Here is a 110,534-nt window from a genome sequence, read left to right as displayed (position 1 = left end):
TCGCTTTTATGCCACGGACCTGGGCGGCCACGATTACGGCGACGGCGATGCGGTGTTCATGCCACTGAAGACTGCACGTTCCCTGGACAAGGGGCCGCAGGATACGGAGTGCTATGCGTCGGTCAGCGATCTCCAGCATCTGGAATCTGCGCCGTGCGAGTGGCTCGGCATGTGGGTGCAGTTGGACGACAGTACGGCGGTTGCCAACTACCGCATGTTCCTCGATGGCTACGCGAAGCAGCAAGTGGCGCTGGGACGCTTCAAGCGTTCGGAAACGTCGTTGCTGGACCTGATGAGCTGGCTAAGCGACCAACAGGTGGTGCCCAACGACGCCAAACTGCAAACCTATCTGGCGTTCGGCTTTTTGCTGATCTGCGTCGTCAACACGGTAGGTCTCCTGCTGGCGAAATGTTTGCGTCGTTCGCGCGAGATCGGCGTGCGCCGCGCATTGGGTGCCACCCGGCGCGACATCTTTACGCAGTTCATGGTTGAAGCGGCGATCGTCGGTGTCGCGGGTGGCGTACTGGGCCTAGTGCTGGCGGTACTTGGGCTATGGGGAGTCCGACACCAGCCCGCCCAGTACGCGAGCCTCGCGCACCTGGATGTCGAAATGTTCCTCGTCACATTTGCCGTGGCGCTTGTGGCCAGCCTCATCGCCGGACTATTGCCCGCCTGGCGCGCCTGTGTCGTGGCGCCAGCTCCTCAACTCAAGGCTGCCTGAGGTGATTATGGAAATTCGCCCGATTGTTTCCAGCCTCAAAAAGCACCGCATCCCGACGCTCTTGATCGTGCTGCAGATCGCACTGGCATGTGCCGTGCTTTGCAATGCCGTATTCATGATCAGCGGAAGAGTGAAGCAGATGCGACTTTCCAACGCCATGGACGAACAGGGGCTTGTTTCGGTGTCCTTGCAAGGCACCGATCCGAAGTTGATAGGCAGTGATACTCAGCGCAATCTCGCCGCGCTGCGTTCGATTGCCGGCGTACAAGCCGTGAGCGTTGTGCACACGCTTCCACTGACGAACAACAATTGGGGCTGGAGCTTCGGCATCACGCCCGATTCGTCTGTCACCGATCAGAAGAACACTAACGTCACCCTCTATTTCGTCGGTCAGGATTTCCAGAGCGCGATGGGTCTGCAACTGCGCGAGGGGCGGTATTTCAACGACAGCGAATATGTTGATAACGCGATCAACAATGCTGCATTGCCAAACACGCACGTCGTCATCATTACGGATGCCTTGAGCAAGCAACTCTGGCCAGGCCAATCGGCGCTGGGCAAGACGCTGTATTCCAAGCCGAACTATTACACCGTTGTTGGGGTGGTGGCTGATGTGTTGCGCCCCCGTTTGTGGACAAGCAACGAAAGCAAGTCCTACTACAACGCCTTCTTTCCCGTCGGCGCCGATGATGTGATGCGCAACTATGTGTTGCGCAGTACGCCTGCCGACCGCGATCGCGTCCTGCAGCAGGCCGTCGAGAAATTGCAGGCTACGAGTCCACAGGCGGTGGTGAAGGGCGCCACCTTCCAGTCCATTCGCGACAAGTACTACGCAGACACCAACAGCATGGTGTGGATTCTGGTCCTTGTGTGCGCGGTGATGTTGGCCGTGACGGCGTTCGGCATCGTGGGCCTCACCAGTTTCTGGGTCGGACAGCGTCGTCGGCAGATTGGCATCCGCCGGGCAGTCGGGGCGACGCGCGCCGACATTCTCAATTATTTCCGCACCGAGAACTTCCTGCTCAGTTCGGCAGGCGTGGTGCTCGGCATGGTGATGGCCTATGGCGTCAATCTCTACCTGATGAAGCAATACGAACTCGATCGCATGCCCTGGTACTACTTGCCGTTCGGTGCGCTCGCGTTGTGGTTGATCGGGCAGGTGGCGGTATCCGGCCCAGCCATGCGCGCAGCCGCTGTGCCACCGGTGGTAGCAACTCAGCCGACATAAGGAGCGCGTACTCATGTTCGCGTATTACTTTGACCTTGCTTTTCGCAGTCTCAAGCGCAACAAGGCTCTGACGGCGCTGATGGTGCTCGCCATTGCCTTGGGTATCGGCGCCTGCATGACCACGCTGACGGTGCTGCATGTGCTTTCGGGCGATCCGCTGCCGCAGCGCAGCGGTTCGCTCTACTACCCGCAGATCGATCCGCGCGACATGGTCGATTACGGACCAAACGTCGAGCCGCCGGAACAGTTGTCCTGGGTGGACGGCATGTACCTCCTGCACGCCAAGCGTGCGGCAAGACAAGCGCTGATGACGGGCGGCATGGTGCCGTTGCAGCCGACGCAATCGACTGTCGATCCGTTCCAGGCCGTCGCGCTTTATACGAGTTCCGATTTCTTTCCCATGTTCGGCGTGCCCTTCAAGTACGGCACGGGTTGGGTCGACACCGAAGACGAGGGCAAGGCTCGCGTCGCCGTCATCAGCGCGTCGCTCAACGACAAGTTGTTCGGTGGCAAGAACAGCGTCGGGCAGGTGCTGCGATTGCAGGAAACGGCCTTCCGCATCATCGGCGTGCTGGGCGACTGGCATCCCAATCCGCACTTTTACGAGTGGTACATGGGCAGCTACGCGAGCGACGAGGACGTCTATCTGCCGTTGACCACGGCACGCGACCTGAAGATGGAACACGACGGCTCCACCGATTGCTGGGGCAATTCCGGCGGCGACCCGGAGCACCTGGAAACGGTGAACTGCACGTGGCTGCAATTCTGGGTGCAGCTTGATACGCCGGCGAGCGTGGCCGATTACAAGAGTTTTCTCGAACATTATTCGCAGGACCAGCACACCGCCGGACGGTTCCTGCGTCCGCCGAATGTACGTTTGCGCAACCTGATGCAGTGGCTGGATTACCTGCAGGTAGTGCCGAGCGATACGCGCCTGCAGATGTGGCTTTCGCTTGGTTTCCTCGCGGTATGCCTGATCAATACCGTGGGCTTGATGCTCGCCAAATTCATGCGTCGCGCGAGCGAGCTGAGTGTGCGACGCGCGTTGGGCGCATCGCAGCGCGCATTGTTCGGGCAGTTGCTCATCGAATCGGGTGTCGTCGGCTTGCTGGGTGGCTTGGGTGGCTTGCTGTTGGCACTGTTCGGCCTGTGGCTGGTTCGCCAGCAGCCTGCCGACTACGCAGAACTGGCACGCATGGACATCGCCATGTTGTTGACGACGCTGATCATCGCCGTCGGCGCAAGTCTGATTGCCGGTCTTCTACCGGCGTGGCGTGCCTGCCACGTGGCGCCGGCATTGCAGCTCAAGGGGAACTGATATGGATATACGGCCCATTCTTTCCACGTTGCGCCGGCACAAGTTCACGGCCTGCCTGTTGATTGCGGAAATCGCGCTGACCTGCGCCATCGTCTGCAATGCGGTGTTCCTGATCGGCCAGCGTCTTGAGCGCATGGACATGACCACGGGCATCGCCGAGCATGAACTCGTCTACGTTCACATGGCCTATATCGGCATGCCTTCGGACGGCATGGCGCGCAGTGCCGCCGATGTGGCGGCGCTTCGGCAGATCACGGGCGTGAAATCGGTCACGATGATGAACCAGATTCCCTTTGGCGATTCATCGTCCAACATGGGCCTGCGCATCGATCAGACCCAGCAGAAGGACACCATCAACTCCGCGCAGTACTTTGGCGAAAACATGGTGCAGACCTATGGGTTGCAGGTTGTCGCCGGACGCGATTTTCAGCCCGAGGAATACCAGGATCTCGACAAGGTATTCGCGGGTCTGAGAAAAGGAGACCTCAACGCACTGCCGAAATCGGCCTTGGTCACCCAGGCCGTCGCCAATCGTCTTTGGCCCGGTCAGAGTCCGCTCGGCAAGCAGGTGTATGTGGGGCAGGGCATTCCACTGACTGTCGTTGGTGTCCTCAAGCAACTGGCGCGGCCGAATCAGTTTGAAAAGGGTGCCCAATACAGCGTGATCAATCCGATCCGCATCGCCATGTCGCAGGGAGCGATTTATGTGCTGCGCTGCGCGCCACAGGATCGCGACCAGGTGTTGAAGGAAGCACTGGCGAAACTGAAGGCGCTCGATCCCAATCGGATCGTTCTGAACAAGGGCACCGAGGACCAGCTGCGCCACAACTACTTCCGGAACGATCGCGCGATGGCCGGCATTCTCCTGGGCGTATGCATCGCACTCCTGGTCGTGACCGCGCTCGGTATCGTCGGCCTCGCAAGCTTCTGGGTGGCGCAGCGCAATCGCAGCATCGGCGTGCGCCGTGCGCTGGGTGCCACGCGCCGCAACATTCTCAGTTACTTCCAGACCGAGAACTTCCTGTTGACCACGATCGGTATCGCGCTCGGCATGGTGCTCGCGTACGGCATCAACCTGTTCCTGATCATGCACTACGAGTTGCCGCGGTTGCCGGCGATTTACTTCCCGATCGGAGCCGTCACGCTCTGGGCCATCGGACAGGCGGCTGTGCTTGGTCCTGCCTTGCGTGCCGCGGCTGTGCCACCGGTCGTGGCGACGCGATCGGTCTGAGCGGCGAAGGACGAAAGCATGATGGGTTACTACATGGATCTCGCGCTGCGCAGTCTCAGGCACAACAAGGTGCTGACGGCGCTGATGGTGCTGGCGATCGCCGTGGGTATCGGCGCAAGCATGACTACGTTGACGGTCATGCATTTGCTGTCGGGCAATCCGTTGCCCGGCAAGAGCGATTCGATTTTTTATGCGCAGATCGATGCGAATCCGCCGCTTTCGCCCAGTCATCACAACGAACCGCCGGACATGCTGGATTATCAGTCCGCCGTCGATTTGTGGAGCGCGCACAAGGCCGACCGGCAAACGCTGGTCGTGGAAAGTCCGGTAAAGATCGCAGCGCAGGATGTCCAGCAGCCTCCCTCGATGGGGATGCTGTTGTCGCCGACCGCGGATTTCTTCACCATGTTCAATGTGCCGTTTCAGTATGGCGGCCCGTGGAGCGCTGACGACGATACGCACCGAAGCCGCGTTGCCGTGATTTCGGCGGATCTCAACGACAAGCTCTATGGCGGTGCCAACAGCGTGGGGCGCGTGCTGCGCTTGCACGATGCGGACGTGCGCATCGTGGGCGTGCTGAAGCCCTGGCGTCCGACGCCGCAATTCTATTACGTGGTCGGGGGCCGCTTTTCGCACGGGCAGACAGCCGATTACTACGCCAAGCCGCAGGATGTCTTCACGCCGTTCTTTACCAGCTTGCAAATCAATGACGGCAACTTCGAACAATTCAATTGCTGGGAAGCACCGAAGGTGGCGGGGCACCTGGTGGGTGCCGGTTGCGTGTGGATCGGCCTTTGGGTGGAGCTGGGTTCCGCTGCGAAAGTTGCGTCGTATCGCAACTTTCTCGCCGACTATGCCGCGCAGCAGAAAGCGGCGGGCCGCATCGGGTATGCGGACAACACGCGACTGCGCAATCTGATGGATTGGCTTGCATTCAACCAGGTGGTGCCCAGCGATGTGCGTTTGCAAACCTGGCTCGCGTTGTCGTTTCTGTTGATCTGCCTGTGCAACACAGTCGGCCTTCTGCTGGTGAAGTTCCTGCGGCGCGGCGGTGAAATCGGCATACGCCGCGCGTTGGGTGCTTCGCGCAAACAGATATTCATGCAGTGCCTGTTCGAGGCGGGAGCCATCGGCGTGCTCGGAGGCACCTGCGGCTGGCTGCTTACGCTGCTTGGCCTGCAATGGGTGCGTGCGCAGCCGGTCGCCTATGCGGATCTGGCCCACATGGATCTGGTGATGTTTGGCTCGACGTTCCTGCTGGCTGTGCTGGTCAGCCTGCTGGCGGGGACGTTGCCGGCGCTGCATGCAAGCCGCATCGCGCCGGCCTTGCAACTGAAAACCCTGTGAGGTGCGCATCATGCAGATAGGCCCGATTCTGACCGCACTTCGCCGCCATCGAGTCGCGACGTTCCTGATCGCTCTGGAGATCGCGCTGGCTTGCGCGGTGCTGTGCAATGCCTGCTTTCTTATCGTCAATCGCATCGAGTCCATGCGCATCACGAGCGGCGTGGACGAAAAGGCGTTGGCCTACATCGCGGTGGATGGCTACGCTCCCGAGCACGCCGGTGACCTCAACGCCCGCATGGTGGCCGGTCTTTCGGCGCTGCCAGGAGTCAAAGCGGCAGGTGTCCTCAACACCGTGCCGTTCAGCCCGCGCCAATTCATCAACGGGGTCACTACCGATCCCGCCGGGCAGCATTACGACCATATCGCCAACATGTACAACGGCGACGCGGCGAGTCTGCGCATGCTGGGCGTGCGCCTGTTGGCCGGCCGCATGCCTACGCAGGACGACTACCGGCCCATCGAGAACAACTTCGAACCGAAGGAATCGATGGTGCTGGTGACCCGGTCATTGGCGGATGCCTTGTGGTCGCGCGAAGATCCGCTGGGCAAGGAATTCTGGTGTGTCGGCTTTCACTTTCGCGTGATCGGCATCATCGATCATCTGGCGATTCCGCAACCGGAAGGCCGCGGTGCCGGCACGGAGGAATTTTCCGTGTTCGTGCCCGTGAAGCCGGAAAACCAGCTCGCCGGTACCTATGTGATCCAGGCGGCGCCGCAGGATCTGCCGCGCGTTTTTCGCGAAGCCGTGTTGGCGATACCCAGGATCGCGCCCGAGGTGGTGTTCGATCATGAAGACAGCGGTCTCGTCAGCGATCTGCGCGAGCGCTATTTCCGCAGCGATCGCTCGATGATCGGAATTTTGTCGGGCGTGATTCTTGCGCTGATGCTGGTGACGGCACTCGGCATCGTCGGCCTGGCGAGTTTCTGGGTGCAGCAACGTCGCAGGCAGATCGGTATCCGCCGCGCCATCGGTGCCACGCGCGCGGACATCCTGCGCTATTTCCAGACCGAGAATTTCCTGATCGTGACCCTGGGCATCCTCATCGGCGTGCTGCTCGCCTATGCGCTCAACATCGTGCTGATGAAGGTGTACGAGGTCACTCATCTGCCCGTCGCGTATTTGTTGGCCAGCGCGATGGTGCTGTGGGCACTCGGTCAGCTCGCCGTGCTTGGCCCTGCGTTGCGCGCCGCGGCCGTGCCGCCGGTGGTGGCGACACGATCCGCGTGAGGGCAGGAACTATCAACATCAACAAGGAAAAAACAACATGAAGATGTCCCGAACACTGTGCCGCCTTGCGGCATGCGTAGCCATGGTTGCGATGGCACCATTGCATGCCGACGCGACGAAGCAGGACGATGCTTCCGCAAAGGCCAATCCGCCGACGATGACGCGAGCCGATGTCACCGCGATCATCGCCAACAGCCGCCGCATCGTGTCGCCGAACGGCATCGAGGCCTCGGTGAAGGTGCATATCAACGGTATCGACCAGTGGCTTTCCATTCGCGGCAGGGATCGCCGCAATCCGATTTTGCTGGTGCTGCATGGCGGTCCCGCATCGCCGAGCATGCCGACCGATTACACCTATCAGTCGCCGTGGGAGGATTACTTCACCGTGGTGCAGTGGGATCAGCGCGGCGCGGGCAAGACCTACGCGGCCAACACCGAGAAGCAGATGGCGCCGGGCATGACCATCGACGGCATGACCGACGATGCCGCGAAGGTCGTGCAGTACCTGCGCGAGCACTATGGCAAGCAGAAGATTTTCCTGATGGGGCATTCGTGGGGCACGGTGCTGGGCACGCGCCTGGCGCAAGCGCATCCGGAATGGTTCTACGCCTATATCGGCGTGGGGCAGGTGGTGAATGTGCGCCGCAATGAGGAAGTGGGATTCGACTTCGCCTTGCGTAGCGCGAAGGCGAGCGGCGATGCGCAAGCGATCAAGGAACTTGAGTCCATTGCGCCCTATCCGGGCACGGCGCCCCTGACGCTTCAGCGACTGGGCGTGCGCAGCAAGTGGGAGATGTCTTACGGCGGTCTCGCCTATGGCCGGAAGAACTATGCATTCGACTCCGATGCCGAGCAGCTGTCGCCCGATTACAGCCAGCAGGAACTGGATGCGATCGACAAGGGAAGCGTATTCACGATCCAGCATCTGATGGATTCCGTGACGGCGGTCGATTTCGACCATGTCACGCAGTTCGGTTGCCCGGTGATCCTCTTCGTCGGCGCGCACGACGAGACCACTTCCCATGAACTTGCCGAGCAATGGTTCGACAAGCTGCAGGCGCCTTCGAAGCACCTGGTGCTGTTCGCCGATTCTGCGCACATGGTGATGATGGAGCAGCCGGGCCGTTTCCTGGTGCATCTGGTGACCGATGCGCTGCCGTTGGCGCAGAAGATGAACGACGCAGCGCCTACGGAGGTAGCGCGGGGTCAATGATCGGGCTCCGGGCACGCGGCCGACTCTGAATAATGCCCCAGTGTTCTCGCGCAATCAGTGGGTTGCAGTACGGTACGTAGGCGGCGTGACCGATTTTCATATACGTGGGCCGGCGGTCATGGCAACCTTTTCGGCAGGAGCCGCATCTATGCCGGCATGTGTAGGAAACGAATGCGTACCGTACTGATCATCGACGACAACCCGGCCGTGGGTGAGGCTCTGTCGCTGCTGCTTTCGCTGCACGACGTGCGTCCCCTGTCCGCGCTGACGCCCGACGAAGGCCTGAAAATGCTGGAGCGGGAGTCCGTGGACGTGGTGATCCAGGACATGAACTTCACGGCGGACACCACATCCGGTGAAGAAGGCGTGGAGCTTTTCCGCGCCATCCGCCAGCGCCACACGGATTTGCCGTTGATCCTGCTCACGGCCTGGACGCATCTGGAAACGGCGGTGGAGCTGGTCAAGGCCGGCGCCGCCGACTATCTGGCCAAACCCTGGGACGACGCCAAATTGCTGGCAACGGTGGAGAACCTGCTCGAATTGTCCGAGTCCACCCGCGAAGTGAATCGCACGCGGCTGGAGCGTCGCAAGCGCCGTGAGGCGCTGCAGAGCAAGTACGACCTCGATGGCCTGGTATTCGCCTCCGAGGCCATGGCACGCACACTGGACCTGGCCTGCCAGGTCGCCCGCTCGGACGTGCCGGTGCTGATCACCGGCCCCAACGGCGCCGGCAAGGAGCGCATCGCGGCCATCGTGCATGCCAATTCGGCGGTCCGGAATGGCGCGTTCATCGCGGTCAATTGCGGCGCGTTGCCGGGCGAGCTGATCGAGGCCGAGCTGTTCGGCGCCGAAGCGGGCGCCTATACGGGTGCCAACAAGGCGCGCGAGGGGCGTTTCGAGCTGGCCGATGGCGGCACGCTGTTCCTGGACGAAATCGGCAACCTGCCGTTGCCGGGACAGATGAAGCTGCTGCGCGTGCTGGAAACGGGGCAGTTCGAACGACTGGGCTCCGGCCGTACACGCAAGGTGAAGGTGCGCGTGCTGAGCGCGACCAACGCGGACCTCAAGGCGATGATCCGCGCCGGCACGTTCCGCGAGGACCTGTATTACCGCCTCAACGTGATCGACGTGAACCTGCCGCCGCTTTCCGAGCGCATCGACGACATCCTGCCGCTGGCCGAGCATTTCCTGGCCGGACGTGCGCAGCTGAGCGATGCCGCGCGCGAAGCCCTGATGGGTTATGCGTGGCCTGGCAACGTGCGCGAGTTGAAGAACGCGATCGAGCGCGCGGCGCTGCTGGCGGGTTCCGGTCCGATCACGCCGGAGCAGCTCAATCTGCCGCAGATTGCCGGCGCCGTGGCGGTGCGGAATCTCGACGAGCCCAGCCGCGAGGTCGTGGAATCGGCACTGCAGAAGGCCGAAGGCGTGGTGAGTCGCGCGGCACAATCGCTGGGTCTCTCGCGTCAGGCGCTGTATCGGCGCATGGAGCGCTACGGGCTGATTTCCCAGACGTGACCTTCGGGCAGTAGTACATACCGCCATTGGCGTTGTAGAACATGGCATATGTTCCAAGGAGAGCGTCGATGCCGCACCTCATGTACCTGAGCAAGGCCGAACGATGCGGTTGAGGTCGCTGGAGGGGCGCCTCACTCTGTTGCTTGCCCTGGCCGCACTGACCGGTGCGCTGGTCTATATCGGCGTGACCGAGTGGCCGCTGCCGCAAGCGTTTGCGTGGATGCAGGAAGCCATGGGACGACATGCTTCGGTCTTCCAACCTTCTCGCGTCGACATATTTGTCATTTGCGCCCTCGTGCTGTTGCCATTGTGCTGGTGGCTCGGTCATATCGTGATGGATCCGGTCAAGCGCTTGCTGCGTGCACTGGAAAGCGCGGTGGCCAGTTACCGCGATGGCGACTTCAGTATTTCCATTGCGCTGAATCGTCGCGACGAGCTGGGCGATTTGATCCACATGCACAACGAGCTGGGGCAGACGTTGCGCGAGCAGCGCCAGAATCTCGCGCAGCGCGAATTGCTGCTCGATACGGTGGTGCAGAACACGCCGGTCGCACTCGTGCTGACCGATGCCGGCGACCGTGTGGCGTATGCCAACATCGCCGCGCGGCATTTGTTCAACGAAGGGCGCACCCTCAACGGATTGCATTTCGCCACCTTGATCGCCGACGCCCCGGAAGCGTTGCGCAAGGCGATCGAAGGCACCGAAGACGCGCTGTTCAGTGTGGAAATGGATGGCAGCGAGGAAACCTTCCATCTTTCGCAGCGCGCTTTCCGTTTGCAGGGACGTCCGCATCGGCTGCAACTGTTCCGCCGCATGACGCGCGAACTGTCGCGGCAGGAAGTGGCCGCCTGGAAGCGTGTCATTCGCGTGGTCAGCCATGAGTTGAACAACTCGCTGGCGCCGATTTCCTCGCTCGCCCATTCCGGTGCCGAACTCGCGCGGAGGGGCGACGTGCAACGCCTGCCCGGGGTGTTTGCCACGATCGGCGAGCGCGCGCGTCATCTGCATGGCTTTATCGATGGCTACGCGCGTTTTGCCAAGTTGCCGGCGCCGCGTATCGCGGCGATCGAATGGAAGCCGTTCCTGGATGCACTCGCTTTGCATTGCCGGTTTCAATTGCAGGGGAACGCCCCCTCGCAGCCGGGCTGGTTCGATCCGGTGCAGATCGAACAGGTGTTGATCAACCTGATCAAGAATGCGCACGAATCGGGCAGCGCGCCGGAAGGCGTCACCCTCGGGCTGAACGTGGTCGGGCACGAGTTGCGCATCGAAGTCGCCGATCGCGGTCCCGGCATGAGCGAGGCGGTACTGGCGCAGGCGCTGCTGCCGTTCTATTCCACCAAGCGTTCCGGCACGGGCCTTGGTCTGGCGCTGGCGCGCGAGATCAGCGAGGCGCACGGCGGGCGCATCGCACTGGCCAATCGCGAAGACGGCGGCCTGCGGGTCACGCTGGTCTTGCCTCAGAGCGCTACCGCCAGCTGATCGCCCCAACTGGACCGACTCCTCGGCTGCCCTATACTCAGCCGATCAAAAGGAGGGGTTGCCATGGGAAGTATCGTTGCATTGGTCATCATCGTGCTCGTGTTCGTCGTACTGGCCAAGCTGGTGCGTGTCGTTCCGCAGGGTTACGAATGGACTGTTGAACGTTTCGGCAAATACATCAGCACACTATCGCCCGGTCTGCACTTTCTCATTCCCGTCATGTACGGCATCGGCCGCAAGATGAACATGATGGAGCAGGTGCTGGACGTGCCAAGCCAGGACGTGATCACCAAGGACAACGCGGTGGTACGTGTCGACGGCGTGGTGTTCTACCAGGTGCTGGACGCCGCCAAAGCCGCGTATGAAGTGGCCAATCTGCAACAGGCCGCGCTCGCCTTGGTCATGACCAACATTCGTACCGTGCTCGGTTCGATGGACCTGGATGAGTCGTTGAGTCAGCGCGATGCGATCAATGCAAAGTTGTTGAAGGTCGTCGACGAAGCCACGCATCCATGGGGTGTAAAGGTCAACCGCATCGAGATCAAGGACATCGCGCCGCCGCGCGACCTGATCGACTCGATGGCGCGGCAGATGAAGGCCGAACGCGAGAAGCGAGCGAATATTCTCGAAGCCGAAGGTTTCCGCCAAGCCGCGATCCTCAAGGCCGAAGGCGAGAAACAGTCGGTCATCCTGGCGGCCGAGGGTGAGAAAGAAGCAGCATTCCGCGCGGCCGAGGCGCGCGAGCGTTCGGCCGAGGCGGAGGCCAAGGCGACGTCGATGGTGTCCGAGGCGATTGCCAGCGGCAACGTCAATGCACTCAATTACTTCATCGCCAACAAGTACGTCGAGGCACTGAAGGAAATGGCCAATTCGCCCAACCAGAAGATGCTGCTGTTGCCGATGGAGGCGACAGGCATCCTCGGTTCGCTGGCGGGCATCGCCGAACTGGCGAAGGAATCGCTGGGCCAGCAGCAAGAGAAGATCGCCGCGCGTCGCGCCCCACCGCCGGTAAGCTGAGCGCAAACGCGTTGGCGTGACGAAGACATCCTACGGAGCCATCCATGTTCGCAAGCATTGCCGCGCATTATTTGTGGTGGATCGTTGCGCTGGTGCTGATCGCCATCGAGGTGATCATGCCCGGCTACTTCATGTTGTGGATCGGCATCGGTGCGGCGGCAACGGGCGTGCTGGTGCTGGTCGTGCCGGGTACGTCGTTGCTGTTCCAGGCAGTCGCCTTCGCGGTGCTGGCGTTCGTGTCCTGCGCGGTCTACTGGTACGTGCTGCGTCCGAAACTGCAACATGACGAGCCGGGTGACGCACGCTTGAATCGCCGTGGCGAGCAGTTGATCGGCGGGCGCTACGTGCTGATCGAAGCGATCGTCAACGGACGGGGTAAAGCTCGCGTGGGCGATGGGCAGTGGCTGGTGAGCGGACCTGATCTGCCAGTTGGTACGACGGTCGAAGTGGTAGCCGTGGAAGGGACGACGTTGAAGGTACGGCCGGGCTAAGCGCATTTCTTCCTCTCCCCGAAGGGGAGAGGGCTTCGCAACGCATGCACAAAGGACGCGCTTCCGGTAAGAATGTCGCCATGCGCTTATCTATTGCCTCTACAAACACATTCTGCCGAGTCACCCGAAGGGTGGCTGCTGCATGAGCGTCCAATTCGCCACCACGGCACTCAATACGCGCATAGCCTTCCTGATCGAACTGGCGTGCCGGTTGCACAAGTACGGTGCTTCCTCGCCGCGCCTGGAGATGGCCATTTCCGGTTCGGCGCAACGTATCGGCTTGAGTGCGGACGTATGGTCCAGTCCGACGGCGATCATCATTTCCTTTGCGGATCTGGCGCAGGGGGATGAGGGGCGTGTGGCGCACGCCACGCAGGTGGTGCGTTTGCCGCCCGGCGACGTCAACCTCGACAAGCTTTGCCGCGCCGACGAAATCGCCGACCGTGTGATTGCCGGTGAACTGGATCTGCGCGAGGGATTTCGCCTGCTTCGCGCGCTGGAGCTACCTGACACGCGCCGTCAGAAAGTGGGGCTGGTCATCAGCTACGGTCTTTCGGCCGGGGCCATCGATGCGCTGTTTTTGCACAGTGCCTGGGTGGATGTGCTGGTGGCGACAGCCGTCGGCCTGATCATCGGCGGCATCAGCATCTTGTCGGCGACGCGGCCGCGTCTGGCCGTGGCGAGCGATGCGATCTGCGCGATGGTGGCCACCCTGGTGGCGATCGTGTTCAGCGCGTTCGTGGTGCCGCTGGCGATCAAATCGGTGGTGCTGGCGGGATTGATCATCCTGGTGCCGGGCATGTCGCTCACCACGGCGGTGCGCGAGATTTCCAGCCAGCACCTGGTCTCGGGCATGGCGCGCATGGGCGGCGCGATGTCGACCTTGCTCAAACTCACCTTTGGCGTGGCGGCTGCTACGCAGGTTTGCGCCGTGTTCGGCATCGAACCGCGCGATTTCGAATTGCCTGCGTTGCCGGCGTGGGTGGATTATCCGGCGCTGCTGGTTGCGGCGATCGCGTTCGCGATGCTGTTCCGGGCGGCCAAACGGGATTGGCCGGTGGTCATTGGCGCGGTGATCGTGGGTTATCTCGCCACGCGCCTGGGTGGGCTTATTTCGGTCAATTTGCCTGCCGCGCCGTTCGGAGTGTTTCTGGGCGGTCTTCTGCTGAGTGCCTTGTCGAATCTCTATGCCAGGTATGCCGGCCGGCCGGGTGCCGTTGTTCGCGAACCGGGCATCCTGCTGCTGGTGCCGGGCAGCGTGGGTTTTCGCGGCGTGTCCTTGCTGCTTGATCGCAATACGGGGCTGGGTTTCGATACCAGCCTGTTACTGGTCACGCTGCTAATTTCGCTGGTGGGTGGCCTGATGTTTGGCGAATTGCTGGTGGCGCCACGGCGATCGCTCTGACAGAGTGTTAAGAAAGTGCTTTGCCCACCTTCTTTACATTGACGCCTATCTACGTTTTCGCCATGACGCGATTTCCTTTGCGAGATCAGGGTCGCTCGCCAGTTCTTCAATCGCCTGTGCTGCCAGGGGATTCTTCTTGCGGCGCTTCTTCAACGCCGAAAGCAGCAGGAGTCGGCTTTCGCCTTGCGTACGATCTTTGGCGATGTCGATCAGCTCTTCCAGCGTTTCGTCCGTGACGGCAACCGCTAACGCGCAAGCCAAGCCATTCTTCGCTCCGAGGCGGTATTCGTTGATATCGCCAGGCCCCTTGATCCCCCAGCCCATCGGGGCCTTGCGGTATTCCTCAACCAGGATCGGCCATGCCTTCTGCACTTCAGGCTCACGGACGGCCAGGGAGCGCGCAATGGTTTCTCTTGTCGCATCCGAGTAAGGCATCACCAAGTGCTTCAGCAAAATGGGGATGGCTTGCTCATAGCGTTGAGACATGCCGATCAAGTCAACTACATATTCGATTTTCATTCCGACGGCGTGCAATTCACGCAATAGTGACTCCTGTTCCAAGCGCATTCGCGCGACGCGCTCGGCTATCTCTTGCTCTCTTGTCCTGTTGATTTCACGCAGGCGTGCTGTCTCCTCCTCTGTCAATCTCATCCTGTCCAATTCTCTTGGCTTGTGGCGCATGAGATGCTCAAGCGCTTCCGTCGTCAACGGTACCCGGGCTGTTTTAGATCGTTTTGTCGTCATTGGGCTGGTGGAATATCCATCCGGTTGATAAGACCCTGATCAAATTGGTCTTGCAAGGGGCCCGAAAATTGTGTGTCGGGCCGAGTGTACAAGTTGAATCGCGATCCTTCGCTTTGAGAAAAGTCCCGGTAATCTCGTAACTGCCCCGTAAGGCTTAGCTTGCCCACATTCTTCACTTCGCTAAGACTCTCACCTGGCTTCACCCCATCGGGAACTCGCGTACGGCCATTGACCATTATCGACTTCTTATCGCCGATGTCGTAGACCGCCCGCACCGCCGCTTCGCCTTCTTTTCCTAACTGGTTCGCTGTTTTGACTTCAGCGACTTCTTTGAACACCCCCGCTACCGGGCCACTCACCTCCGAACCCACTACGCCGATGGTAGCTACGGCAATATTGGGAAACGAAGGGTCATGCACTGCTTGCGCGATGTTGGGGATGTCGCCGATCCCCGGGATCAGACTCATCGCCATTAGCGCCTGACTCGCCTGGGCAGGTGTCGTCTGAGCGATGTCGGCTTGCAGTGCGGTCACCCCTTGCAGAGTGAGCGATGCCGATTCGCGACCGTTTGGGTCGACATTGGTGATGGGGTTGTTATGGGCATACGCATAGCGATTGAACCCAAACACATCGCCCGGCGCAGGCCCCGCCGGGTCCACACTCAAAAACCGTCCCGTCTCCGGGTCGTAATACCGCGCCTGCATGTACACCAGGTCGGTATCCGGATCGTTGACGTGGCCGGTGTAACCCGGGCCGTTCGGTGGCTGGCCTAATGCCTGCTCACCGTAGGGCCGGTAGTCGAAGGTCTTGGTGATGTTGCCTTGAGCGTCCGCTTCGGCCAGGACCGTGCCATTCGGATCAGTGAGAATGTAGGTGACTTTGTCGGCATGCGCTGCGCCACAGAGCAGCAGGCAGGTCAGTAGCCAGATCGTGCGCCAAATAGGGCGTGTGGCATGGTGTGTTGTCTTGGCGTGACGCATACGTCTCCCTCCCTTGGGTTCTGTGTCCCTGCATCGCACACCCAAAGTGACCGCGTGGAAATCGAAGTAGGGAGGTTTGGTCGTAAGGTTTCTACCTATCGAAGAGGAATAGGCGGACTCATCGCGAGGAAAGAGTCTTGCCTCGCTTATGAAATCCTCTTGGTACATTTCGGTGCACGGGGGAAGACATCACTCACGCAGAGGACGCGCCATGTTCCGTTTCGTTTCTCAGGTAGTTCGTCAAACCGTTTGTGCAGGCGTCGTCGCCGTTAGCCTGACGGCCACCGTTGCCATGGCACAGACGGCGGCTCCGGCCACAGGACTGGGCCAATCCTGGCCTAATGCGCCCGATCACAGCGTCAGTCCGTATTGGCATGCCTACGTGTTCGAGCGCGATGGCGTTCGCTATATCCAGATCAATGATCGCAACGGCACGGTGCATGCGGCGATCGGTGAGGTCGGCGATACGGTTTTTGCGTTGCCGGTGGGGGTGGATGCGCAGCGTGTTGATATCATGCCTATGCCACGTGCCAGCGCTTCGTCGCAAACGATCTATCAGGACGACACCATCACCGTGATGGCGGCGCCTCAAAGCGATGGGTCGGTGCAGGTCAGAGTGCAGGCTGCGATATGCGATAACCCAGTTAACTGCGTCTAGCTATCGCTAATTGCCCCTTTGTCCTCAATGAAGTGAGCACGCGATCATCTCACCCACAGGCGCATAGGCATCCTATGTTTACGCTGTCGCCGTACCTGTGAACTTGTCTCGCATAACAACACCGATATGCGTATACCGTTGGCCAGGCTGCGATAGTGCAGCAAGCCGTCGAACACCTCTGTCAATCGTCGTAGCTCATCCAGGTTGTTCATGCTGGCGCCCAGCTTGGGCGCCACACGGCGACGTTCCTCGGCTTGCAACACGGCATGGGCCACATGCGTTTCGTTCGCCATGCTCTCAATGCGCAGCACCGCCCCAGAGATGCCATGCAGCCGTCCGATCCGCACAGCCAGACGAACACCGATGCAGGAGGGTGACGCGCTGACGCGAGTCACCGCTTCGCAAGCCACGCGGTACACACCTGCCTGCAAGTTCTGACTCAAGAAGTTCAAGTCGCGTACGGGTATGTCGCACCAATAGGCGATGTCGGCTTCGCGCAGTGCCAGTCCAATGGTTTCGTAAAGCGCGGCGCCCACACCACGCTCCCGCCATGCGCTGGGGTGAGTGTTCTCGGCCAGGCGGTGGATATGCCGTTGCAAAAGCAATGCCTGCTGGCTGAAATCCGCCTGGTCCGTTTGGGGCACGAAATGTTCCAGCATATAGGCATAGTCGAGGCGCAGGATACCTGCCATGCTTTCCAGCGCCTGCGAGTTATGCTTCAGACGATGCTCGCCCGAAACCAGGGCATGCTGGACGGCGTCTTGCCTGTTTTTGGCGTCAAGCGCCAACTTTTCGTATTGATGTAGCTGCGTGGAGATGCGTGCTCCAAAGGTATGCAGACATGTCATGGCAATGGCCACAAACATCTGCGCTTGAGGGATACCCAACTCTGCTGTCCAGCTCCATTCCAGCAGCGAACACATCGCGACAAGCGAAAGTGTGCCCAGTACAGCCGCACCCCACCCATGCTTGAGCACTAACCATGCGGGTGGAAGAAACAAGGCCATCATCGCTGCAGGTTTCATCATGTCGATAGCGACATGATGCAGAAACGCAAGAGCCGCTAACGCAAACGTTGCCATGGCGACGTCTTGCACCAGCGCACCGGCTATCAGCACCCGAAATGGAGGAAGTCGCCATTCTTTCTTTCGAGGATAGACGCGGATCATGACCACCCAAGGCACGATGACAAGCATTGCCAGGTAGAGGTTGCTTAAATACAAAAAGAACGTTCCTTCTGGGACACGGTATGGCCCGGTAGGCAAGCGCGCGGTCGATACCGTCGCGTAGTACAGGAGCCCCCACACCACCGACAACGTCAGCACGCACCACAAAAGCTTCTTGATATCGACCAGATGACGTGCAGGAAACAAAGCCGCACGACTGCGGAACCACCACACCACCGGCATGCCAACAGCAACGCTCGGAATGGTATTAATGGCGGCATAGGTCAAACCGAATCGGTCGACAAATTCGATATTGTTGTAGATCAGCGGCCCTATTTCGCCGACCACCAATGCCAACCAGTAGCGATACGGCATCACCAGTAAGCACGTCACGCGAAGCGACGCCGCGAACGGCCATGGTGCGCTGGCAAAGGTTTGCGCCACTACCCAGTACATCAGTGCGTACCCCAGTGCCACAGCCAGCTGTCGCGCCCAAAGATTATCCAGAATTCCCTTCCCCATACGACCCACTCCTTGCGACGAGTAGCGTTATCCGAGCCATCCAGGCGCTGCCATGCGCTGTCCCCGACGTCGGCGTCGGATGGTCATTGGGAAAGTAAAGCAGGCGTCGCACATAGACCTATCGGAAAACACCGAGCGGAACGACAGGGTTTGCCGCGCTCCGATTGCGTTTTATGTGCGTGAGGCAAATGTGACGTTCTTCCGTGAGCTATCGAGATTCACCACCCTCGGCGTCTTTGATTGCGCGATGTCGATGCGTTCCTTATTGCCCGACGGGCTGGCGGATTTATCGCGATTTGGACAACAAAAAGCCGGCTTGCGCCGGCGTTTTGTTGTCACAGGAGTTCGGCAGGGCGCGAATTAGATCGCCAGATCCTTTTCCTTTTTGCCGGCTTTCAACGCATCGCTGAACCAGCGCGGACGCTTGCCGCGACCGGACCAGGTCTGCTCGGGATCGGCGGGATTGCGGTATTTCGGTGCCACCGAACCGGTGCCGCGGCGCTTGGCGCGCACGCCGCTGCCGAATATGTCTTCAAACGTATAACCTTCGGCCTTGATGAGTGCGTGGACTTTCTCGCGCAATTTGCCGACTTTTTCCTTGCGCAGCTCGTTCTGGCGCAACTGGGCCTTGCTGATCAGGTCATTGAGCTGATTATGGTTGAGACTCTTGATATCAATGGCCATGGGCGTAACTCCGGTAACGAGGTTGAGGGGGATATTCCGGGATAGTGAATTATGTGATTAATGCCCGGGAGCATTTTTAATTCTCCCGCATATATTGCGTGATTGCAAAGAAATGGCTGCAAGATAATCGGTCATTTCGTGTGCGAATCATCTTATTTGTGTATTTCAATACTGTTAATGATCGCGGCATTAAGGCGGCCATGGATGCCATGGCGTCCGCGAAACGAAAAAGGCCGCATTAAGCGGCCTTTTCGGTTCAATGGAAGACTGATTTCAGCCTAACAGTTCAAACAACTCGTCGCGCGTAATGGCGCTGGGTTCGGCGGCGTTGCGTGCGCGATATTCCAGCGTGCCGGCGGCAAGTCCGCGCTCACTGACAACGACGCGATGCGGAATGCCGATCAATTCCATGTCGGCAAACATGGCGCCGGGGCGCAGGCCGCGATCGTCCCACACGGTTTCGATGCCGCGAGCGGTGAGTTCGTTGTAAAGCGATTCGGCGGCTGCGTTGATGTCCGGTGCGTTCTTGGGATTGATCACGCACAGCGCCACGCGCCACGGCGCCATCGGCTCGGGCCAGATGATGCCGGCGTCGTCGTGGCTCTGTTCGATGGCGGCGGCGACGATGCGGCTGACGCCGATGCCGTAGCAGCCCATGAGCATCACCTGCTTCTTGCCTTGGTCGTCGAGCACGGTGGCGCCAAGGGCTTCGGCGTATTTCTTGCCGAGCTGGAAGACGTGGCCCACTTCGATACCGCGAGCGATGCGCAGTGTGCCGTGGCCATCCGGCGAGGGATCGCCTTCGACCACCTGGCGAATGTCTTCGACGCGCGTGATGCGTGCATCGCGATCCCAGTTGGCGCCGGTGTAGTGGGTGTCGTTGGCGTTGCCGCCGCAGATGAAGTCGGCGAGCACGGCGGCGCTGCGGTCGACAATCACCGGAATCGAATCGGGCAGGCCGACGGGGCCGATGAAGCCGGGGCGCGTACCGGTGGCGGCGAGGATTTCTTCCTCGGAAGCGAGCACGGATTCATCCGGCACTTCTGCGAGTTTTGCGGCCTTCACTTCGTTGATCTCGTGATCGCCGCGCAGGCACAGCGCGACCAGGCCATCCTTGCCGCGTACCAGCACGGTCTTGATCACACGGTCGGCGCTGACGCCGAAATGCGCGGTGACATCTTCGATGGTGCGCACGCGCGGCGTATCCACGCGTTGCAGCGTTGCCGCCGGGGCAGGGCGAGCGATGGCGGGCGCGACCGCTTCCGCTTTCTCGATGTTGGCGGCGTAATCGGAGCCATCGGAGAAGATGAGTGCGTCTTCGCCCGAATCGGCCAGCACCTGGAATTCGTGGCTGGCGTTGCCGCCGATGGCGCCGGTGTCGGCCTGCACTGCACGGAATTTCAGGCCAAGGCGCGTGAAGATGCGCGAGTACGCCTGATACATCACCTCATAGGTTTCGGCCAGCGATTCCTGGGTGAGATGGAAGGAGTACGCATCCTTCATCAGGAATTCGCGCGCGCGCATCACGCCGAAACGCGGACGGATCTCGTCGCGGAACTTGGTCTGGATCTGATAGAAGTTGATCGGGAGTTGCTTGTAGCTCTTCAGTTCATTGCGCGCGAAGTCGGTGATCACTTCCTCGTGCGTGGGGCCGTAGCAGAATTCCTGCTCCTTGCGATCCTTGATCTTCAGCAGCTGGCCGCCGAATTTTTCCCAGCGACCGGTTTCCTCCCACAGCTCGCGAGGCTGCACGGACGGCATCAGCATTTCAATCGCGCCGGCGCGGTTCATTTCCTCGCGCACGATCTGCTCCACCTTACGCAGAACGCGCAGGCCCAGCGGCGACCAGGTGTAGAGGCCGGCGGCGAGCTTGCGGATCATGCCGGCGCGAATCATCAGCTGGTGGCTGGCGATTTCGGCGTCGGCGGGGACTTCCTTGACGGTGGCCAGGTGGAATTGGCTAAGGCGCATGTGCGGCGAATCCGGGGTGAAAGCCGCGATTATAGCTGGCCGTACGGCTTCCTCTCCGGTCTGGAGCGCGGACTACGTTTTATGGCTAGCTACCGCAGTACTGCTGGTACTGGGACTGGCTGGCATCTAATTGCTGCTTGCGCTGGTCCGCGTTCAGCACCTGCGTCTGTCCGCCGTTCTGCATGACCACGGGGCCGCTGCCTTGCAGGGTGCCGATGTTGGTTTTCAGCGATGCGCACATTTTGGCGCGGTTTTCCGGCGTGTCGGCCATGGGTTGGCTGTTGTTGCCGTCTTGCGAGGACGACGAAGTGGGCGTCGCGGATGCGGGTGCGCTGCTTGACCCGGACGAGATCGGCTCCTCTGAACCGGTTACGGTGACCTGACTGTACTTTGTGCCCGTCGGGGGTGGGCTCTCGGAGTAATGCGTGGTGCCATGGGCATCCGTCCACTTATAAACCTGGGCCGAAACCAGCGGCGCGACCAGCAGCAACGCAAGGGCGATGGACAGACGACGCATGGGCGGACTCCAGAAGGTGGGCGTGCGATGCACTAGTTAACAACCCGCGCGATCCGGACTCAAGCACCGGATGGTTTACACTGCGCGCATCCCGTCACGGATTGATTCATGAGCGATACCACGCCAGTCCGGGCGCCCCGGCATCCCGGTATTTATCTGCTGCCGAACCTGTTTACGACCGGCGCGATGTTCTCCGGCTTCTATGCCATCGTGGTCAGCATCGGGGGGCGGTTTACCGAGGCGGCCATCGCGGTGTTCGTGGCTGCCTTGCTGGACGGCATGGACGGTCGCGTGGCGCGCCTGACCCATACCCAGAGCGAATTCGGCGTTCAGTACGACTCGCTGTCCGATCTGGTGAGCTTCGGCCTCGCACCGTCCCTGGTCATGTACAACTGGTCGCTGTCCAGCCTGAGCGAGTACGGGCCGCTGTGGGGCAAGGTCGGCTGGGCCGCTGCGTTCATCTACGCCGTCTGCGCGGCGCTGCGCCTGGCGCGCTTCAATACCCAGGTGGGCGTGATCGACAAGCGCTATTTCCAGGGACTGGCCAGCCCGGCCGCGGCCGCGGTATGCATGTCCTTCGTATGGAGCATGGAGAAATTCCAGGTCTCCGGCCCTGAACTCGACATGTTCACGCCCTTCCTGGCGGTGGTGGTGGGCCTGCTGATGGTCAGCCGCTTCCGCTACTACAGCTTCAAGTCGTTGCCGATGGGGGATAAGGTGCCGTTCCTGTGGATCCTTGTCGCCGTGCTGATTCTGGTGCCGTTCTTTGTCGATCCGCCGCGCGTGCTGTTGGCGGTGTTCTCGCTTTATCTCCTGTCCGGACCGGCGGTGACGCTGTGGGGCCTGGCCACACACCGCAGGCGCCCGCGCCGTGGCGTGACATGAGCGCGATGGTCGCCAGCCCGGGGCACCGCGATCGCGTGCTGCGTGCACTGGGCGTGATGCCCTGGCGCCTGCGCGCGGTGGCGTCTGCGCCCGTCGAGCCGGTGGCATCCATGGCGGAGTTGCCGGTCCAGGGCGGTGTGGTGGTTGTGCTGCCGCCTGGATGTGCCGTGCGAGAGCTCGATCTGATCGGGCGCGTGCTTTGCGCGTTCGGGCCGCAGTTCGCGCGCGCGGCGCGCGTCGAGGCGACCGCTAGCGAAACGATGCAGGTGCCGCATGCGCGGGCCTATCTGGTGTTCGGCCAGGCACAGGCGCATGCCCTGGGACGCGTGCTACCTGCCGATGTCATGCGCGATGCGCATATCGTGTTGGCGGATGCGCCGGCCGATGTGCTTGGCCAGGCAGCGTCCAAGCGCCGGCTCTGGCATGCCTTGCGCAGCATGCGCCGCGCTGTCGCGACAGGCGGCACAGCGTAATGGTTGCCGTAGCGCGCCCCTCCCTGGAGATGCGCGCGATGCGTCGCGAAGATCTGTCGCGTGTCAGTGCGCTGGAAAGTGCGTCCTACGATTTCCCGTGGACCCTGGGCATCTTCGGCGATTGCCTCAAGGCTGGACACCCCGCATGGGTGCTGTGCCTGGAAGGCCGGGTTATCGGTTACGGCATTCTTTCGGTTGGCGCGGGCGAAGCGCATGTGTTGAACGTGTGCATCGATCCGGAGCAGCGGGGGCAGGGCTTCGGACGTCACTTGATGCGCCGCTTGCTGGATATCGCGCGCTGGAACGGTGCCGAGCGAGTGTTTCTCGAAGTGCGGCCGTCGAATCCGAATGCGCAGCAGCTTTATGCATCGATGGGATTTCGCGAGATCGGGCGTCGGCCGCGTTACTACCCCGCGCATGGCGGGCGCGAGGATGCGATTGTGATGGCGTTGGAGTTTACCTCGCCATAGCGCGACGCCTTTTCCCTCTCCCCTTTGGGGAGAGGGTAGGGTGAGGGGCGGGGCTTGCCCCAAACTCTATTGAAACGATGCTTTGATTGACCGCCACGCAAGAGTGGCCCCTCACCCCAGCCCTCTCCCCATAGGGGAGAGGGAGCAAGGCATTAGCCCAGCTTCTGCAACTGCTCACGCAATGCTGTGAGCTGCGTACCCCAGTCGGCAATGCGCTGACGCTCCTGTGCCACAACTTCCACCGGCGCATTCGCAACAAAGTTTGCATTGCCGAGCTTGCTTTCGCACTTCTTGATCTCGCTTTCGATGCGGCCGATTTCCTTGGCGAGACGCGCTTTCTCCGCACCGAGGTCGATCAGGCCGGCCAGCGGAATCAGTACGCGCATCGTGCCCACGACTGCCGCTGCGGCAGCGGGTTCGTTCGCACCCGATTCAATCCATTGCGGCGCATCCACGCGAGCGAGGAAGCTGATCTGTGCGGCGAACTTGGCGGCGCGCGCGCGATCGGCGGCGTCGCCGTCGGCAAGCAGCAGCGGAATCGTCTTGCCCGGTGCGATGTTCATTTCCGCGCGGATGCGGCGGATGCCGCTCAGTACGTTCTTGAACCATTCGATTTCCGCGGTTGCCGCGTCGTCCGCAACGATATCGCTCGCCTTCGGCCACGAACGCTGCAGGATACCGTCGGCCTTGATGCCCAGCTTCGGCGCCACCGATTGCCAGATTTCCTCCGTGATGAACGGCACGATCGGATGCAGCGCGCGCAGCACGGTTTCCAGAACGACGACCAGCGTATGGCGCGTCGATGCGGCGGCCGCGGCGTCGTCGCCGTTCAAGGCCGGCTTGGAGAGCTCAAGGAACCAGTCGCAGAACTCGTTCCAGGTGAATTCGTAGAGCGCTTGCGCCAGCAGGTCGAAGCGATAGCTTGCAAAGTGCTGTTCCACTTCGCCCAGCGTCTGCTTGAGGCGCGTGAGAATCCAGCGTTCGGCTTCCGTTGCCGGTGCGCCTTGCGGCGCGGGCAACTCGCCTTCCGGCAGGTTCATCAGCACGAATCGCGCAGCGTTCCACAGCTTGTTGCAGAAGGCCTTGTAACCTTCGGCACGCTTGATGTCGAAGTTGATCGTGCGGCTGTAGCTGGCGAGCGCGGCAAACGTGAAGCGCAGAGCGTCGGTGCCGATGGCGGGGATGCCGCTCGGATAGTCCTTGCGGATGCGCTTTTCGACTTTCTCGCGCACCTGCGGAATCAGCAGCGATTTGGTGGATTTCTCCACCAGCGGTTCGAGTTCGATGCCGTCGATCAAGTCCAGCGGATCGAGCGTGTTGCCCTTGGACTTGGACATCTTCTGGCCTTCCGCGTCGCGCACGATCGCGTTGATGTACACCTCGCGGAACGGCACCTTGCCGGTGAAGTACTTGGTCGCCATCACCATGCGCGCGACCCAGAAGAAGATGATGTCGAAACCGGTGACCAGCACCGCGCTCGGCAGGAAGATCTTGTCGTGTTCCCAGTTGGCGACGATCTCGCCGCGCTCGTTTTTCACCGGGCCATTCGCAGGCCAGCCGAGCGTGGAGAAGGGCCACAGCGCGGCGCTGAACCACGTATCGAGAACGTCTTCATCCTGCGTCAGCTTGCCGATCGGCGCGACAGACGCGTGCGCGCGTGCGTCGGCTTCGTCTTCGCCCACGAAGATGTTGCCCGCTTCGTCGTACCACGCCGGAATGCGATGGCCCCACCACAACTGACGGCTGATGCACCAGTCCTGGATGTTTTCCAGCCACTGCGTGTACGTGGTGGTCCAGTTTTCGGGCACGAACTTGACCTCGCCCGAACGCACGGCGTCGAGCGCGGGTTCGGTGATCGCCTTGCGACCGCCGGCACGTCCGTCTTTCTGCACATCGCTGGTGAGATCGACGAACCACTGGTCGGTGAGCATCGGTTCGATCACCGCATCCGAACGCTGGCTCACCGGCACCTGCAATTTGTGCGGCTTGGTTTCGACCAGCAGGCCGGCCGCTTCCAGATCGGCGAGCACGGATTTGCGCGCTTCGTAGCGATCCATGCCCTGGTACTTCGCCGGCGCGTTGGTGTTGACCTTTGCGTCGAGTGTGAAGATGTCGATCGGCGTCAACCTGTGACGCTGGCCGATGGCGTAGTCGTTGAAGTCGTGCGCAGGCGTGATCTTCACGCAGCCAGTGCCGAACTCGCGATCGACATAGTCGTCGGCGATCACCGGAATCTGGCGGCCGGTGAGCGGCAGCGTGAGCGTCTTGCCGATCAGATGTTGATAACGCTCGTCTTCCGGATGCACGGCCACGGCGACGTCGCCAAGCATGGTCTCCGGGCGCGTGGTGGCAACGACGATGCTTTCGCCGCTATCGGTGACGGGATAGCGAATCGACCACATATGGCCGTCGCGCTCGACGTTGTTCACTTCAAGATCGGACACGGCCGTGCCCAGCACCGGGTCCCAGTTCACCAGGCGATTGCCGCGATAGATCAACCCCGCGCGGTACCATTCCACGAACACCTTGCGGACGGCGGCGGAGAGGCCTTCGTCCATGGTGAAGCGCTCGCGCGACCAATCGGCTGCGACGCCGAGGCGGCGCATCTGGTTGGTGATGGTGGAGCCGGATTCTTCCTTCCACTGCCACACGCGTTCGACGAACGGCTCGCGGCCCAGGTCGTGGCGGCTCTTGTTCTCCACCGCGAGCTGGTTCTCCACGATCTTCTGCGTGGCGATGCCGGCGTGGTCGGTGCCGACCTGCCACAGCGTGTTCAGGCCGCGCATGCGCTGATAGCGGATCAGCATGTCCATCACGGTCTGCTGGAAGGCGTGTCCCATGTGCAGGGTGCCGGTCACGTTCGGCGGCGGCAGCAGGATGCAGTACGGCTCGCCGTGCCCCGACGGGCGGAATACGTCGCTGGCTTCCCAGCGGGCATACCACTTCGACTCGATCGGGCGGGGCTCGAAACTCTTTTCCATCGGGGACTCGCGTTTGCGCGCCTGGACTGCGGCACGCGTAGGGTTGGGCGTAAAGCCGCCATTGTAAGGGTCGGGGGCGGGCCTGCCAAAGCCGGCCGGTTCCGGGAAGGATGGGGGCAAATCCTATATATTTCCGGGCCGGCCTTCGGGCAATCCTAAGTGGGGCAGCGGGTAGGAATGGAAACGAGGAACGAGGTCGATATCGCGACGGCTGGGTTGCCTCATCCCGCCACGGTCGCACCGCGGCCGAAAGCGGTCGTTTGCATGACCAACCACGAGCGCCCGGATTGCGCGCGCATCAATCAGGAGATTATCAAGCTCAACTATCCCGAGCCCTGGCGGATCGTTCATGCGTGCTCGGATACGACGTACGAGCCGCACATGGAAGATGTGCTGGTCCGCTGCCAGCCACGCACCATCATCTATGGTGCGCTGAATCTGCTGCAGCAGTCCTGCCGTACCGCCGTCGAGGTCTACAACCCGCAGTATCTGGTGCATGTGGAAGCCGATACGTGGGTGTTCGACCAGGGCATCATCCAGCGTTACATCGATCTGCTGGATCGAAACCCGCAGGCGTATCTCGCCGCATCGACGTGGAGCACCGATCAGCGCCCGCAGTGGCGGCGCCTGCATCACCCCTTCGCGAAAGTGAAGCTGGGCCTGGCCAAAGTCGCTGAAACGGTGGGCAACGATTTCTATGTGAAACGCAAGCAGACGTTATCGACGCAATTTTTCATTGCGCGCAACGATCCGCGTTTCTTCACGATGATCGACAGCATCCAGCCGACCATCGAGAACACGCTCGAATACGACTTTTATCAGGCGTTCGTACGGGAGTTCGGCGCGCGTGCGTTCATCGGGATCAAAGAACGCGAGCCCGTGCATCCGCTGAATCGCCACTGGTGCCCGGCGCTGACGCTGCACGCACAACACTGGCCGGAACAATTGCGGCGCCCGACGGATGTGCCCGCAGATGGCACGCCGCGCGAGGGCGTGACGGGCCAGTACGACATTCCCGGCAAGAAAGAAGTGCTGGCTGCGTATGGCTTTCGCAACCCTGGCCCGGCGATGCGCAAATTGCTTGAGTCCACGGATACGAGCTACTACAACCCGAAAGCGAAGCGCTACTGAGCTTGGTGCGAGAATGGCCGAATGAATCTGCTAGCCATCGAAACCGCTACTGAAGCCTGTTCGGTCGCGCTGGTCCACGGCGAAACCGTCATTGCACGCACGGAGCTGGCGCCGCGCCGTCAAGCCGAGCGCGTCTTGCCTATGGCCGATGAGCTGCTCGCCGAAGCAGGCATCGGCAAGCACGCACTGGACGGTATTGCCGTGGGGCGTGGCCCCGGGGCGTTTACCGGCGTGCGCCTGGCGGTGTCGCTGGCGCAGGGCATGGCGATGGCGCTGGGAGTGCCGGTGGTCACCGTGTCGTCGCTTGCAGCGCTGGCGCTGGAAGCGCCCGAGGACGATGCCGATATCCTCGCCGTGATCGACGCCCGCATGGGCGAAATCTATGCCGCGAGCTATCGACGCGATGGCGGTGGTGGTTTGATCGCGCTCGATGAAGAGCGCGTGTGCAAGGCGGAGTCGCTGGTGTTGCCGCAAGCAGCCGCGTGGCGAGTGGTGGGTACGGGTTGGGCTACGTATGCGGAGACGTTGCGGAGCAAGCTGGATGGTTCGCTTCGTTCGGCCGACGGTGCCTGCTATCCGCAAGCGCGTCATGTGGCGACGCTCGCGGTGACTGAATTCAAGGCGGGTCGTGCGCAGGCGCCTGAACTGGCGTTGCCGGTCTATCTGCGTGACAAGGTCGCTTTGACGTTGGCGGAACAGGGGCGCTGATGCGTCCCTGTTCGATCAAAGCTGCCCGATGGCCAGCTGTACCAAAAGGCTGCTGATCGACACGGCTGCCCACACGCCCAGGCCCAACAGGATCGGACGTATGCCGGCCGCTGCCATCTTGCGCAGGTTGGCCGACAAACCGATGCCGGTCAGCGCCACGATGATCATGAACTCCGCGGCCAGGTGAATCGCGGGCTGGATCGCCACCGGTACCAGACCCATCGTGCGCACGGTCGAGGCGACCAGGAACCACAGGATGAACCACGGGAAGATGCGGCCAAGGCTGAAATCGCCCGTCACGCCGGACTGTTTCGAAGCACGCTTCGCACGCACTGCCATCGCAATCGCCAGCACGAGACAGATGGGAATGATCAGCGTGGCGCGGGTCAGCTTCACGATCGTGGCGTAGTCGCCCGCCGCGGTGCTGTAGCTGTAGCCCGCTGCCACCACCGAGGACGTATCGTTGATCGCCGTGCCCGCCCACAGGCCGAAGCCGAGGTCGGACAGGTGCAGCATGTGCCCCAGCAGCGGGAACAGCAGTACGGCGACCACGTTGAACAGGAAGATGGTCGAAATCGCGAACGCGGTGTCGTGATCATCCGGCTTGATGATGGGCGTGACCGCCGCGATGGCCGAACCGCCGCAAATCGCGGTACCGACGCCGATCAGGATCTGCAGCTTGTCGTGCACCTTCATCATGCGGCCGAGCGCGTAGGCGGTGACGAAGGCGGTGGTCATGGTCACCATCGTGACGGCGAGCGACTCCATCCCGGTCTTGGCGACCTGGGTGAGACTCAGGCCGAATCCCAGCGCGATGATCGACCACTGCAGGATCTGCTTGCCGGCGAACTGGATGCCCGGATTGAAGCTGTCCGAGGGCGAGAACAGGTTGCGCACCGCGATACCGAGCACGATGCCGAACACCGGACCGCCGATCACGGGGATGCGGTGGCCCAGCCACCAGGCGATCAGCGCAATGCCGACAGCCAGGATGAGACCTGATGCACGGAGGCGGAGGCTGGAGGGAGTCATGGGGACTGTCGTGCTGCTCATAGTGGGTGGTCGGTGTGCGGATGGGCGTATTGTCCACGCCGGCACATATTAGGAAAATTTGAAATATCTGATCCAATGTATAAGATTGGCTGATGATCAACGTAAGCCTGCGCCAGCTTGAGGTTTTCGTGCAGATCGCCCTGCATGGCAGCGTACGCGCCGCCGCCGAGCGGCTTTATATGACCCAGCCGGCCGCCAGCATGGCCCTGGCCGAGATGGAGCGGCAGCTCGATGCGCCGGTGTTCGACCGGGAGCGGGGCCGGTTGCGCCTCAACGCACGCGGCCGCGAGCTGCTGCCGCTGGCGCAGGAGTTGCTCGAGCGCCATGCCGAATTCGGGCGGCGGGCGACCGGCAAGACGTTGGCGCTGGCAGGCGATCTGCGCATCGGTGCAAGCAATACCATCGGCAATTACCGGGTGGGCGAGCTGCTCGGCGACTTCGTGCGGGTGTATCCGCAGGTAGCCATCCGCCTGCGGGTGGCCAATACCGGCGACATTGCGGCAGCGATGCTCGATCACAGCCTCGATGTCGGCTGTGTCGAGGGGCCGGTCGCCCATCCCCTGATCGAAGTTCGGCCCTGGCGCGATGACGCGCTGGTGGTATGCGCGCCGCCGGATCATGCGCTGGCGAAAAAGCACAGCCTCAAACCCGAACATTTTGCCGGTGCGCGCTGGGTGTTGCGCGAGCCCGGATCGGCAACACGTACGACCAGCGAACGCGTGCTGGCCCAATTGCCGCCGGGCGAGACGGTGATGGAGCTCGATCAGATCGAGTCCATCAAGCAGGCGGTGACGGCGGGGCTCGGCATCGCCTGTTTGCCGGAAGTGGCGGTGACCGATGCCATCGCGAATGGGCGATTGGTCGCGTTGGAAACGCCTTTCCTGGACCTGCGGCGGAAGTTGTCGATATTGCTGCACCGAGAAAAGTATCGTGGTGCGGTGTTGGAGGCGTTCCTGGATTCGGTATCCGCCAGTTAATGACGCGGAAATGACGAGTCGCTGCGCTAATGTTCGCAGCCTGTGATGCCAGCAAGCAGCATCTCGGCTTCCTCATGCGTGCGCGAACGAATCAGTAACGGCGCGTGCTGGCGCAAACGGTCGTGATCGAGCGTGGCAAGCCGATCGCGCACATGAAGTATCTGGCTCGGGTGCATGCTGAATTCCTTCAGTCCGAGCGCGAGCAGCAACGCGGTGAAATTCACATCGCCACCGATTTCACCGCAGAGGCTCACCGGCTTGCCAGCGCGCCGGCCCGCGCCGATCACGTGCGACAGCAAGCGCAGCAGGGCAGGTTGCAGCGGGTTGTAAATGTTTTCCAGTGCATCGTTGCCGCGGTCCGCCGCGAGCACGTATTGCGCGAGATCGTTGGTGCCGATGGCGAGAAAATCGGCGTGTTCAAGCAGTGCGCGCACGTTGATCGCCGCCGCCGGCACTTCGATCATCGCACCGAGCGCCAACTTTTCCGGCAGGTCGATGTTTTCGCGCTTCAGCTCCTGCCGCGCCAGCTTGAACAGCGTGCGCACGGCGATGAGTTCGTCGGGCTGGGTCACCATGGGTACCAGCACGCGCACGGGCCCGTAGCAGGCGGCGCGAAGAATCGCGCGGATCTGCGTGGTGAACACGGCGGGATGGCGCAACGACAGTCGCACGCCGCGCACGCCGAGCGCGGGATTTTCCTCGCCGCGAATCGCGAGGCCTGCCGCGTCGGCTTTGTCGGCACCCAGATCGAGCGTGCGGATGGTGACCGGCGCGCCGCCCATGCCGAGCACCACGTCGCGATAAGCGATGAACTGCTCGTCTTCCGAAGGCAGGCCCTTGTGGCGCAGGAACAAAAATTCCGTGCGGTACAGGCCGATGCCGTCCGCACCGCGTGCGCGAGCCATCGCGACATCGCCTGGCGATTCGGCGTTCGCCAACAGGTGCACGTCGATGCCATCGCGGGTGCGTGTCGGCGCGTTGGCGAGGCTGGCGAGCCGGCGTCCTTCAAGTATCGCTTCGCGCTGCCATGAACGATAGCGTGCGAGGTCCTGCGCGGTCGGATGCACGATCGCTTCGCCGTGCTCGGTGTCGAGCAGGATCAAGTCGTCGTCGTGGATGGTCGCCAGAGCATCGCGCGTGCCCACCAGCATCGGCAGGCTGAGACTGCGCGCCAGGATCGCGCTGTGCGAATAAGGACTGCCGGAACTGGTGATCACGCCAAGCAGACCGTTGCCCGCCAGGTGCGCCATGTCGGCCGGCGCCAGCGTATCGGCGACCAGGATTTCGCCCACGCGCGCCGCCAGTTTGCGTTCTTCGACGCTGGTCTGGCGTTGCAGCGCGGAAATCACCCGGCCGATGACCTGGTCGACGTCTTCCATGCGGCTGCGCAGATAGGGATCGTCCATCGCGGCAAACACGCCGGCAAGGCGATCGCGCTGTTTCTTCAGCGCGGCGCCGGCGCGGTAACGGCCGACGGTAATCATTTCATCCAGGCCGCGCAGCAGTTCGGCGTCGTCGAGCAGCAGGCTGTGCGCGTCGATGAATTCGTTGACTTCGCGCGCCAGCGCGCCGTGCAGCTTGCCGCGAAGTTCGCGCAGTTCCTGCCGCGCGGTTTCCAGCGCGGTGTGCAGGTGCGCCAGTTCCGACGCAACCTCATCCTGGGTAAGTGGGCGCGTGTCGACCAGGTAGCGGCTGGGCTGGACCAGTCGTGCGCGACCCAGCGTCATGCCGCGCGATGCCATCGTGCCGGGCAGGATTTGCCTCATGGGCTGCCTCCTGCCGGGATGAGCGCGAACGACAAGGATGGGAAAGCGAACGTGGCCGCGCGCAGCTCACATGCCGCGTCGATGCAGGCCTGGCGTTCGTTGTTCCCGGTTCCTTGCGGCATGCTTACGCTCCTTCGTCGAATTTACGTTCGAACAGCTCCACCACCGCGCTCAACGCGTTGGTTTCGTCGGGCCCTTCCGCGCGGACGGTGAGCGGCGTGCCGATGCCGGCGGCCAACATCATCACGCCCATGATGCTTTGAGCATTCACTTCGCGTCCCTTGCTGATCAGCCAGACAGTGGATTTGAAACCTTGCACGAGCTGCACCAGCTTCGCCGATGCGCGCGCATGCAAGCCCAGTTTGTTGGAGACGACAATTTCTTTTTCAAGCATGGTCTATGAAGATCCCTCCGCGACCGCCGCTGGCCGCGATTTCCGCAAGTTCATCCAGCGGCTTGTCGGCGTAATTGAGCACGCGCAGCAGCATCGGGAGATTCAATCCTGACACGCAACGCAGCCTTACACCCAACGTTCCCAGCGACAACCCGATGTTGCAGGGGGTCGCACCATACAAATCAGCCAACACGAGCACGCCGTCACCGTGATCCAGTTCACGCGCGTGCTTGGCGGTGAGCGTGCGCATCACATCCGGATCGGAGCGCGCCGGTATCTCGACCGTGGCAACGCGCAGCGGCAGGTTCGGCAACACATGACGGGCGGCTTTCACCAGCGCTTGGCCGACCGACTCGTGAGTCATCAGTAACACGCCGACGCTCATGACACGGCGGCTTCTAAAGAGTTTGCTTGTGACAACATGGGAATCACTCAAGTTCACGATGGAAGGTCAACACACCTTCGCGTGTGGCGCGGTAGTGCGCGGCCAGTATTTCGACCAGATAGACCGAGCGATGACGACCGCCGGTGCATCCGAGGGAGATGGTGACGTAGCTGCGGTCGTCCGCTTCGAAGCGGGGCAGCCAGGCATCCAGCCAGCGCGTCGTGTCGGCGACGTATTCCTCGACCATCGGTTGCCGCTCCAGAAACTCGCGCACGGGAGCGTCTTTGCCCGACAGGGGGCGCAAAGTCGGTTCCCAGTGCGGATTGGGCAGGCACCGGGCATCGAACACGAAATCCGAATCCAGCGGTAGACCCCGACGGAACGCGAACGATTGGAACATCAAGGTCAGGCCGGCCGTGCTTTGTGCGTATCCGGTGGCGATCAGGCGGCGCAGCTGATGCACGTTCAATTCGGAGGAATCGATCACGCGCTCGGCGATCGCCATCAGCGGGCGCAGCAGTCGACGTTCTTCCGCGATGGCATCTGCCAGCGATCTGCCGCGCGAGGCCAGGGGATGGCGGCGGCGTGTCTCGGAGAAACGCTTCGTCAGCACGGCATCGCTGCAATCGATGAAGATCAAATGCACATGCACGTTTACCGCGAGTGCCGACAACACTTGCGGCATATGCCGGAAATCTTCGTCGCGATTGCGCACGTCCACGCCGACGGCAATGCGGCGACGGCGGCTGTCGCCGCGCGTGGCGGCTTCCACCAGTTGCGGCAGCAGCGCACTAGGCAGGTTGTCGACGCAGTAGAACTCGAGATCTTCGAGCGCGCGCAGTGCGACCGTTTTGCCGCCGCCGGACATGCCGGTGAGCACCACCAGGTGAATGGCGTTCGGATCGTCGGCCATGATGAGGTTTTCGGTTTGACTCATGAGATCACCAAGGTGGAAGTCGACGCATCTGGTGGGCCTGGCGATCCATGAAGCTCAGCGCCGGATCGATGCCTTTGCTCTTGAGCATGTGGCTGCGCACGGCCGCTTCCACCAGCACGGCAAGGTTGCGTCCGGGGGCGACGGGCAGGGTGATCATCGGCACCATCACGTCGAAGATTTCGCGATGCCCGACATCGCCGGTGAGGCGCGTCAGGGCGTCGGTGTATTCGCCTTCGCGCATCGGCTTGAGATGCACGACCAGGCGCAGGTACTTGGAGGTCTTTACCGAGGTATGCCCGAACATCTCGCGCACGTTGAGCACGCCCAGGCCGCGCACTTCAAGCAGGTCTTGCAGCAGCTCCGGACACGCGCCGTCGATGACGTCCGGCGCGATCAGGGTGAATTCGGGCGCATCGTCGGCGACGAGGCGATGGCCGCGGCTGATCAGTTCCAGCGCAAGTTCGCTTTTGCCCGAACCGGCTTCGCCGGTAATCAACACGCCGATCGAAAAAACTTCCAGCAATACGCCATGCAACGTCAGGCGCGGCGCCATCGTGCGCGCCAGGTGGTATTGCATCCAGGTCAGCAGTTCGTGGCCGCGCTTGGCGCTGATCCACAGCGGGGTGTTGGTTTCCTCGGCGACTTCGCGCAAGTCGGAGGGGATCGGCTGGTCCTTGGTTACGATGAAGGCGACCGGCTGCGTCCCGGCGGCCTTGTGGATGACCTCCCAACGCTGGCGCGAGTCCAGGGCGTCGAGATAGCTCAGCTCTTCGGTGCCGATGATCTGGATCTTGTTCGGATAAATCACATTGAGATAGCCGACCAGCGAGGGGCGGCGGGCCGGCGTCGAACCGTATTCGAGCACGCGCGTTTCCCCACGCATGCCCGCGACCCAGCGCAGCGCCATGCGCTCGTGGATGTCGTCGAAGAGTTGTCGTGCGGTGAGGCGATCCAAGTGCGTTCCTTTGCGCCGCGGGTGGCCTGGTTGGGGCGGCGGCAGGAACATTGTGCCAGTTTGGGCCCGGCGGCGCGTCGTCGCGCGGTCCGGTGGCGGGGAGTCGCCCGCCCCGGGAAGGGGCGGGCGGAGGGAGTTAAACGTATTGACGAACCTCCCGTACTTCACGCTGGTGCTTGTTACACAGCTTTTCACGGTAGCGGCGAAGTTGAGCCAGGAGCGTGTCGAACAGATGGTCAATGGAGACGTACATGTCGTTCTCGGCGGCCGCGGCATGCAGCGACTTGCCTGCCACGTTGAGCGTTCCTTCGGCGCGTTGTTGAAGCTTGTTCACAGAAAGAACGATATTCAGGCTGACTATGCGGTCGTCGAGGCGGGTCAATCGATCGAGTTTGGACTGAGCGTGATTGCGCAGAGCCTGGGTGACATCGATCTTTTGGCCACTGAGTTGGAATTGCATGGTACGCCTCCTTCTAGAGCTGCCGCGGGGGGCGGCGTTGATCGATGCGCTGATCGCCGTGAAACGATCGTTGCACCGTGAAGCTAAACCTTGGTCTCGAATATAAGAACGCTCCGACTGGTCGCAAGTTCCGAGGTGTGATGACACCGCGAGCCGTTCAGCTGCTGCGCTGTCGCTCGCTCGAACTCGGAATACGCAGGATTTCTCGGTATTTGGCGACGGTACGGCGAGCTACTTGAATGCCTTTGTTGTGCAACTCTTCGGCGAGTGCTTGATCCGACAAAGGTTTGCGCGGATCTTCGCCGTCGACGAGTTTGCGCAGCATGGCTTGAATGGCGGTGGCCGACGCACTGCCGCCATCCTCGGTGGAAACGCCACTGGAGAAGAAATACTTCAGTTCGTAGGTACCGCGCGGCGTGTGGATGTACTTGCGGGTAGTTACACGTGAAATGGTCGATTCGTGCATACCTACCTCCTCAGCTACTTCGCGCAGCACCAGCGGTTGCATCGCTTCCGGGCCGTAGTCCAGGAAGGCGCTCTGCCGGCGCACGATGGCTTCCGCCACCTTTAACAGTGTTTCGGCACGGGACTCCAAACTCTTGATAAGCCACCGTGCTTCCTGCAGCTGACCACGCATCCAACTCGCGTCGTCGCTGCGGGCCCGTGCGATTAGACTGCAATAGTGCTGGTTAAGACTTAGTTTCGGCTGGCTGTCCGGGTTCAGGACCACCCGCCAGCGGGTGCCGTCCTTGCGGGCGTAGACGTCGGGCGCCACGTATTCCACCGGGGTGGTGTCCATGGCGGCACCCGGGCGCGGATCCAGGCTACGGATCAGGATGGCGGCGGTGGTGGTGTCTTCCTCGCTGGCATGCAGCCGCCGAGCAAGCTTGGCCATGTCGTTGCGCGCCAACAGCTCCAGCTCGCTCTCCACGATGCGCAGTGCAAGGTCGCGATGCGGCGTGTTCGGATCGAACTGCTCGAGTTGCGCACGCAGGCAATCCTGCAGGTCGATGCTGCCGACGCCGGCAGGATCGAAATGTTGCAGTTGCCGGCGCACGCTTTCCACTTCGTCCAGCGTGGCCTTCAAATGCGGCGGCAGCGCGGCGAGCACGGCGTCCAGGCCTTCCGCGAGATAGCCGTCCGTATTCAGCGCGTCGATCAGCACTGTGGCAATCGCCTTGGCGCGGGGATCCATCGGTGTGAGATTGAGCTGCCACAGCAGGTGTTCCTGCAGCGACTCCGGCGCCACGTTCTGCGGCTCCATGCCGTCGTCGTCGCGGTTGTTCTGACTGCTGCTGCCGCTGCTGCTGCCGTTGGTCGATGAAAAATCGATCGGCTCGTCGGTGCTGATCTCGGCTTCGGTCCAATCCGGAGCTTCATCGTTTTCGTTGCTTGTGGACGAATCGCCGTTGCTGGAAGACGCCGATTGGAATTCGGTTTCGAATTCGCCGTCGACAGCTTCTTCCTCCTGCTCCGGTTCGGCGTCTTCGGCGAACTCAAGCAAGGGATTGGCTTCGGCGAGTTGGCGCAACTCCGCGGCCAGCTCCAGCTGCGACAATTGCAGCAGGCGAATGGCCTGCTGCAATTGTGGCGTGAGAGCCAGTTGCTGATTGAGGCGAAACTGAAGTCCCGGTTTCATGCCTGCCAAAGAGGTGGATTTGGCCTCATCCTAACCCTTCGCCGGAGTGCCGGCCATAGCCGCCGCGAGCGGAGGCGCAGGCCGTGTTCGCGGATGTGAAACGGCGCAAATTGCAACTTGTGCGGCGGGTTTGAATGGAGTATTACAGTCGGAATTCACGACCCAGATAAACCTCGCGCACTTTTTCGTCCGCCAGGATGTGCGCCGGGGTGCCGCGCGAGAGAACCTCGCCTTCGTTCATGATGTAGGCGCGGTCGCAAATACCCAATGTCTCGCGCACGTTGTGATCGGTGATCAGCACGCCGATGCCGCGTTCCTTGAGGTGTCGCACGATGCGTTGGATTTCGCCGACCGAGATCGGGTCCACGCCGGCGAACGGTTCGTCCAGCAGCATGTAACGCGGTTCGGCGGCGAGCGCGCGGGCGATTTCCACGCGGCGACGCTCGCCGCCAGAGAGACTGATGCCTTTCTGGCCCGCGATGTGCGCGATCTTCAGTTCGTCGAGCAGGCTTTCGAGCTGTGCGTCGCGCTTGCGTTGATCCGGTTCGCGCAATTCGAGTACGGCCATGATGTTGTCGGACACGCTCAGGCGGCGGAATACCGATGCCTCCTGCGGCAGGTAACCGATGCCGAGCTTGGCGCGTGCATGCATGGGCAAGCCGGTGATGTCCTGCTTGTCGAGCTTGATGACGCCGCCGTCGGCTTCGATCAGGCCGACGATCATGTAGAAACAGGTGGTCTTGCCGGCGCCGTTGGGGCCGAGCAGGCCGACCACTTCGCCCTGGCGAATGGAGAATTGGAAATCGCGCACGACCTGACGTGCGCGGAAACTTTTTTGCAGGCCTTCTGCGGAAAGCATGAGTAACGATTATCCCTTGGTCGGCGCGCTGCTGGCGGATGCCGGCGCTGCGGCTGGCTTGGCGGGTGCGGGAGCAGGTGCGCCGGTGGTTGCGGCTGCCGGCGCGCCGTGCTTCGGCGGCGGCAGCGGTTTCTGTTTGGGCAGGAACATCATCGACACCGGACCTTCGCCGCCGCTCTCGCCCACCATGTAACCGGTGTTGGTGTTGTACGTGAGCTTGGCGCCGTTGGCGTCGCCCTTGTTCTGTTGATGCACGATCGCGTGGCCGGTGAGAATCGCGATGCTGTTGACGTTGTCGTAGTACAGCTGATCGGCATCGCCGGTCATCAGGTTGCCGTTGTCGTCGATCTGCTCGATGTGCGGACGCTTCTTCGGCGTGCCGGTCACGACGATGTGGTCGACGGACGTGTCTTCCTTGGCCGTCCAGATCTTGGCGACTTCGCCGGTCAGCTTCATGGTGCCCTGGGTCATCAGCACGGTGCCGGTGAAGGTGCTTACCGAGTTGGGCTGGTTGTAACCGTCCATGCTGTCGGCGTGAACGACATGGATCGGCTGATTGCGATCATCCTGCCTTGCCAATGCTGGCTGCAGGAGCAAGAGACCGGCAGTCAACAGGCTTAGCCGCAGCATTGTTCTGGCTTGAATACAGCAGGCCGTGCACGTCATTGAGCAACTCCAGATGGTTATCGTTTAGGCTGGCGCGCATGCCGACGCCATTCATTACGCTCGCTCCCTGCGTCATGACGGCCGGGTCCGCAGTTTGGATGCGGTTTTCTTTCGGCCAGCCGGTGACATTGGAGGTGCATAATGTTGCCATGGGACTCAATACTCCCGTGGCGCTTTGTTTGAAGGCAGGGCGCTGCATGTACACCGGGCCATTGAGCTGCATCAGCGTGCCGCTCTTGTTGACCCAGCCGAACGGGGCGTTGCCGTGCCAATCCGGTACGCCCGGTTTTTTCGATTTGATATCGAACACCGGAGTGTTGATGTACATCGACTCGTCGCCGGCGCGACGATCCATGCGCGGCGCGCTCATGGTGAAGCTCAACAACCCGTTGACGTCGTAGCTCCACACCGTGGAGTTGTAGAGGACGTAATCGGCAATCGGCGGTCCCACGAAATCGTTGACCGGCGTCGTGCCCGCCACCCAGCGCTGCAGCATCCAGCTTGCAGGTGCCGCGATGGCCAGTATCACGATCGCAACGGTGGTGCGGTTATCGCGCAGGTATTGGCGAAAGTTCATCGCCAGTGCTCCTGTTCCGCCAGCGTCTTGCCCTGCGCATGCAGGATGAGATCGCACACTTCGCGCACGGCACCCTGGCCGCCGGCAAGACGGGTCTGCCAATGCGCCTGTTCGGCCACCCACGGGTGGGCGTTGGCGACTGCCACGGAAAGCCCGGCGATGCGCATCGCGGGGATATCGGGGAGATCGTCGCCCACGAAGGCGGCTTCTTCCGGCTGCAGGTTCAGGGCCTCGATGATCTGCTCCAGGCAATCGCGCTTGTTGCCCTGTCCCTGATAGACGTGCGTGATATCGAGCTCTTCCGCACGCAACGCCACGGGGTGGCTGATGCGCGCGCTGATGATCGCAACGTGCACGCCATTCGCTTGCAGCCGTTTCAGGCCCAGGCCGTCGTGCACGTGAAACACCTTCGTTTCGTGACCGCTCTCGCTGTACCACAGACGGCCATCGGTAAGCGTGCCATCGACGTCGAAGGCAGCCAGGCGAATCCTGGCGGCACGGGCAAGCAGCTCGGCAGGGAGATGTGCGAGGTAATCCATGAAATTCCCGTCAGACCACGCGTGCGCGCAGCAGGTCGTGAATGTTGAGCGCGCCTACGACACGTTGCGCCTCGTCCACCACCAGCAGCGCGTGAATCTGGTATTTCTCCATCAGCTGCGCAGCTTCGATGGCGAGCTTGTCCGCGCCGATGACCTTGGGGCCGCGTGTCATCAGGTCGCTGACCTTGGCATTGCGCAGGTCCACGCCGTCGTCGTCCAGCGCGCGGCGCAAGTCGCCGTCGGTGAACACGCCCAGCAGGCGCTGATCGTGGTCGACCACGGCGGTCATGCCGAGATGCTTGCGGGTCATTTCCATCAGGGCTTCGGTCAGGCTCGCATCGGGTGAAATCATCGGGACGCCGGTGCCGGTGTGCATGACGTCGCTGATATGCAGCAGCAGACGGCGGCCCAGGCTTCCGGCGGGATGAGAACGCGCGAAGTCCTCAGAGGTAAACCCGCGGGCTTCCAAAAGTGCGATCGCCAGCGCATCGCCCATGACCAGGGCGGCGGTGGTGCTGGCGGTGGGGGCCAGGCCCAGCGGGCAGGCCTCGGCCGAGATGCCGGCATCCAGATGCACGTCGGCCTGGCCGGCCATGGAGGAATCCGGGTTGCCGGTGATGGCGATCAGCGGGATGCCCTGGCGCTTGATTACCGGGAGGATGAACAGGATCTCGTCCGTCTCACCAGAGTTGGAGAGCGCCAGCACCACGTCCTGGGGCAGGATCATGCCCAGGTCACCATGGCTTGCTTCGCCGGGATGGACGAAGAAGGCCGGGGTGCCCGTGGAGGCCAGGGTGGCGGCGATCTTGCGGCCCACGTGGCCGGACTTGCCCATGCCGGTGACCACCAGACGACCCTTGCAGGCCAGGATGATCCGGCAGGCATCCACGAAAGCCCCGTCGATCCTGGGCTCCAGGGCGCGGATGGCGGCCGCCTCGGTGGCGATCACCGTACGCGCGCTATGCACGATGGCGGCGGCGTCCACCCGGGTGGATTTGGCTTTGGCGATGGGTGCGTTCATGCGTCCTCAGTGACGGCTAGCGGTGGCCGCCGGTCGGTCCGTGTCGTTTCTGCGACAGCAGATTTCCATTAACATGGCATATTCGCATTCTATCTTGATGCCTGACGCCCATGGCCCGAATCTTTTGCCGGCCGGCGTTCAGGATCTCCGCAGTGGAAGAACAATGGACGCAGCCAGCATCCAGGCAATGATCGAAACAGGCCTACCCGGCGCCCAGGCCCATGTGCAGGGCGACGACGGCGTGCATTTCGAGGCCGAAGTGGTGGCCGCGCAGTTCGCGGGCAAATTGCCCCTGGCGCGCCACCGGCTGGTTTACGCCACACTGGGCGATCTGATGGGCGGCGCGATTCATGCGCTGGCACTCAAGACCCTGACACCCGAAGAGGCCGCCGCGCGCCGTTAAAGGTTGCCGCAGCACCCTTCGGTATTCGCTTTTCCAAGGATTCCCGATGGCCAAAATTCTGATCAGCGGCGGCGAGCCGCTACGTGGTGAAGTAGGTATTTCCGGCGCCAAGAACGCCGTATTGCCGATCCTCGCCTCCTGCTTGCTGGCCGACGAGCCAGTGACGATCAGCAACGTGCCGCACCTGCACGACGTCACCACCACCATGGAACTGCTCGGCCAGATGGGCGTGCAGCTGGTGCTGGACGACCGCATGAAGATCCAGGTCGATCCGCGCTCGACCGACCGCTATTTCGCACCGTACGAACTGGTCAAGACCATGCGCGCCTCGATCCTCGTGCTCGGGCCGCTGGTGGCGCGCTTCGGCCAGGCGGAAGTCTCGCTGCCCGGCGGTTGCCAGATCGGCTCGCGTCCGGTCGACCAGCACATTCGCGGCCTGCAGGCGCTGGGCGCGGACATCGAAGTCGAGAATGGATACATCAAGGCACGCGCCAAGCGCCTGAAGGGCGCCCGCATCGTCATGGACATGGTGACGGTGACCGGCACCGAGAACGTGATGATGGCCGCCGTGCTCGCCTCGGGCACCAGCATCATCGACAACGCGGCGCAGGAGCCGGAAGTCGTCGACCTGGCCAATTGCCTGAACGCGATGGGCGCGCAGATCGAAGGCGCCGGCACGTCGACCATGGTGATCCACGGTGTGGAGCGCCTGCACGGCGCTTCGTACGAAGTGCTGCCCGATCGCATCGAAACCGGCACGTTCCTGGTAGGCGCCGCGATGACCGGCGGCAAGGTGCGAGCCCGCAATGCGCGCGCCGATACGCTCGATGCCGTGCTGGCCAAGCTGGAGGAATCCGGCGCACACATTTCCACCGGTCCCGACTGGATCGAGCTGGATATGCAGGGCCGTCGTCCGAAAGCGGTGAACATCACCACGGCGCCGTATCCAGCGTTCCCGACCGACATGCAGGCGCAGTTCACCGCGCTCAATTGCGTGGCCGAAGGCGTGGGCATCATCACCGAGACGGTGTTCGAAAACCGCTTCATGCACGCGCACGAGTTGCAGCGCCTGGGCGCGGACATCCGTCTGGAAGGCAACACCGCGATCATCCAGGGCGTGAGCAAGATGAGCGGTGCGCCGATCATGGCGACCGATCTGCGCGCCTCTGCCTGCCTGGTGCTGGCGGGGTTGGTGGCCGAGGGCGATACGACAGTCGATCGCGTGTATCACATCGATCGCGGTTACGAGAACATCGAGGAAAAGCTCGGTACGCTCGGTGCGAAGATTCGTCGTTTGCCGACGTAACGCGGATCGCAAGATGGAAATGAAAACGGGCCGCGTCAGCGGCCCGTTTGTCTTAGAGCCTGTCTACGATCTCTGCGCGGCCTGCATGGTGTCTGAGCGGCCGTCAGGTGGTAGTGCGTGGCGCAGTGCAGACTGGCTGTCTGGTCAAGCCGCGCGCTGCCGCATGACGGCCGTTCAGACACCACCCGTAGGGCTGGTTCTGTTTGTTCGCCATGCGGCGTCCTCGCTCGGTTACGTATCGACATACGCGCCCTCGCTCCTCCTTGCCTGGCGAACAAACAGAGCCAGTGCAGGCCGCGCAGAGATCGTAGACAGGCTCTTATGGCGTGCTGTAGTGAACCAGCTGCATGGTGAGATCGCCGCCTTCGCTCTGCTCCATCTTCACCGGCAGCGGAAACTGCTTGGGCACGTACCACGCGTCGAAGTGCTTGTCCGAATCGGTGCGCGTCACGCGTTCGGCCTGGAAGCTGCCCGCCGGCACCTTCACTGTTTCGGTGCCCTGCACCTTGAACTGCTGCTGTTCTACGCGCTGCTTGACGCCTATCGGCAACGTCACGCTCTGACTGCCGCTGCGCAGCGCCAGGCCAATGGCCAGCAGCGTCGTGTTGCGGTCAACCATGCCTGGCGCGGCGGCATAGTTGGTAGGGCCCTTGCCGTCGTCGACGCTTACCTGCTTGGTATTCCAGTCCACCTGCATGATGCGTTGCTTGGTTTTGAACGCACTCACCTTGGAGTTGTAGGTTTCGGTTTCCGGCGCGTTGTTGTTCCAGCGAAAGCGCGTGACGTCGCTGGTATTGGCGCCGACCATGGCAGCGAGCCCGGATGTGCCGTGGATCTGATTGCTGTACTCGTATTCGCCGTTGCCGAGCGACTTGAGCGTGATGGTCGCCTCACCCATTGCCTCGCCGCCGCGCGAAACCTGATAGGTCGCGGTGAACGGCGTCGGCCCCGAGGCAAACGCAGCAGTCGTGAACACGGCCAGCGTGGCGCCGGCGAGCAAGGTGCGGGAGAGTTTGAGTATGCGCATGGAGCGGCAGTGTACGCCGGCATCCTGAACGCTTGATTGCAAGTGCGAAGGTCAGCGGACCAGCGCGCCGTCTTGCCACCGCAAGGGTTTGCGAAGGGGTTCGCCGTCGAAGGTGACGACGTCGGCATGGAACGACAACCGCCCAGCGGCGATCAGTGCAACAACAGCAGGCAGCAACTGGTGCTCGAGCGGTAACAGTCGCGCGGCAAGTGTGTTCTCGTCATCGTCCGGCCCGATCATCAATGCGGTTTGAGCAATCACTGGACCGCCATCCAGCTCGGCAGTCACGTAGTGCACGCTGGCGCCGTGTTCGCGATCGCCGGCCTTGATGGCGCGACGATGCGTGTGCAGGCCGCGATACTTCGGAAGCAACGACGGATGGATGTTGATCATCCGGCCTACCCACGGTTTGAGCGCGTCGCCGTCGATGATGCGCATGAATCCCGCAAGCACCAGCAAATCCGGTTTGCTGGCCGCGATGCGTTCGAAAAGCGCGAAATCGTAATCGCGGCGTTCGGCGTAGTCGCGCGGGTCCAGCACCAGCGTTGGAATGCTTGCCATCTCTGCGAGCTGCAGCGCGCCTGCATCGGCTTTGTCGCTGCCAACCAAAACAAATTCCACCGGCAATTCGCCGCGATCGCGCGCAGCCAGGAGCGCGGCGAAGTTGCTGCCACGTCCGGAAGCCAGTATTGCGATGCGAAGAGGCGAAGGCATGGGTGACGGCCCCTCCCTGAAAGAGAGAGGGAGTGATTCAGCCGATATGAACGCGCTCATCGCCCTTTGCAGGGACGACTTCGCCGATCACCGAGGTCTTCAAGCCGTGTTTTGCCAGCAGGGTCGATGCTGCGGTGACGGCATCGCGCGGCAGGAGAATGGTGAAGCCGACGCCGCAATTGAACGTGCGCCACATTTCCTCGCGCGGCACATTGCCTTCGCGCATCAGCCAGTCGAACACCGGCGGCAGCACGACGGCGGAGGCGTCGATGTGGAGGCCCAGTCCGTCGGGTACAACGCGGATGATGTTTTCCTTCAGGCCACCACCGGTGATGTGCGCCATGCCATGCACGGGAACCGAGGATTTGAGCAGTTCCAGCATCGGCTTGACGTAGATCGTGGTGGGCGCCATCAGTGCGTCGGCGAGCTTCACGCCACCGATGTCGAGATCGAGCGGGCTGCCCGCGCGCTCGACGATCTTGCGGATCAGCGAGTAACCGTTGGAATGCGGACCGGAGGAGGCCACGCCGAGAATTACGTCGCCGGCCACCACGTTGTCGCCGCTGAGCAAGGCTTCTTTTTCCACTGCGCCGACAGTGAAGCCGGCCAGGTCGTATTCGCCCGGCGGATACATGTCGGGCATTTCCGCGGTTTCGCCGCCGATCAGCGCGCAGCCGGCCAGCTCGCAACCCTTGGCGATGCCGCCGACCACGGCCACCGTGGTGTCGACATCCAGCTTGCCGGTGGCGAAGTAATCGAGGAAGAACAGCGGCTCGGCGCCCTGCACCAGCACGTCGTTCACGCACATGCCGACCAGATCGATGCCGATCGTGTCGTGACGGCCCAGCTGCTGCGCAAGCTTGAGCTTGGTGCCCACGCCGTCGGTGCCCGACACCAGCACGGGCTCCTTGTAGCGCGTGCCGAGGTTGAACAGGCCCCCGAAGCCGCCCAGCCCGCCCATCACTTCGGGTCGGAAGGTACGCTTGACCAGCGGCTTGATGCGTTCGACCACGGCATTGCCGGCATCGATATCCACGCCGGCGGCGCGGTAGGTGAGGGCGTCGGACATGGTGAACCTGCGCTTCGGAAAACATCCAATGATAGACGTTAAGCGTCGGATTGGGCAGACTTTCCTTCATATCCCCGCCCTGAGTCCGGCCCGCCCATGCGCCTGTCACGTCTGCTGATCGTCACCTTGCTGCTCGGCTTCGTTACGGGGTTGCCGCGGATCGCCCTCAGCCAGGTCGCGCCACCGCCCACCTCGCCATACACGGTGGTGGTGCCGGTGTCCGACGTGAGCGATGCCCAGCGCGGCCAGGCCTTCTCCACGGCGCTGGGGCAGGTGCTGACGCGCGTTTCGGGTGGCGAAGACCTCACCGGCAAGGCCGGTTACGGCGATGCCCTGCAGAATGCCGCCGGCATCGTCAAGAATTTCCAGTATCAGCGCGGGGAGGGCAATCCGCCCACGCTCACCTTGGCAATCACTTTCGACCAGGGTGCCGTGCAGCGGTTGATCACGGGGTTGGGAGCCACCACCGCAGGCGTGAAGCCGCCAGTCTTGCTGGTGGTCCGCGGCGCCGATGGCAAGGTTCTCGGCAAGGGCGATCTCGGCGCGCTTGCCGATGCCGTGGGCAAGCGCGGTTATCCGGTCAGCTTCGCCGATCCTTCCCAGCTTCCGGACCTGGACAAGCTCTCCACGGCCGATCCGGCCGCCATGTCGGCTATCAGCCGTCTGTATCACACCGGACTGGTGCTGTTGGGCGATGTGCATGCCAACGGCGCGGACTGGACCCTCATCAGCGGCGGTCAGGCCCAGCACTGGAATGCCCAGGGCAGCGGCAACGATCTGCTCGCCGGTGGCGGCAACACCGCCGCCGATCGTCTCGGCCAGGCGCTGAACGTGATCGGTGCCACCACGGTCGACGGCAAGCTCTGGGTGTCCGGCGTGCATTCGGCGATGGACTACGCCAACTTGCTGACCGTGCTTCGGTCCGATCCGTCGGTGCAGAAGGTCACTACGCTGGGCGCGCAGGATGATGGCCTGTTGCTTGCGGTGAAAGCCGGCACGCCGCTCGATGGACTGGCTGCCAACCTGACTGCGGGTGGTCGCCTGATGCAGGGCAGCGCGCACGATGGCGCAGACGTCAGCCTGCGCTGGCTGCACTGAACGCCCATGGTCGCCGCGATGCCCGCTGCGTCGCATTCGCCCTGGCGACATTTGCCCAACGCCATCTCCATGCTGCGGGTGCTGCTGGTCGCGCCCATCTGCTGGCTGCTGTGGCATCGACAATGGTCCTCCGCGCTGATGCTGGTGGCCGTCGCGGGCGTGTCGGACGGACTGGATGGCTTCCTGGCGCGCCATTACGGCTGGCAAAGCCGGCTTGGCGGCATGCTGGACGCGATCGCCGACAAATTGCTGCTGGTCAGCTGCTTCGTGATTCTGGCCTGGCTGGGTGAGGCGCCGTTGTGGCTCGCGGCGATCGTATGCGGACGCGATCTGGTGATCGCGTGCGGCGCCTTGCTTTGGCGGCTTCTGATCGGTCGCATCTATCCGCAGCCCAGTCTGCTGTCGAAAGCCTGCACGCTGATGCAGATCGTCTATCTGCTCACCGTGCTGCTGGCGCTGGCCCACTGGCCGGCGCCGGACGCGACGCCCTTCGTCTGGCTGGTGGCCGCGCTTTGCGTAGCCAGTGGGGCGGACTACGTAGTGCGCTGGTCGCATCGCGCATGGCACACCCGCCGCGCGGTCTGAGGCGGGCGCAAGACTTTGAACGGCTATCGACATCGGCGACACTTCCCGTCACGCCCACACCGATGAGCCATTCGTGTCCATAAGCCAAGAGACATCCCGCCGCTGGCAGTTGCTGGCGATCACCGTCGCCATCGGGTTGCTGGTGTGGCTGCTTGCGCCCGTGCTGATGCCTTTTGCGGTTGCCGCGATGCTGGCGTATCTGGGCGATCCGATGGCCAACCGGCTGGAAAGGCTGGGTATCGGACGCGCGCTGGCGGTAAGCATCGTGTTCATCGTGCTGATCCTGGCCATCGTCGCCACTTTGCTTTTGCTGGTGCCTTTGATCGCACGCCAGATCGAAAACCTGGTGGAGAACTTTCCGCGCTACGTGGAGTGGTGCAGGGACGCCGCGCTGCCCTGGTTGCAGGCGAAACTGCATCTGGATCCGAATGCCTTCGACACCGACCGGTTGATCGCCGAGATCAAGTCGCACATCGGTTCGATCGGCAGTGTGCTCGGCAAGCTGTCGCGCTCGGGTCTCGGCGTGGTGGCTTGGTTGACCAACCTGGTGCTGATCCCGGTGGTGTGGTTCTACCTCTTGCGCGACTGGGATCGCCTGGTGACGTGGATCGATCGCATATTGCCGCGCTCGATCGAACCCACCATCGCGCATCTGGCGCGCGAGTCGGACGCCGTACTTGGTGCGTTCGTGCGCGGACAGTTGCTGGTGATGCTGGCGCTTGCGATCTACTACGGCACGGCGTTGACGGTGGTCGGCATTTCGGTCGGCCCGCTGATAGGCATGGTCGCGGGGTTGCTGAGCTTCGTGCCGTATCTCGGTTTCATCACCGGCTTTGTCGCGGCGATCATCGCCTCGCTGGTGCAGCACGGCGATTGGACGCATCTGCTGATGGTGGTGGGCGTTTTCGTCATCGGCCAGTTGCTTGAAGGCTATGTCCTCGTGCCCAGGCTCGTGGGCGAAAAAATCGGGCTGCATCCTGTGGCCGTGATCTTCGCCGTGCTGGCGGGCGGTTATCTGTTCGGATTCCTGGGCGTGCTGCTGGCCTTGCCTGCGGCCTCGGTGATTCTCGTCCTCTTGCGGTATCTCGCCGAACGCTACAAGCAAAGCGACCTGTATACCGAAGAAGGTCCGCCGGACACGGCGATCGCCGAGGTCGATGTCGACATCGCCGAGGACAAAAGCGGCGACGTGCATGCGCAGACGCGCGTCATTCAAGGCGGGGATTCGTCCAAGCCATGACCGCGCAGTTGCCGTTGAGCCTGCGCTGGCCGCGTCGCCAGCGTTTTGAGCATTTCCATGCAGGCACCAATGCGGCCGTGGTGGCTGCGCTGGGTACGCTTGCCATGCAACCGGGCGCGCCGTGGCTGTATGTGAGCGGCATATCCGGCAGCGGCAAAAGCCATCTTCTGATGGCGGCCTGTCAGGCGGCCAGCGAAGCGGGCCGCGCCGTGCAATATCTGCCGTTGAAAACAGTGCGCGATCACGCCGCGGCGATTCGGGGCGTCGCGGGCAGCGAATTCCTCGCGCTCGACGATCTCGATGCGATGGCCGGCGAACGGGATGCCGAGCATGCCTTGTTCGATCTCTACAACCGTGCGCGCGCCGAAGGCACGGCATTGCTCTTTGCGGCCGAATCGGTACCGGCGCAATTGCCGTTAACGCTGCCTGATCTGCGTTCCCGTCTGGGCGCTTGTACGCAGTTCGCGCTCAAGCCGCTGGACGATGCGGAGCGGCGCGAAGTGCTGAAGAACCAGGCCAAGTTACGCGGCATCGAGCTGGACGACACGGTGCTGGATTGGCTGTTCGCGCGTTACGCGCGCGACATCGGCGCCTTGCTCGATCTGCTCGATCGCCTGGATCAGGCGTCGCTGGCGGCGCAGCGGCGGATCACTGTTCCATTCCTGCGCGCGTTTCTGCGCGAGGCGAGCTGAGAAAACGCGGGCCGTAGAAGGTTCTTCATGGTAGGGATCGCATGATGGACAACACGAACATCACATTCTCGCAGGCCGAAAAGGACGTCATCGTCCGCAAGATCAAGCTCTATTTTTCCGAGGAGCTGCAACAGCAGATAGGTGGTTTCGACGCGGAGTTTCTTCTCGACTTCTTCGCGAAGGAAATCGGCGCATACTTCTACAATCGCGGCCTGTACGACGCGCAGGCGGCGCTGGCGAGCAAAATCGACGACATCCAGGACGCGATTTTTCAACTCGAGCGCCCCACCGAGTTCCAGCGCTGAATGCGTCATCGGAGAGAGGCATGATCGATCATATAAGCATTTCCGCGAGCGACCGTGCTCGACCCGGATGGGAACAACATCGAAGCAGTGTGTCGCCAGTCGGAGTAATGGCTTCCGCTTGAGCGGTGGGTGTCGGTAGGTCTACAAGAGGACGACTCTCATGATTTGTCGCATATGGCATGGACGAACACCTCGGGAGCGGGCGGATGAGTACGCCGCGTTCCTGAAGGAACGAGCGATTCCCGACTACCGTTCGGTGCCCGGCAATATCGATGTCGCGATACTGCGTCGCGATGAGGGCGACGTTGCACACTTCCTCACGGTCACGCACTGGATCTCCGAGCAGGCGATTCGCGCCTTTGCCGGGGACGATCTCCTGAAAGCGAAGTACTACCCGGAAGATGCCGGGTTTCTTCTCGAGTTCGAGCCGCAGGTACAACACTTCGACGTGGTAGCCGAGCAGGCATCCTGCTGAGTCTCTGACGTTTGTGGAGTGACTGACATGACGACTTCCGTTCGTTCCTCGCGCGACATCATCATCCGAACCGGCGACTGGGCCGCGGCGACGGAGTTTTATGCGTCGGCGTTGGGCTTCGAACTGGTGTATCGAGGCCAGAACATGGTGGGGTTCGAGACAGGTTCGTTTCGTCTTTACGTCGAAAAAGGCGAAGCGCACGGCCCTGTCTTCGATTTTCTGGTGCCTGACGTGCAGGCAGCGAAAGCGAAGCTGGTCGCTGCGGGATGCGCGCTCGTCGAGGAAGATGCCTCCGTGCCGCGTTGCTATCTTCGCGATCCATTCGGCGTCACGTTCAATCTCGGGTTGCGCGATTCGTCGTCGCCATGAAAAAAGGCGCCCGAGGGCGCCTTTTTTGTCGTCGAACGGAATCGGTCAGGCTTTGAGCAACGATGGCGTCGCGTTGGCGCCGATCGCTTCGGCCATCGCCTTCACCACGTGCAGATTGCCAGCGATGATGTTGCCGCTTTCCGGAATGCCGTCGCGGCAGGCGAAGTCGCAATATTGACCGCCGGCTTCGCGCACGAGCAAGGCGCCGGCGGCCATGTCCCACGGCTTGAGGCCGATTTCAAAGAAGCCGTCGTAGCGGCCCGCCGCGGTGTACGCCAGGTCGAGCGCGGCGGAGCCGGAACGGCGAATGTCTTCCGCCTGCGCAAGCAGCGCGCGCGTCATGGCCAGCTGCGAATCGAGATGGGCACGCTGGCGATACGGGAAACCGGTGGCGATCATCGCGCCGTTGAGGTTCTCTCGCTTGGTCACGCGGATGCGGCGGTCATTGAGATAGGCGCCGTCGCCCTTGCTGGCGGTGAACAGTTCGTCGCGCAGCGGATCGAACACCACCGCGTAAACCGGCTCGCCCTTGTCGAGCATTGCGATGGACACGCTGAAATGCGGAATGCCGCGCAGGTAGTTGTGTGTGCCGTCCAGCGGATCGATCACCCAAACCAGCGAGCCTTTGCCCGACGCTCCGCTTTCCTCGGCGAGGATGGCGTGTTGGGGATAGGCGCGGCGCAGTTCCTTGACGATCTCGGCCTCAGCCAGCTTGTCGACCTCGGACGCGAAGTCCATGCGTTGCTTTTCAACGACGTTGAGGCCCTCGATGCGATTCATGTAACGCAGGATCACGTTACCAGCGGAGCGCGCGGCGCGTACCGCGACGTTGACGGCGGGTCTGGTCATGGCTTTGGCTTGGCAAAAGAACGGGTTAGCGGCCGGCGATTCTAGCAGATGACGGGGGTCGGTGCCCCGGCAGGGCCTTGTCGACTATCCTTTCCGGCTGATTCGCCTTCGATATTCGCCGCATGACCACCACCCACGACCTTCCAGACAGCTTCCGCTTCGTGCTCGTACGCACCTCGCATCCGGGCAATATCGGCAGCGCGGCGCGGGCGATGCGCACGATGGGCTTTACCCGCATGGAACTGGTATCGCCGCATCGTTTTCCCGATCGCGAGGCCTCCGCATTGGCGGCCGGTGCCGATGATGTGCTGGAGGGGGCCGGGGTTCATCAGGGGCTGGTGGATGGGCTGGCCGGGGTCAATCTGGCCCTGGGTCTTTCGGCGCGTCGCCGCGGGGTCAATTTGCCTGAGTTGTCACCGCGCGAAGCGGCGGCGCAAGCATTGGCGGCGGCTCGGCGTGGCGAACGCGTGGCGTTGGTTTTCGGCAATGAGCGCACCGGGCTGGAGAACGAAGAGCTGGCGCGTTGCCATGCGATGGTGCGCATTCCCAGCGTCGACGATTTCAGCTCGTTGAACCTGTCGCAGGCCGTGCAGGTGATGGCGTATGAGTTGCGCGTCGCGTTGCTGGGCGAGCTTGCGCCCGCACCGCCGCCGCTGCACGACGAGCCGCCCGCAGACGCCGCGCAGATGGAGCGCTTCTATGAGCATCTGTCGCAAACGCTCGACGACATCGATTTTCACAAGGGACGTGCACCCACCACGATCATGCTTCGCCTGCGCAAGCTGTTTCAGCGTGCGCAGATGGACGAACGCGAGTTGCGCATGTTGCATGGCATTTTTGCCGATGCGCAGCGCATGGCGCGTCTGGCTGGCGAGAAAAAGTAGCGCACAAAAGCTCTCCTTTTTGGAGAGGAGGGGTGCTAATGCTTACTGCTCGTCGTCGGCCAGTTCGATGCGTGGCGCCGGTGTGATGAGCAGCTTGTCGATGCGCGCACCGTCGAGATCCACCACTTCGAATCGGATGCCGCGCCACGCGAACACTTCGCCCGTTAGGGGGATATGCCCAAGCGCAGCCATCACCATGCCGGCCGCGGTGCGGAAGTCGTGTTCTTCCTCGCCCGGCAGGTTGTCCACGTGAAGCAGTTCGCGCAGGTCGTCGGTGGAAATGGCACCGTCGACCAGCCAGCTGCCGTCTTCGCGCTGCACGATCGGCGAATGTTCCTCGCTGCCGTGACCGAGCTGGCTGGCACCGACCACGGCGGCCAGCAGATCGTTGAGGGTGACTACACCTTCGATGTCCCCGTATTCGTCCACCACCAGCGCCATCGGCGTTTCCGCGTCGCGAAATTCTTCCAGCAGATCCAGTGCGCGTGCGGTGGCCGGCACATAGAGCGGTTTGGCCAGCGTGCGAAACAGATCCGGCTTTCCGGCAGTGATGCTGCGAAGCAGGCTTTTCACTTCCAGCACGCCGACAATATCGGCTTCATCGCTGCGATACACCGGGTAGCGCGAATACGGCGTTTGCCGCAGCACTTCCAGGTTTTCCGCCAAGGGGGCCGTGATGTCCAGCCACGCGATGCGCGTGCGCGGACTCATCACGCTGTCGACCGTGCGGTCGCCCAGGCGCAGTACGCGATTGACCATCGCCTGTTCGTCGGCATCGAGCACGCCTTGTTCGGTGCTTTCGGCCACCAACAGGCGGATCTCCTCTTCGGTCGCCGCGCTTTCGCCACGACTCTTTACGCGCATGATCATCAGCAATAGCCCGCTGGACCGGTTGAGCATCCACACAAAAGGGGCCGTGGCGCGCGAGAGCACCAGCATCGGCATGGCGACGTAGCCGGATAGTTTTTCCGGCGCCGACAGCGCCAGGCGCTTGGGCACCAGTTCGCCGATCACGATCTGGATGAACGAGATGCCGACAAAGCCCAGCACGATGCCGATGATCCGCGCATAGGGCGCCAGCCAGCCCAGCGTTTCGACCTGAAGCAGCGCGGCGATGTGCGTGCCGGCCGCATCGCCGGCCACGGCACCGGTGATCATCATCACCATGGTGATGCCAACCTGAACGGTCGACAGGAAGTGCTCCGGGGCCTCCGCGTGCCGCAAGGCGATGCGGGCGCGGCGGCTGGTGCGGGCCATCTGCTTCAGGCGGCTCTTGCGCGAGGCGACCAGCGCCATCTCTGAAAGCGCAAAGAAACCGTTGAACAGGGCGAGGATGAGGACGAGCGCGACAGTTGTCAGCATCGCGACAGGGCATCTAGTGCGGGCATGGCACCAGTGTAAGGCATCGCAAGTGGTGCGGTGCGGCAGGGGGCTCCTGTAACATGCGCGTCACATTTGCCCCCGTATCCAGGCACCCCTGCATGTTTTCACTCCAGACGATTTTCGGCAAAGGCGACAAGTTCTACGGCCTGCTCGAGCAGAGCGCCGAGGCCGCCCGCGAAAGTGCCAAGGCGCTGCATGAACTGGTGACCCATACCGACCATGCGCCGGTGATGGCAGCCTTCGCCTCCGCACGCTCGCGGGAGAAGGCGCTGGCGGCGCAGATCAGCGAGGAGTTGGTGAACACCTTCGTGACGGCGCTGGATCGTGAAGACATCGAGGCACTCAACACCTCGCTGTACAAGATTCCGAAAGCGATCGAAAAGTTTGCCGAGCGCTACGAAATCGTAGTGAGCCGCCTGCACGGGGTGGATTTCGGCCAGCGCGCGCTCGTGCTGACGCGAGCCACCGAAGTGGTGGCGCAGATGATCGGCGAATTGCGCAACGGCTTGCGCATCGATCCCGTGAAGAAGTTGCAGGATCGCCTGCAAACGCTGGAATCGGAAGGCGATCGCCTGCTGCTGGCGCCGTATCGCACGCTCTACATCGAAAGCAACGACGCCATGCGCGCGATGCTGGCGAAGGATCTGTTCGAGCTGATCGAAAAGGCCATCGACAAGTGCCGCGACGTCGGCAACATCGTTTATTCCATCGTGTTGAAGAACTCCTGAGGAATTCGCCTTGCACGCTTTCCTTGATGCATGGCGCGCGTCCGCAGGAGTGAGCGCATGAGCCTTGGCCTTGTTGTCATCGTGGTGCTGATCGCACTCGTTTTTACCTACATCAACGGTTTTCACGACACCGCCAACTCCATCGCCACGGTGGTCGCCACCAAGGTGCTGACGCCGGGGCAGGCGGTGCTGTTGGCGGCGATCACGAACATGATCGGCGCGCTGTGGGGCACGGCGGTGGCGGCGACGATCGCCGCCGGCATCGTCAACACGGGCGTGGTCGAGGCGGGGCCGCAATTGCTGATCTGCGCTCTGCTCGCAGCCATCGTGTGGAATCTCATCACCTGGTGGCTGGGTTTGCCGTCCAGTTCGAGTCACGCGCTGGTCGGCGCTCTGGTTGGCGCGGCGATTTCGGCATCAGGCGGGCGTTTCGATGCGGTGATCTGGGCCCACGGCGCGGCGCATTGGTGGGAAGGCAAAGGCGTGATCCCCAAGGTGGTGGTGCCGATGGTGGTGTCGCCGGTGATGGGTTTCGCGCTCGGCTTCCTGCTGATGGGCAGTCTGTATGCGCTGCTGGCGTGGTTTGCGAGCCGCAAGGGCGTGCTGCGCTACCTGGGGCGCACGCCGTTCGTGAACAGCTTTTTCGGCAAGGCGCAGATTTTGTCGGCCAGTGCGATGGGTCTCGCGCACGGCATGAACGACGCGCAAAAGAGCATGGGCATCATCGCGCTGGCGCTGGCGAGCGCGACGGCCGCCGGGCAATTCGACGGCCTGCCGCATTGGCTTTCCTTCCTGCGTATCCATGAATCGACGGCGGGCGGCTTCACTGTGCCGTCATGGGTGGCGGTGGTCTGCGCCCTCACCATGGCTGGCGGTACGGCCGGGGGCGGCTGGCGCATCATCAAGACCCTCGGTCACCGGATGGTGAAGCTGCATCCCATCAACGGCCTTGCGGCAGAGGGCAGTTCGGCGCTGGTGATCCTCGGGGCCTCGATGTTCGGCCTGCCGGTGTCCACCACGCATGTGGTGTCGTCGTCGATCATGGGGGTGGGCGCGGCCAAGCGCTTCAACGCCATCCGCTGGTCGGTGGTGGAACGCATGGTGTGGGCGTGGATTCTCACGCTGCCCGTCACGGCGATGATTGCCTACGGGTTCGTCTGGCTGGCCCGCCACTGGAGCTAGAGCTAGAAGGTGTCGCCCCCGCTGACGATCACCTGTTCCAGCTGATCGCCCAGGCTGCCCAGTTCGCCGATCAGCCGGCGCAATTCCTGCTGATCGAGCAGCTCGTACGGCCGGTTTTCGCACAGGTGCAGATAGGGCGAGCCATCGAGGTCCGCCACCGCCAGGAAGCCGTTGCGCTGTTCCCAGTTGAAACGCAGGCAGCGCTTGGGATCGGTGCCGGAGAGCGGGCCGATGGGCGTGGAGATCCGCAGGTAGCGGCGGCCGCCTTCATCTTCCAGTTCGGCCAGGTAGATGCCCTGGTGACGCCCGTGCGGCAGCGCCAGATCGAAGCTGATCAGGTACGGATCGTTCTGCCGCAACGGATGCAGGCTGCCGATCAGCGAACGCACGGCCTCGAAGTGATGCATGACGCGATTCGAATAGAAAACGGACGGACTGATACTCTGCCACGAGCTTCGTGAAGGTGCACCTGTCATGAAAGAGGAATATTTGAAGGTCTTCGAGGCGATCGCCGCCATTCCGCCCGGTCGTGTCGCCAGTTATGGCGCGATTGCGGCGCGTGCGGGTCTGCCGGGCCGCGCACGCCTGGTCGGCCGGCTGCTGGGCGAGGTGCCCGATGGCATGACGCTGCCGTGGTTTCGCGTGCTCCGTTCCAATGGCCAGATCGCGATGCCGCCCGGCAGTCGCGGTTTTCGCGAGCAGAGCCGCTTGCTGCGGGCCGAGGGCGTGGAAGTGAAGAACGGGCGCGTGCCTCTGTCGCGCTTCGGTCTCGACGCGGATGTCGATCGCGAATTGTGGGGCATACCCGGTCGTTAGTGGACGGGGCCGATGCGCGTTGTCGTCGTCGGCTTCCCTACATCTCAGACGCGTAGTGACGCCATTCCGTTTGTTTCGACTACATATCCCGCGTGAGCCGTGTGAGCCGGTTTGCTAGCATGCAGCGGATGTCCGCCACGTCCCTAGAAATTCTGCAGAGCGTTTTTGGTTACGCTCACTTCCGAGATCCGCAGCAAGCCATCGTCGAGCACGTTGCCGAAGGCGGCGACGCGCTCGTGCTGATGCCCACGGGTGGCGGCAAGTCGTTGTGCTACCAGATTCCCGCGCTGCTGCGGCAGGGCACGGGCATTGTCGTGTCGCCGCTGATTGCGCTGATGCAGGACCAGGTCGACGCGCTGCGCGAAGCAGGCGTGGCGGCGGCGTACCTCAATTCCAGCCTCGACGCGCAACAACAGCGCGACATCGAAAAGCAGTTGCTCCATGGCGAGCTGAATCTGCTTTATGTCGCACCGGAGCGCTTGCTCACGTCGCGCTTCCTGGAATTGCTCGAACGCACCGAGATCGCATTGTTCGCCATCGACGAAGCGCATTGCGTTTCGCAATGGGGGCACGATTTTCGACCGGAATATCGCGAACTGACGATTCTTCACCAGCGTTTTCCGCAGGTGCCGCGAATCGCGCTCACGGCGACTGCCGATCCGCGCACACGTGCCGAGATCGTCGAACGCCTGGCGCTCGACGATGCAAAACAGTTTGTCTCGAGTTTCGACCGACCCAATATTCGTTATCGCGTCGGATTGCGCCACAACGCACGGCGCCAGTTGCTGGATTTTCTAGGCGATCGTCGTGGCGACGCGGGCATCATCTACTGCCTGAGCCGCAAGAAAGTGGACGACACGGCCAGTTCGCTGACCGAGGCGGGCATCGAAGCACTGCCTTATCACGCTGGGTTGGACGCCGCCACGCGCGCGGCCAATCAGACGCGTTTCCTGCGCGAAGACGGCGTGGTGATGGTCGCGACGGTCGCCTTCGGCATGGGTGTCGACAAACCCGACGTGCGTTTCGTGGCGCATCTGGATCTGCCGCGCAGCATGGAAGGCTATTACCAGGAAACCGGCCGCGCCGGTCGCGATGGATTGCCCGCCGAGGCCTGGATGATCTACGGCCTGTCGGATGTGGTGACGATGAGCCAGATGATCGCGCAGTCCGAATCGGCCGACGATCGCAAGCGCGTCGAGCGGCAAAAGCTGGAATCGTTGCTCGCGTATGCCGAAGCGACACGCTGTCGTCGCGAGCTGCTGCTCGGCGCGTTCGGTGAAGATTTTCATGGGCCATGCGGCCGTTGCGACAACTGCGTCGAACCGCCCAAGACATGGAATGCCACCGTGCCTGCGCAAAAGGCCCTATCGGCGGTGTATCGCAGCGGCCAGCGCTTCGGTTCGGGTCACGTGATCGACATCCTGCGCGGCATCGACAGCGCACGCATGGGCGAGTTGGGTCATGACCGCCTGTCCACCTTTGGCATCGGTGCCGATATGGATGAAAAGCAATGGCGTTCCGTATTTCGCCAACTGCTGGCGGCAGGTTTGCTGGCGACGGACGGCGAGGGTTTCGGAACGTTGCGTCTTACCGCGGCCAGCCGCGATGTGCTGGTCGGCAACCAGACTGTGCACATGCGCGAAGAAACGCGCGAGGCGCGCCGCGTTTCGCGCCGTCGCGACAGCCAATTGGTGACGGGCGCGAGCCTGGGCATCGAAGCTTACGAACAGCCGCTCTGGGAGGCCTTGCGCGCGTTGCGTGCGCGCCTGGCCAAGCAGCACGGCGTTCCCGCCTACGTGATCTTCCACGACGCCACCTTGCTGGCCATGCTGCGTGCGATGCCGGAGAACGAGGACGATCTTGCTTCGATCAGCGGCGTCGGCGAAGCCAAGCTAAAGCGTTACGGGCGCGATTTCCTTGAAGTGATCAATGCCCCGGAATAAGAGCCTGTCCTCACCGTTCGCGTGGCCCGCGCTACGCGAACGGTGAGGATAGGCTCTAAAGGGTGCGACCGATCATCCGTGATCAGTCACACCACGACTCGGACGACCCTGGATCCGCCGCGAGCGGCGCACGCGCGCCTGCGAGGGATCGACACTGCTGGTTCTGAATGTGTTGGTGGCGCGCGCCAGTCGCGCATGCGGCAAGGCGGGTTCCTCGGCGATGTAACGCCATTCGCCCAACGTCTGCGGAAGGCGTGCCTGGGGCCAGGCCAGGCGCAGCGCATCCAGCGCCGCTTCCGCCGAATCGTGCCGCGCCCATTCGCGTGCCTCGATCAGCGAACGCCAACGGTGACCGTGTCGAACAATGCGAAACAGGCCGCGGCTGGACGGAAAAACGTACTGCGACATCATCGGGAGCTACTCCATTTCCGATGGAGCAAGCATGCCCGGCGCTGATGACGCGACGATTATTTCTGTGCGTCACCCAGATGGCGCGGAAGGGTCGTCTGGATGACGTTTGTGATCCAGTTGTTAGGGCGACGTAAGTTCAGCTGGCGTGGCAGGTGATGCCGGGGGCGCTGGCAATGGTTTCGCCCGCCGCCAGCGGAGCCAGCATGCCGTCCTTCATGCCCTTGGTCCACCATTGCCAGCCGTCGCCGATGTAGCGTGCGCCGCTGCCGGAAATGGCGATGTGCAGTGTGTATGTCTGCCCCTTGATCTTGACCAACGCCGTATTCGTATCCGGATACGCGGCTTGCACGGTTTGGCCGTCGCTGCACCCGTAGGTCGTCCAGGAGGCGGTATCGCTAGTCGCGGCCTGCTGCTTGGCGGGTGTCGCGTTACAGCTCGTCAACGCAAGCATCAGGGCTATAGACGTCATGTGGCGGATGCGCACAGGCTGGCCCTCCCTTCATCGAGGGCCAGCATAAAGCGATCCAGGCCGCGCCACTACGGCAGCGCGGATTTCGCCAGCGACTTGATCTGGTCGGGATCGGTAACTCCCACCAGGCGTCCGGTTTCCTTCGCACCATGGAAGGCAATCAAGGTGCTTTGCTGCGTGATGCCCAACGCGCGCTTTTCGGCGCTTTGATTGTCGTAATCCAGCCTCAGGATCACCAATTTCGCAAAGGCGGGATCGTTGGTCATGGCGTCGATAGTCGGTGCCTGTTTGCGGCAGATCGGGCACCAGCTTGCATAGGCATCGACGAGTACGGGCTGGCCGGCAGCCTGGGCAGCTTTCAAGGCTGCCGTGGAAAACGGTTGGATCGGCTGTGCTTGTGCGACGGTTGTAAAGAGCAGCGCCAATACGACCAGGCAAAGCATGCGGATAGTGGACATGGGACGTTTCCTTGCGGTGGCTCTGATCCACTATTCGGTGGCGGTTGGTGGTTGGTTACACGCGTGACGCCAGTTGTAACTCTTTCATGCCGGCAACCGAAAGGATGCGTAGACGGCGTTGCTCACGGCCGACGGAATTCACTCTTTTGATATACGCATACCCATGAACAACCACCTCAATCCACTGGTTGCCTACGTCGCAGGCGTACTGACGATCCTCTCGCCGTGCGTGATCCCCCTGGTTCCCATCGTGCTTGGCAGCGCCGCACAGCGTCATCGATTGGGTCCGCTGGCATTGGCGTTGGGCCTGGTGGCCTCGTTCACGCTGGCGGGCTTTGCCATTGCGACGATTGGCGCGTCGATCGGGCTGGATGGCGAAACCATTCGTACGTGGAGCGCCGTGTTGCTGCTGGTCATCGGCGTGATCCTGCTATTTCCCGCCTTGCAGGCATTTTTCGAGCACATCATCAGTCCGCTGGCAAACTGGGCCGGCGAGCGTCAGGCCAGGCTGGAACGGTTCGGGTTGGCCGGACAGGCGGGCATCGGCGTGCTGCTGGGACTGGTCTGGAGCCCTTGCGTAGGCCCCACCTTGGGGGCGGCGACCCTGCTTGCCGCACAGGGCAAGAATCTTGGGCAGGTGGCCTTCGTCATGCTGGCCTTTGCCCTGGGCATTGCCACGGTGTTGCTGGCCATGGCGCTGGCCACGCAGAGCCTCCTTGCACGCTGGCGTGGCCGATTGATGAGCGCCGGAACACGCGGCAGGCGCGTTCTGGGTGCGCTCATCGTGGTGGTGGGCGTGCTGATCGTCACCGGCTTCGATCGCAGCCTGGAAGCCGCCGTCCTTGGCGTGCTGCCCGACTGGGTGACCAATCTCACCACGTCGCTTTGAACGCGGCGCAACGCATGACGCATTCGCGTCCATGCGTTGCGTATCGCGACTACTCAGCTGCTGCCGATAACGCGCCCCGTTTCGGCATCGATCTGCAGCGACACGCGAATGCCGGCGGAACTCCTCGCTTTGGCCGTCCAGATGCCACGATGAAAATCGATGTCGTGGACATGTGTGTAACCTTGCGCGGATAGCGATGCGCGGATGTCCACCTCGCTGAACCGAGAGACTTGTTTGTCCGGATAGGCGCGTCCCGTGACCGGGTCCACGCGCAATTTCACATGTTCGCCATTGCCGCTACGCGCGCGAGCTGTCCACACGCCGTCGCGAAAATCGAGGTCGTGAACGTCGGTATAACCCTGCTCGGCCAGCTGCGCGCTCACTTCCTGCTGAGTCAGCGCCTGCTCCTGTGCCATGGCGCCGCCAGCCCATCCCAACGCCAGCGCGATGGTCAATGAAGCAATCTTCTTCACGGATTTTTCCTCATTTGCCTGCGGGGAATTTGAGTCTTGGCTGGGTTGCATCAATCTCGGGTGAAAAAAGAATTTAGTCGTAGGTGTTCGTTCATGCTTTGACGACGTGTGTGAAATCGTGCGTTGCAACGTCGATGCATCATGTGCACGAACAATCTTCTATAAAGCGTGTTACGTGTGTCAGTACGATCAGCGCGCGCGGCTCGCGATGAACGTTCAAATCATCAGTTAATTTTCTACAATAAATCGTGACTCGATCGCATTGTCGGTGCAGGTATGCATGCGCTTGCGAATCGGTATGCAGCGGCGCACATGGATGGAGTTCACAGCGTTGTGAGCGTCGAGTCGTTAGTCTTGCAAGAATCGGGTGGCCGTTTTCCCTGTGAGTGGATGAGTGAGAAATGGCCGTCCGAACAAGAAGGGAGGGCGCCCGGTTGCTTAAGGTACGGGCAAGGTGAGGACGGTCTTCACAACCGGGAGCACAGTTTTGCGGCAAGATGCCGCTAATCTAAGATCCCAACGCCAAACGCACTTGATGGGGGATGGGGTTTCACCCTGGTTTCACGCGTTAGAGGGTGTTATCCGCGCATTTAGCCGCTTGACGTATTGAATCCATAAGGGGTGGGGACGATGCAGGGTGGACTGTGGGCCAATATCTGGGTGCGAAGCTTTGCGATTGCTGCTGCGTATTGCGCTGCGATTGTGCTGTTCAGAGAGATGTCGATCCCTCATTGGATCATTCTGACTGGCTTTCATCTAAGTGTTCTTCTTCTTACCAAGTACAAGTACTGGCCGGCGCTGATTCTGGGAGACACCGTTCGGCTGGCCTATGTCAGCATCACTTGCTATCACCAGTTCGGCTTGCTTTGGGCGCTGGTGAATCTGCTGCCATCGACTTGCCTGATGATGCCGGTCGTATGGCTGTTCCGGGAACGCCTGCGCATCTTTCCCAAACGGGACAGCGTGGAGATGGGCGGACTGGTGCTGTGTTCGCTGCTTGTCGCCCTTATCGTTACGCTGATGTCGCTGGCACAGATTTTGATCACGCCGCTGCCTCCAGGCTATGTCATTCACTACGATCAATTGATTGCACAACTCGTGCTGGGCAATTATCTGGGGGCTTTGACGATTGCGCCCATTGCATTGGTTTTTCGCCAGCTGTTTACCGAGGCACATGGCGACTGGCGGCAATGGGCGCACAACATCGGTGAAAGCCGCTTGCTGTTGGAAGGTGTCTTCCTGATGCTGCCCACGCTGACCTTCCTCGTGTGGGTCGGTTTGCGCGATGAGCACGCCAGGCAGGCGGCCCAGATGGCGATGTTCTTGCCAGTAGTGTGGTTTGCGCTACGGCACGGCTGGAAAGGTGCGGCTTTTGGCGGAACCTTGTCCAGCTTCGCCATCATGCTGCTGATGCCTGAACGCAACGATCACGCGACCCTGCAGGCCGAAACGCTAGTTGCGATGTCGATCTCGACCATGTTGCTGGTGGGCGCGCGCATTGCCGTGCTCGACCGGCGTGTAGAGCAGGAGCGTGTCGACATGCGCATGGCCCTGGCCCTGGCGCAGCGCAATGTTCACTTGGGCGAAGTGCAGCTGCGGATGACTGCCCAGGCGCTGGACCAGATTCGCGATTCCTTCCACGATGTGTTCTACATGATGTTGGGCCGGCTGCGGCATCTGCAGCCTGCCATTGACGATGGCGGTTACAGGCGCCAGGCGCTCGGCATGCAGGATCAGCTGTTTCGGCTGTCCGACAGTCTCTACCCGGTGCAGTTGAGGGAGCGCAGCTTGCCGCCTGCATTGCGGGAAGGAACTATCGCCAGGATTCTCGATGAGGCAGAAATCGCCTATTCATGCGATCTGCGCGGCCCATTGAGTGCGTTCTCCCAATCGATTCATCTTGCTGTCTACCGCATCGTGTGCGAGGCGATCGGAGAGTCGTGTGCGAGGAAAAACGCGACAGAGATAAAAGTGCGCATACGTTTCGGATTGCGTCGTCGCCCTTGGGTGGTGGTGCAGGTCGATACACGTGTGCAGCCGCCCCAGGTGCATCGGATTCGCCGGGACGAAGTGGTCCAAAGGCTTCACCGAATCACCAGTGGCCTGGGTCGGAAAGCCATCATCGACCGTGCAGCGACATTCGAGGGTAGGGTGCGTGAGCGCTCATTGCGCCACGGCAGTCGCATGAGCATCCTGCTTTTTGATCCGACCCATCCCGGCGGTTGAGGTGCCGCCGGGATCGGTCTTTGTGCTTACGGGCCCTTGATATTGCAGTCGATCGGATCGCAGCTGGACTCTGCTGCTGCTGCACTGAGCTGCACCGTTCCGTCGCTCATCGGCGTAGCCGTTACCGTGGATGCGCCGTCGTTATAAACGGTTGCCGGAGCAGCTGCGGGCGTGGCGCTGGACGGAGATGCCGCCGGTTGCTGAGGCGTTGATACCTGCTGCGAATACGCACCGATAGGCAGCGTGATGAATTGCCCGCCTGCGGTTCCCACAGCGCCAAGCACGTTACCGTTGAGATCGTTCACCTGGACGTATCGGATACCGCCGAGCGTAAACACGTATACGTGCCAGTTCGGACTGGTACTTACATCCGTCGTGTTCGGCCACGCTTGACCAAGACCTGTGGACGGGGGACCAGCAAAGGCGACTCCCGATAGGCACGTAGCCAACAGCGTTGCGAGCAAGGCACGACGAGAAATCTTCTGCATGGTGATCCCCTTTGTACAGTGGTTGATGGAGGCACTCCCTTGCGCTGATCAATCTAGCATTGGAGTGTCTGCGAATTTCGCATCCATGGATGTGAATAAGAGGTCTTGGTTCAGTGTCCCAGTCATCTCTGTGATGGTGACGTGAAGGAGACGACACGTGAGATCGCGATGCACGGGCTGGGTTTTCACGGTGCCCGACAGTCGTTGCTCATTTAGATCGATCAACAGTTGATCGATCAGCAGCTGGAAGTGTCGATCACCGAGTCTTTTCTTGCGTGTGCGCGATTTGATCGGCGTGGAACAAAGCGGAGACGTTCCGACATCGTCGGTAGAAGATTTGCTGTTGAGATCGTAGAAGAGAGATCAGCATGATTGAATGAAGGTGCACTCGGATCACGTGAGTTGCAGTGCAGGACTGATCGCAGCCAGTCTGCGTGGAACTGCGCTGCTGATTGAGGAGGCAGAGAACTTTCCCTCTTCGAAGCGAGCGAGTAGAAGTCTTTATGATCAATGCGCGAAGCATGGCTTCGTCTGACACCATGAAGTAGCGGGGGTGCGTCCGCTGCTGAAGAAGTCATACGTCAACAGAGCGGTAACCCATGTCGAGTGCATCGCAAACGAAAAGGGCCCGCATCGCTGCAAGCCCTTGGAATCGATGGTGGCCGGGGACGGAATCGAACCGCCGACACGGGGATTTTCAATCCCCTGCTCTACCAACTGAGCTACCCGGCCAGGGTGGACGACCGCAAGGGTCATCGGTGTTGCGTGGAGCCGCACATTAAATCGGATGGTGGGGCTTGCGTCAAGACTGGGCGTCGGGTGCCACGTAGCCTTCGGGCTTTTTCGCGTCGCCGCCGAACAGGAATTTCTCCATTTCGCCGCCCAGGAACTGGCGCGACTTGGGGTCGAGCGGGTTCAGGCGGTATTCGTTGATCAGCATGGTCTGGTGGGTCAACCACTGTTGCCATGCCGGTTTGGAGATTTCTGCGTAGATGCGCTGGCCCAGCGGGCCGGGCCAGGGGGCGAAGTCCAGGCCTTCGGCGTCGATGCCAAGCTTGGCGCAGTGAACGGTACGGCTCATCAATGGTGTTCCTCGGTGGGTTCCGGCAGCGCCAGCAGCAGGGATCGAACAGGGGCGGGCAGGCCGAGCGACGGCAGCTCCGCGCCAGTGCACCAGCGCAAGTCGCCATTATCGGCGATTGCCTGCTTCGGTGCCGCGCCGTCGAACAGCAGGGGCTGGATCTGCAGGCGGTAATGGCTGAATACGTGGACAAATGGCTTCAGCGGCTGCGCATCGTCGATCCGGGCGCGGGCCTGCGCCTCGCGCCACGCGTCGTCGGTGTCGTGGGCTTCGGGCAAACTCCAGAGTCCGGCCCACACACCTTGCGCGCCGCGTCGTTGCAGCAGGATGCGGTTCGCCGCATCGCGCAGGATCAGCATGATGGTGCTGCGCGTGGGAATGGTCTTGCCCGGCTTGGGTGTAGGGAGTTGCGCGGTGAGATGATCGCGATGCGCCACGCACGCCTCGTGCATGGGGCAGGCGTTGCACAAAGGGCGTGTGCGCACGCAGACCGTGGCGCCGAGATCCATGATCGCCTGGGTGTAATCGGCGGCGCGTTCGGCTGGCGTGTGCTCGTCTGCGCGCAACCACAGCTGCTTTTCGACCTCGCGTTCGCCCGGATGGCCGGCGATGCCGTGATAGCGTGTCAGCACGCGTTTGACGTTGCCGTCGAGGATGGGAAAGCGCAATCCATAAGCCTGCGCAAGTATCGCGCCCGCGGTGGAGCGGCCGATGCCGGGCAGCGCTGAGAGTGCGTCGAAATCGCGCGGCAATTCTCCGTTGTGTCGTTCCACGCACAGTTGCGCGGCGCGATGCAGAAAGCGGGCGCGACGGTAATAACCAAGCCCCGACCATAACGCGAGCACGATGTCTTCGTCGGCGGCGGCAAGATCGCGCAGCGTCGGTAGTTGCGTGATAAAGCGCTGAAAGTAGGGAATCACGGTAGCCACTTGCGTCTGCTGCAGCATGATTTCCGACAGCCAGACGCGATAGGCATCGCGCGGATGCTGCCACGGCAGATCGTGACGACCGTGGCGATCGAACCAGTCGAGCAGGGCGGTGGCGAAGGATGTCACTGGGGATGCGGCGCGGCGGATTGATCGGGTGACGCAACGCTTCCCGCACTCGCGGGGACGGCGTTGCCTGTTTGTATGCTCAGGCCCTCGATATGGACCTTGCCGACATCCAGCGTGGCCATGTTGATCTCGCCGTTACCAGGTGGCGACGAGAGTTTCGGAGCCTGTGGATTGGCCATCTGATTCCACCATTGCGCCATGGCCAGCGGCGGGAGTTCCAGATCGACGTGATTGTTCTTGCCCAGCAGTTTTATACGCAACAGCAGCGGTGTATCTGTCGCGGCCGGAGACAGGGAAATGGCTGCATCGTAGTTGCCTTCGCCGGCTTCGTAGAATTTGCCCTGAAGCTCCATGGATGCATTGGCCGCGCCCTGCCAGCGCGCGTGGCCGGTCAGCTGCAGTGCTGTGGCGTTGCTGTCGGACGCGTGCAGCACGATGTTGCCGAGCATCAGCGCACCGCTCGTGATGCTGGGCACGCTCGATATCTGCAACTGCAACGGCGTGCCGTCCGTTTCCTTGGCCGACAGATTGATCCAGAAAGGCTGCGAGGGAGCGAGTCGACCGGTGTCGAGCGAAACATCGCTCAGCCACTGGCTGTTGTTTTCCACCACGCTTCCGTTGCGAATGCGCACGCCCGTGGCAATGCGCGGAATCTGATCGGGTACGACGGCCGATTGCGATGGCAGGTTGAGCAGCCACGCCTGCAGCGCATCGAGGTCCACGCGCGGCGAGTCGATTTGCATGCGCGAGATCACCATCGGGCCACCGAACAACGTATGCCAGGGCAGTACCAGGCGACCGTTTGCGGCCAGCAGGATTGGCATGTTTGGCGTGCCCAGACCGTTATCGCGCGCGGCAAGCGTAATGCCCATCAATTGCAGGGCCGGACGCGGAAACAGGGTGGGGCTTGCGGGGCTGGAGAGTGTGAGCTGCAGACCGGCATCGTTGGCCTGAGCCTGCAGCATCTTGGTGAATCGATCGGGTTGCAGCAGCAGATACAACGCAACCAGCACGGACAGCGCGACAACGCCGGCGATGCAGGCACAGGCGATCAGCAGTACTCGCAGTGGGCGCGGCAATGTCATTGGCGTTCGCGTGGCAATCTCTCAGGCGCGTGCGAAATCGGCGGGAAGCAAGCCATCGACATAGGCATCGGCATCGAATACGCGCAGATCGGTCGCGGTTTCGCCCAGGCCGACAAAACGAATCGGCAGGCCGAACTCGCGCGCCAGCGCAAACACCACGCCACCCTTGGCGGTGCCGTCGAGCTTGGTCACCACCAGGCCGGTGACGCCGACGATCTGACGGAACTGGCGGACCTGGTTCACGGCGTTCTGTCCCGTCGTGCCATCGATCACCATCAGCACTTCGTGCGGCGCATCGGCATCGAGCTTCTTGAGCACCCGCGCGATCTTGCCCAATTCGTCCATCAGGCCTCCCTGCGTGTGCAGGCGGCCGGCAGTGTCGGCAATCAGTACGTCGGCGTGGCGTGAACGCGCGGCTTGCAAGGCGTCGAAGATGACGCTGGCCGCATCGGCGTCCTGGCCCTGGGAAATCACGGGGACCTGGTTGCGCTCGCCCCAGGTTTTCAGTTGCTCGACCGCCGCGGCGCGGAACGTGTCGCCGGCCGCCAGCAGCACCTGGCGGTCCTCGTCGCGCCATCTGCGCGCAAGCTTGCCGATGGTGGTGGTCTTGCCTGCGCCGTTGATGCCCACGGTGAGCACGACGAAGGGTTTGTGTCGGTCGATGTGCAGCGGCTTCTGCACGGGCTTGAGCAGTGCGATCAGTTCCTGCCGCAACGCCTGCAACAAAGCGTCGGCGTCGGCGAACTCGCGCTTGTGCATGCGCTTGCGCAGGTTTTCCACCAGGGAGGTGCTGGCCTCGATGCCGACGTCCGCGGTGATCAGCGTGGTTTCCAGCTCGTCCAGCAGGCTGTCGTCCAGTTTCGGATGACGCGAGAACAACGAAGAAAGCCCGCGCGCGAACGTGCTGCCGGACAACCGCTCGCGCCAGCCGCGCTTGGCGGGAGTCTCCGCGGTGTCCGCATCCACAGGTGCAGCGGGAGCCAGCGTGTCCGTTAAGGTTGGCGCCTCCGAGGCTGCGGTATCGATGGGCGCCTGTTGGCCTGCTTCCTCGTTGTCCCCGGTGCCGTTGTCGGCGGGCTTCTTCTTCCAGAACTTGAGCATGGGGGTCATGATTCAAAGACAATGGGCGGCATGCTACCACCCCGACCTGTACTGCCCGCTGAGGGGCACCGCCCATGAAGGCCGCTCCCGGGCGTATCCGCATTATTGGCGGCCACTTGCGCAATTCCCGCTTGAACGTGCCCGATCTCCCCGGGTTGCGGCCCACGCCCGAGCGTGTGCGTGAAACCCTGTTCAATTGGCTGGCGCCGACCATTGCCGGTGTGCGGGCTCTCGACCTGTGCGCGGGTACTGGAGCGCTGGGCATCGAAGCGCTTTCGCGCGGCGCGGAGACCGTGCAGTTCGTGGAACCGCACGCCGCGACCGCGCAGGCGTTGCGCGACAATCTGGCGCGGCTGAAGGCCCAGGGCGGCGAGGTCGCGTGTGCGGATGCGCTGCATTTCCTGCAGCGTCCGGCAAAGCCCTTCGGGCTCGTCTTCCTCGATCCGCCGTTTGCCATGCAATTGTGGACGCCGTTGGCGCAGCAACTGGAACGGGGCGGCTGGCTTGTGACGTCGGCGCAGATCTACGTCGAGTGTCCGCGTGAGATGACACCTGCCTTGCCCGAAAACTGGACGCTCTACCGCGAAGGTCAGGCTGGGGAGGTGCGCTACATGCTCTATCGCCGGAATTAGGGCGTTCGATTAAGCTAGTGCCGTCCTTCCCGCGAATTCTGCTTTTGTGAAAAAGACGCCGGTCAACACACGCCTTGCCGTCTATCCGGGTACTTTCGACCCGATTACCAACGGCCATGCGGATCTCGTGGCGCGTGCCGCCCCACTGTTCGAGCGAGTCGTGGTCGCGGTGGCGGATAGTCCGAACAAGGGCAAGGGCCCCGGTTTCACGATGCAGGAACGCATTTCGCTGGCGCGTCTGGCGCTTGCCGATCTGCCGAATGTGGAAGTGCGCGGCTTCGATTGCCTGTTGGCCCAGCTGGTGGAGGAGATCGGCGCAGGCGTGATCATCCGCGGATTGCGCGCCGTGTCCGATTTCGAATACGAATTTCAGCTGGCGAGCATGAATCGTCATCTCATTCCCAAGGCCGAGACGCTATTCTTGACGCCGGCGGAGCAGTACAGCTTCATTTCTTCCTCGCTGGTGCGCGAGATCGGTCGCCTTGGTGGTGACATTTCAGGTTTCGTGCATCCCGCAGTCCAACAAGCCATGCGGCAGCGCTGGCATAAAAAGCAACCCGAAATCGAAGGGGATAACTATGCGTAAACTCACTCTCATCGCCACGGCTCTTGCATTGACCGGCTGCCTCGCGTTGTCCGCATGCAACAACAGCGGCGATGGCCAGCAGCAGGCTGCCCAGCAGACCCAGCAGCTCACCAAGCCGAGCGACCCGAACGACACCAAGGCATGGGGTGCCTATCTCGGTCAGATCGTGCAGGCCAACATGCAGGGCATGTCCGCCCCGCAGCCGTATGCCTACATGGTTCCGGCCGGCGACGACGACGCCACCAAGGACGCTCGCGACCGCCAGCTGAGCAACGTGCAGGACACCGTCGACCGCGGCGTGCTGCCGGGCAACATGCTGGTGTTCGGCGGCCCGGATTCGGGCAAGACGGCTGACCTCCTCACCACGGCGTTCAAGGATGCCAAGGCTGGTTCCTTCAAGGGCGTGATCGTTCTGTTCATCGGCGACAAGGCCGACGAGCAGCGCGTTGACGACGTGCTGAAGCCGACCAACGCGACGATTCGTTTCGTCCAGATGTAATCCTTTGCCTCGCTCCCTCTCCCTTCCGGGGAGAGGGAGCAGCCCCGTCACCACGAGCCAGTTAAAGCGTGCGTCGACGAATGTACCCGTCGCAAGAACATCCTCCGTGCCATGATCCGCTTTCCCGTTGGAAGACACCTCCGGGTTGTTGCTGCGCACAACAAGCGCCGGTCCATGTAGACTAATCCGGCATGTCCCTGAAGATCCTCGATACCTGCGTCAACTGCGACGTCTGCGAACCCGTCTGCCCCAACAAGGCGATTTCGCTCGGCGAGGACTACTACATCATCGATCCCGCGCTGTGCACCGAATGCGTCGGTCATCATGACGAACCGCAGTGTGTGGTCGTGTGTCCAGTGGAATGCATCATCGTCGACCCCGCGCATACCGAAACGCGCGTGCAGCTCGAAGATAAGTACAAACACCTGATGGAGACCAACGAATGAAGCTTGCGTTGCGCTGGCAGGCGCTGCTGATTGGTTTTTTGCTGGGTACGAGCGGAGCGTTTGCCGCCGACAACCCGATACCGTCCAACCATGCCGTGCAGCTTGCGCAACGTCCCGGTCACGCCGGGATCGCCAGTGCCAATGCCTTGGCGACGGAAGCGGGCTTTGAAGTGCTGGCCAAAGGCGGCAATGCGTTCGATGCGGCCGTGGCCGTGGCGTCCACGTTGTCCATTGTCGAACCGGAAAGCTCGGGCATCGGCGGCGGCTTCATGGCCACCATGCATATCGCTGCCTCCAATCGCGATGTGTTTGTCGACGCGCGCGAAATGGCGCCGGCAGCCGTCGATGCGAAGGACTATCTCAATCCCGATGGCACGCCCAATCGCGATACCTCGCTGAAGGGGCCGCTGTCGGCAGGTATTCCCGGCGAACCCGCGGGTCTGGTCTGGATCGCCAAGCACTACGGCAAGCTGCCGCTCAGTGCCTCGCTGGCGCCTGCGATCCGCACGGCACGCGACGGTTTCAAGCCGGATAGCCGCCTACTCGGCTCCATCCAGGAAGAGCAGAAGAATCTGATGCGCTGGCCCGCATCCGCCGCCAAGTATCTGCCAGATGGCAAGGTTCCGGCCGCAGGCGACATCTGGCGCGATCCGGACCAGGCGCACACGCTGGAGCTGCTTGCCCAATATGGTGATTCCGGCTTCTACAGCGGCGAAACGGCGCAGAAGTTGGTCGATGCCGTGAACTCAGCGGGTGGTCACTGGACGCTGAAGGATCTGGCTTCGTATCGCGCGAAGGAACGCACGCCGATCGTCGTCGACTATCGCGGCTACAAGATCATCACCGCGCCGCCGCCGTCCTCTGGTGGCGTGGCGATCGCGCAGATCCTCAATATTCTGTCCGGCTTCGATCTAAGCCAGATGGACAAGGCGCACCGCGTGCATCTGGAGATCGAAGCGATGCGTCGCGCGTTCCGCGATCACAACGATTACCTCGGCGATCCGGATTTCGTGAAGATGCCGTTGGACATGCTGTTGTCGCCATACTACGCGGACGGCCTGCGGCAGTCGATCCTGCCCGACAAGGCCACGCCGTCGTCGATGCTGGCGCCGTCGAGCGGCCAGGATCCGGGCATGCACACCACGCATTTCTCGATCATCGACGCCGACGGCAACATGGTGGCGATCACGTCCACGGTGAACTACGTGCTGGGTTCCACCTTCGTCGCGCAGGGCACGGGCGTGCTGCTCAACGATGAAATGGACGACTTCGCGCTGGTGCCGAACAAGCCCAACGTATACGGCCTGCTCGGCAGCAAGGCCAACGCGCCGGAACCGGGCAAGCGCATGCTGTCGTCGATGTCGCCCAGCATCGTGATCGGTCCCGATCGCACTGCGGTGATCGGTTCGCCCGGCGGCTCGACCATCATCACCCAGGTGCTGGAAGGCATCCTTGCCTTCGTCGATGGCGGCGACGCGCATCAGGTAGCGGCGCACAAGCGTTTCCATCATCAGTTCATGCCCGATGTAGTGATGGTGGAGCCCGGTGTATTTGATGCCGCGACGACTGACGCGCTGACGCGCATGGGTTACACGTTCAAGGATCGCGAGCCGTGGGGCTTCATGAACGTGGTGATCTGGGATCGTCGCAGCAACAAGCTCGATGCCGCCAGCGACCCTCGCCGGGCCGATGGCTTGGGCAAAGTGCAATAAGCGGTTTGGGAACAGTCATGCAGTTGTGGTCCATCAACGGCAACACTCAGAAACTCGATGGCGGCGCGATGTTCGGCAACGCGCCCAAGGCGATGTGGTCGCGCTGGATCGCGCCGGACGAACTCAACCGGATTCCGCTGGCATGCCGCTGCCTGCTGATAAAGGATCTGGAAGGCCGCAACGTGCTTTTCGAAACGGGCATCGGCGCGTTCTTCGAGCCCGCGTTGCGCGAACGCTATGGCGTGGTGGAAAGCCACCATGTATTGCTCGACTCGCTTGCCGCCGCGGGCATTTCGCACGAAGACATCGATGTGGTGGTGCTGTCGCACCTGCACTTCGACCACGCGGGTGGTTTGCTCGCCGCATGGGAAGAGGGCAAGACGCCTGAGCTGCTGTTCCCGAACGCGAAGTTCCTGGTCGGCGCCCATCACTGGCAGCGTGCGTTGAAGCCGCATCCGCGCGATCGCGCGTCCTTCATTCCGGAGCTGCAGCAGCTCTTGCTGCAAAGCGGCCGCCTCGAACTGGTCGCCGGCGAATACTCGCAAACGCTGGGGCAGGCAGTGCGCTTCCATTTCTCGTGGGGTCACACTCCGGGATTGATGCTGGCGGAGTGTGCTGGCGTAGTTTTTTGCGCGGATCTGATCTCCGGCCGGCATTGGGTGCATCTGCCGATCACCATGGGTTACGACCGCTTCCCGGAGGCGCTGATCGAAGAAAAGCGCGGCTTTCTGGAAGACAAACTCGCGCGCAATGTGCGGCTGTTCTTCACCCACGATCATGCCTGCGCCATGGCCCGCGTGACACGCGACGACCGCGGGCGCTATGGTACGGCCGACGAGCAGCCCGAATTGCGCGGCGCCGTGTCCTGACATATCCACCAGGCATTCACCCGGAGGTTCGATGAGCGGCGAGCGGAAGGTCCCACTCTCCATCCGTGAGCTGCTGCTACCTGCACTGGGTGCGATCATTCTCCTTCTGGGCGTGGGCCTGGCCGCGGTCACCGAGAAGGGACACATCGACTATCGCGCGCAGATGAAAAGGCACGGCGGCGATGTGCTGGACCTGGGACGCAACGGTCGCCCCGATCCTGACGAGCAGGGTTACATGGTGCGCGTGGTCGGCTCGCTGGAAGTGGTGGAGTCACCGCTCGACCAGCAGTTCAACCAGCAGGCCGATGTGCCGGTGCTGATACGCCACGTGCAGATGTTCCAATGGCATGAGCAACGTTATGGCGGCCCTGCATCCTACGAACTCGACTGGGAAGACAAGCCCATCGATTCCAGCCACTTCGAGCATCCCGAAGGGCACACGAATCCTGGATCGTTTCCGCTTCAGAACGCGCAGTTCAGTGCGGGGCTGCTGCGCTTGAATGACTTCACGCTCTCGGCATCGCTGGTGCAGGGCTTGATCGCCACCCAGACGGTAATGCCGGATTTGCGCAAGCTGCCCAGCAACCTTGCCGCCAGTTTCAGTCTCTTCAAGGACGGCCTGGTCACCAGTGCCGTGCCGTCGAATCCGCAGGTCGGCGATCTGCGCGTCAGTTGGGAAGGCGTGCCTACTCAGGAGGTGACGATCGTTGCCAAAGTGCAGGGCCGCGAACTCGTCCCCGCCAGCGATGCGGCGGACGGCGTTGGTTACGCCTTGCAGCCCGGCGATATCCCGCTTGTGGATCTGTTTCCCGATCTTCCGGTACCGCCGGGATTCACCTGGTTGCGCCGTGTTTTTTCGGTGATGTTGGCGACGCTCGGCACGGCGTTGTTGGTGCGGTGGCATTACAAGAGCATCGACTCTGTACTGACGCCATCCATCGCCGTGTTGGTGATCGGCGCTGTGGATGGCGTGCTTTGGCTGGGTAACGACAACGCCTTGGCAGGATGGTGGCTTGGTCTTGCGCTGGTCGGCATCGCGCTGACGACGTGGCGCGTGCGAGCGCTGCAGGCCCATCAGCCCTGACACAGTACCTCCCGGGCCTTGCCCGGCTGTCGCCTTGATCGTGCCCTCAAAAGGACTCGGGAGTGATGGAGCATCGCCGCCAGTTGATTCCCGGAGTTCGTCATGTCGATCCGCTTGTCACTGAGTATTGCACTGACTTGTTGTCTGGTTTTGCCTCCGGCGCATGCGCAGGATCGTGCCGCATGGAATGCACCGCAGAAACCATTTCGGATTTTCGGCAACACCTACTACGTCGGACCGCATGGTTTGTCTTCGATTCTGGTGAAGACGTCGCAGGGGCTTGTGCTGATCGACGGCGATTTGCCGGAATCCACACCACTTATTGAAGCGAACATCCGCGAGCTAGGTTTCCGCATAAGCGACGTTCGCTGGATTCTCAACTCGCACGCGCACAGCGATCACGCCGGCGGCATTGCGGAGCTTCAGCGCGCAAGCGGCGCACAGGTATTGGCCAGTGCCGCCGGTGCGCATGCGATGGAACTCGGTGGCGCGGACCCGAACGATCCGCAATACGGCACGGCTCCCACCTATCCGCCCGTGCATCATGTTCGCGTCGTAGCCGATGGAGAAACCTTGCACCTTGGCGATGTCGACATCACGGCGCATTACACACCCGGCCACACGCCCGGTAGTACGTCCTGGACGTGGCGAACCTGCGAAGGCGGCACCTGCCTGAATATCGCCTACGCCGACAGTCTTACGGCCATCAGCAACCCTCACTACCGTTTCACGGACGCAGCCGCGCATCCGCATCGCGTGGAAGATTTTCGTCGCGCCATTGCGACAGTGGCAGCGTTGCCCTGCGACATTCTGCTCACGCCGCATCCGGGCGCGAGCGATTTCTGGGAAAGAATGAAGCGGCGCGAAGCCGGCACGCAGCCCGATCCATTAGTGGATCAGAACGCGTGCAAGGCATATGCGGCGACGGCCGAAAAGGATCTCGATGCACGCCTGGACAAGGAACGCGCATCGCAGCCGTGACGGACTCAGCCGAATAGTGCGGCGTGTTCGATAAACCAGAGTCCCGCGAACAGCTTCGGATCGATGGAATAACCCTCGGCGGCGCGTGCCATCAGCCACGCGCCGGCTTCCTTGCGCGGCACCTCGTGCACCACGATGTTCTCGCTCTCGTCGCCGCCGCCGTTGCCGATCTTGACCAGATCATGGGCGCGCGCAAAAGCGATGATCTCGCTGCTCATGCCGGACGATGACGGCCCTTCGTGCACGAAGCTCACACGTGCACAGCGATAGCCGGTTTCTTCTTCCAGTTCGCGCTGCGCGGCGAGCAGGGCGCTTTCGTTCTGGCTGCCTGCCAGATCGCCGACCAGGCCTGCCGGCATTTCGATGGTGAACTGCTGTACGGCCACGCGGTATTGCTCGACGAACAAAATCTTGTCTTCAGGCGTTACCGCAAGAATGATCACGGCACCGCCCGGATTGTTGCGCTCCGCATATTCCCAACGGCCACGGCGGCGCAGCGCAAGCCAGCGTCCCTGATAAAGCGTTTCAGGTGTCGAATGGGCGTCCTGAGGGATGCGGTCCGTATGCGTCATGTCGAATAGCCTGGTGGAAAACGAAGATTGTGAGACCGGTGTGCTGCGTCTCAGCCACTGGTTTCTGCGCTGTTGAGGGCACGCAAACGATTGCGTGTAAGCGGTCCGAATCGAAGTTGCTCGCTCAGCGATTCAAGTTGAGTCATGCCGCGCTGGCGCACCAACCCATCCGCGCCGTCGCTTATCGGTGCGTCCAAGGCTATGCGCGTGAGCCGCCGGTACAGTCTTGCCGACTCGCCATGTTCCTTGAGCTTTGCCGCGCAGCTGGCAGCGCCTCGCAAGCGCAGAAACGCCACTTCATCGATGCGCTCAAGCAGTTCGTCGAGGCTGCCGAAATGTCCCAGCAGTGCGGCAGCGGTTTTGGCGCCGATACCCGGCACGCCTGGAATGTTGTCCACCGCATCGCCGCAAAGTGCGAGATAGTCGGCGACCTGTTCCGGGTGCACGCCGAGTCGCTCGAACACGCCGGCAGGACCCCAGCGCTGATTGCGCGCGAAATCCCATTGCTCGTCGTGTTCGCCGAGCAGCTGGCCGAAATCCTTGTCTGCCGAAACGATTACGCTGCGAAAGCCATGGCTGCGCAAATTCCACAGCGTGCTTCCGATGAGGTCATCCGCTTCGTAGGTGTGATCGACCAGCATGCGGACACCAAGGGCCTCGGTGATGGCGCGGCATTGCACGAACTGATGTTCCAGATCGGGCGGGGGAAGCTCGCGATTGGCCTTGTAGGCGGGATAGATCGCATTGCGGAACGATGTGGTAAGCGACGCATCGAACGCCACGGCGAGATGCGTCGGACGTTCGCGTTCCAGCAGTTCGCAAAGAAAGCGCGTGTAGCCGTGTACCGCGTTGACCGGATGGCCGTCTGCATCGTGGAATTCGTCCGGCATCGAGTGCCAGGCGCGAAAGACGTACAGGCTGCCGTCGATCAGATGCGCGGTGGGTTGGCTGGCGGTCTTCACGGGCTCAGGCCTTCCACTGCGACAGCAGATCGTCGAGCGCGGGGCGATCGCGATCGGGAATTTCCGCTTGCGGCGTGCCGATATGCACGAAACCGACAACGCACTCGTTCTTCGCCAGATTCAGCAGCGAAGCGACTTCCGGATCGTACGCCGCCCAGCCCGTGAGCCACTGCGCGCCGAAGCCGAGCGCATAAGCGCCCAGCAGGATGTTGTAGGCCACGTTGCCGGCGCACAGTTTCTGCTCGATCTCGGGTATGCCGGCCTCGTCGTCGAGCCGGGCCACCACGACGATCACCAGCGGTGCAAACGTGTAGCGAAAGCGCTCCTTCTCGCGCTTGGATTCCGGCAGATTCGGATCGCGACGGATGGCGCGTTCGGCGAGCTGCGCGCCGAATTTCAGCTTGTCGTCGCCGCGCAATTCGATCAGCCGGAATGGCACCAGCTTGCCGTGGTCGGGTACGCGGATCGCCGCTTCCAGCAAGGCGCGCAAGGTGGCTGCATCGGGAGCGGGTTCGCCGAGCTGGCGCGATGGAGCGGAGTGGCGTTGTTGAAGCAGCGAAAGCGCGTTGGACATGGGAGGGGGGTATCGGGGAAAACGCCTATCCTACAACTGCCGGTGGCCGGTCACGATGCCTGGACGTCACGCAGACGGAGCCGTGAAATCGCCGTACGATCGGCGCCGTCCTTTCTATCGGGTGCGAGCGTATGAGGATCACGGCGACCTTGGCGGCACTGGTTTTGCTCGCCCTCGCAGCCCTGCCGTTGCGAGGCGCGATGGCGGCCGACACGATTGAAGACGGCTACTTCACGACGGACGACGGTGCGCGCATTCATTATTTGCACGAGGGAGGCGGAGCGGCTCCTGCGCTCGTTCTCATTCCCGGCTGGACGCTCACTGCGTCGCTATGGCGCGAGCAACTGGAACATTTCTCCGGAGATCATCGAGTTATCGCAATCGATTCGCGCTCGCAGGGTGAATCGTCGATCATGCAGACCGGCAATACGCCTGAGCGCCGCGCGCAGGATTTGCACGAGTTGGTGGCGTCGCTGCATGTCGACCGCTTTGTGCTCGTCGGCTGGTCGCAGGGCGCGCAGGACGTCGCCGCGTACGTGCAACAGTTCGGCACCGGTTCCTTGGCTGGCGTGGCGTTTGTGGATTCGCCGGTATCCGCAGGCACGAACGAACTCGATATCCGAAAGGCTTTCAGCAAAGCCATCCTGTCGGGATTGTCGGCCTATGCGAAACAGCCAGCAGACTACAGCGCCGGCATGGTGCGATCGATCTTCAAACAGCCGCATCCTGCGGCCGAGGTCGACGCGGTCATTGCCCAAGCGCAGCACACGCCGCCGACGGTGGGCACAGCCATGCTTGTCTCGGACATCTTCGGCGCGGACCGCCGACCGGCTTTGCAAAAGATCGATCGTCCGGCATGGGTGATCGCATCGGCTAATTCACCACTGCTCGATGCTCAGAAGGAGATGGCAACGGCCATCCGCGGCGCGCATCTGGTGGTGGTTCCGAATGCCGGGCATGCGGTGTTCGTCGATGACCCTCAGACGTTCGACAAGGCGTTGGGCGATTTGCTTACCGCATCCGATTCAGCTCGATCGCGCTAGCTGAAAACTATCAGGCAGCAATGCTTCCACCGTGGTGAGACGAGTGGTGCCCGCAAGATTGGCGAGCAGCACCGGCATCGACGGGTCGCACAGTTCGGTCAGCACCTGGCGACAGGCGCCGCATGGCGTGACGGGCTCCGGCGTGTCGGCAACGATCGCTATCGCGCTGAAATCGCCGGGCCGGTATCCGGCGGCGATGGCGCTGAAGAGTGCAGTACGTTCGGCGCAGTTGCATAGGCCGTACGCGGCGTTTTCCACGTTGCAGCCGGAGAACTGACGGCCGTCCCGTGTTTCGAGGGCCGCCCCGACATGAAAGCGGGAGTAGGGTGCGTAGGCGCGTTCGCGCACCGTCCGGGCCAATTCCAACAGGGTGGGGCTTACCGTTTGTTCGGTCATCGGGGCTCCGTCGCTGCCCTGGCCGTCGGGCCGGTCAGTCTAACCCGGGGTTCGCCCGGAGGTACGCATCGGCTAGGATGCGGTAACAACTCCGCTGGGGATGGCCGATGTCGATCACGGTGTCTGCATTGCGTGAAACTGCCGCGGGCGAGCGGCGTGTGGCGATCACGCCTGAAGTCGCAAAGAAATTGCGTGGCAAGGGGTTGCGCGTTGTGCTCGAACGCGGCGCCGGAACGTCCGCCGGATTTCCGGACGCCAGTTATGCCGATGTGGAATTTGCCGACGCGGCGCAGGTTATCGCTCAGGCCGATCTGCTGGCGTGTGTGGTGCCGCCTCATGATTCCGTATTCGGAGGCTTGCGCGAAGGTGCCGTGGTGATCGGACAGCTGCGTCCTCACGGCGCGGCCGAACGCATCGCACAGCTGACGCAACGCAAGTTGACGTCCTTCTCGCTGGAATTGCTCCCGCGCACCACGCGTGCGCAGGCCATGGATGTGTTGAGTTCGCAGGCGGCGGTGGCGGGCTATCGGGCCATGCTGATCGCGGCGGAGAACGCACCGAAGTTTTTCCCGATGCTGACGACCGCCGCGGGCACCATTCGGCCTTCGCGCGTGTTGGTCATTGGCGCTGGCGTTGCGGGCCTGCAGGCGATCGCTACGGCGCGCCGCCTTGGTGCGCAGATCGAGGGCTACGACGTGCGTCCGGAGACGCGCGAACAAGTCGAGTCGCTCGGCGCGAAATTCCTGGAGTTGGGTGTCAGTGCCGCCGGCAGCGGCGGTTACGCACGCGAACTCACCGCCGAAGAGCGCGCCGCGCAGCAGCAGGCGCTGGCCGATCATCTGAAGGTATTTGACGTCGTGGTAAGCACCGCCGCGGTGCCGGGCCGCCCTGCGCCGAAGATCATCACGAAAGCGATGGTGGACGGCATGAAGCCTGGCGCGCTGATTGTCGATCTTGCCGCGGAGAGTGGCGGCAATTGCGAACTGACTCGTCCCGGCGAGCGCGTCGGGCATGGCGAGGTCACGATTCTCGGGCCACTGAACCTTGCCGCAGGCGCACCGCTGCATGCGTCGGAAATGTACGCGCGCAATATCTTCAACTTCGCGGAGCTTCTAGTGCGCGACGGTGCGCTGCAACCGGACTTCAACGACGAGCTGGTTGCAAAGAGTTGCGTAACCCGCAACGGCGAGGCCGTGTTCCAGGGCTGAGCCTTCGCAGCAAGTTGCCGAAGACGACGAGACGTCATGCGCCGTCTTTCGATGTCTGATCAAAGGGGAAGCGAGTAGTGCCACATAACGCCGGCGTATCGACGAGTGCGCCATCCCGACGCCTGGCTTCCCTCGATGCTTTACGAGGTTGCACCGTTGCAGCGATGTTGCTGGTGAATGATCCCGGCGACTGGGGTCATGTATTTACGCCCCTGGATCATTCGCCCTGGAACGGCTGCACGCCGACCGATCTGATATTTCCCTTCTTTCTGTTCGTGGTCGGTGTTTCCTGTGCGCTTTCGCTGGTGGTGCGCCATGAACAAGGCGTAATGGCCGGTGAATTGGCTCGTACTGCACTATGGCGAGCACTGCGCATTCTGGCATTGGGCGTCTTGATCAACGCGCTGGCATGGTGGTGGATGCCCGGCGTGCACATGCGCTTTCCCGGCGTGCTGCAACGCATAGGCGTGTGTTTTGCGGTGACCGCGCTGTTTGCGCTTTACACGCGGCCGCGCACACAGTGGGGAGCGATTGTCGCACTGCTGCTTGGCTATTGGGGATTGCTCGAACTCGGCGGATCGCTCGATCGATGGGTAAATATTGCCAGCCGCGTCGATACCGCCGTCTTCGGCCATTTTGTGTATCTTGTCGATCCAGCCACCGGTCGCGGACACGATCCGGAAGGTTTGCTCAGTACGTTGCCGTCGATCGCCACCGCTTTGCTTGGCTTGCGCATGGGTGGGTGGCTGCGCGCCGATAAGCAGAAAGCGCTGGTACTTGCCGGCGCGGCGTTGGTGGTCCTTGGCGCGTTGTGGTCGTCGGTGCTACCGCTCAACAAGAATCTTTGGACATCGTCATTCGTGTTGTGGTGCGCGGGTTGGGCGACCCTGGCTCTTGTTGTATTTCACGTGCTGGTCGATCAGCGCGGCTGGCCGGCGATCGGCCGACGCTTCGGCATGAATGCCATTGCTGCCTATGCAGGGTCGGAGCTGATGCAAATCATTCTGCCGGCGCTAGGTTGGCAAGATCCGCTCTATCGACATCTGTTCGCGCAATGGATCACGCCGCTTGCCGGACCCTACGTGGCATCGCTGGGTTTTGCGGTAGCGTTTGTCGCGGTGTGGTGGGCGATCGTGTGGGTGATGGATCGCCGAAGGTGGTACGTGAAGCTCTGACACGAGCACCACGGTCCACTAAACGCCGGTAGCTCGATACGTAGCAGGCGAGGGGCGTTATGAGAAATCCGTCCGTTCTCCATAGCGGAGAACGGAACTGGCGATCAGCGTCCCGGCATCCCAAAGGCATGCCTGGCTGGCAGCGTGGAATTGGGCCCCATGTGCTGCAACCAGCGTTGCTTCTGTTCAGGACTCTGCTGTAGCCACTGGCGACGAAGTGCGTCGCGCTGCGAAGGGGGGAGTTGCTGGAAACGCTGGAAAGCATCATGCAGCTGCTGTTGCCTGGCCGGTGGCAGCGTGTCGTACAAATGCTGGTTCTGGCGAGCCTGCTGGCGTTCTTCCGGCGTCATCTGCTGCCAGCGCTCGATATTCGCCTTGATTTCCTGCTGACGCTCGGGCGGCAACCTTTCCCAGTTCTGGGCGCGCTGGAGCATTCGCTCCTGTCGCTTGGGCGGAAAGGAATTCCACTGTCCCTGCAACGGGCTAAGCAGGTTCTGTTGCGTCGGCGAAAGTGTGTTCCATGGGTGCGGCACCGGTGCATCTTGCGCATACGACGGTGCCCCGGCCATGAGGCCGATCAGAAAGGTGGCTAGCAGGGACAGGTGAAATGGTCGTGGCAGCATGGATCAGTTTTTGGCCTGGCCGTTGCTGTTGTTGGCAGCCAGCCAGCTGTAGAAGTCGAGATTCTGGTAAAGGCCAGGATCGCCGTTATCTGCGCCCGGCGGAAGGTCGTTGTCCGGCTCGGTGGCAGTGGCCATGGCGGCTGTCGGGTTACCGTTGTTGCTGTGCGGTTTTGGCGTCGGTTGCCAGATCATCAGCGCAGCCAGGGCCATGGCGGCCAGCGCACCAACCGGTAGCAGCACGCGCGCACGATGGTGCGGCGAGGCGTGCCCGGTGGCAGCCTGCAAAGCAGTGCGACGCGCGGCGCGCAGGCGTCCGGCCGTGACCGGGTCCAGGCTCTGGGTCGCTTCCTGGTAGAGCGCGCGGGCGCGCTTTTCGAATTGTTTGTCGGACGAGTTCATCGCCACTCCTCCAGTTCCTCTCGCAAATGCTGCATGGCGCGCGAGAGATGAGTTTTTACGCTGCCTTCCGAGCAGCCCATCGCCTGGGCGGTTTCAGCCACATCCAGGCCTTCCAGCACTCGCAGCATGAAAGCTTCACGCTGGCGTCGCGGAAGTCGCTTCACGGCTGCGGCCATGTCCGCGTAAGACCGTTCTCCATGCAGCTTTTCCAAGGGGTCAGGGCCGGTATCGGCCGGTTCCCACACGGGTAATTCGTCGCCGTCGTCGTCGCGGCCGCCACCGAGCCAGCCGACCACGATGGAGCGCACCTTGCGCCGACGCTGCAGATCCACGATGCGGCGGCGGAGGATGCCCCAGAACAGTGGCGTCCATTCCTCGGCAGGCTTGTCCCGATAATGCTTGACCAGACGGAGCATGGCGTCCTGCACGGCGTCCAGGGCGTCTTCGCGGTTGCCGAGGTGCAACTCGGCCATACGGAAGGCCCGGCGCTCCATGCCGGCCAGGAAGGCGTCCAGCGTGGCGGGAACAGCCCTGCCTTCCTGGGCAAGAAGTTCCGAATCAAACACTGCCGAGACGCTGTTCATGGCGCCGTTTTCCGAATCGTCAGGCCGAGCATCCCGGGGCTCCATCTGTTCGACTCTCGCCATTAACGCACCGGGCTCGCGCGGGTTGACCCGGCCCCGTATGATGGGGTGCACCTAGCAGATTGGCAGGGGAAACACATGCTCGATGGGTTCCTGGCGCTTTATGTGTTCATGCTGGCCGCATTTACGGGTTACGAGATCATTGCGCGGGTGCCCGTCATTCTGCACACGCCGCTCATGTCCGGTTCGAACTTCGTTCACGGCATTGTGCTGGTTGGAGCCATGATTGCGCTAGGCCACGCCCGGACCCCGTTCGAAATGGTCATCGGGTTCATCGGCGTCCTGCTCGGGGCGGGCAACGCCGCCGGCGGGTACGTGGTGACTGAACGGATGCTGGAAATGTTCAAGTCCAGCAAGCCCGGGAAGGGCAGCGGGGAGGCCAAGTGATGGCCTGGCCCCAGACCTTGATCGACGCTTCCTATTTCCTCGCTGCACTGCTCTTCATTCTCGGCCTGAAGCGCATGAGTTCGCCGCGCACCGCGCGCGGCGGCATCGTCTGGGCCGGATTCGGCATGCTGCTGGCGGTGCTGGCCACCCTGCTGCTGCCCGACATGGCGAACAGGGGGCTGATCATTGCCGCGGTGCTCATCGGCGTGGCTGCGGCGTGGTGGTCCGGGCGCCGGGTGGCGATGACGGCCATGCCCCAGATGGTGGCGCTCTACAACGGTATGGGCGGCGGTGCCGCGGCGGCCATCGGCGCGAGTGAGCTCGCGACGCATGCGGTCGACTACACGGTCGCGGCGCCGAATACCTTTCCATTGATGCCCGAAAGCTGGTCGCCGCTGCATGCGGCGACCGCCGTGGCGCAGCTTTCGCCGGTGGCGCTCGCGCTGGGCGTATTGGGTGCGTTGATCGGTTCGGTGAGCTTTTCGGGTTCGCTGATCGCCTTCGCCAAATTGCAGGGCTGGCTGGATCGCCGTTTTGTATTCCCCGGCCAGCGCGTGGTGAATCTGCTGGTGCTGGCCGCCGCCGTGCTGATTGGCGTGATGCTGGCGACAGGGCATGTGTACGTCGCGTGGATCGGTGCGTTTTTCGTGCTGGCCCTGTTGTTCGGCGTGTTGATGACCTTGCCCATCGGCGGCGCCGACATGCCGGTGGTGATTTCGCTCTACAACGCATTCACCGGTCTTGCGGTGGCGTTTGAAGGTTTCGTGCTGCACAACGAAGCGATGATCATCGCGGGCATGGTGGTCGGCGCAGCCGGTACCTTGCTCACGCAGTTGATGGCGAAGGCGATGAACCGTTCGATCGGCAACGTGCTGTTCGGCAGTTTCGGTGCGGCGGCGGGTGCGTCGGCACAGGAGATCGGCGGTAGCCAGAAGCCGATCGAGGCCGCCGATGCCGCGGTGATGATGGCGTATGCCGAGCGCGTGGTGATCGTGCCGGGCTACGGCATGGCCGTCGCACAGGCGCAGCACAAGGTATGGGAATTCGCGCAGTCGCTGATCGCACGCGGCGTGAAAGTGAAGTTCGCCATTCACCCGGTCGCCGGTCGCATGCCCGGTCACATGAACGTGCTGCTCGCCGAAGCGGGCGTACCGTACGACCTGATCGCTGACATGGAAGACATCAATCCCGAATTTCCCACAACGGATGTGGCGTTGGTGATCGGCGCTAACGACGTGGTGAATCCGTTGGCGAAGACCGATCCTTCATCTCCGATCTATGGCATGCCGATTCTCGATGTGGCCGACGCCAAACAGGTGATCGTGGTGAAGCGCGGCAAAGGCACCGGTTTCGCGGGCATCGAGAATGCACTGTTCTATGCGGACAATGCGCGCATGCTCTATGGGGATGGCCAGGCTGCGGCGGGGCAGCTTGTTTCCGAGCTGAAAGCGCTGGATACCTAGTACGTTAGTTCTTTTTCGCGGCTGAGCGCAGGCTGACGATGGCCGCCACTATCAGGCCTGCCACATCCCAGTAGATGTCGCGCGGCGTGATGCCCATGCGGGCCAGATCCATCAGCATCGAATAACCGGCGGTACGCATGGCCTCGACCATGCCGAAACCCATCATGTCCGCCACATCGGTGGCGACGGCCAGCACGCGCACATAAACACACGCCAGAGCCGTAGCCAGCCATGCGAGCAGCAAGACATTCCACTTGCGGCCGTGCACCCATTGCCGGATGGCGAAGGCGAGTATCCATCCGGCCGGCACGGCCAGTTCCGGCAGGGGACGGCGCACCATGACGACGGGCACCAGCCAGATGGCGCCAGCGGCCAGCCCCAGCATCACCGCGCAAATCAGCGCAAAGAGTTCGCCAAGCACGCGCTGCAGGATCATGGCTGGTCCAAGTGAATGGATCGGAACAAGGTCACGCTGGGTCCTGCTGGCAAAGCGCCCATCTTAGCGTGACAGGACCGATTTCTGTGCCGATCCTCCCTTGAGATCGGCCGGTTTCAACCTGATTTGTGAGACATGGCCCGCAGGCGGCCGGCATAATAGCGGGCCGGCACGCCGCCGGAAGGCTTTTCAACACGATCCCTTGAGATGGCATGAGCGGTTTCAGTCTTAGCAGCGAACCCTTTACCCTGGAGCGAGACTGCAGCGCGGTCATGGTGCCCCAAGGCGAAAGCGTGACTTTGCCGGCCGGTCAGGTCGGCTACATCACGCAGGCGCTTGGCGGCAGTTTCACGGTGTATGTGGAAGGCAACCTGTTCCGTATCGCCGGCAACGATGCCGACGCGCTGGGCAAAGAGCCGCCGCCGCCGCTGGAACTGGCCGACGACGCCAGCGACGCCGATGTCGAAAAGCTGATATGGCAGCAACTGCGCACGGTGTTCGATCCGGAAATTCCGATCAACGTGGTTGAGCTGGGGTTGGTCTACGACGTAAGCCTCGAATCGACCGCACCCGACCAGCGCAAGGTCTACGTGAAGATGACGCTGACTGCGCCCGGTTGCGGCATGGGCGATGTATTGATCGACGACGCACGCACCAAGCTGGAATTGATTCCCACGATCATCGAAGCGGATGTGGACCTGGTGTTCGATCCGCCGTGGAACCATTCGATGATGTCGGAAGCTGCGAAGCTCGAAACCGGCATGCTTTGAGCGCCCCGGACGGGGTCTGTCGCAGCGTGTGCTACGCGGCAGCGTCAGTGAGTTTGTTTGCACGGCTCATGCTTGTGCATGCCGAATTTCGATTTACCGCACACGACATCTACTTGGTCAACGCCAAGCCGGTGGCTAAGGCTTTTCGCCAATACCAAATGCAGACATAGGTGCGTAGTTGGTTTTCGCGCTGAATTAGTAACGCGCCTATATATTGAAAAAGAAGTGGAATTTTCACTACGGGCGGCGTATAGGATACGAACACGCGGCATGCCTTGTGCCGCTCGCTAGACAAGCTGCGCAATATCCATTTTGTCAAAAAGGGGTATTTCGTATGAAGAAGAAGCCTGTGCAATGCATGCTTTTATGTCTGGTCTTCGCATTGCCGTGTATCGCTTTCGGTTACCAGGAGCAACTGAAAGTAAAGGTGACCGTAAAAGGTGGGTGTACCACCACGGGTAACGACGAAGCTCACTTCGGCGAACATGTTTCAGGTGCTGCGCACAACGCCCTTGAAGGAAAGGGAGAGGTGCGCTACTGGTGCAGCAATGGAACCACGCACACCATCATCGCCGATAACGGGCAGAATTACTCAGGCGCCGTGCGCAATATGAAGCGGACGGGTGGAACCGAAACCATCCCTTATACATGGGCGCATACGCCAGAAAGCGCTACTGGCGGCGGGCCTAGTCCTGAAGCAAAAGTTGATGTCACCGTTGGTTTGGCCGCAAACGCTTTGGCAAGCGTGCCACCGGGTGAGTATGAAGACACCGTGACGGTCACCATCGAACCCTGATCAGAGGAGCTAGGTGATGCTTACGATCAAGCGCTTTGGGCTTGGAGTGCTCGGCTTAGTGCTGGCCGGCTCGGCGGCGGCGGCAAACTTCAGCGTCTCACCGCTGCGGCTGGATTTGACGGGAAGACGCGCCGTGGTGGTTGTCGCGCATGAAGGCGACACACCCCTGGAGCTGAAAGTAGAGGCCAAGAGTTGGACGCAAGTCGATGGCAAGGATGTGTATAGCGACACCAGCGATTTGAATTTCTTTCCCAAGCAGTTCACGTTGCCGACGCCAACGGGAGGGCAGGGCAAGGGAAAGGTCAGTAACGCAAATCCGAACCAGCGCTTCATCAGTGTCTCTATCGCGGACAAGGGTGCTATGTCGGGTACGGAAAAAGCGTACCGACTCTTCATCACGGAGTTGCCGCCTCCGCACCACGAGGCGGGCGAAAGTGTGGTGATACGAACGAGTTTCGGCATACCCGCGTTTGTTAGCGACCCCAAGGCCAAGGTGAGCGCAAAGCTGAGCGCCAGCGTGGAAGGCGGCGGGGCCGGCCTCATCAAGGTGCGGCTTACCAATCAGGGCACGGCGCATGCGCATCTGAAATCCATCACATCCAATCCCGCGGGCATCACCAGCGGTGAGATGGATGAGTGGTATGTGTTGCCCGGCGCCTCGCACCTGTATTCGTTGCCTATTTCCGGCAGCGTGTGCAGCGCATCGCAAGCCACGCTGAGCATCAATCTTGATCAGGGCAAACCGATTGCCGTGCCTGTTTCTATTCCCAGCGGCGCGTGCAAGTCGGGCTAGTGCAATCGAAGTGCCAGGTTGAAGTAGCTCGTTCCGGTACTGCGGGCCAAGGACGACCGCCATGCGGGTCAAGCGGTTCTGACTCGCCATGCGTTTACAGGCGTACCGGATGTAGCAGTGCGTGCAGGAGCGCGCGTGTACGACGGAGGGGCCGAAGCGCGACAAACGTCAGGATGACGGCAGCATGTGCGGGAAGAGACTTTAGCCTCTTGATCGATCATTCATCCAGATGAGCGGTCGGGGAGAGGCTGGGTGCGCAAGATCCCGATCATCCGTGCCATGGCGAATCGTTGTGGATGGAGCATGGGCTGGTTGCTGGCCATGTGCCTTGCTCCGGGTATCCATGCTGCCGCGACGCCGGCGGTGGAGCATCATGATTCGACGTTGAGCGAAGTCGTTTTGACGGTGGACGTCAATCATGGCAAGCCCGCGGAAGAGGATGCGTTGACTGACGGACAACGCGTGCTATTGCCAGCGTCGATGCTCGATGAATTCGGTTTGCTGGCGAAACCGAAACTGGAGCGTGTCAACGCCAAAGACTATTTTGATCCGGAGAGCGTCAAAGGGGCGGAGAACGAGATCGACCTCAACGCGCTTGCGGTGCATATCGTCGTGCCCGGCGATCTGTTGAAGGGAAAAAACGTCAATCTGTCCGAACCGGTGATTCGCACGTTGACACCCGAGCCGCCCTGGTCAGGATTTCTGGATTACAGCTATAGCCGTACCGAGTCCCAAGGACGAGCGTATCAACAGGCGCTATTGTCGCCGCACCTTCGCATGTTCGGATGGTCGATTTTCGACGAGCAGGTGCTATCAAGCACACCGTCCGGATTCAGCAACAATCGCTTCGACACCGTTGCGTATCACGATTGGCCCAACGATGCCTTGCGCCTTCTCGTCGGCGATTACACGCCCAGCACAGGCGACTTGGGCACCACGTTTTCCCTGGCGGGGATTACCTTGCAGCGAAGCTACGCCTTGCAGCCCGGGCAAGTGATCAACCCGACGGCCAGCATGTCCGGCATCGCCCAGTCACCCTCGCAGGCGCAGATCTACATGGATGGCGTCATGATCGGTGCGATGAATATCGGCCCGGGTCCCTTCAACTTTCAGGGCCTGCAGGGCTACGGTGGTCTGCGCAACATCAGCGTACTGGTGACGGACGCCGCGGGTAATCAACACACGTACTACGTGCCCTACTACTTCAGCAATGAGTTGCTTAAAGCGGGTTTCGATACCTTCGATATGAGCTTTGGTTCACCTCGCGCGAGTTTTGGTGCGGGTGGATACAGCGGAAAAGCCGCGAGCATGGCCTATCTCTACGGCGTGACGGATTGGTGGACCATCGGCACCAACGACAGTTACCTTCAGGGCGATCGACGCCTTTCGCCATTGATGACATTTGGCCTGGGGCCTGTTGGCACGATCACATTGATGAGTGCGCAACGTCAGCACGATCATCTGCATCGCTACGCGCATGAGGTGAATTTCGACGGCGTGTGGCAACACACGGAATTCCGGTTTCAATGGCGGCACGCGCAAAAGGATTTTGACGATGCGCTTACATTGACAGGCAACGGCCAGGAAAATGTCAGCCAACCGGGTATGAGCGAGCCGAACGTCGGTGTGCCGATTCTTCCCGACCTGCGCGCACGGGATCGCTATTCGATGGTTGTGTCGCAGGCGCTCGGGCCGGTCGGAACTCTTTCCGCCAACGTCGGCAGGCTTTATCGCTTCGACAACAGTGTGGTGACGAGCGAGTCGCTAAATTGGTCGTTGCGATTGCCATGGCGCGGGCAATTGACGTTGAGCGGACTGCGTGCGACTGGCGGCGGCACGCGGCTGCGTGGCATTTTCGCGTCCGTCTATATTCCATTCGGCAATCGCACCACGGTGAGTACGGGCTATCGAAACGTCACCAACAGCCCGCCACAGCGATACATCGAAGCCACCATGTATCCGCCTTCCGATGGTGGATTTGGTTATTGGCTTTACGACAGTTGGCAAGGCCCCATCGACGACAAGGATGCTCATGTCACGTGGCTCAATCGTTGGACGCAGATCGACGTGGGTGCCCGCGACGTGGACGATGGTTCTTTCGTGCAACAGTCCACTAATTTCTCGATCAGCGGTGCGGTTGCGACGATCGGCGGCCACGTTTATCTCACGCCGGAGATCAACGACGCCTTTGCCGTAGCCGATGTCGGTTACCCGGGCGTGGGTGTCAATCGCGGCGGTACGCCGATAGGTGTCACCGGTCGCAACGGCACATTGCTGGTGCCCAGTTTGGCGCCTTACGCCGCCACGACGCTTTCTGTCCGCGAAGACGATTTGCCCATGGACGTGGATTTGCTGGAGCCGAAGATCGACGTAGTGCCCGCCGACGGCGCCGGCGTTTTGGTGAAATTCGCTTTGCCCAAAATCTCTGCCGTGAACGGCTCGCTACATTTCTCGCCGGCGCACGGCGGAGGCACCATCGATAACTACGCGATAACGGTAACGGCGCCGGACGGGGAAGTTTTCAGCCAGCGCACGGGCGATAGAGGATTTTTCGAGTTGGATAATATGACCAGCGGCGCCTACCGCATCGACGTGCCCGGTGCATCGCCCGCGTGTACCGCTGTGATCCATGTGCCTGATGAGAGGCCGGCCATTTGGCAGGCAGGGCAGGTGACTTGTGAATAAGTTCATATGGCGCTTTGGCTTGGCAGCGGTGCTGCTCGTCTTGTCTGGCGCGCCGGCGTATACCCAATTCACGATGCCACCACCCGCGGAACCGGTGGATCCGCTGCCGCCGTCGATACATCCTTTGCCGCCGCATACCGAACCTGTTCCTGCGGCGGCCGAGTGTCATGTCGATACCAACGTTCTCAATTTCGGTAACTACACATCCGGGCAAAACCGAAACCTGGACATGACGATGGGCTGGAGCCTGCGGTGCACGGAGCCGGCGAGACTCCTGGTTACCGTGTCACCCAGTCCCGACAGCGGTAGCTTTGAGTACCGTTTGCTGCGTCATCAAGGAGGCGACAACGCTACGTTGCGATACCAGCTTTATACCGAATGGAGTCGTTCAATACCGTGGGGCGATGGGACTGGCGAAAGCCAACCTATTGAAGTGATCGTTCAAAACTACAGTCAAGTGGAGGCATTTGGCAGAGTCTTCGCCAATCAAAATGCTGTTCCGGGCGAATATTCCGACGATATTCTGGTGACGATTGAAGTGGAATGACGGCGGTTATGCCGCTCCGCTGATTTCTTCGAATCGATTGGCGTCGCGATTCTTGCGCACCTTGGCCGGGTCCCACACGCGTCCGTTCATGGCGATGTAAACACCATCAGGCAAGGTCTGCACGGCGGCGACGGCGCAACCGATGTTGAACACGGCATCCGAGCCCTGGAAGCGCGCCGGGTTCAGCGCACCGGTGATTACGATCACCTTGCCCTTGATCGAAGCGAGTTCCTTGGCGGTTTCCACCATGGTGTCCGTGCCATGCGTCACCAGCACATGGCGATGCGGTTGCGCCTCGATGGTGGAGCGAATCAGCGCGCGGTCTTCCGCGTTGATGTGCAGGCTGTCCTTGCGCAGGATCGGGATCACATCGAACTGGAACGCCACGCCGAGTTGGCCCAGGATTTCGCCGATCTGCGGGGCGCCGATCTTGTAGTCCGATTTGTCGTCGAAGTAAATCTTGTCGATGGTGCCGCCGGTGGTGACGATGGTCAGATGCTGCATGATCGCAATGCCGTGGGGGGTGAGCCGGCATTTTAACCGCAGACCGTCCCGGTGTCGGCGTTTCATTCCGTCAGCAGTCGGGTGTCCTCGCCGCTGATGTCCGACAGGCGCAGCAGGCCGTGTCCGAGAAAGCGCCGCAGGGCGGCAGCGGGGCGCTCGTCGCCGCGCGACGAGGACCAGGCCGACTGGCGTGCCATCAAGGCGGCCGCCGCGCAGCGTGCCAGCGTGGTCGCAATGCCTCGCGCGCCGGCCTCCAGGACGCTGCGCTCGACCTTCTGCGCATCCATATGCGTGGCTGCCGCATCGAGGGCGGCGTGAATCGCGAACGAGGCCTGGGCGTTATGGGCCTCGCCCAGCCAGCCGGTAATTACCTTGCGCAGCGCGGCGAAGCTGTTGTTGCCGGCCAGCGCGCGCAGGCTGTCCAGCGAGAGTACGTTGGTGGTGCCTTCCCAGATCGCGTATACCTGCGCATCGCGCAGCAGCTGCGGCAATCCTGTGTCCTCGATGTAGCCGGCGCCGCCGAAGCATTCCAGTGCTTCCGAACAGAGGCTTACCGCCATCTTGCCCGTCCACAGTTTGGCCAGCGGAGTGAGCAGGCGCAGCGAAGCGGTTTCCTGCAAGGTCGCCACCTTCTGTTCAACGCGACCGAGCAAATAGGCGACTTCGAAAGCCAGCGCGAACGCACCTTCGAATTCGGCCTGCATGTCGGCCAGCGTTTGCGCGTGCAGCGGTTGTTCGATCAGCGTGCGGCCGAAGGCCTGACGCCGCGATGCGTAATCGCGCACCAGTGCGATCGCCCGCGCCATGCTCGCGACGGCGCAGATCGCGTTCCACGTACGCGTGACATTGAGCATCGGCGCAACTTGCCGTACGCCATGCGCAAGTTCGCTCACAGGCGTTGCCGGTAAGCCGTCGAGGTGGATCTCCGCCGTGGGCAGTTCATGCGTGCCTAGCTTGTCTTTCAGACGATCGATGATCAGCTCGGGTTTGCGCTCGGTGCCGTTCATCGTTTCGACGTAAAACAATGCAAGTGCCGCGGTGCCGGTTCCAGCGCCTTCAGGACGGGCCAGCGCCAGCGCCGCCTCGCCGACCACGGCGGAACTGAACCACTTGCGGCCATAGAGACGCCATTGGCCATCGGCATCCTGCCTGGCCACGGTTTCGGTATTGCCTACGTCAGAGCCGCCCGCGTTCTCGGTCATCCATTGGCCCGAGAGCCAAAAATGGTTCGGATCGCGGCTGAGGAAATGCGGCAGCGCGCGTTCGATCAGCGATGGGTTACCGGATGCTTTCAGTGCCGTCGCCGCACCGTCTGTCATCGCCAAGGGACAGGTATAGAACTCGCTGGCGATGTGATAGACGTAAACGCGCGCGAATTCCTCCAGGCGCGCATGCTCGTGATTCTCATGCCCGGCAGCGAGAACGGCGTGGCGTGTCGTCAGATGTGGGCCTTCGGTCCATGCGGTGGTCAGTTCGATGCGATCGACGCGACGGCCCCAGGCATCCCACTGCGTCAGTACGGGCTTGCGGCGCGTGCTGCGGCCGCTGCGTTCCCACGCCATTTGCGCGTAGTCGCCCAGCGCATCGAGATCGGCATCCAGTGCGGCCCGGCGTTTCGACGGAAAGACGCGATCAAGCAACGCGAGCAACAATCGGTCGTTCCGGTGTGGATGAGCCAGTTGCGGAGCGTCTTGCAGGAATCCCATGGCGGCACCTCGCGAAGCCTTGTGGCGAGTATAGGCAAAGGTGCGCGTGCTGCGGGTTGTCGCGACGATCCGATAGCATGGGCGGCCAGCTAGAGGAGGCAAGATCATGCGGTTTTCGGAGGTGTTGGACGGCATTCGTCGCGATGGCGATACATGGATCGCCTCGATCAGCGAGGACTGGTTGCAAGGGCGCAGCGCATTCGGAGGTATCCAGGCAGCGCTGGTGTTGCGGGCGATGCGTACCCTGGTGGTGGCCGATGTGCCGCTGCGCAGCCTTCAGGTCGCCTTTCTTGCGCCGGTGCCTGCCGGCGACATTCGTATCGCGGCGAAAATCTTGCGGCAGGGCAAAAGTGTGACCCAGGTGGAAGCGCGATTGATCGACGGCGATAACACCGTTTGCCTGGTGATCGGCGTGTTCGGAGCGCCGCGTGCTTCAACACTGAATCTTCTGCCATCTCAACCGGCCGTGCAGGCCATGCCCAAGACACATGTGCTTAGCTATGTGCGGGGACTGCTACCTCAGTTCACGCAGCATTTCGAAGCCCGCTGGCTGCAAGGCGATATTCCTTTCTCGGGGAGTACGAAGACCGAGCAGGTGGTCGAAGTCTCGCTCAAGGATGACGGCGTCGCCGATGAGGCGCACGTGATTGCATTCGCCGACTTCATTCCGCCGGTTGCGTTGTCCATGCTCGATCAACCTGCGCCGGGCAGTTCGTTGACTTGGATGCTTGAACTCTTTGCCGACGGCCGCGGACTGCCGTTGAACGGCTGGCGCATCGACGCGCAACTGCAAGCCGCGCAAGATGGTTACACCAGCCAACAAGTGATGTTGTGGGGGCCGGGTGGTGAACCGATCGCGTTGAGCCGCCAGAGCATGGTGGTATTTGGCTAACTCGCCTTCGCGGCCGGCCGGCGTTTCACGCCGGCGCCGAGCGTGCCGATTAGCAACAGCGTGAGCAGTACTTCAAGCAACGCCGGCCCGCGCTCCTGCGCTGAACTCCAGCTTTCCGCAACGCCATGGCAGAAATAAAACAAGCTGAGGATGCCGACCCAGAGCAGTGCGCGATGCATGTTGCGAAGCGCGAGCAACGGCAGCAGCAAAGGAATCACGGCGATCGCCAGCGCAAGCCACATCGGTAGGTGCTGCGGCGGAAACAGCCATGCATACCATGCGCACTGCAAAGCGATCAGCGCCATCCACGTAATAAAGCCGATGCGATGCATAAGAGAAAGCGGCGCACGCATCACGGCGCCGCCAGCTTGCGTGCGGTATCGGCAAGGCGCCTGCCCAGTGCGCGGGCGAGTTCGCGTTCGTGTTCGGTAATGCTGTTCTCGCCTTTGGCGCCGGCGACGTGGCTGGCGCCATAAGGCGTGCCGCCGCTCAGCGTGCTGGTGAGTGCCGGCTCGGTATACGGAATGCCAAGCAGCAGCATGCCGTGGTGGAGCAGCGGTAGCGCCATGCTCAGCAGAGTCGATTCCTGACCGCCATGCATGGTGCTCGTAGCCGTGAAGACGGCAGCGGGTTTGCCGACCAGCGCTCCGCTGGCCCATTCGGCGCCGGTGCTGTCGAGGAAATGCTTCAACGGCGCGGCCATGTTGCCGAAGCGGGTAGGGCTCCCCAGCGCGAGCCCGGCGCATTCGTGCAGATCCTGCTTGGTGACGTAAGGCGCACCTTCTTCGGGCTCGGGCGGCTGCGCAACCTCGGTCACCGGCGCCACGGGGGGCACCTGGCGCAGCCGTGCACGTATCCCGGGGATCTCTTCGATGCCCCGCGCAATCAGGCGGGCCAGCTGGGCGGTATGGCCGTTGCGGCTGTAGTAGAGCACCAGGATGTCATTCATGCGTTTGGGAGGTTAAGACAGGATGGGGTAGTGTACGGGGCAGACCAGGGAAGTTGACTAGGCCCATGAACCTGCGCTTCAACCGAGACCGCACGCTTACCTTTAGTTACTTTCTTTGGCAGCGCTTTCTCAACGACAAGTGCTTCGAGACGGCCGGCGCGCTGTCCTATACGACGCTGGTTTCGCTGGTGCCGCTCACCGTGGCCGTATTGGCCATGTTCGCCGCCTTCCCGATGTTCGAGGAAGCGCGCGACACGCTGATCAATTTCGTGTTCACCAATTTCGTGCCGGCTGCGGGCGAGACGGTACAAAAAGCACTGCTGGATTTTGCTTCCAATGCGCGCAAGCTCACGGGCATAAGCATACTGGTCATGCTGTTCAGCGCGGTGTCGATGATGAACAGCATCGAGGATCGGCTCAATCGGATCTGGAAGGTGCGCAACCATCGGCCCTGGGGGCCGCGCCTGTTGCTCTACTGGGCTGCCCTGACACTGGGGCCGGTCCTGGTGGTCGGCGGTATTGCCGTGACGTCCTACGTGGCCGCCGTGCCGATGTTCCGCGATGCGAGCGAGCAACTTGGCATCGGGCAGGAATTGCTTAAGGCGCTGCCACTCGTCGTGACGTTTCTGACGTTGTGGCTGATGTACACGACGATTCCCAATCGCCGCGTCAACAAGAAACACACGGCGATCGGTGCTTTTCTCGGTGCCATCCTGTTCGAATTGGCGCGGTGGATGTTTACCCACTACGTCCAACATGCGCAGAACTACCAGCAGATCTATGGCGCCCTCGCCATCATTCCGCTGTTGCTGTTGTGGATTTATCTGTCGTGGGTGATCGTGATTCTTTGCGCTTCGGTGGCGGCGTCGGTATCCGCGTTTGAATACCAGGCGCCTTGCGACGTCATGCCGGAAGGTTCGGAATTTCTCGGTCTGTTGGTGGTGCTGCGCCACTTTGTCGATGCGCAGCGTACGGGAAACGCACTCGATCCCGCGACCGTTCGTGCGGCGGAGCCGTATCTGCGCAGCGAATCGATCACCGCTTATTTCGAAGATCTTGCGCGCGCCGATCTCGTCCATCGGCGAGAGTCCGGCGGCTGGATGATGACGCGCAGTCTCGACAGCACCGATTTGCTGCGTGTGTATTGCAACAGCGGTTATCAGTTGCCGCTGAATCCGCTGAAACAAGCGCAGGCGTCCGGTATCGAGCTGCCTCCGGAACTCCTTTCGGTGTTGAACGAACTGGCGCGTTCCATCGATGTGACATTGGGCACGCGACTGGACAAGGTTTATCCTGTCACGATCCCGCAAGCTACCGACACCCCGGAATCCGAATCATGAAGTTGCTGCTCTCCTCAGTGATCCTGGCGCTGCTCCTGGCTGCATGCCTGTGGATCGCGCCTGCTTTTGCCGCCATGCCCGCTCAGCCGTCGTTGAAAGTGACCACGCTCGATGGCAAGCCTTACGACCTGGCGTCGCAGCGGGGGCATTGGGTGATCGTCAATTTCTGGGCGACCTGGTGCGCACCGTGTGTCAAGGAGCTTCCCGACATCGCGCATTTCGTCGCCACGCATTCCAACGTGCGCGCCATCGGCATTGCCTATGAAGACACCGACCCCTCGGACATTCGCGCGTTCCTGGACAAGCACCCGGTCAGTTATCCCATCGCGCAAGTCACCATGGACAAGCCGCTGAAGGATTTCTCCGAACCGCTTGGTTTGCCGACCACATGGCTGATCGGGCCGGACGGCCGGGTTGCCAAACATTTCATGGGTCCGATTACCTCCGCCGATCTCGCTGCCGCCATCGGGCATTGATGTCATGGTCTGCGCGCGCTTCTTCGTCAGCGGTCGCGTGCAGGGCGTGTTCTTTCGCGCCAGCACGCGTCAGCAGGCGTTGAGGCTAGGGTTGCGCGGTTACGCGCGGAATCTGTCGGACGGTCGCGTCGAAGTGGTCGCTTGCGGCAATGCCGAGGCGGTGAGCGAACTGGAGCAGTGGCTGTGGCAGGGGCCTCCCGCTGCACAAGTGGATGAGGTTGTGCGCAGCGAGCATGCAAATATAACGACCGATGGATTCGTGTTGTCCTAAGGCAAGTCTGGCCGTCATTCCACAAACGTATTTGGCACCCATAACGCCTTGTCGCTGACGTTCTCGCGCTTGGGTTTGCCTTTCAGTCGTTTCAGTTTAACTGGTGGTATGAGTTCTTCGTGACGAGGCACTTGTTCCAGCAGATGCTGGATCAAGTTGATGCGGCCGCGCTTCTGGTCATTGAAGTCCACCAGAAACCACGGCGCGCTGGACGTGTGCGTGCGCTCGATCATGATGTCGCGCAAGCGGCCGAGTTCGGCGTACTTGGCGCGTGAAGCAAGATCGACGGGCGAAAGTTTCCAGCGCTTGAGAGGATCGTTCGCACGATCGGCGAAGCGTTCTTCCTGCTCTTTCTGGTCCACGGTGAGCCAGTACTTGAGCAGGATGATGCCGTCGTCGGTCAACAGTTTCTCGAAAGCAGGCACGGCCGCAAGAAAGGCCTCGTACTGCGGCTTGGTGCAAAACCCCATCAGTGGCTCGACCACGGCGCGGTTGTACCAGCTGCGATCGAACAGCACCAATTCGCCGGCGGCAGGCAGATGCGCGACATAGCGCTGAAAGTACCACTGCTTGGTTTCGACTTCGTCGGGCTTGCCCAGGGCGGCAACCCGATATCCGCGCGTATCCATGCTTTCGATGATGCGCTTGATCGTGCCTCCTTTGCCTGCCGCATCGCGGCCCTCGAAGATCACCGCCAACCGTTTGCCGCTACGCTGCAGCCATCGATTCAAGCCTGCGAGTTCCAACTGCAAGTCTTCCATGCGCTTGCTGTACTGCTTGTCTCGCTTGCTCATCGGAATGCTCCCGGAGTTACAGGTCGACGTCGGTCGGTGGGCGGCCAATGCGATGACGCGCGCTGATTGCGCGTATGGCACGGCGGAAGTCGTGCGCGAATCCTTGCATGTCGAACAGTGCATTCTGGGTGCGCTGCTGGTCGATGTGGCGACGTAGCGTCGCCAATGCTTCAGGATCGTTGCCCAGGGCCGTGGCCATGCCGATGAAGGATACGTTGTCGCCGGTGATGAGTTCGGGTAGACCCAGTTGCTGCAGCATGCTGGTTACCGAGCGTCCGGAGATAGTGTCGCCTGTGCGCGTCAACACGGGACACCCTTCCCAGATCGCGTCCGCGGCGGTGGATCGTGTATTGATGGGCAACGTATCGAGATACAGGTCGACGTGCGCATAACATGCCAGATAGTCGGCGTAGGGCATGCGTGGCATGAAGACGATGCGTTCGGGCGAAACGTCGAGCGCACTGGCTGCGTTGTGCAGGCGCTCATTGGTGTCGGCCGGACCGGTCAGCAGCCACAGCACGCTGTCAGGCACCTGCTTGAGAATCAGCATGCAGCGCGCGAATACCGCCGGGTTGATCGCGTAGGTTTCCTGGAAACACGCGAAGACGACGCCTTGTTCCGGCAGGCCGCACGCTTGCCGCGTAGGCGGAGGGCCCACACGGCGTGTCGGATCGTTCGGTTGCGGGCATCGCGGCAATCGAACCACTTTTTCGCTCACGTGTTCGCGCAATTCCGGCGGAAAAGTCACGGCATCGGCAAGCACATAGTCGATCCATGCAGCACCGGAGCTGCCTGGGAAGCCGAGCCAGCTCACTTGCACGGGCGCGGCACGCAGCGACATCATTTCGGCATTGCCGCGGCCGCGATAACCGCTGAGGTCTAACAGGATTTCGATGGCCGTGCCATGAATGAGCATGGCGAGCTGCCCACGAGAGAGCGCCGATACATCGTGCAACGTGGCGGCGGCCGAGAGACGGCGTCGAATCTCGCCGCCGTCGTCAGGTGTCATGGCAAACAGATGGATGTCCAGGTCGCTGTCGGCCAGGGCTTCTATCAACGCAACGAGGTGCTGGCCGACGGCCATCTCGTGGAACCCTTCGGAAAGCATGCCGACGCGAATCGGGCTATCCGGAAGGGGCATGACATGGCGCAAATTGAGTTGCTGGCGCAGCGGGCTCATCTGCTGCTCGATCTGCGCGGCATACGTGCGTGCGCAGCGCAATTGAAGTGCGGCGTCGGCGTCTTCGGCGAGAAAGGTGAAAGGGTGCACACCGGGTTCGTCTTGCGCGACGGCTTGCATGACGCGCTCGCTCAGGGCGTCGATACCTTGCCAACGGCAGAGTCGGCGTCGGACAAACAGCAACTGGCTCGTCACGGCAATCGAATCGGGTGCGCGCGCCAACGCCTCGGTAAAGGCATCGTTGGTGCCCAACAAATCGCCTGCTTCATCCAGCATCAGCGCAGCCTGAAACATGTGCTGCGCGTTCGCCGGGGCCAATTTGCCTGCCTGCAACAACGACGTTGCCGCTTCTTTTGGACGGCGTTGCAGATGCACGACGTGCCCGAGCATGGCATGCGCAGTGTCGGATGAAGGTTCGTGCTGCAGGGCTTCGCGCACGTGCGCTTCGGCTTGCGGCAGACGACCCAGTGCCATTTCCGCCGTTGCCAGGTTCAGGCGGATGGCCGGATGTTGCGGCAGGTTTTTCGCCGCCAGGGCGAATGCGTCGCGTGCCTGGATGTGCTGGCCGGTCGTCATGTAGGCCATGCCGAGGCTATGCAGAATATTGGGATGCCCCGGTGCCTGGATCAGCGCTTTCCGCAGGCGCTCGATCGCCGCATGGGTTTTGCCTTCGGCCAGCGCGAAGCTGGCCAGATTGCACTGCAGCTCGATATTGCCGGGTGCCAGTTCCGCGGCCCGGTTCATGGCGACCTGGGCATCGCGGCGGCGCCCTACTCGCAACAGCGCCACGCCATGCAGGTAAATCAACTCGGAAGCCACCGGAAACGCCCGGCGTGCCACGGCGGCAACCTGGATGGCTTCCTCGTTGGCGTCCCGCTGCAGAAGCTCGTTGAGCTTGCGCAGGACGGTGGCGAGATCGTTGGGCTGGGTTTCGTTCATTAGCCGGAAACGAGTAGGTGAGATGGTACGGCGCTCGAACGCCCGGCGCCCGTCGTCGTCCGGCGACCGGAAGGCGATGGGCGTGAGATGCCTCGAGGAACCCCTTGGGTTCTAGCGTACCGCGACCGGGAGGTCGTTGTTATGGATCAGGCGCTCGCCAGCGACTTCAGTTCGTCGGCCTGGTGCTCGCGGGTCAGCGAGCCGAGCAGTTCGTCCAGGTCGCCCTGCATGATGTCGGGCAGACGATACAGATCCAGCCCGATACGGTGGTCGGTGACCAGGTTGTCCTTGTAGCGATAGGTGCGGATCCGCTGGCTGCGGTCGCCCGTGCCTACCTGCAATCGCCGCGACTGGGCCTGCTCGGCGGTCTGCTTGGATTGGGCCTCGTCCAGCAGGCGGGCCTTGAGCAGGCTCATGGCGCGGGCGCGGTTCTTGTGCTGGCTGCGCTCGTCCTGGCACTCCACCACGATGCCGGAGGGCAGGTGGGTGATGCGGATGGCCGAGTCGGTCTTGTTTACGTGCTGGCCGCCGGCGCCGGACGCACGGAAGGTGTCGATTTTCAGATCGGCCGGAGACAGCTCGATCTCTTCGATATCGTCCAGTTCCGGCAGGACCGCCACCGTGGCGGTGGAGGTATGCACGCGGCCTTGCGATTCGGTCGCCGGCACGCGCTTCACGCAGTGCACGCCCGATTCGAACTTCAGCCGGGAGAACGCACCCTTGCCCTCGATGCGCGCGACGATCTCCTTGTAACCGCCGTGCTCGCCCGGGTTTTCGCTCAGCACTTCAACCTGCCAGCGCTGCCGTTCGGCGTAGCGCGTGTACATGCGAAACAGATCGCCGGCGAAGATCGCGGCTTCGTCGCCGCCCGACCCGGCGCGCACTTCGAGGAAGAGGTTGGCCTCGTCGCGCGGATCTTTCGGAACCAGCAGCAATTGCAGCTGGCTGTCCAATGCCATCGCGCGCGACTCCAGTTGGGCGATGTCGTCGGCCGCCATGTCGCGCAGTTCCGGATCGTCGAGCATGGCGCGTGCATCGGCCAGTTCGCGTTCCACGCCGATCTGCTTGCGCATGGCATCCGCGACGGGTTCGAGCTGCGCGTATTCGCGCGACAGTTCGCGGAAGCGCTGGGTATCGGCAAGCACGTCGGCCTGACCGAGCAGCAGGCCGATTTCCTCGTGGCGTTCGGCGATGGCTTCGAGTTTTTTGCGGATGGAGGGGGTCATCGACGAGAGCGGCAGGTGAGAGAGAACGAGGGGAATTCGGCAACCCATGATAAAGGGCTCGCGGCGATGCCGGCCCGCTACTCTTCGCTGATCTCGGGTTTTTCGTCGAATCCGTACAGGCGGCCTGCGGCGTGCAGCAGATCGTGATCGCCGCTGAGCGCGGCTTCGCGCAAGCGCGCGCTGGGATGATGCAAAAGCTTGTTGGTCAGTGTGTTGGCAAGAAAGGCCAGGGCCTCATCCGGCGATTTGCCGCGCGCGAGCATGGCGCGGGCTTTCTCCAGCACTTCGTCGCGATAGATTTCGGCGTGCTGGCGAAGATCCAGGGCCGGATTCTTGACGGTGAGCGCACGGCGCCAGGCCATGTAACGCTCGACTTGCAAGTCGATGATCGCATCGGCTTCGCGGGCGGCGTTCTCGCGTGAGCGGCGGTTGTCGTCGATCACCTGGCGAAGATCGTCGATGCCGTAGAGATAAACGTCGTCCAGCTCACCGACGGCCGGTTCGATATCGCGCGGTACGGCAATGTCGACCATGAACATGGGTTTGCGGCGGCGAGCCGCGATGGCTTTTTCCACCATCGTGCGAGTAAGTATGGGCTGGCGTGCCGCCGTGGAGGAAATCACGATGTCTGCCTCGGCCAAGTGCTGGGGCAGGTCGAGCAAGGAAATCGCGTATCCCCCGTAGCGGCTCGCGAGTTCTTGCGCGTTTTCCAGCGTCCGGTTGGCGACGATCAGGCGGCGGACCTGTTTTTCCGCGAGGTGTCTCACGGCCAGTTCGATCGTGTCGCCCGCGCCGATCAACAGGACGCAGGCCTGTCGCAAATCGGTAAAGACGCGCTCGGCCAGGCGCACCGCCGTAAACGCCACCGAAACGGTGTGCGCACCGATGCGCGTATCCGTGCGTACGCGCTTGGCCACCGCGAACGTGTGTTGCAGCAGGCGATCCATGGGTGTTTTCAGCGCGTTGATGTCGCGCGCCTGCTGATAGGCGTCTTTCACCTGGCCGAGAATCTGCGGTTCGCCCAGCACCATCGAATCGAGGCCCGTGGCGACTCGAAACATATGCCTCACGGCCGCTTCGTCATCATGGCGATAAAGGAACTCGTCGAGCTTGCCGGGAGTCAGATGATGATGACGATTGAGCCATTCCTGCGGCACGTTTTCGGCGCCGGCCGTTACGCTGACGTAAAGCTCGGTCCGGTTGCAGGTGGACAGGATCATCGCTTCGTCGACGCCGGGCTGGTTTGCGAGTTCGCGCAACGCGGCGCTGGTCGCATCCTCGTCGAACGCCACCTGTTCGCGCAGGCTGACCGGCGCGGTGAGATGGTTGAGCCCGAGGGCGATCAGCTTCATGTCGTGATGCAAATGGGAGGCGTCGGGCGTTGGCCGGCGTAGACTAGGCGTGACCGGTAGATTTGACCGGAACCGTCGGATGGTTGGAGGAATAGTGTGCTGAGCGGGACGGTCAAGTTCAAGCAAGTGCGGCAGTTTGTAGCTGGTGGGTTGGTGGTGCTGGGTGTCGCCGGATGCGCCGTACTGCCCAACCGGGCGGGTGTCGCATCGAAGGCGTCGCCGCAGCCGCTGGCGCGCATGACGGTGGCCACTCCGGATCCGGACCATGACCTGCTTGCCCAGCTCCTAGCCGGTGAATTGGCGTTGTCGAGGGCCGATCTCAAGGTCGCCTCGCAGGCCTACGGCACGGCGATGATGCTTTCGACGGATCCCGAGGTGGCCGGCAAATCCACCGCGCTGGCGATCGCCATCCACGATCCGGATGCCGCCGGCCGTGCCATCGATCGCTGGCAGGCGCTGGGTGCGTCGAAGGCGCAACTGGCACAGGCGCGTGCCGAACTGGCGGTGGAGCAGGGGCACACCGACGAGGCCAGGCGCCAGCTGTCATTGTTGTTGTCCAGCGGCGACAAGGATGCCTGGCGCATGTTCGGCCGTGTGCTGATCGGCAGCCGTGACGCGGCACTGGCGTCGAGCCTGCTTGAATCGCTGGCCACGCCCGATCACCTGCCGCCCGACCCCAAGGCATGGCTGGCGATGAGCGAGCTGGGCGAGCAACTCAGTCGCCATGCCTACGCCGAGCAAGTGGCGGATGGCGCCATGAAGCGCTTCGGCACGGCGGAGACGTACGCCTGGGCCGCCCAGCTGAAGCTCGACAACGGCGACCGCAGCGGCGGTCTCAGCCTGCTGCGTCAGGCACAGGTGAAAGATCCCAACAATATCGGTCTGCGTTTGACTTACGCATCCTTGCTCGGCCAGAGCGGCCAGTATGCGCAGGCCTCGCATCTGCTGGAAAAAGGTCCGCAAAACGCGCAGACCTATGCCATGCGCGCCGCGCTGGCAGCTAACGCGAAAGACAACAAAACACTCGAACAGGTCTACCAGCAGCTGTCGGGCGCACCGGCCGATGTGCGCAGCGCGAGCGCCTATTTGCTGGGTCAATTGGCCGAAGTGCTCGATCGCAAGGAAGAAGCGCTGAAGTGGTACGACCAGGTGCCTGACGACGACGATCATGCCTTCGACGCCGACTTGCGCAGCGCGATTTTGCTGCAGGGATTGGGGCGTAGCGCGGAGGCGCATCAGCAACTGGCCGAAATGCAGACGGATTACCTCGATCAGCCCGCGCAACTGCGCCGTGCTTACGAAGTGGACGCCGATCTGTATCTGCGCGAAAAACGCTATGCGGAAGCCACCAACGCGTTCACGCATGCGCTGCAGGTCGTGCCCGACGATCCGGATCTGCTTTACGGAAGAGGGTTGGCGTATGCGGAAATCGGCAAGATCGATCTTGCCGTCGCTGATTTCCGTCGTTTGCTGCAGATCAAGCCCGATGATGTCGATGCCAGCAATGCCCTGGGATTTACGCTTGCGGATGCCGGCCGCGATCTGCCCGAGGCGGAGAAGTTGATTGCCGCGGCGCGCGCGGCAAAGCCGAATGATCCGTCCATTGCCGACTCCTGGGGTTGGTTGCAATACCGGCTCGGCCATCTCAACGAGGCGACGCAGATTCTGCGTGGCGCATGGCAATCCGGCAAAGACGCCGATGTGGGCGTGCATCTGGGTGAAGTGCTTTGGAAGCAGGGACAGCACGAGCAGGCACAGCAGGTCTTCGATCAGGTACGTCAGATGGATCCCGGCAATGTCAGCCTGCAAGAAACCTTGAAGCGCCTCGAACCATGAAATCATCGCTACGTATTCTTGCAGCGCTCGCTCTGCTGCTGCTGGCTGCCTGTGCGCCGCAACAGCTCGTTCGCAATCAAGGCGATGCCGTTTCATTGGCGCAGCAGGATGCGCGCGAAAAGCAATTGGCCGATGCCGATCATTGGACCTTGCAAGGACATCTGTTCGTGTCGAATGGCCAGGACGGCGGCAGCGGAAATCTCACCTGGACGCAGAACGGAGACCGTTACGAATTCACATTGCGCGCGCCCATTACCGGCAAGAGTTTTCGCCTCACAGGCGGCCCCGATGGCGCCGTGCTGGATGGTCTCGATGGCGGTCCGCAGAGTGGTCCGGATGCCGAGGCTTTGATGCGGCGCGTGCTGAACTGGGATGTTCCGCTCAGCGAATTGCGCGCGTGGGTACTGGGTTTGCGCGCCCAAGGCGCGGAGTCCCAGCTGAGCTTCGGCGACAATCGACTGCCTTCTTCGCTGCTACAGGATGGATGGAACGTCACGTATCCCGCATGGGACAGCACGCGCCAGCCGCCTTTGCCGACCAAGGTCTTCGCCAAGAAACCTCCGTTCACCGTGAAGCTGGCCATCGAGTCGTGGACGATGCAGTGAGCGATTCATCGCGCATGCATTACGCTTGATGTCTTCGCCTCTTTCGGCCGTTGAATCGCCATCCATGACATTTCGTATCGAACGCGCTGCCACGACGCACATCGACCCCATTTGCGCCATCGAACGTGCCGCCGTGCAGATGTTTCGCGGCCATGCGGCGTGGCCGTTCTACGCGTCGATGTCGATTCCGCCCGAATTGCTGGAAGAGGCGATCCGGCGAGGTCTCGTATGGGTGGCGTTGGACGACGAACGCGATGAACCCGTAGGTTTCGTTTGGCTCGACACGGAGCAGGGCGGCGATGTCGTGGGCATTGCCGAAATCGATGTGCTGCCCGCTTACAGTCGCCGCGGCATAGGTGCGGCCCTGTTGGAAAGCGCGTGCGAGTGGGCGAGGGCGGCAGGTTATCGCCGTGTCGATTTGGGTACCTTGGCCGACGTGCCGTGGAATGCTCCGTTCTACGCCAGGCACGGGTTCACCATCGTCGACAAACACGACCCTGCGTTCGCCTATGCGCGCGATCGCGATCGCGAAAACGGATTTCCCGATGCGTTGCGCGTCTTCATGTCGCGCCCATTGTCTTCGCCTGCTGCGAGCGAGTGGAGCGTCTGGCCTGCGCCGGCAAAACTTAGTTTGTTTCTGCGCATCATCGGGCAGCACGCGGAGGGGCACGACGACGTGCAAACGGTTTTTCGAATGCTCGACTGGGGCGACGAAATTCGTTTGCGCGTGCGCGAAGACGGGGTGATTCGCTTGCTGGGCACCGTGGCGGATGTGTCGGCGGAGCAGAATCTGATGGTGCGTGCGGCCGCGTCGCTGCGCGCGCATGCCGGCATTCATGCAGGCGTGGACATCGACATCGACAAGCGCATTCCGATCGGCATGGGCCTTGGGGGCGGTGCTTCCGACGCTGCAACGGTGCTGGTCGCGCTCAACCATCTGTGGAAATGCCGCGCGAGCGTCGATGAACTGGTGACGCTCGGACGGACATTGCGCGCGGATGTGCCGGTGTTCGTACTGGGTCGCTCCGCATGGGTGTCGGGCGTGGGCGAGCACTTCAAGCCGATCAGCCTGCCGCGGCGCTGGTATGTGCTGGTCGATCCGCATGAACGCGTGTCGACGGGCGATTTATTTCAAGCAACTGAATTGACACGTAATGCTCCCCCAGCCACAATTTCATCCTTTGCTTCCGGCGAAACGCTGGAGAACGCATTCGAACCGCTCGTTCGCGCGCGCCACCCGCGGGTTGCCGCGGCGCTCGATTGGCTCGGAAGTTGCGGCCATGCGCGGCTTTCAGGCGGTGGCGGTTGCGTTTTCCTCGAAACGGCAACGGTCGAGCAGGCTGAAGACATTGTCGGGCGCTGTCCGGCTTCGTTTACGGCCTGGGTGGCCGAGGGCGTGAGTCGGTCGCCGCTGCAACGGGCGTTGTCGCGTCATGGCGCTGTCGACTGATCCGAAGCAAACTACAACAAGCTGAACACTGGGGCGTCGCCAAGCTGGTTAAGGCACGGGATTTTGATTCCCGCATGCGTAGGTTCGAATCCTACCGCCCCAGCCATTTTTCAATGGCCTGGTTTTCGAGGGAACAAACGTGGATACGTCCAGCCCGATGCTGTTTACCGGCAACGCTCACCGTGCTCTTGCCGAAGACGTCGCTCATCGACTTGGCGTGCCGCTAGGCAAGGCGCTTGTCGGCAAGTTCAGCGACGGCGAAGTACAGATCGAAATCGAAGAAAACGTCCGCCGGCAGGAAGTGTTCGTGCTGCAGCCGACCGGCGCGCCGAGCGCGGAGAACCTGTTCGAGCTGCTGACGCTGGTGGATGCGCTCAAACGCGCCTCGGCGGCCAGCGTGACCGCCGTCATTCCGTACTTCGGCTACGCCCGCCAGGATCGCCGCCCGCGCTCCGCACGCGTGCCGATCACGGCCAAGCTCGTTGCCCGCCTGATCGGCACTGCCGGTGTGGACCGCGTGCTGACGGTGGACCTGCATGCCGACCAGATCCAGGGCTTCTTCGACGTCCCGGTCGATAACGTCTACGCATCGCCGATCCTGCTGGCGGACATTTGGCGCAGCTACAGCATGGACGATCTGATCGTGGTCAGCCCGGACGTGGGCGGCGTGGTGCGTGCGCGCGCCATCGCCAAGCGCCTGGACGACGCCGATCTGGCCATCATCGACAAACGCCGTCCGAAGGCCAATGTGGCCACGGTGATGAACATCATCGGCGACGTCGAGGGCAAGACTTGCGTGATGGTGGACGACATCGTCGACACCGCCGGTACCCTGTGCGCCGCGGCCGCGGCCCTCAAGGAACGCGGCGCCCGCAAGGTGGTGGCGTACTGCGTGCATCCGGTGCTCTCCGGGGCGGCGATCCGCAATCTCGAAGGCTCCCAGCTCGACCAGCTGGTGGTCACCAATACGCTGCCGCTGCGCGATGATGCGAAGGCTTGCGCCAAGATCCGCCAGTTGTCGGTGGCCGAACTGCTGGCCGAGACGATTCGCCGTATCGCCTTCGGTGAGTCGGTCAGTTCGCTTTACATCGACTGACTTTGCCCTTCTTCCTCTCCCTTCCTGGGAGAGGATCGAGGTGAGGGACGGCCCTTGCCCGGCCCGTGTCGGCGGCCTATTCGCAAGATGGGCCTCACCCCAGCCCTGTTCCCGCAGGGCATAGGGAGTAGGCCCAAGCCCTCGTTTTCTGTATACTTGTGCGCTTTTCCGTCCGCGCGAGCGGACCTTTCGGCTCTTCTGGTCGCGGGAGAGTCAATCCGGCTGCCGTGAGGCGGCTTCCAAAACCTTAAGGCAATACTGACATGGCTAAGACTCATGAGATTCTGGCTCAGAGCCGCAAAGACGAGGGGAAAGGTGCGAGCCGCCGCCTGCGTCGTGCGTCCTTTGTGCCGGCCGTTGTTTACGGTGCGGGGCAGTCCCCCGAAAGCATCCAGATCGAGCACAACACCATCCTGCTCGCCGCCAAGCACGAGTGGTTCTTCTCCTCCGTGCTCGACCTGAACGTCGACGGCAAGGTGCAGAAGGTGCTGGTGCGCGACTGGCAGAAGCATCCGTTCAAGCAGCAGATGCTGCACATGGACTTCCTGCGCATCAACGAGAACGAAGCGATTCGCGTGAATGTGCCGATCCACTTCCTCAACCAGGAGAAGTCCCAGGCCGGCAAGACGGCTGGCGTGGTCATCTCGCACAACCTCAACGAAGTTGAAGTTTCCTGCTTGCCGAAGGATCTGCCGGAGTACATCGAGCTCGATCTGGCCGACCTGAAGCCGGGCGATATCGTCCATCTGTCGGACCTCAAGCTGCCGGCCGACGTGGAAATCGTTGCGTTGCACCTGGGTGCCGATCACGACGCTGCCGTGGTTACGGCCGTGACCGTGCAGGAAGAAGTCGACGAAGCACCGGCTGTCGAGGGTGCCGAAGGCGAAGCCGCCAAGCCGGCTGCCGAGGCTTCCAAGGAACAGCCCAAGAAGTAAGTCGCTATGGCCTCACGTCCCCTCTCTCCTCCGGGGAGAGGGCTGGGGTGAGAAGCTCACCTTGCAGCCGCGGGACCACCTGATACATGGCAGGTCTACGACTCATCGTCGGACTGGGCAATCCCGGTGCCGAATACCTCAGAACCCGGCACAACGCCGGGTTCTGGTTTGTTGACGCCCTCGCATCGGGGCAGGGCGAGCGCTTCGGCTTCGACGGCAAGCTGCATGGCGAAACCTGCAAGGTGCGCATCGACGGCGAACCGGTGTGGCTGCTCAAGCCCGCCACCTTCATGAACAAGAGTGGCATCGCCGTCGCCTCGGCGTTGCGCTACTACAAGATCGAGCCCGAAGAGTGCCTGGTCGCGCACGATGACCTGGATCTTCCCGCAGGCAGCGTGCGGCTCAAGTTCGATGGCGGGCACGGCGGCCAGAACGGCCTGCGCGACATCATTGCGCATCTCGGGCATGGAAAATTTCACCGCATGCGCATCGGCATCGGCCATCCCGGTCATCGCGATCAGGTGACACCGTGGGTGTTGGGGCGTCCCTCGGTGAAGGATGAAGACGCCATGCTCGATGGTGTTGCGCGTGCGCTCGACGTGCTGCCGCTGGCTGTCGACGGGCAGTTCGACAAGGCGATGCAGCAACTTCATACACCGGGGAATCGTTGACCGTCATCGTGCCGGTTTACTATTCCTCTTCGTTACGATTTTTCTTTTCGGATCCACATCATGGGCATCAAATGCGGCATCGTCGGCCTGCCTAACGTCGGCAAATCCACCCTGTTCAATGCATTGACCAAGGCGGGCATTGCCGCGGCGAACTTTCCGTTCTGCACCATCGAGCCGAACGTGGGCGTGGTGCCGGTGCCCGATCCGCGCTTGCAGGCGCTGTCGGATATCGTCAATCCGCAGAAGGTGATTCCCACCGCCGTGGAATTCGTCGATATCGCAGGCCTGGTGGCTGGTGCATCGAAAGGCGAAGGGCTGGGTAACAAATTCCTCGCGCATATCCGCGAAGTCGATGCTATCGCGCACGTTGTGCGCTGCTTTGAGCACAGCGACATCATCCATGTGGCGGGCAAGATCGATCCCATCGCCGACATCGAAACCATCGATACCGAACTGGCGCTGGCCGATCTCGATTCCGTCGAAAAGGCGCTCAACCGTGTCGAGCGCGCTGCGAAAGCCAACGACAAAGAAGCGATCGCCAAGAGGCCCGTGCTGCAGAAACTCGCCGCAGGCCTCAACGAAGGCAAAACGGCTCGCAGTCTGGGGCTGGACGATGAGGAAAAGGCGCTTGTGCGCGATCTTTTCCTGCTCACGCTGAAGCCCTTGATGTACATCGCCAACGTGCGCGAAGACGGTTTCGAGAACAATCCGCACCTCGACGCCGTGCGTCAGCGCGCCGTGTCGGAAGGCGCCGAAGTGGTGCCGGTGTGCGCTGCCATCGAAGAAGAGCTCTCGCAACTCGACGACGCCGATCGCGACGAATTCCTCAAAGACCTCGGTCTGGATGAGCCGGGCCTCAACCGCGTGATTCGCGCCGGCTACAAGCTGCTCAACCTGCAGACCTACTTCACGGCTGGCGTCAAGGAAGTGCGCGCGTGGACGATCAAGCGCGGGTTTACCGCGCCGCAGGCCGCGGGTGTGATCCATACCGATTTCGAGCGCGGTTTTATCCGCGCCGAAACCGTGTCATATGACGACTTCATTCAATACAAAGGCGAGTCCGGTGCGGCCGCGGCAGGGCGTTTGCGCAAGGAAGGCAAGGATTATGTCGTGAAGGACGGCGACGTACTGCACTTCCTGTTCAACGTTTGAGTCATCGTGTGATCGAATGTTCAAGCCCCGCGCAAGCGGGGCTTTTTCGTGCAACGATTTATGTGACGCGAGAACATTCAACAGCACGGAATTTCACATGTCCCAGCCAGTTCTGCGCATGCGCCTTGGTCGGCCCGACGATGCGCGTGCGGTCGGAGTATTGATACGCCGCATCGCATGTCGATGGATTCTGCCGGATCAAACCTTCGAGGCAGGGCAGGCGTTGCTTTCGCGTCTAAGTGCTCGCGCGTTGCGCGAAAAAATCATCGATGGGCAGCGCTTTCATCTTGGCTATCTGGGAGAGCAACTCGTTGGCGTCTCGGCGATGCGGGACGACTGCCATCTGGTGCAATTCTTTATAAGCACAAAATACCAAGGCCGTGGTTTTGCACGCCGATTGTGGGTGCGGACCATGCAGGATGCCGTGCGTCGTGCCGGTACTCGCCGCTTCACGCTCAATGCCACCCGCTGTGCCGTGCCGGTCTATCGGCATATGGGTTTTCGCGCGACAGGTCCCGAGCGGCCTTCGCCAAGCGGCTTGATGACCACGCCCATGAAGCTCGTGCTGCCAGCGCCGGGCGGCAAAGGCGCATAATGCGCCTTTACCCGTCGTCGATTCAGTTCATTGGAGATCGCATGTCAGGCCAGCAGAATGAAGTGACCCTCCGCTTTCTGGCGCAGCCGACCGATGTCAATTTTGGCGGCAAGGTGCACGGCGGCATGGTGATGAAGTGGATCGACCAGGCCGGTTACGCCTGCGCTGTAGGCTGGAGCGGCGCGTACTGTGTCACGGCAGCCGTCAGCGGCATTCAGTTCGTGAAGCCGATCTTGATCGGCGATCTGGTCAATGTGCGCGCAAAGCTGATCCACACTGGCAAGTCCAGCATGCAGATGGCGGTTGACGTGCTCGCGCGCGATTTGCGCACCAACGAGGAGCGCCTGGCCACCAGCTGCGTGATGGTGTTCGTGGCGCTGGACAAGCCTGATGGCAAGCCCACGCCCGTGCCGCCGTGGTCGCCTCGCAACGACAACGAACGTCGCCTGCAGGAAAACGCGCTGCACTTGCTGGAACTCTCCAAGCGCATGGAGCAACTGGTCGACACGCGCAGTGCCGGAAACGACTGAACGACAGCGTCGGCAACGCCGGAAAATCGCGAAAAATCGGCCGTTTCGATCCCGTTGGGTGTTGACACGCAAAGCCCCGATCCACACAATAGCCGTTCTTTGTTGGAGGGATACCCAAGCGGCCAACGGGGGCAGACTGTAAATCTGCTGGCTTACGCCTTCGGTGGTTCGAATCCACCTCCCTCCACCAGTCGATTTCCTCGGGTGACCGAGGTCTGGCTGGAAGGCAGGATCGCAAAAGCGGTTGAATGCGCCAATGCGGTCCGATAGACGAGTTCCGCGCAGGGCGGGAGTAGTTCAATGGTAGAACCTCAGCCTTCCAAGCTGATGGTGCGGGTTCGATTCCCGTCTCCCGCTCCATTGATCTCGTCGCTGTGTTTTTGTGCTCATGTAGCTCAGTCGGTAGAGCACTTCCTTGGTAAGGAAGAGGTCGCTGGTTCGATTCCAGTCATGAGCACCACCGCACGCGACTGCCGCGGTATCGCTTGATATCCTTGTTCAGTTTCTTTCCTTCACTCATTGACTCCATCGGGATTTAGCGCTCATGGCAAAGGGTAAATTCGAACGCACCAAGCCGCACGTGAACGTGGGCACGATCGGTCACGTGGACCACGGCAAGACGACGCTGACGGCG

118 protein-coding genes and 5 tRNA genes (1 of these 123 running past the window's edge) are annotated in these 110,534 nt (G+C 61.9%); 71 read left to right on the top strand and 52 right to left on the bottom strand.

The genetic code is table 11. From position 1 onward, the window contains the following. From DWU99_RS13750 to DWU99_RS13695, 12 genes are all read left to right on the top strand, one after another. A protein-coding gene (locus DWU99_RS13750) for an ABC transporter permease (RefSeq protein WP_115478642.1) crosses the window boundary here: on the top strand, positions 1–721 show its 3' portion. 584 nt of this gene lie to the left of the window's left edge; 721 of the gene's 1,305 nt are visible here — the last part of the coding sequence; its start codon lies off the left edge, out of view; its stop codon occupies positions 719–721. 7 nt (positions 722–728) lie between these two features. Next, positions 729–1,949, top strand: a complete 1,221-nt coding sequence (locus DWU99_RS13745; protein ID WP_115478641.1) for an ABC transporter permease — start codon at positions 729–731, stop codon at positions 1,947–1,949. A 13-nt stretch (positions 1,950–1,962) separates the two neighbouring features. Beyond that, positions 1,963–3,267 carry an ABC transporter permease gene (locus DWU99_RS13740; RefSeq protein ID WP_115478640.1) on the top strand — a complete coding sequence of 435 codons (1,305 nt, stop codon included), beginning with the start codon at positions 1,963–1,965 and terminating at the stop codon, positions 3,265–3,267. Position 3,268: 1 nt separating this feature from the next. After that, complete coding sequence (locus DWU99_RS13735; RefSeq protein ID WP_115478639.1) at positions 3,269–4,498, top strand: ABC transporter permease; 1,230 nt, start codon at positions 3,269–3,271, stop codon at positions 4,496–4,498. 18 nt (positions 4,499–4,516) lie between these two features. Then, positions 4,517–5,845: an ABC transporter permease gene (locus DWU99_RS13730; RefSeq protein ID WP_115478638.1), complete on the top strand. Its 1,329-nt coding sequence runs from the start codon at positions 4,517–4,519 to the stop codon at positions 5,843–5,845. A gap of 10 nt (positions 5,846–5,855) precedes the next feature. Next, complete coding sequence (locus DWU99_RS13725) at positions 5,856–7,073, top strand: ABC transporter permease (RefSeq protein WP_115478893.1); 1,218 nt, start codon at positions 5,856–5,858, stop codon at positions 7,071–7,073. A gap of 37 nt (positions 7,074–7,110) precedes the next feature. Continuing rightward, on the top strand, positions 7,111–8,286 hold the full coding sequence (locus tag DWU99_RS13720) for an alpha/beta fold hydrolase (protein ID WP_233511142.1): 1,176 nt from the start codon (positions 7,111–7,113) through the stop codon (positions 8,284–8,286). A 171-nt stretch (positions 8,287–8,457) separates the two neighbouring features. Beyond that, positions 8,458–9,801 carry a sigma-54-dependent transcriptional regulator gene (locus DWU99_RS13715; protein WP_115478637.1) on the top strand — a complete coding sequence of 448 codons (1,344 nt, stop codon included), beginning with the start codon at positions 8,458–8,460 and terminating at the stop codon, positions 9,799–9,801. A 103-nt stretch (positions 9,802–9,904) separates the two neighbouring features. Beyond that, positions 9,905–11,284 (top strand): sensor histidine kinase, encoded by a 1,380-nt coding sequence (locus tag DWU99_RS13710; RefSeq protein ID WP_115478636.1) that lies wholly within the window; start codon positions 9,905–9,907, stop codon positions 11,282–11,284. A 63-nt stretch (positions 11,285–11,347) separates the two neighbouring features. Then, positions 11,348–12,301, top strand: a complete 954-nt coding sequence (locus DWU99_RS13705; RefSeq protein WP_115478635.1) for an SPFH domain-containing protein — start codon at positions 11,348–11,350, stop codon at positions 12,299–12,301. A 44-nt stretch (positions 12,302–12,345) separates the two neighbouring features. Next, entirely contained in the window at positions 12,346–12,792 is a 447-nt protein-coding gene (locus DWU99_RS13700; RefSeq protein ID WP_115478634.1) for an NfeD family protein, read from the top strand. 142 nt (positions 12,793–12,934) lie between these two features. Next, positions 12,935–14,197 (top strand): threonine/serine exporter family protein, encoded by a 1,263-nt coding sequence (locus DWU99_RS13695; RefSeq protein WP_115478633.1) that lies wholly within the window; start codon positions 12,935–12,937, stop codon positions 14,195–14,197. Between the two features lie 45 nt (positions 14,198–14,242). On the opposite strand, the gene DWU99_RS13690 is transcribed toward DWU99_RS13695, so the two are convergent. Beyond that, complete coding sequence (locus DWU99_RS13690) at positions 14,243–14,878, bottom strand: hypothetical protein (RefSeq protein WP_147292930.1); 636 nt, start codon at positions 14,876–14,878, stop codon at positions 14,243–14,245. 59 nt (positions 14,879–14,937) lie between these two features. Then, complete coding sequence (locus DWU99_RS13685; protein ID WP_158543288.1) at positions 14,938–15,921, bottom strand: RHS repeat-associated core domain-containing protein; 984 nt, start codon at positions 15,919–15,921, stop codon at positions 14,938–14,940. A gap of 211 nt (positions 15,922–16,132) precedes the next feature. Between DWU99_RS13685 and DWU99_RS13680 the strand changes: the two genes are divergently transcribed. Continuing rightward, positions 16,133–16,579 carry a hypothetical protein gene (locus DWU99_RS13680; protein ID WP_115478630.1) on the top strand — a complete coding sequence of 149 codons (447 nt, stop codon included), beginning with the start codon at positions 16,133–16,135 and terminating at the stop codon, positions 16,577–16,579. 44 nt (positions 16,580–16,623) lie between these two features. On the opposite strand, the gene DWU99_RS13675 is transcribed toward DWU99_RS13680, so the two are convergent. The 4 genes from DWU99_RS13675 to DWU99_RS13655 form a co-directional block, all read right to left on the bottom strand. Next, positions 16,624–18,267, bottom strand: coding sequence for a hypothetical protein (locus DWU99_RS13675; protein WP_115478629.1), 1,644 nt, complete (start codon positions 18,265–18,267; stop codon positions 16,624–16,626). 360 nt (positions 18,268–18,627) lie between these two features. Next, positions 18,628–18,951, bottom strand: a complete 324-nt coding sequence (locus DWU99_RS13665; protein ID WP_115478627.1) for an H-NS histone family protein — start codon at positions 18,949–18,951, stop codon at positions 18,628–18,630. 273 nt (positions 18,952–19,224) lie between these two features. Continuing rightward, complete coding sequence (locus tag DWU99_RS13660; protein ID WP_115478626.1) at positions 19,225–20,922, bottom strand: proline--tRNA ligase; 1,698 nt, start codon at positions 20,920–20,922, stop codon at positions 19,225–19,227. Positions 20,923–21,007: 85 nt separating this feature from the next. Continuing rightward, positions 21,008–21,439, bottom strand: coding sequence for a DUF4124 domain-containing protein (locus DWU99_RS13655; protein WP_115478625.1), 432 nt, complete (start codon positions 21,437–21,439; stop codon positions 21,008–21,010). A gap of 108 nt (positions 21,440–21,547) precedes the next feature. Between DWU99_RS13655 and pssA the strand changes: the two genes are divergently transcribed. The 3 genes from pssA to rimI are packed head-to-tail and all read left to right on the top strand — an operon-like array spanning position 21,548 to position 23,267. After that, positions 21,548–22,324, top strand: coding sequence for a CDP-diacylglycerol--serine O-phosphatidyltransferase (gene pssA, locus DWU99_RS13650; RefSeq protein WP_115478624.1), 777 nt, complete (start codon positions 21,548–21,550; stop codon positions 22,322–22,324). Further along, positions 22,321–22,797 carry a hypothetical protein gene (locus DWU99_RS13645; RefSeq protein WP_115478623.1) on the top strand — a complete coding sequence of 159 codons (477 nt, stop codon included), beginning with the start codon at positions 22,321–22,323 and terminating at the stop codon, positions 22,795–22,797. The genes pssA and DWU99_RS13645 overlap by 4 nt, the downstream gene beginning before the upstream one ends. After that, positions 22,797–23,267 (top strand): ribosomal protein S18-alanine N-acetyltransferase, encoded by a 471-nt coding sequence (gene rimI / locus DWU99_RS13640; RefSeq protein ID WP_115478622.1) that lies wholly within the window; start codon positions 22,797–22,799, stop codon positions 23,265–23,267. Before DWU99_RS13645 ends, rimI begins: the two co-directional genes overlap by 1 nt. Before the next feature lie 152 nt (positions 23,268–23,419). Here the strand turns inward: rimI and DWU99_RS13635 are convergent, their stop codons facing one another. Further along, a complete protein-coding gene (locus DWU99_RS13635) occupies positions 23,420–26,248 on the bottom strand; it encodes a valine--tRNA ligase (protein ID WP_115478621.1) in 2,829 nt (942 codons plus the stop codon). A 264-nt stretch (positions 26,249–26,512) separates the two neighbouring features. Here DWU99_RS13635 and DWU99_RS13630 point away from each other — a divergent pair, with 264 nt between their 5' ends. Next, the gene (locus DWU99_RS13630; protein WP_147292929.1) at positions 26,513–27,379 is read left to right on the top strand and encodes a hypothetical protein; all 867 of its coding nucleotides are present in this window, start codon (positions 26,513–26,515) and stop codon (positions 27,377–27,379) included. 21 nt (positions 27,380–27,400) lie between these two features. Next, positions 27,401–28,087 (top strand): tRNA (adenosine(37)-N6)-threonylcarbamoyltransferase complex dimerization subunit type 1 TsaB, encoded by a 687-nt coding sequence (gene tsaB, locus DWU99_RS13625; RefSeq protein ID WP_115478619.1) that lies wholly within the window; start codon positions 27,401–27,403, stop codon positions 28,085–28,087. Between the two features lie 15 nt (positions 28,088–28,102). On the opposite strand, the gene DWU99_RS13620 is transcribed toward tsaB, so the two are convergent. Continuing rightward, positions 28,103–29,140, bottom strand: a complete 1,038-nt coding sequence (locus tag DWU99_RS13620) for a YeiH family protein (protein WP_115478618.1) — start codon at positions 29,138–29,140, stop codon at positions 28,103–28,105. A gap of 92 nt (positions 29,141–29,232) precedes the next feature. Between DWU99_RS13620 and DWU99_RS13615 the strand changes: the two genes are divergently transcribed. After that, entirely contained in the window at positions 29,233–30,117 is an 885-nt protein-coding gene (locus DWU99_RS13615) for a LysR substrate-binding domain-containing protein (RefSeq protein ID WP_115478617.1), read from the top strand. A 26-nt stretch (positions 30,118–30,143) separates the two neighbouring features. Here DWU99_RS13615 and ptsP read toward each other — a convergent pair whose 3' ends face one another. The 12 genes from ptsP to DWU99_RS13555 all read right to left on the bottom strand — a co-directional run bounded on the left by ptsP (position 30,144) and on the right by DWU99_RS13555 (position 40,315). Beyond that, complete coding sequence (gene ptsP / locus DWU99_RS13610; protein WP_115478616.1) at positions 30,144–31,883, bottom strand: phosphoenolpyruvate--protein phosphotransferase; 1,740 nt, start codon at positions 31,881–31,883, stop codon at positions 30,144–30,146. Between the two features lie 124 nt (positions 31,884–32,007). Then, the gene (locus DWU99_RS13605; protein WP_115478615.1) at positions 32,008–32,277 is read right to left on the bottom strand and encodes an HPr family phosphocarrier protein; all 270 of its coding nucleotides are present in this window, start codon (positions 32,275–32,277) and stop codon (positions 32,008–32,010) included. Then, entirely contained in the window at positions 32,270–32,662 is a 393-nt protein-coding gene (locus tag DWU99_RS13600; RefSeq protein ID WP_115478614.1) for a PTS sugar transporter subunit IIA, read from the bottom strand. Before DWU99_RS13600 ends, DWU99_RS13605 begins: the two co-directional genes overlap by 8 nt. Before the next feature lie 43 nt (positions 32,663–32,705). Further along, complete coding sequence (gene rapZ, locus DWU99_RS13595; RefSeq protein WP_115478613.1) at positions 32,706–33,599, bottom strand: RNase adapter RapZ; 894 nt, start codon at positions 33,597–33,599, stop codon at positions 32,706–32,708. 4 nt (positions 33,600–33,603) lie between these two features. Next, on the bottom strand, positions 33,604–34,605 hold the full coding sequence (hprK, locus tag DWU99_RS13590; RefSeq protein WP_233511141.1) for an HPr(Ser) kinase/phosphatase: 1,002 nt from the start codon (positions 34,603–34,605) through the stop codon (positions 33,604–33,606). Between the two features lie 85 nt (positions 34,606–34,690). Beyond that, positions 34,691–35,014, bottom strand: coding sequence for a ribosome hibernation-promoting factor, HPF/YfiA family (gene hpf, locus DWU99_RS13585; RefSeq protein ID WP_115478611.1), 324 nt, complete (start codon positions 35,012–35,014; stop codon positions 34,691–34,693). 157 nt (positions 35,015–35,171) lie between these two features. Then, positions 35,172–36,653 carry an RNA polymerase factor sigma-54 gene (locus DWU99_RS13580; protein WP_115478610.1) on the bottom strand — a complete coding sequence of 494 codons (1,482 nt, stop codon included), beginning with the start codon at positions 36,651–36,653 and terminating at the stop codon, positions 35,172–35,174. Between the two features lie 142 nt (positions 36,654–36,795). Beyond that, entirely contained in the window at positions 36,796–37,512 is a 717-nt protein-coding gene (lptB, locus tag DWU99_RS13575) for an LPS export ABC transporter ATP-binding protein (RefSeq protein WP_115478609.1), read from the bottom strand. Positions 37,513–37,521: 9 nt separating this feature from the next. Beyond that, the gene (gene lptA, locus DWU99_RS13570) at positions 37,522–38,091 is read right to left on the bottom strand and encodes a lipopolysaccharide transport periplasmic protein LptA (protein WP_233511140.1); all 570 of its coding nucleotides are present in this window, start codon (positions 38,089–38,091) and stop codon (positions 37,522–37,524) included. Then, entirely contained in the window at positions 38,075–38,755 is a 681-nt protein-coding gene (lptC, locus tag DWU99_RS13565) for an LPS export ABC transporter periplasmic protein LptC (protein WP_115478607.1), read from the bottom strand. Before lptC ends, lptA begins: the two co-directional genes overlap by 17 nt. Beyond that, positions 38,752–39,294 (bottom strand): KdsC family phosphatase, encoded by a 543-nt coding sequence (locus tag DWU99_RS13560; RefSeq protein ID WP_115478606.1) that lies wholly within the window; start codon positions 39,292–39,294, stop codon positions 38,752–38,754. The genes lptC and DWU99_RS13560 overlap by 4 nt, the downstream gene beginning before the upstream one ends. 10 nt (positions 39,295–39,304) lie before the next feature. Then, the gene (locus DWU99_RS13555; RefSeq protein WP_115478605.1) at positions 39,305–40,315 is read right to left on the bottom strand and encodes a KpsF/GutQ family sugar-phosphate isomerase; all 1,011 of its coding nucleotides are present in this window, start codon (positions 40,313–40,315) and stop codon (positions 39,305–39,307) included. A gap of 163 nt (positions 40,316–40,478) precedes the next feature. Between DWU99_RS13555 and DWU99_RS13550 the strand changes: the two genes are divergently transcribed. Continuing rightward, the gene (locus tag DWU99_RS13550) at positions 40,479–40,718 is read left to right on the top strand and encodes a BolA family protein (RefSeq protein ID WP_115478604.1); all 240 of its coding nucleotides are present in this window, start codon (positions 40,479–40,481) and stop codon (positions 40,716–40,718) included. Between the two features lie 46 nt (positions 40,719–40,764). After that, on the top strand, positions 40,765–42,024 hold the full coding sequence (murA, locus tag DWU99_RS13545; RefSeq protein WP_115478603.1) for a UDP-N-acetylglucosamine 1-carboxyvinyltransferase: 1,260 nt from the start codon (positions 40,765–40,767) through the stop codon (positions 42,022–42,024). A 319-nt stretch (positions 42,025–42,343) separates the two neighbouring features. Here the strand turns inward: murA and DWU99_RS13540 are convergent, their stop codons facing one another. The 3 genes from DWU99_RS13540 to purM are packed head-to-tail and all read right to left on the bottom strand — an operon-like array spanning position 42,344 to position 44,834. Beyond that, a complete protein-coding gene (locus tag DWU99_RS13540; protein WP_115478602.1) occupies positions 42,344–43,051 on the bottom strand; it encodes a DUF3108 domain-containing protein in 708 nt (235 codons plus the stop codon). A 51-nt stretch (positions 43,052–43,102) separates the two neighbouring features. Then, positions 43,103–43,765 (bottom strand): phosphoribosylglycinamide formyltransferase, encoded by a 663-nt coding sequence (gene purN, locus DWU99_RS13535; protein ID WP_115478601.1) that lies wholly within the window; start codon positions 43,763–43,765, stop codon positions 43,103–43,105. A gap of 37 nt (positions 43,766–43,802) precedes the next feature. Beyond that, the gene (purM, locus tag DWU99_RS13530; RefSeq protein WP_115478600.1) at positions 43,803–44,834 is read right to left on the bottom strand and encodes a phosphoribosylformylglycinamidine cyclo-ligase; all 1,032 of its coding nucleotides are present in this window, start codon (positions 44,832–44,834) and stop codon (positions 43,803–43,805) included. A 96-nt stretch (positions 44,835–44,930) separates the two neighbouring features. Between purM and DWU99_RS13525 the strand changes: the two genes are divergently transcribed. The 7 genes from DWU99_RS13525 to DWU99_RS13495 all read left to right on the top strand — a co-directional run bounded on the left by DWU99_RS13525 (position 44,931) and on the right by DWU99_RS13495 (position 49,598). Further along, positions 44,931–45,932, top strand: a complete 1,002-nt coding sequence (locus DWU99_RS13525) for a DUF2066 domain-containing protein (RefSeq protein ID WP_115478599.1) — start codon at positions 44,931–44,933, stop codon at positions 45,930–45,932. A gap of 6 nt (positions 45,933–45,938) precedes the next feature. Next, complete coding sequence (locus tag DWU99_RS13520) at positions 45,939–46,517, top strand: CDP-alcohol phosphatidyltransferase family protein (RefSeq protein ID WP_199535802.1); 579 nt, start codon at positions 45,939–45,941, stop codon at positions 46,515–46,517. A 73-nt stretch (positions 46,518–46,590) separates the two neighbouring features. After that, positions 46,591–47,757: an AI-2E family transporter gene (locus DWU99_RS13515; RefSeq protein ID WP_115478598.1), complete on the top strand. Its 1,167-nt coding sequence runs from the start codon at positions 46,591–46,593 to the stop codon at positions 47,755–47,757. Continuing rightward, on the top strand, positions 47,754–48,449 hold the full coding sequence (hda, locus tag DWU99_RS13510; RefSeq protein WP_115478597.1) for a DnaA regulatory inactivator Hda: 696 nt from the start codon (positions 47,754–47,756) through the stop codon (positions 48,447–48,449). Before DWU99_RS13515 ends, hda begins: the two co-directional genes overlap by 4 nt. Positions 48,450–48,493: 44 nt before the next feature. Beyond that, positions 48,494–48,754, top strand: a complete 261-nt coding sequence (locus DWU99_RS13505; protein WP_115478596.1) for a DUF2164 domain-containing protein — start codon at positions 48,494–48,496, stop codon at positions 48,752–48,754. 160 nt (positions 48,755–48,914) lie between these two features. After that, positions 48,915–49,229, top strand: a complete 315-nt coding sequence (locus DWU99_RS13500) for an antibiotic biosynthesis monooxygenase family protein (protein WP_115478595.1) — start codon at positions 48,915–48,917, stop codon at positions 49,227–49,229. Positions 49,230–49,256: 27 nt separating this feature from the next. After that, on the top strand, positions 49,257–49,598 hold the full coding sequence (locus DWU99_RS13495; protein WP_115478594.1) for a VOC family protein: 342 nt from the start codon (positions 49,257–49,259) through the stop codon (positions 49,596–49,598). A 45-nt stretch (positions 49,599–49,643) separates the two neighbouring features. Here the strand turns inward: DWU99_RS13495 and DWU99_RS13490 are convergent, their stop codons facing one another. Next, positions 49,644–50,447: an inositol monophosphatase family protein gene (locus DWU99_RS13490; protein WP_115478593.1), complete on the bottom strand. Its 804-nt coding sequence runs from the start codon at positions 50,445–50,447 to the stop codon at positions 49,644–49,646. 122 nt (positions 50,448–50,569) lie between these two features. Between DWU99_RS13490 and DWU99_RS13485 the strand changes: the two genes are divergently transcribed. Next, a complete protein-coding gene (locus DWU99_RS13485) occupies positions 50,570–51,331 on the top strand; it encodes an RNA methyltransferase (RefSeq protein ID WP_115478592.1) in 762 nt (253 codons plus the stop codon). 42 nt (positions 51,332–51,373) lie between these two features. On the opposite strand, the gene DWU99_RS13480 is transcribed toward DWU99_RS13485, so the two are convergent. Continuing rightward, positions 51,374–52,693, bottom strand: coding sequence for a hemolysin family protein (locus tag DWU99_RS13480; protein ID WP_115478591.1), 1,320 nt, complete (start codon positions 52,691–52,693; stop codon positions 51,374–51,376). A gap of 119 nt (positions 52,694–52,812) precedes the next feature. Between DWU99_RS13480 and DWU99_RS13475 the strand changes: the two genes are divergently transcribed. Together DWU99_RS13475 and DWU99_RS13470 are read left to right on the top strand one after the other, a co-directional pair. Continuing rightward, the gene (locus DWU99_RS13475; protein WP_115478590.1) at positions 52,813–53,442 is read left to right on the top strand and encodes a DUF47 domain-containing protein; all 630 of its coding nucleotides are present in this window, start codon (positions 52,813–52,815) and stop codon (positions 53,440–53,442) included. A 57-nt stretch (positions 53,443–53,499) separates the two neighbouring features. Beyond that, the gene (locus DWU99_RS13470; protein WP_115478589.1) at positions 53,500–54,624 is read left to right on the top strand and encodes an inorganic phosphate transporter; all 1,125 of its coding nucleotides are present in this window, start codon (positions 53,500–53,502) and stop codon (positions 54,622–54,624) included. 2 nt (positions 54,625–54,626) lie between these two features. Here DWU99_RS13470 and DWU99_RS13465 read toward each other — a convergent pair whose 3' ends face one another. Beyond that, a complete protein-coding gene (locus DWU99_RS13465) occupies positions 54,627–55,031 on the bottom strand; it encodes a hypothetical protein (RefSeq protein ID WP_115478588.1) in 405 nt (134 codons plus the stop codon). A gap of 67 nt (positions 55,032–55,098) precedes the next feature. On the opposite strand from DWU99_RS13465, the gene DWU99_RS13460 reads away from it, so the two are divergent. Then, positions 55,099–55,440 (top strand): MGMT family protein, encoded by a 342-nt coding sequence (locus tag DWU99_RS13460; protein ID WP_115478587.1) that lies wholly within the window; start codon positions 55,099–55,101, stop codon positions 55,438–55,440. Positions 55,441–55,559: 119 nt separating this feature from the next. Then, positions 55,560–57,383: a DNA helicase RecQ gene (gene recQ / locus DWU99_RS13455; protein WP_425476819.1), complete on the top strand. Its 1,824-nt coding sequence runs from the start codon at positions 55,560–55,562 to the stop codon at positions 57,381–57,383. A 72-nt stretch (positions 57,384–57,455) separates the two neighbouring features. Here the strand turns inward: recQ and DWU99_RS13450 are convergent, their stop codons facing one another. From DWU99_RS13450 to DWU99_RS13440, 3 genes are all read right to left on the bottom strand, one after another. After that, positions 57,456–57,794, bottom strand: a complete 339-nt coding sequence (locus DWU99_RS13450; protein ID WP_199535801.1) for a hypothetical protein — start codon at positions 57,792–57,794, stop codon at positions 57,456–57,458. Between the two features lie 136 nt (positions 57,795–57,930). Beyond that, positions 57,931–58,263, bottom strand: a complete 333-nt coding sequence (locus tag DWU99_RS13445) for an MliC family protein (RefSeq protein WP_115478585.1) — start codon at positions 58,261–58,263, stop codon at positions 57,931–57,933. A gap of 68 nt (positions 58,264–58,331) precedes the next feature. Next, a complete protein-coding gene (locus DWU99_RS13440) occupies positions 58,332–58,721 on the bottom strand; it encodes a thioredoxin family protein (protein WP_115478584.1) in 390 nt (129 codons plus the stop codon). 163 nt (positions 58,722–58,884) lie between these two features. Here DWU99_RS13440 and DWU99_RS13435 point away from each other — a divergent pair, with 163 nt between their 5' ends. Beyond that, positions 58,885–59,610, top strand: a complete 726-nt coding sequence (locus tag DWU99_RS13435; protein WP_115478583.1) for a cytochrome c biogenesis CcdA family protein — start codon at positions 58,885–58,887, stop codon at positions 59,608–59,610. A gap of 53 nt (positions 59,611–59,663) precedes the next feature. Here the strand turns inward: DWU99_RS13435 and DWU99_RS13430 are convergent, their stop codons facing one another. Continuing rightward, on the bottom strand, positions 59,664–60,083 hold the full coding sequence (locus tag DWU99_RS13430; protein WP_233511139.1) for a PepSY domain-containing protein: 420 nt from the start codon (positions 60,081–60,083) through the stop codon (positions 59,664–59,666). Between the two features lie 630 nt (positions 60,084–60,713). Here DWU99_RS13430 and DWU99_RS13425 point away from each other — a divergent pair. Beyond that, a complete protein-coding gene (locus DWU99_RS13425) occupies positions 60,714–62,309 on the top strand; it encodes an MASE1 domain-containing protein (RefSeq protein WP_115478581.1) in 1,596 nt (531 codons plus the stop codon). A gap of 26 nt (positions 62,310–62,335) precedes the next feature. Here the strand turns inward: DWU99_RS13425 and DWU99_RS13420 are convergent, their stop codons facing one another. The 6 genes from DWU99_RS13420 to ftsY all read right to left on the bottom strand — a co-directional run bounded on the left by DWU99_RS13420 (position 62,336) and on the right by ftsY (position 67,119). Beyond that, the gene (locus tag DWU99_RS13420; protein WP_233511137.1) at positions 62,336–62,797 is read right to left on the bottom strand and encodes a hypothetical protein; all 462 of its coding nucleotides are present in this window, start codon (positions 62,795–62,797) and stop codon (positions 62,336–62,338) included. Between the two features lie 656 nt (positions 62,798–63,453). After that, positions 63,454–63,529: transfer RNA gene (locus DWU99_RS13415), tRNA-Phe, on the bottom strand. Positions 63,530–63,599: 70 nt separating this feature from the next. Continuing rightward, positions 63,600–63,878: an oxidative damage protection protein gene (locus tag DWU99_RS13410; protein ID WP_115478580.1), complete on the bottom strand. Its 279-nt coding sequence runs from the start codon at positions 63,876–63,878 to the stop codon at positions 63,600–63,602. Then, positions 63,878–64,933 (bottom strand): A/G-specific adenine glycosylase, encoded by a 1,056-nt coding sequence (gene mutY / locus DWU99_RS13405; RefSeq protein ID WP_115478579.1) that lies wholly within the window; start codon positions 64,931–64,933, stop codon positions 63,878–63,880. Before mutY ends, DWU99_RS13410 begins: the two co-directional genes overlap by 1 nt. Next, positions 64,930–66,018, bottom strand: coding sequence for an AsmA family protein (locus DWU99_RS13400; RefSeq protein ID WP_233511136.1), 1,089 nt, complete (start codon positions 66,016–66,018; stop codon positions 64,930–64,932). Before DWU99_RS13400 ends, mutY begins: the two co-directional genes overlap by 4 nt. A 21-nt stretch (positions 66,019–66,039) precedes the next feature. After that, positions 66,040–67,119: a signal recognition particle-docking protein FtsY gene (gene ftsY / locus DWU99_RS13395; RefSeq protein ID WP_115478578.1), complete on the bottom strand. Its 1,080-nt coding sequence runs from the start codon at positions 67,117–67,119 to the stop codon at positions 66,040–66,042. 74 nt (positions 67,120–67,193) lie between these two features. Here ftsY and rsmD point away from each other — a divergent pair, with 74 nt between their 5' ends. From rsmD to bla, 8 genes are all read left to right on the top strand, one after another. Then, positions 67,194–67,751, top strand: coding sequence for a 16S rRNA (guanine(966)-N(2))-methyltransferase RsmD (rsmD, locus tag DWU99_RS13390; protein ID WP_115478577.1), 558 nt, complete (start codon positions 67,194–67,196; stop codon positions 67,749–67,751). 46 nt (positions 67,752–67,797) lie between these two features. Beyond that, on the top strand, positions 67,798–68,337 hold the full coding sequence (gene coaD / locus DWU99_RS13385; protein ID WP_115478576.1) for a pantetheine-phosphate adenylyltransferase: 540 nt from the start codon (positions 67,798–67,800) through the stop codon (positions 68,335–68,337). Continuing rightward, positions 68,330–68,836: a hypothetical protein gene (locus DWU99_RS13380; protein ID WP_115478575.1), complete on the top strand. Its 507-nt coding sequence runs from the start codon at positions 68,330–68,332 to the stop codon at positions 68,834–68,836. Before coaD ends, DWU99_RS13380 begins: the two co-directional genes overlap by 8 nt. Positions 68,837–69,027: 191 nt before the next feature. Next, positions 69,028–69,282 carry a YfhL family 4Fe-4S dicluster ferredoxin gene (locus tag DWU99_RS13375; RefSeq protein ID WP_115478574.1) on the top strand — a complete coding sequence of 85 codons (255 nt, stop codon included), beginning with the start codon at positions 69,028–69,030 and terminating at the stop codon, positions 69,280–69,282. After that, positions 69,279–70,994, top strand: coding sequence for a gamma-glutamyltransferase (ggt, locus tag DWU99_RS13370; RefSeq protein ID WP_115478573.1), 1,716 nt, complete (start codon positions 69,279–69,281; stop codon positions 70,992–70,994). The genes DWU99_RS13375 and ggt overlap by 4 nt, the downstream gene beginning before the upstream one ends. Before the next feature lie 17 nt (positions 70,995–71,011). Then, on the top strand, positions 71,012–71,863 hold the full coding sequence (locus DWU99_RS13365) for an MBL fold metallo-hydrolase (RefSeq protein ID WP_115478572.1): 852 nt from the start codon (positions 71,012–71,014) through the stop codon (positions 71,861–71,863). Between the two features lie 31 nt (positions 71,864–71,894). Continuing rightward, entirely contained in the window at positions 71,895–72,947 is a 1,053-nt protein-coding gene (locus DWU99_RS13360; protein ID WP_115478571.1) for a TMEM43 family protein, read from the top strand. A gap of 102 nt (positions 72,948–73,049) precedes the next feature. Continuing rightward, positions 73,050–73,928, top strand: coding sequence for a subclass B3 metallo-beta-lactamase (gene bla, locus DWU99_RS13355; RefSeq protein WP_115478570.1), 879 nt, complete (start codon positions 73,050–73,052; stop codon positions 73,926–73,928). Between the two features lie 5 nt (positions 73,929–73,933). On the opposite strand, the gene DWU99_RS13350 is transcribed toward bla, so the two are convergent. The 3 genes from DWU99_RS13350 to DWU99_RS13340 are packed head-to-tail and all read right to left on the bottom strand — an operon-like array spanning position 73,934 to position 76,036. After that, positions 73,934–74,500 carry an NUDIX hydrolase gene (locus DWU99_RS13350; protein WP_115478569.1) on the bottom strand — a complete coding sequence of 189 codons (567 nt, stop codon included), beginning with the start codon at positions 74,498–74,500 and terminating at the stop codon, positions 73,934–73,936. Between the two features lie 50 nt (positions 74,501–74,550). After that, complete coding sequence (locus DWU99_RS13345; protein ID WP_115478568.1) at positions 74,551–75,462, bottom strand: 5'-3' exonuclease; 912 nt, start codon at positions 75,460–75,462, stop codon at positions 74,551–74,553. A gap of 4 nt (positions 75,463–75,466) precedes the next feature. After that, positions 75,467–76,036: a nitroreductase family protein gene (locus DWU99_RS13340; protein WP_115478567.1), complete on the bottom strand. Its 570-nt coding sequence runs from the start codon at positions 76,034–76,036 to the stop codon at positions 75,467–75,469. Between the two features lie 131 nt (positions 76,037–76,167). On the opposite strand from DWU99_RS13340, the gene DWU99_RS13335 reads away from it, so the two are divergent. After that, on the top strand, positions 76,168–77,079 hold the full coding sequence (locus DWU99_RS13335; RefSeq protein ID WP_115478566.1) for an alpha/beta fold hydrolase: 912 nt from the start codon (positions 76,168–76,170) through the stop codon (positions 77,077–77,079). Here DWU99_RS13335 and cdd read toward each other — a convergent pair. Continuing rightward, positions 77,062–77,475 carry a cytidine deaminase gene (cdd, locus tag DWU99_RS13330; RefSeq protein WP_115478565.1) on the bottom strand — a complete coding sequence of 138 codons (414 nt, stop codon included), beginning with the start codon at positions 77,473–77,475 and terminating at the stop codon, positions 77,062–77,064. The genes DWU99_RS13335 and cdd overlap by 18 nt on opposite strands. 107 nt (positions 77,476–77,582) lie before the next feature. On the opposite strand from cdd, the gene DWU99_RS13325 reads away from it, so the two are divergent. After that, a complete protein-coding gene (locus DWU99_RS13325; protein WP_115478564.1) occupies positions 77,583–78,683 on the top strand; it encodes an NAD(P) transhydrogenase subunit alpha in 1,101 nt (366 codons plus the stop codon). A gap of 77 nt (positions 78,684–78,760) precedes the next feature. Then, positions 78,761–79,858, top strand: coding sequence for an acyltransferase family protein (locus DWU99_RS13320; protein WP_115478563.1), 1,098 nt, complete (start codon positions 78,761–78,763; stop codon positions 79,856–79,858). Between the two features lie 104 nt (positions 79,859–79,962). Here the strand turns inward: DWU99_RS13320 and DWU99_RS13315 are convergent, their stop codons facing one another. Genes DWU99_RS13315 through DWU99_RS13305 form a run of 3 tightly spaced genes read right to left on the bottom strand, consistent with a single transcriptional unit; the run spans position 79,963 to position 81,464 of the window. After that, entirely contained in the window at positions 79,963–80,481 is a 519-nt protein-coding gene (locus DWU99_RS13315) for a DUF3106 domain-containing protein (RefSeq protein WP_115478562.1), read from the bottom strand. 3 nt (positions 80,482–80,484) lie between these two features. Next, positions 80,485–80,880: a hypothetical protein gene (locus tag DWU99_RS13310; protein WP_115478561.1), complete on the bottom strand. Its 396-nt coding sequence runs from the start codon at positions 80,878–80,880 to the stop codon at positions 80,485–80,487. After that, positions 80,877–81,464, bottom strand: a complete 588-nt coding sequence (locus tag DWU99_RS13305) for an RNA polymerase sigma factor (RefSeq protein WP_115478560.1) — start codon at positions 81,462–81,464, stop codon at positions 80,877–80,879. The genes DWU99_RS13310 and DWU99_RS13305 overlap by 4 nt, the downstream gene beginning before the upstream one ends. 138 nt (positions 81,465–81,602) lie before the next feature. Between DWU99_RS13305 and DWU99_RS13300 the strand changes: the two genes are divergently transcribed. Continuing rightward, positions 81,603–81,911, top strand: coding sequence for an NAD(P) transhydrogenase subunit alpha part 2 (locus tag DWU99_RS13300; RefSeq protein ID WP_115478559.1), 309 nt, complete (start codon positions 81,603–81,605; stop codon positions 81,909–81,911). Further along, entirely contained in the window at positions 81,911–83,374 is a 1,464-nt protein-coding gene (locus DWU99_RS13295; protein ID WP_115478558.1) for an NAD(P)(+) transhydrogenase (Re/Si-specific) subunit beta, read from the top strand. Before DWU99_RS13300 ends, DWU99_RS13295 begins: the two co-directional genes overlap by 1 nt. Before the next feature lie 4 nt (positions 83,375–83,378). Here DWU99_RS13295 and DWU99_RS13290 read toward each other — a convergent pair whose 3' ends face one another. Beyond that, positions 83,379–83,810 (bottom strand): hypothetical protein, encoded by a 432-nt coding sequence (locus DWU99_RS13290; protein ID WP_115478557.1) that lies wholly within the window; start codon positions 83,808–83,810, stop codon positions 83,379–83,381. 212 nt (positions 83,811–84,022) lie between these two features. Between DWU99_RS13290 and sufT the strand changes: the two genes are divergently transcribed. The 5 genes from sufT to DWU99_RS13265 all read left to right on the top strand — a co-directional run bounded on the left by sufT (position 84,023) and on the right by DWU99_RS13265 (position 89,401). Further along, a complete protein-coding gene (gene sufT / locus DWU99_RS13285) occupies positions 84,023–84,580 on the top strand; it encodes a putative Fe-S cluster assembly protein SufT (RefSeq protein ID WP_115478556.1) in 558 nt (185 codons plus the stop codon). Positions 84,581–84,914: 334 nt separating this feature from the next. Then, the gene (locus DWU99_RS13280) at positions 84,915–85,376 is read left to right on the top strand and encodes a spore coat protein U domain-containing protein (RefSeq protein WP_115478555.1); all 462 of its coding nucleotides are present in this window, start codon (positions 84,915–84,917) and stop codon (positions 85,374–85,376) included. A 16-nt stretch (positions 85,377–85,392) separates the two neighbouring features. After that, entirely contained in the window at positions 85,393–86,169 is a 777-nt protein-coding gene (locus DWU99_RS13275; RefSeq protein ID WP_115478554.1) for a fimbrial biogenesis chaperone, read from the top strand. 252 nt (positions 86,170–86,421) lie between these two features. Further along, on the top strand, positions 86,422–88,854 hold the full coding sequence (locus DWU99_RS13270) for a fimbria/pilus outer membrane usher protein (protein WP_115478553.1): 2,433 nt from the start codon (positions 86,422–86,424) through the stop codon (positions 88,852–88,854). Continuing rightward, positions 88,847–89,401: a Csu type fimbrial protein gene (locus tag DWU99_RS13265; protein WP_115478552.1), complete on the top strand. Its 555-nt coding sequence runs from the start codon at positions 88,847–88,849 to the stop codon at positions 89,399–89,401. Before DWU99_RS13270 ends, DWU99_RS13265 begins: the two co-directional genes overlap by 8 nt. Positions 89,402–89,407: 6 nt before the next feature. On the opposite strand, the gene DWU99_RS13260 is transcribed toward DWU99_RS13265, so the two are convergent. Then, the gene (locus DWU99_RS13260; RefSeq protein WP_115478551.1) at positions 89,408–89,905 is read right to left on the bottom strand and encodes an asparaginase domain-containing protein; all 498 of its coding nucleotides are present in this window, start codon (positions 89,903–89,905) and stop codon (positions 89,408–89,410) included. A 62-nt stretch (positions 89,906–89,967) separates the two neighbouring features. After that, positions 89,968–91,611, bottom strand: a complete 1,644-nt coding sequence (locus tag DWU99_RS13255) for an acyl-CoA dehydrogenase family protein (RefSeq protein ID WP_115478550.1) — start codon at positions 91,609–91,611, stop codon at positions 89,968–89,970. A gap of 106 nt (positions 91,612–91,717) precedes the next feature. On the opposite strand from DWU99_RS13255, the gene DWU99_RS13250 reads away from it, so the two are divergent. Next, complete coding sequence (locus DWU99_RS13250; protein WP_115478549.1) at positions 91,718–92,503, top strand: acyl-CoA thioesterase; 786 nt, start codon at positions 91,718–91,720, stop codon at positions 92,501–92,503. Here the strand turns inward: DWU99_RS13250 and DWU99_RS13245 are convergent. After that, a complete protein-coding gene (locus DWU99_RS13245) occupies positions 92,500–92,856 on the bottom strand; it encodes a DUF2069 domain-containing protein (protein WP_115478548.1) in 357 nt (118 codons plus the stop codon). The genes DWU99_RS13250 and DWU99_RS13245 overlap by 4 nt on opposite strands. Beyond that, positions 92,856–93,452, bottom strand: coding sequence for an NAD(P)H:quinone oxidoreductase (gene wrbA / locus DWU99_RS13240; protein WP_115478547.1), 597 nt, complete (start codon positions 93,450–93,452; stop codon positions 92,856–92,858). Before wrbA ends, DWU99_RS13245 begins: the two co-directional genes overlap by 1 nt. 65 nt (positions 93,453–93,517) lie before the next feature. Between wrbA and DWU99_RS13235 the strand changes: the two genes are divergently transcribed. Genes DWU99_RS13235 through DWU99_RS13225 form a run of 3 tightly spaced genes read left to right on the top strand, consistent with a single transcriptional unit; the run spans position 93,518 to position 95,539 of the window. After that, on the top strand, positions 93,518–94,792 hold the full coding sequence (locus tag DWU99_RS13235) for a YihY family inner membrane protein (protein ID WP_115478546.1): 1,275 nt from the start codon (positions 93,518–93,520) through the stop codon (positions 94,790–94,792). Next, complete coding sequence (locus DWU99_RS13230) at positions 94,789–95,268, top strand: TlpA family protein disulfide reductase (protein WP_115478545.1); 480 nt, start codon at positions 94,789–94,791, stop codon at positions 95,266–95,268. The genes DWU99_RS13235 and DWU99_RS13230 overlap by 4 nt, the downstream gene beginning before the upstream one ends. A 4-nt stretch (positions 95,269–95,272) precedes the next feature. After that, positions 95,273–95,539, top strand: coding sequence for an acylphosphatase (locus tag DWU99_RS13225; RefSeq protein ID WP_115478544.1), 267 nt, complete (start codon positions 95,273–95,275; stop codon positions 95,537–95,539). A 14-nt stretch (positions 95,540–95,553) separates the two neighbouring features. Here the strand turns inward: DWU99_RS13225 and ppk2 are convergent, their stop codons facing one another. The 4 genes from ppk2 to hemA form a co-directional block, all read right to left on the bottom strand. Beyond that, positions 95,554–96,333 (bottom strand): polyphosphate kinase 2, encoded by a 780-nt coding sequence (ppk2, locus tag DWU99_RS13220; RefSeq protein ID WP_115478543.1) that lies wholly within the window; start codon positions 96,331–96,333, stop codon positions 95,554–95,556. Positions 96,334–96,349: 16 nt separating this feature from the next. Further along, positions 96,350–98,452, bottom strand: a complete 2,103-nt coding sequence (locus tag DWU99_RS13215; protein WP_115478542.1) for an O-linked N-acetylglucosamine transferase, SPINDLY family protein — start codon at positions 98,450–98,452, stop codon at positions 96,350–96,352. A gap of 146 nt (positions 98,453–98,598) precedes the next feature. After that, on the bottom strand, positions 98,599–99,678 hold the full coding sequence (gene prfA, locus DWU99_RS13210; protein WP_115478541.1) for a peptide chain release factor 1: 1,080 nt from the start codon (positions 99,676–99,678) through the stop codon (positions 98,599–98,601). A 77-nt stretch (positions 99,679–99,755) separates the two neighbouring features. Continuing rightward, a complete protein-coding gene (gene hemA / locus DWU99_RS13205) occupies positions 99,756–101,030 on the bottom strand; it encodes a glutamyl-tRNA reductase (RefSeq protein ID WP_115478540.1) in 1,275 nt (424 codons plus the stop codon). Positions 101,031–101,126: 96 nt separating this feature from the next. Here hemA and DWU99_RS13200 point away from each other — a divergent pair, with 96 nt between their 5' ends. The 14 genes from DWU99_RS13200 to DWU99_RS13135 form a co-directional block, all read left to right on the top strand. Further along, positions 101,127–102,866, top strand: a complete 1,740-nt coding sequence (locus tag DWU99_RS13200; RefSeq protein WP_199535799.1) for a tetratricopeptide repeat protein — start codon at positions 101,127–101,129, stop codon at positions 102,864–102,866. Beyond that, the gene (gene lolB, locus DWU99_RS13195; RefSeq protein WP_115478539.1) at positions 102,863–103,471 is read left to right on the top strand and encodes a lipoprotein insertase outer membrane protein LolB; all 609 of its coding nucleotides are present in this window, start codon (positions 102,863–102,865) and stop codon (positions 103,469–103,471) included. The genes DWU99_RS13200 and lolB overlap by 4 nt, the downstream gene beginning before the upstream one ends. Before the next feature lie 64 nt (positions 103,472–103,535). After that, positions 103,536–104,921, top strand: coding sequence for a 4-(cytidine 5'-diphospho)-2-C-methyl-D-erythritol kinase (ispE, locus tag DWU99_RS13190; protein ID WP_115478538.1), 1,386 nt, complete (start codon positions 103,536–103,538; stop codon positions 104,919–104,921). Positions 104,922–104,950: 29 nt separating this feature from the next. After that, positions 104,951–105,027 (top strand) — tRNA-Gln (locus tag DWU99_RS13185). Between the two features lie 51 nt (positions 105,028–105,078). Continuing rightward, a complete protein-coding gene (locus DWU99_RS13180) occupies positions 105,079–106,017 on the top strand; it encodes a ribose-phosphate diphosphokinase (protein WP_115478537.1) in 939 nt (312 codons plus the stop codon). 263 nt (positions 106,018–106,280) lie between these two features. Then, a complete protein-coding gene (locus DWU99_RS13175) occupies positions 106,281–106,952 on the top strand; it encodes a 50S ribosomal protein L25/general stress protein Ctc (RefSeq protein ID WP_115478536.1) in 672 nt (223 codons plus the stop codon). Between the two features lie 86 nt (positions 106,953–107,038). Next, on the top strand, positions 107,039–107,623 hold the full coding sequence (gene pth, locus DWU99_RS13170) for an aminoacyl-tRNA hydrolase (RefSeq protein WP_115478535.1): 585 nt from the start codon (positions 107,039–107,041) through the stop codon (positions 107,621–107,623). A 60-nt stretch (positions 107,624–107,683) separates the two neighbouring features. Continuing rightward, positions 107,684–108,775, top strand: coding sequence for a redox-regulated ATPase YchF (gene ychF / locus DWU99_RS13165; RefSeq protein ID WP_115478534.1), 1,092 nt, complete (start codon positions 107,684–107,686; stop codon positions 108,773–108,775). A 97-nt stretch (positions 108,776–108,872) separates the two neighbouring features. Then, on the top strand, positions 108,873–109,370 hold the full coding sequence (locus tag DWU99_RS13160) for a GNAT family N-acetyltransferase (protein ID WP_115478533.1): 498 nt from the start codon (positions 108,873–108,875) through the stop codon (positions 109,368–109,370). A gap of 41 nt (positions 109,371–109,411) precedes the next feature. Beyond that, positions 109,412–109,900, top strand: a complete 489-nt coding sequence (locus DWU99_RS13155) for an acyl-CoA thioesterase (protein WP_115478887.1) — start codon at positions 109,412–109,414, stop codon at positions 109,898–109,900. Positions 109,901–110,004: 104 nt separating this feature from the next. Beyond that, positions 110,005–110,090, top strand: a tRNA-Tyr gene (locus DWU99_RS13150). A gap of 96 nt (positions 110,091–110,186) precedes the next feature. Beyond that, a tRNA-Gly gene (locus DWU99_RS13145) sits at positions 110,187–110,260 on the top strand. 24 nt (positions 110,261–110,284) lie between these two features. Continuing rightward, a tRNA-Thr gene (locus DWU99_RS13140) sits at positions 110,285–110,360 on the top strand. 84 nt (positions 110,361–110,444) lie between these two features. Next, on the top strand, positions 110,445–110,534 hold a 90-nt coding region (locus DWU99_RS13135; RefSeq protein WP_032978997.1), incomplete at its 3' end, for a GTP-binding protein.

Origin of the sequence: Dyella psychrodurans (assembly GCF_003363265.1) — a bacterium.
GTDB lineage: Bacteria > Pseudomonadota > Gammaproteobacteria > Xanthomonadales > Rhodanobacteraceae > Dyella_B > Dyella_B psychrodurans.
The sequence above is the reverse complement of the archived record's forward strand: the minus strand, read 5'-3'. Positions and strand labels throughout refer to the sequence as shown.

Excerpts from the sequence above, each read along its gene's own strand:
- DWU99_RS13175 (WP_115478536.1), top strand. The coding sequence starts at position 106,281 with ATGGCTAAGACTCATGAGATTCTGGCTCAGAGCCGCAAAGACGAGGGG.
- DWU99_RS13745 (WP_115478641.1), top strand. The coding sequence starts at position 729 with ATGGAAATTCGCCCGATTGTTTCCAGCCTCAAAAAGCACCGCATCCCG.
- DWU99_RS13410 (WP_115478580.1), bottom strand. The coding sequence starts at position 63,878 with ATGAGCCGTACCGTTCACTGCGCCAAGCTTGGCATCGACGCCGAAGGC.
- DWU99_RS13485 (WP_115478592.1), top strand. The coding sequence starts at position 50,570 with ATGACCACCACCCACGACCTTCCAGACAGCTTCCGCTTCGTGCTCGTA.
- wrbA (WP_115478547.1), bottom strand. The coding sequence starts at position 93,452 with ATGAATGACATCCTGGTGCTCTACTACAGCCGCAACGGCCATACCGCC.
- DWU99_RS13630 (WP_147292929.1), top strand. The coding sequence starts at position 26,513 with ATGACCAACCACGAGCGCCCGGATTGCGCGCGCATCAATCAGGAGATT.
- DWU99_RS13290 (WP_115478557.1), bottom strand. The coding sequence starts at position 83,810 with ATGATCCTGCAGCGCGTGCTTGGCGAACTCTTTGCGCTGATTTGCGCG.
- DWU99_RS13660 (WP_115478626.1), bottom strand. The coding sequence starts at position 20,922 with ATGCGCCTTAGCCAATTCCACCTGGCCACCGTCAAGGAAGTCCCCGCC.
- DWU99_RS13255 (WP_115478550.1), bottom strand. The coding sequence starts at position 91,611 with ATGGGATTCCTGCAAGACGCTCCGCAACTGGCTCATCCACACCGGAAC.
- DWU99_RS13740 (WP_115478640.1), top strand. The coding sequence starts at position 1,963 with ATGTTCGCGTATTACTTTGACCTTGCTTTTCGCAGTCTCAAGCGCAAC.
- ppk2 (WP_115478543.1), bottom strand. The coding sequence starts at position 96,333 with ATGAGCAAGCGAGACAAGCAGTACAGCAAGCGCATGGAAGACTTGCAG.
- DWU99_RS13480 (WP_115478591.1), bottom strand. The coding sequence starts at position 52,693 with ATGCTGACAACTGTCGCGCTCGTCCTCATCCTCGCCCTGTTCAACGGT.
- DWU99_RS13605 (WP_115478615.1), bottom strand. The coding sequence starts at position 32,277 with ATGCTTGAAAAAGAAATTGTCGTCTCCAACAAACTGGGCTTGCATGCG.
- DWU99_RS13680 (WP_115478630.1), top strand. The coding sequence starts at position 16,133 with ATGTTCCGTTTCGTTTCTCAGGTAGTTCGTCAAACCGTTTGTGCAGGC.
- DWU99_RS13490 (WP_115478593.1), bottom strand. The coding sequence starts at position 50,447 with ATGACCAGACCCGCCGTCAACGTCGCGGTACGCGCCGCGCGCTCCGCT.
- DWU99_RS13715 (WP_115478637.1), top strand. The coding sequence starts at position 8,458 with ATGCGTACCGTACTGATCATCGACGACAACCCGGCCGTGGGTGAGGCT.
- lolB (WP_115478539.1), top strand. The coding sequence starts at position 102,863 with ATGAAATCATCGCTACGTATTCTTGCAGCGCTCGCTCTGCTGCTGCTG.
- DWU99_RS13230 (WP_115478545.1), top strand. The coding sequence starts at position 94,789 with ATGAAGTTGCTGCTCTCCTCAGTGATCCTGGCGCTGCTCCTGGCTGCA.
- DWU99_RS13380 (WP_115478575.1), top strand. The coding sequence starts at position 68,330 with ATGCGTAAACTCACTCTCATCGCCACGGCTCTTGCATTGACCGGCTGC.
- DWU99_RS13260 (WP_115478551.1), bottom strand. The coding sequence starts at position 89,905 with ATGCAGCATCTGACCATCGTCACCACCGGCGGCACCATCGACAAGATT.
- pth (WP_115478535.1), top strand. The coding sequence starts at position 107,039 with ATGGCAGGTCTACGACTCATCGTCGGACTGGGCAATCCCGGTGCCGAA.
- purN (WP_115478601.1), bottom strand. The coding sequence starts at position 43,765 with ATGCCTTCGCCTCTTCGCATCGCAATACTGGCTTCCGGACGTGGCAGC.
- DWU99_RS13350 (WP_115478569.1), bottom strand. The coding sequence starts at position 74,500 with ATGACGCATACGGACCGCATCCCTCAGGACGCCCATTCGACACCTGAA.
- DWU99_RS13310 (WP_115478561.1), bottom strand. The coding sequence starts at position 80,880 with ATGAACTCGTCCGACAAACAATTCGAAAAGCGCGCCCGCGCGCTCTAC.
- DWU99_RS13500 (WP_115478595.1), top strand. The coding sequence starts at position 48,915 with ATGATTTGTCGCATATGGCATGGACGAACACCTCGGGAGCGGGCGGAT.
- DWU99_RS13730 (WP_115478638.1), top strand. The coding sequence starts at position 4,517 with ATGATGGGTTACTACATGGATCTCGCGCTGCGCAGTCTCAGGCACAAC.
- DWU99_RS13705 (WP_115478635.1), top strand. The coding sequence starts at position 11,348 with ATGGGAAGTATCGTTGCATTGGTCATCATCGTGCTCGTGTTCGTCGTA.
- DWU99_RS13300 (WP_115478559.1), top strand. The coding sequence starts at position 81,603 with ATGCTCGATGGGTTCCTGGCGCTTTATGTGTTCATGCTGGCCGCATTT.
- hda (WP_115478597.1), top strand. The coding sequence starts at position 47,754 with ATGACCGCGCAGTTGCCGTTGAGCCTGCGCTGGCCGCGTCGCCAGCGT.
- DWU99_RS13245 (WP_115478548.1), bottom strand. The coding sequence starts at position 92,856 with ATGCGTGCGCCGCTTTCTCTTATGCATCGCATCGGCTTTATTACGTGG.
- DWU99_RS13180 (WP_115478537.1), top strand. The coding sequence starts at position 105,079 with ATGCTGTTTACCGGCAACGCTCACCGTGCTCTTGCCGAAGACGTCGCT.
- DWU99_RS13495 (WP_115478594.1), top strand. The coding sequence starts at position 49,257 with ATGACGACTTCCGTTCGTTCCTCGCGCGACATCATCATCCGAACCGGC.
- ggt (WP_115478573.1), top strand. The coding sequence starts at position 69,279 with ATGAAGCTTGCGTTGCGCTGGCAGGCGCTGCTGATTGGTTTTTTGCTG.
- DWU99_RS13155 (WP_115478887.1), top strand. The coding sequence starts at position 109,412 with ATGTCAGGCCAGCAGAATGAAGTGACCCTCCGCTTTCTGGCGCAGCCG.
- rapZ (WP_115478613.1), bottom strand. The coding sequence starts at position 33,599 with ATGAGTCAAACCGAAAACCTCATCATGGCCGACGATCCGAACGCCATT.
- DWU99_RS13655 (WP_115478625.1), bottom strand. The coding sequence starts at position 21,439 with ATGCGTCGTCTGTCCATCGCCCTTGCGTTGCTGCTGGTCGCGCCGCTG.
- DWU99_RS13335 (WP_115478566.1), top strand. The coding sequence starts at position 76,168 with ATGAGGATCACGGCGACCTTGGCGGCACTGGTTTTGCTCGCCCTCGCA.
- ispE (WP_115478538.1), top strand. The coding sequence starts at position 103,536 with ATGACATTTCGTATCGAACGCGCTGCCACGACGCACATCGACCCCATT.
- DWU99_RS13460 (WP_115478587.1), top strand. The coding sequence starts at position 55,099 with ATGAAAGAGGAATATTTGAAGGTCTTCGAGGCGATCGCCGCCATTCCG.
- DWU99_RS13710 (WP_115478636.1), top strand. The coding sequence starts at position 9,905 with ATGCGGTTGAGGTCGCTGGAGGGGCGCCTCACTCTGTTGCTTGCCCTG.
- DWU99_RS13450 (WP_199535801.1), bottom strand. The coding sequence starts at position 57,794 with ATGATGTCGCAGTACGTTTTTCCGTCCAGCCGCGGCCTGTTTCGCATT.
- rimI (WP_115478622.1), top strand. The coding sequence starts at position 22,797 with ATGGTTGCCGTAGCGCGCCCCTCCCTGGAGATGCGCGCGATGCGTCGC.
- DWU99_RS13635 (WP_115478621.1), bottom strand. The coding sequence starts at position 26,248 with ATGGAAAAGAGTTTCGAGCCCCGCCCGATCGAGTCGAAGTGGTATGCC.
- DWU99_RS13295 (WP_115478558.1), top strand. The coding sequence starts at position 81,911 with ATGGCCTGGCCCCAGACCTTGATCGACGCTTCCTATTTCCTCGCTGCA.
- DWU99_RS13250 (WP_115478549.1), top strand. The coding sequence starts at position 91,718 with ATGCGGTTTTCGGAGGTGTTGGACGGCATTCGTCGCGATGGCGATACA.
- sufT (WP_115478556.1), top strand. The coding sequence starts at position 84,023 with ATGAGCGGTTTCAGTCTTAGCAGCGAACCCTTTACCCTGGAGCGAGAC.
- DWU99_RS13275 (WP_115478554.1), top strand. The coding sequence starts at position 85,393 with ATGCTTACGATCAAGCGCTTTGGGCTTGGAGTGCTCGGCTTAGTGCTG.
- DWU99_RS13735 (WP_115478639.1), top strand. The coding sequence starts at position 3,269 with ATGGATATACGGCCCATTCTTTCCACGTTGCGCCGGCACAAGTTCACG.
- DWU99_RS13505 (WP_115478596.1), top strand. The coding sequence starts at position 48,494 with ATGGACAACACGAACATCACATTCTCGCAGGCCGAAAAGGACGTCATC.
- DWU99_RS13400 (WP_233511136.1), bottom strand. The coding sequence starts at position 66,018 with ATGACATTGCCGCGCCCACTGCGAGTACTGCTGATCGCCTGTGCCTGC.
- DWU99_RS13340 (WP_115478567.1), bottom strand. The coding sequence starts at position 76,036 with ATGTCCAACGCGCTTTCGCTGCTTCAACAACGCCACTCCGCTCCATCG.
- DWU99_RS13445 (WP_115478585.1), bottom strand. The coding sequence starts at position 58,263 with ATGACGTCTATAGCCCTGATGCTTGCGTTGACGAGCTGTAACGCGACA.
- pssA (WP_115478624.1), top strand. The coding sequence starts at position 21,548 with ATGAGCGATACCACGCCAGTCCGGGCGCCCCGGCATCCCGGTATTTAT.
- hemA (WP_115478540.1), bottom strand. The coding sequence starts at position 101,030 with ATGAAGCTGATCGCCCTCGGGCTCAACCATCTCACCGCGCCGGTCAGC.
- DWU99_RS13555 (WP_115478605.1), bottom strand. The coding sequence starts at position 40,315 with ATGAACGCACCCATCGCCAAAGCCAAATCCACCCGGGTGGACGCCGCC.
- DWU99_RS13600 (WP_115478614.1), bottom strand. The coding sequence starts at position 32,662 with ATGAGCGTCGGCGTGTTACTGATGACTCACGAGTCGGTCGGCCAAGCG.
- murA (WP_115478603.1), top strand. The coding sequence starts at position 40,765 with ATGGCCAAAATTCTGATCAGCGGCGGCGAGCCGCTACGTGGTGAAGTA.
- DWU99_RS13325 (WP_115478564.1), top strand. The coding sequence starts at position 77,583 with ATGTCGATCACGGTGTCTGCATTGCGTGAAACTGCCGCGGGCGAGCGG.
- lptC (WP_115478607.1), bottom strand. The coding sequence starts at position 38,755 with ATGAACTTTCGCCAATACCTGCGCGATAACCGCACCACCGTTGCGATC.
- DWU99_RS13360 (WP_115478571.1), top strand. The coding sequence starts at position 71,895 with ATGAGCGGCGAGCGGAAGGTCCCACTCTCCATCCGTGAGCTGCTGCTA.
- DWU99_RS13225 (WP_115478544.1), top strand. The coding sequence starts at position 95,273 with ATGGTCTGCGCGCGCTTCTTCGTCAGCGGTCGCGTGCAGGGCGTGTTC.
- bla (WP_115478570.1), top strand. The coding sequence starts at position 73,050 with ATGTCGATCCGCTTGTCACTGAGTATTGCACTGACTTGTTGTCTGGTT.
- DWU99_RS13470 (WP_115478589.1), top strand. The coding sequence starts at position 53,500 with ATGAGCCTTGGCCTTGTTGTCATCGTGGTGCTGATCGCACTCGTTTTT.
- DWU99_RS13690 (WP_147292930.1), bottom strand. The coding sequence starts at position 14,878 with ATGCGCCACAAGCCAAGAGAATTGGACAGGATGAGATTGACAGAGGAG.
- DWU99_RS13725 (WP_115478893.1), top strand. The coding sequence starts at position 5,856 with ATGCAGATAGGCCCGATTCTGACCGCACTTCGCCGCCATCGAGTCGCG.
- DWU99_RS13675 (WP_115478629.1), bottom strand. The coding sequence starts at position 18,267 with ATGGGGAAGGGAATTCTGGATAATCTTTGGGCGCGACAGCTGGCTGTG.
- DWU99_RS13475 (WP_115478590.1), top strand. The coding sequence starts at position 52,813 with ATGTTTTCACTCCAGACGATTTTCGGCAAAGGCGACAAGTTCTACGGC.
- DWU99_RS13375 (WP_115478574.1), top strand. The coding sequence starts at position 69,028 with ATGTCCCTGAAGATCCTCGATACCTGCGTCAACTGCGACGTCTGCGAA.
- DWU99_RS13700 (WP_115478634.1), top strand. The coding sequence starts at position 12,346 with ATGTTCGCAAGCATTGCCGCGCATTATTTGTGGTGGATCGTTGCGCTG.
- purM (WP_115478600.1), bottom strand. The coding sequence starts at position 44,834 with ATGTCCGACGCCCTCACCTACCGCGCCGCCGGCGTGGATATCGATGCC.
- DWU99_RS13280 (WP_115478555.1), top strand. The coding sequence starts at position 84,915 with ATGAAGAAGAAGCCTGTGCAATGCATGCTTTTATGTCTGGTCTTCGCA.
- DWU99_RS13580 (WP_115478610.1), bottom strand. The coding sequence starts at position 36,653 with ATGAAACCGGGACTTCAGTTTCGCCTCAATCAGCAACTGGCTCTCACG.
- DWU99_RS13440 (WP_115478584.1), bottom strand. The coding sequence starts at position 58,721 with ATGTCCACTATCCGCATGCTTTGCCTGGTCGTATTGGCGCTGCTCTTT.
- DWU99_RS13620 (WP_115478618.1), bottom strand. The coding sequence starts at position 29,140 with ATGAGCAGCACGACAGTCCCCATGACTCCCTCCAGCCTCCGCCTCCGT.
- DWU99_RS13720 (WP_233511142.1), top strand. The coding sequence starts at position 7,111 with ATGAAGATGTCCCGAACACTGTGCCGCCTTGCGGCATGCGTAGCCATG.
- rsmD (WP_115478577.1), top strand. The coding sequence starts at position 67,194 with ATGAAGGCCGCTCCCGGGCGTATCCGCATTATTGGCGGCCACTTGCGC.
- ptsP (WP_115478616.1), bottom strand. The coding sequence starts at position 31,883 with ATGAGGCAAATCCTGCCCGGCACGATGGCATCGCGCGGCATGACGCTG.
- lptB (WP_115478609.1), bottom strand. The coding sequence starts at position 37,512 with ATGCTTTCCGCAGAAGGCCTGCAAAAAAGTTTCCGCGCACGTCAGGTC.
- DWU99_RS13695 (WP_115478633.1), top strand. The coding sequence starts at position 12,935 with ATGAGCGTCCAATTCGCCACCACGGCACTCAATACGCGCATAGCCTTC.
- DWU99_RS13550 (WP_115478604.1), top strand. The coding sequence starts at position 40,479 with ATGGACGCAGCCAGCATCCAGGCAATGATCGAAACAGGCCTACCCGGC.
- DWU99_RS13685 (WP_158543288.1), bottom strand. The coding sequence starts at position 15,921 with ATGCGTCACGCCAAGACAACACACCATGCCACACGCCCTATTTGGCGC.
- DWU99_RS13645 (WP_115478623.1), top strand. The coding sequence starts at position 22,321 with ATGAGCGCGATGGTCGCCAGCCCGGGGCACCGCGATCGCGTGCTGCGT.
- DWU99_RS13315 (WP_115478562.1), bottom strand. The coding sequence starts at position 80,481 with ATGCTGCCACGACCATTTCACCTGTCCCTGCTAGCCACCTTTCTGATC.
- DWU99_RS13540 (WP_115478602.1), bottom strand. The coding sequence starts at position 43,051 with ATGCGCATACTCAAACTCTCCCGCACCTTGCTCGCCGGCGCCACGCTG.
- DWU99_RS13615 (WP_115478617.1), top strand. The coding sequence starts at position 29,233 with ATGATCAACGTAAGCCTGCGCCAGCTTGAGGTTTTCGTGCAGATCGCC.
- DWU99_RS13525 (WP_115478599.1), top strand. The coding sequence starts at position 44,931 with ATGCGCCTGTCACGTCTGCTGATCGTCACCTTGCTGCTCGGCTTCGTT.
- DWU99_RS13425 (WP_115478581.1), top strand. The coding sequence starts at position 60,714 with ATGCAGGGTGGACTGTGGGCCAATATCTGGGTGCGAAGCTTTGCGATT.
- DWU99_RS13665 (WP_115478627.1), bottom strand. The coding sequence starts at position 18,951 with ATGGCCATTGATATCAAGAGTCTCAACCATAATCAGCTCAATGACCTG.
- DWU99_RS13560 (WP_115478606.1), bottom strand. The coding sequence starts at position 39,294 with ATGGATTACCTCGCACATCTCCCTGCCGAGCTGCTTGCCCGTGCCGCC.
- DWU99_RS13365 (WP_115478572.1), top strand. The coding sequence starts at position 71,012 with ATGCAGTTGTGGTCCATCAACGGCAACACTCAGAAACTCGATGGCGGC.
- DWU99_RS13435 (WP_115478583.1), top strand. The coding sequence starts at position 58,885 with ATGAACAACCACCTCAATCCACTGGTTGCCTACGTCGCAGGCGTACTG.
- DWU99_RS13465 (WP_115478588.1), bottom strand. The coding sequence starts at position 55,031 with ATGCATCACTTCGAGGCCGTGCGTTCGCTGATCGGCAGCCTGCATCCG.
- cdd (WP_115478565.1), bottom strand. The coding sequence starts at position 77,475 with ATGACCGAACAAACGGTAAGCCCCACCCTGTTGGAATTGGCCCGGACG.
- DWU99_RS13305 (WP_115478560.1), bottom strand. The coding sequence starts at position 81,464 with ATGAACAGCGTCTCGGCAGTGTTTGATTCGGAACTTCTTGCCCAGGAA.
- DWU99_RS13235 (WP_115478546.1), top strand. The coding sequence starts at position 93,518 with ATGAACCTGCGCTTCAACCGAGACCGCACGCTTACCTTTAGTTACTTT.
- DWU99_RS13160 (WP_115478533.1), top strand. The coding sequence starts at position 108,873 with ATGTCCCAGCCAGTTCTGCGCATGCGCCTTGGTCGGCCCGACGATGCG.
- DWU99_RS13215 (WP_115478542.1), bottom strand. The coding sequence starts at position 98,452 with ATGAACGAAACCCAGCCCAACGATCTCGCCACCGTCCTGCGCAAGCTC.
- prfA (WP_115478541.1), bottom strand. The coding sequence starts at position 99,678 with ATGACCCCCTCCATCCGCAAAAAACTCGAAGCCATCGCCGAACGCCAC.
- DWU99_RS13420 (WP_233511137.1), bottom strand. The coding sequence starts at position 62,797 with ATGCAGAAGATTTCTCGTCGTGCCTTGCTCGCAACGCTGTTGGCTACG.
- ychF (WP_115478534.1), top strand. The coding sequence starts at position 107,684 with ATGGGCATCAAATGCGGCATCGTCGGCCTGCCTAACGTCGGCAAATCC.
- ftsY (WP_115478578.1), bottom strand. The coding sequence starts at position 67,119 with ATGCTCAAGTTCTGGAAGAAGAAGCCCGCCGACAACGGCACCGGGGAC.
- hprK (WP_233511141.1), bottom strand. The coding sequence starts at position 34,605 with ATGTTCCTGCCGCCGCCCCAACCAGGCCACCCGCGGCGCAAAGGAACG.
- recQ (WP_425476819.1), top strand. The coding sequence starts at position 55,560 with ATGCAGCGGATGTCCGCCACGTCCCTAGAAATTCTGCAGAGCGTTTTT.
- DWU99_RS13520 (WP_199535802.1), top strand. The coding sequence starts at position 45,939 with ATGGTCGCCGCGATGCCCGCTGCGTCGCATTCGCCCTGGCGACATTTG.
- tsaB (WP_115478619.1), top strand. The coding sequence starts at position 27,401 with ATGAATCTGCTAGCCATCGAAACCGCTACTGAAGCCTGTTCGGTCGCG.
- hpf (WP_115478611.1), bottom strand. The coding sequence starts at position 35,014 with ATGCAATTCCAACTCAGTGGCCAAAAGATCGATGTCACCCAGGCTCTG.